This window comes from Stenotrophomonas sp. YJH_SMC_58 (genome assembly GCF_059369635.1).
The window spans coordinates 55,309-170,340 of record NZ_JCAFSW010000003.1; the positions used below are offsets into that span (position 1 = coordinate 55,309).

The 115,032-nt window shown below is 66.8% G+C and carries 100 protein-coding genes (2 of these 100 cut by a window edge); 48 read left to right on the forward strand and 52 right to left on the reverse strand.

The features are described 5' to 3' along the window. The 3 genes from pheA to AC5P68_RS04930 form a co-directional block, all read right to left on the reverse strand. On the reverse strand, window positions 1–616 hold the 5' portion of the coding sequence (gene pheA, locus AC5P68_RS04920; RefSeq protein WP_231522416.1) for a prephenate dehydratase. The gene continues 590 nt to the left of window position 1, outside the view; the window shows 616 of its 1,206 coding nt (coding positions 1–616); it begins with the start codon at window positions 614–616; its stop codon lies off the left edge, out of view. Between the two features lie 51 nt (window positions 617–667). Then, complete coding sequence (gene serC, locus AC5P68_RS04925; protein ID WP_231522417.1) at window positions 668–1,753, reverse strand: 3-phosphoserine/phosphohydroxythreonine transaminase; 1,086 nt, start codon at window positions 1,751–1,753, stop codon at window positions 668–670. Window positions 1,754–1,947: 194 nt separating this feature from the next. Continuing rightward, window positions 1,948–2,754 (reverse strand): FHA domain-containing protein, encoded by an 807-nt coding sequence (locus AC5P68_RS04930; protein WP_049403088.1) that lies wholly within the window; start codon window positions 2,752–2,754, stop codon window positions 1,948–1,950. A gap of 125 nt (window positions 2,755–2,879) precedes the next feature. Between AC5P68_RS04930 and AC5P68_RS04935 the strand changes: the two genes are divergently transcribed. From AC5P68_RS04935 to AC5P68_RS04945, 3 genes are all read left to right on the forward strand, one after another. Beyond that, window positions 2,880–3,155, forward strand: coding sequence for a polyhydroxyalkanoic acid system family protein (locus AC5P68_RS04935; RefSeq protein WP_005410185.1), 276 nt, complete (start codon window positions 2,880–2,882; stop codon window positions 3,153–3,155). An 80-nt stretch (window positions 3,156–3,235) separates the two neighbouring features. Continuing rightward, window positions 3,236–3,727, forward strand: a complete 492-nt coding sequence (locus AC5P68_RS04940; protein WP_024956383.1) for a phasin family protein — start codon at window positions 3,236–3,238, stop codon at window positions 3,725–3,727. Between the two features lie 237 nt (window positions 3,728–3,964). Then, a complete protein-coding gene (locus tag AC5P68_RS04945; protein WP_049431530.1) occupies window positions 3,965–4,975 on the forward strand; it encodes a restriction endonuclease in 1,011 nt (336 codons plus the stop codon). Window positions 4,976–5,140: 165 nt separating this feature from the next. Here AC5P68_RS04945 and hutC read toward each other — a convergent pair whose 3' ends face one another. Next, on the reverse strand, window positions 5,141–5,869 hold the full coding sequence (hutC, locus tag AC5P68_RS04950) for a histidine utilization transcriptional repressor HutC (protein WP_005410189.1): 729 nt from the start codon (window positions 5,867–5,869) through the stop codon (window positions 5,141–5,143). A 28-nt stretch (window positions 5,870–5,897) separates the two neighbouring features. Continuing rightward, window positions 5,898–7,268, reverse strand: coding sequence for a formimidoylglutamate deiminase (locus AC5P68_RS04955; RefSeq protein ID WP_288419743.1), 1,371 nt, complete (start codon window positions 7,266–7,268; stop codon window positions 5,898–5,900). A 67-nt stretch (window positions 7,269–7,335) separates the two neighbouring features. On the opposite strand from AC5P68_RS04955, the gene hutI reads away from it, so the two are divergent. The 6 genes from hutI (at window position 7,336) to AC5P68_RS04985 (ending at window position 16,503) form a co-directional block, all read left to right on the forward strand. Next, window positions 7,336–8,559, forward strand: a complete 1,224-nt coding sequence (gene hutI / locus AC5P68_RS04960; RefSeq protein WP_288419744.1) for an imidazolonepropionase — start codon at window positions 7,336–7,338, stop codon at window positions 8,557–8,559. Next, window positions 8,556–10,097 carry a histidine ammonia-lyase gene (gene hutH / locus AC5P68_RS04965; RefSeq protein WP_049431539.1) on the forward strand — a complete coding sequence of 514 codons (1,542 nt, stop codon included), beginning with the start codon at window positions 8,556–8,558 and terminating at the stop codon, window positions 10,095–10,097. Before hutI ends, hutH begins: the two co-directional genes overlap by 4 nt. Next, window positions 10,094–10,948, forward strand: a complete 855-nt coding sequence (gene hutG, locus AC5P68_RS04970; RefSeq protein ID WP_049403091.1) for an N-formylglutamate deformylase — start codon at window positions 10,094–10,096, stop codon at window positions 10,946–10,948. The genes hutH and hutG overlap by 4 nt, the downstream gene beginning before the upstream one ends. Next, window positions 10,945–12,612 (forward strand): urocanate hydratase, encoded by a 1,668-nt coding sequence (gene hutU, locus AC5P68_RS04975; protein ID WP_231522420.1) that lies wholly within the window; start codon window positions 10,945–10,947, stop codon window positions 12,610–12,612. Before hutG ends, hutU begins: the two co-directional genes overlap by 4 nt. A gap of 149 nt (window positions 12,613–12,761) precedes the next feature. After that, window positions 12,762–14,198, forward strand: coding sequence for a serine hydrolase domain-containing protein (locus AC5P68_RS04980; protein WP_231522421.1), 1,437 nt, complete (start codon window positions 12,762–12,764; stop codon window positions 14,196–14,198). Window positions 14,199–14,391: 193 nt separating this feature from the next. After that, window positions 14,392–16,503: a TonB-dependent receptor family protein gene (locus AC5P68_RS04985; RefSeq protein WP_231522422.1), complete on the forward strand. Its 2,112-nt coding sequence runs from the start codon at window positions 14,392–14,394 to the stop codon at window positions 16,501–16,503. Between the two features lie 46 nt (window positions 16,504–16,549). Here AC5P68_RS04985 and AC5P68_RS04990 read toward each other — a convergent pair whose 3' ends face one another. The 3 genes from AC5P68_RS04990 to AC5P68_RS05000 all read right to left on the reverse strand — a co-directional run bounded on the left by AC5P68_RS04990 (window position 16,550) and on the right by AC5P68_RS05000 (window position 18,447). Continuing rightward, window positions 16,550–17,068: a hypothetical protein gene (locus AC5P68_RS04990; RefSeq protein ID WP_331283607.1), complete on the reverse strand. Its 519-nt coding sequence runs from the start codon at window positions 17,066–17,068 to the stop codon at window positions 16,550–16,552. Between the two features lie 366 nt (window positions 17,069–17,434). Then, the gene (locus AC5P68_RS04995; protein ID WP_049403097.1) at window positions 17,435–17,818 is read right to left on the reverse strand and encodes a nuclear transport factor 2 family protein; all 384 of its coding nucleotides are present in this window, start codon (window positions 17,816–17,818) and stop codon (window positions 17,435–17,437) included. Between the two features lie 53 nt (window positions 17,819–17,871). Next, entirely contained in the window at window positions 17,872–18,447 is a 576-nt protein-coding gene (locus AC5P68_RS05000; protein ID WP_231522424.1) for a TetR/AcrR family transcriptional regulator, read from the reverse strand. A 69-nt stretch (window positions 18,448–18,516) separates the two neighbouring features. Between AC5P68_RS05000 and AC5P68_RS05005 the strand changes: the two genes are divergently transcribed. Continuing rightward, window positions 18,517–19,062, forward strand: coding sequence for a thioesterase family protein (locus AC5P68_RS05005; protein WP_184013597.1), 546 nt, complete (start codon window positions 18,517–18,519; stop codon window positions 19,060–19,062). 105 nt (window positions 19,063–19,167) lie between these two features. Here the strand turns inward: AC5P68_RS05005 and AC5P68_RS05010 are convergent, their stop codons facing one another. Continuing rightward, window positions 19,168–19,959 (reverse strand): SGNH/GDSL hydrolase family protein, encoded by a 792-nt coding sequence (locus AC5P68_RS05010; protein WP_231522425.1) that lies wholly within the window; start codon window positions 19,957–19,959, stop codon window positions 19,168–19,170. A gap of 49 nt (window positions 19,960–20,008) precedes the next feature. Next, window positions 20,009–20,974: a DUF2268 domain-containing putative Zn-dependent protease gene (locus AC5P68_RS05015; RefSeq protein ID WP_049452058.1), complete on the reverse strand. Its 966-nt coding sequence runs from the start codon at window positions 20,972–20,974 to the stop codon at window positions 20,009–20,011. A 138-nt stretch (window positions 20,975–21,112) separates the two neighbouring features. Between AC5P68_RS05015 and AC5P68_RS05020 the strand changes: the two genes are divergently transcribed. Next, entirely contained in the window at window positions 21,113–22,096 is a 984-nt protein-coding gene (locus AC5P68_RS05020; RefSeq protein ID WP_164208663.1) for a hypothetical protein, read from the forward strand. Between the two features lie 10 nt (window positions 22,097–22,106). Here the strand turns inward: AC5P68_RS05020 and AC5P68_RS05025 are convergent, their stop codons facing one another. The 3 genes from AC5P68_RS05025 to AC5P68_RS05035 form a co-directional block, all read right to left on the reverse strand. After that, window positions 22,107–22,427, reverse strand: coding sequence for a hypothetical protein (locus AC5P68_RS05025; RefSeq protein WP_164208665.1), 321 nt, complete (start codon window positions 22,425–22,427; stop codon window positions 22,107–22,109). A gap of 190 nt (window positions 22,428–22,617) precedes the next feature. Then, window positions 22,618–25,080: a S9 family peptidase gene (locus AC5P68_RS05030; RefSeq protein WP_231522426.1), complete on the reverse strand. Its 2,463-nt coding sequence runs from the start codon at window positions 25,078–25,080 to the stop codon at window positions 22,618–22,620. Window positions 25,081–25,247: 167 nt separating this feature from the next. After that, a complete protein-coding gene (locus tag AC5P68_RS05035) occupies window positions 25,248–25,577 on the reverse strand; it encodes a hypothetical protein (RefSeq protein WP_005413891.1) in 330 nt (109 codons plus the stop codon). A 239-nt stretch (window positions 25,578–25,816) separates the two neighbouring features. Here AC5P68_RS05035 and AC5P68_RS05040 point away from each other — a divergent pair, with 239 nt between their 5' ends. Beyond that, on the forward strand, window positions 25,817–26,593 hold the full coding sequence (locus tag AC5P68_RS05040) for a HipA family kinase (protein ID WP_049452060.1): 777 nt from the start codon (window positions 25,817–25,819) through the stop codon (window positions 26,591–26,593). Beyond that, window positions 26,571–26,972 carry a DUF3037 domain-containing protein gene (locus AC5P68_RS05045; RefSeq protein WP_049403103.1) on the forward strand — a complete coding sequence of 134 codons (402 nt, stop codon included), beginning with the start codon at window positions 26,571–26,573 and terminating at the stop codon, window positions 26,970–26,972. Before AC5P68_RS05040 ends, AC5P68_RS05045 begins: the two co-directional genes overlap by 23 nt. Before the next feature lie 123 nt (window positions 26,973–27,095). On the opposite strand, the gene AC5P68_RS05050 is transcribed toward AC5P68_RS05045, so the two are convergent. The 8 genes from AC5P68_RS05050 to ligA all read right to left on the reverse strand — a co-directional run bounded on the left by AC5P68_RS05050 (window position 27,096) and on the right by ligA (window position 39,240). After that, the gene (locus AC5P68_RS05050) at window positions 27,096–27,578 is read right to left on the reverse strand and encodes an REP-associated tyrosine transposase (RefSeq protein ID WP_049453822.1); all 483 of its coding nucleotides are present in this window, start codon (window positions 27,576–27,578) and stop codon (window positions 27,096–27,098) included. A 130-nt stretch (window positions 27,579–27,708) separates the two neighbouring features. Next, window positions 27,709–30,237 (reverse strand): membrane-bound PQQ-dependent dehydrogenase, glucose/quinate/shikimate family, encoded by a 2,529-nt coding sequence (locus AC5P68_RS05055; RefSeq protein ID WP_495216837.1) that lies wholly within the window; start codon window positions 30,235–30,237, stop codon window positions 27,709–27,711. A gap of 131 nt (window positions 30,238–30,368) precedes the next feature. Then, entirely contained in the window at window positions 30,369–33,083 is a 2,715-nt protein-coding gene (gene gyrA / locus AC5P68_RS05060) for a DNA gyrase subunit A (RefSeq protein ID WP_231522427.1), read from the reverse strand. A gap of 218 nt (window positions 33,084–33,301) precedes the next feature. Further along, window positions 33,302–34,366, reverse strand: coding sequence for an S-methyl-5-thioribose-1-phosphate isomerase (gene mtnA / locus AC5P68_RS05065; RefSeq protein WP_005413901.1), 1,065 nt, complete (start codon window positions 34,364–34,366; stop codon window positions 33,302–33,304). Between the two features lie 47 nt (window positions 34,367–34,413). Further along, entirely contained in the window at window positions 34,414–35,142 is a 729-nt protein-coding gene (locus AC5P68_RS05070; RefSeq protein WP_005413902.1) for a DUF3011 domain-containing protein, read from the reverse strand. A gap of 138 nt (window positions 35,143–35,280) precedes the next feature. After that, window positions 35,281–36,237 (reverse strand): EF-P lysine aminoacylase EpmA, encoded by a 957-nt coding sequence (epmA, locus tag AC5P68_RS05075; RefSeq protein WP_005410221.1) that lies wholly within the window; start codon window positions 36,235–36,237, stop codon window positions 35,281–35,283. Beyond that, entirely contained in the window at window positions 36,234–36,719 is a 486-nt protein-coding gene (locus AC5P68_RS05080) for a GNAT family N-acetyltransferase (protein ID WP_231522428.1), read from the reverse strand. Before AC5P68_RS05080 ends, epmA begins: the two co-directional genes overlap by 4 nt. Before the next feature lie 49 nt (window positions 36,720–36,768). Continuing rightward, window positions 36,769–39,240, reverse strand: a complete 2,472-nt coding sequence (gene ligA / locus AC5P68_RS05085) for an NAD-dependent DNA ligase LigA (RefSeq protein ID WP_231522434.1) — start codon at window positions 39,238–39,240, stop codon at window positions 36,769–36,771. A 276-nt stretch (window positions 39,241–39,516) separates the two neighbouring features. On the opposite strand from ligA, the gene AC5P68_RS05090 reads away from it, so the two are divergent. Continuing rightward, the gene (locus AC5P68_RS05090; RefSeq protein ID WP_288419785.1) at window positions 39,517–40,641 is read left to right on the forward strand and encodes a pyridoxal phosphate-dependent aminotransferase; all 1,125 of its coding nucleotides are present in this window, start codon (window positions 39,517–39,519) and stop codon (window positions 40,639–40,641) included. 95 nt (window positions 40,642–40,736) lie between these two features. Here AC5P68_RS05090 and zipA read toward each other — a convergent pair whose 3' ends face one another. From zipA to AC5P68_RS05125, 7 genes are all read right to left on the reverse strand, one after another. Continuing rightward, window positions 40,737–41,477, reverse strand: a complete 741-nt coding sequence (zipA, locus tag AC5P68_RS05095) for a cell division protein ZipA (protein WP_005410225.1) — start codon at window positions 41,475–41,477, stop codon at window positions 40,737–40,739. A gap of 46 nt (window positions 41,478–41,523) precedes the next feature. After that, entirely contained in the window at window positions 41,524–45,027 is a 3,504-nt protein-coding gene (gene smc, locus AC5P68_RS05100; protein WP_005413908.1) for a chromosome segregation protein SMC, read from the reverse strand. Between the two features lie 258 nt (window positions 45,028–45,285). Next, window positions 45,286–45,735 (reverse strand): 50S ribosomal protein L9, encoded by a 450-nt coding sequence (gene rplI, locus AC5P68_RS05105; RefSeq protein ID WP_005410227.1) that lies wholly within the window; start codon window positions 45,733–45,735, stop codon window positions 45,286–45,288. Window positions 45,736–45,839: 104 nt separating this feature from the next. Next, window positions 45,840–46,070 (reverse strand): 30S ribosomal protein S18, encoded by a 231-nt coding sequence (rpsR, locus tag AC5P68_RS05110; RefSeq protein WP_002804494.1) that lies wholly within the window; start codon window positions 46,068–46,070, stop codon window positions 45,840–45,842. A gap of 11 nt (window positions 46,071–46,081) precedes the next feature. Continuing rightward, window positions 46,082–46,519: a 30S ribosomal protein S6 gene (gene rpsF, locus AC5P68_RS05115; protein ID WP_005410228.1), complete on the reverse strand. Its 438-nt coding sequence runs from the start codon at window positions 46,517–46,519 to the stop codon at window positions 46,082–46,084. A gap of 237 nt (window positions 46,520–46,756) precedes the next feature. Then, window positions 46,757–47,299: a CbrC family protein gene (locus tag AC5P68_RS05120; protein WP_049403114.1), complete on the reverse strand. Its 543-nt coding sequence runs from the start codon at window positions 47,297–47,299 to the stop codon at window positions 46,757–46,759. 66 nt (window positions 47,300–47,365) lie between these two features. After that, window positions 47,366–47,704 (reverse strand): HesB/IscA family protein, encoded by a 339-nt coding sequence (locus AC5P68_RS05125; RefSeq protein ID WP_005410230.1) that lies wholly within the window; start codon window positions 47,702–47,704, stop codon window positions 47,366–47,368. Window positions 47,705–47,832: 128 nt separating this feature from the next. Between AC5P68_RS05125 and asnS the strand changes: the two genes are divergently transcribed. From asnS to AC5P68_RS05180, 11 genes are all read left to right on the forward strand, one after another. After that, a complete protein-coding gene (asnS, locus tag AC5P68_RS05130; RefSeq protein WP_033835125.1) occupies window positions 47,833–49,227 on the forward strand; it encodes an asparagine--tRNA ligase in 1,395 nt (464 codons plus the stop codon). Window positions 49,228–49,257: 30 nt separating this feature from the next. Further along, complete coding sequence (locus AC5P68_RS05135; protein ID WP_005410232.1) at window positions 49,258–49,557, forward strand: hypothetical protein; 300 nt, start codon at window positions 49,258–49,260, stop codon at window positions 49,555–49,557. Between the two features lie 7 nt (window positions 49,558–49,564). Beyond that, window positions 49,565–49,879: a hypothetical protein gene (locus tag AC5P68_RS05140; RefSeq protein WP_231522431.1), complete on the forward strand. Its 315-nt coding sequence runs from the start codon at window positions 49,565–49,567 to the stop codon at window positions 49,877–49,879. 7 nt (window positions 49,880–49,886) lie between these two features. Beyond that, window positions 49,887–50,525 carry an FMN-binding negative transcriptional regulator gene (locus AC5P68_RS05145; protein WP_033835126.1) on the forward strand — a complete coding sequence of 213 codons (639 nt, stop codon included), beginning with the start codon at window positions 49,887–49,889 and terminating at the stop codon, window positions 50,523–50,525. A 74-nt stretch (window positions 50,526–50,599) separates the two neighbouring features. Beyond that, the gene (can, locus tag AC5P68_RS05150; protein ID WP_033835127.1) at window positions 50,600–51,262 is read left to right on the forward strand and encodes a carbonate dehydratase; all 663 of its coding nucleotides are present in this window, start codon (window positions 50,600–50,602) and stop codon (window positions 51,260–51,262) included. A 20-nt stretch (window positions 51,263–51,282) separates the two neighbouring features. Next, window positions 51,283–51,804, forward strand: a complete 522-nt coding sequence (locus AC5P68_RS05155; RefSeq protein ID WP_005413911.1) for a 3-hydroxyanthranilate 3,4-dioxygenase — start codon at window positions 51,283–51,285, stop codon at window positions 51,802–51,804. Window positions 51,805–51,966: 162 nt separating this feature from the next. Beyond that, window positions 51,967–53,241: a kynureninase gene (kynU, locus tag AC5P68_RS05160; RefSeq protein ID WP_005410237.1), complete on the forward strand. Its 1,275-nt coding sequence runs from the start codon at window positions 51,967–51,969 to the stop codon at window positions 53,239–53,241. A 31-nt stretch (window positions 53,242–53,272) separates the two neighbouring features. Further along, window positions 53,273–54,640 (forward strand): FAD-dependent oxidoreductase, encoded by a 1,368-nt coding sequence (locus AC5P68_RS05165; RefSeq protein WP_033835128.1) that lies wholly within the window; start codon window positions 53,273–53,275, stop codon window positions 54,638–54,640. Beyond that, a complete protein-coding gene (gene sbcB / locus AC5P68_RS05170; RefSeq protein ID WP_033835129.1) occupies window positions 54,640–56,079 on the forward strand; it encodes an exodeoxyribonuclease I in 1,440 nt (479 codons plus the stop codon). The genes AC5P68_RS05165 and sbcB overlap by 1 nt, the downstream gene beginning before the upstream one ends. Further along, on the forward strand, window positions 56,076–56,762 hold the full coding sequence (locus AC5P68_RS05175; protein WP_005410240.1) for a DUF2461 domain-containing protein: 687 nt from the start codon (window positions 56,076–56,078) through the stop codon (window positions 56,760–56,762). Before sbcB ends, AC5P68_RS05175 begins: the two co-directional genes overlap by 4 nt. A 55-nt stretch (window positions 56,763–56,817) precedes the next feature. Then, window positions 56,818–57,369, forward strand: coding sequence for a DUF2939 domain-containing protein (locus AC5P68_RS05180; protein ID WP_005413915.1), 552 nt, complete (start codon window positions 56,818–56,820; stop codon window positions 57,367–57,369). A gap of 180 nt (window positions 57,370–57,549) precedes the next feature. Here the strand turns inward: AC5P68_RS05180 and AC5P68_RS05185 are convergent, their stop codons facing one another. The 3 genes from AC5P68_RS05185 to AC5P68_RS05195 form a co-directional block, all read right to left on the reverse strand. Beyond that, complete coding sequence (locus AC5P68_RS05185; protein WP_005410242.1) at window positions 57,550–58,494, reverse strand: 5'-nucleotidase; 945 nt, start codon at window positions 58,492–58,494, stop codon at window positions 57,550–57,552. A 47-nt stretch (window positions 58,495–58,541) separates the two neighbouring features. Continuing rightward, on the reverse strand, window positions 58,542–59,315 hold the full coding sequence (locus AC5P68_RS05190) for an NAD kinase (protein WP_005410243.1): 774 nt from the start codon (window positions 59,313–59,315) through the stop codon (window positions 58,542–58,544). Window positions 59,316–59,505: 190 nt separating this feature from the next. Continuing rightward, window positions 59,506–64,482 (reverse strand): NAD-glutamate dehydrogenase, encoded by a 4,977-nt coding sequence (locus AC5P68_RS05195; protein WP_288419768.1) that lies wholly within the window; start codon window positions 64,480–64,482, stop codon window positions 59,506–59,508. Between the two features lie 250 nt (window positions 64,483–64,732). Here AC5P68_RS05195 and AC5P68_RS05200 point away from each other — a divergent pair, with 250 nt between their 5' ends. From AC5P68_RS05200 to AC5P68_RS05210, 3 genes are read left to right on the forward strand one after another with little or no spacing between them, the layout of a single operon-like run. Beyond that, window positions 64,733–65,389, forward strand: coding sequence for a TetR/AcrR family transcriptional regulator (locus AC5P68_RS05200; RefSeq protein WP_005410245.1), 657 nt, complete (start codon window positions 64,733–64,735; stop codon window positions 65,387–65,389). Next, complete coding sequence (locus tag AC5P68_RS05205; protein ID WP_005413920.1) at window positions 65,389–66,657, forward strand: efflux RND transporter periplasmic adaptor subunit; 1,269 nt, start codon at window positions 65,389–65,391, stop codon at window positions 66,655–66,657. Before AC5P68_RS05200 ends, AC5P68_RS05205 begins: the two co-directional genes overlap by 1 nt. 15 nt (window positions 66,658–66,672) lie before the next feature. Further along, the gene (locus AC5P68_RS05210; protein ID WP_164133575.1) at window positions 66,673–69,846 is read left to right on the forward strand and encodes a multidrug efflux RND transporter permease subunit; all 3,174 of its coding nucleotides are present in this window, start codon (window positions 66,673–66,675) and stop codon (window positions 69,844–69,846) included. Between the two features lie 154 nt (window positions 69,847–70,000). On the opposite strand, the gene AC5P68_RS05215 is transcribed toward AC5P68_RS05210, so the two are convergent. Further along, complete coding sequence (locus AC5P68_RS05215; RefSeq protein WP_288415819.1) at window positions 70,001–70,294, reverse strand: hypothetical protein; 294 nt, start codon at window positions 70,292–70,294, stop codon at window positions 70,001–70,003. 277 nt (window positions 70,295–70,571) lie between these two features. On the opposite strand from AC5P68_RS05215, the gene AC5P68_RS05220 reads away from it, so the two are divergent. Then, window positions 70,572–71,489, forward strand: a complete 918-nt coding sequence (locus AC5P68_RS05220) for a hypothetical protein (protein WP_111108338.1) — start codon at window positions 70,572–70,574, stop codon at window positions 71,487–71,489. 45 nt (window positions 71,490–71,534) lie between these two features. Here AC5P68_RS05220 and AC5P68_RS05225 read toward each other — a convergent pair whose 3' ends face one another. Next, a complete protein-coding gene (locus AC5P68_RS05225) occupies window positions 71,535–72,683 on the reverse strand; it encodes an acyl-CoA dehydrogenase family protein (protein WP_005410250.1) in 1,149 nt (382 codons plus the stop codon). 153 nt (window positions 72,684–72,836) lie between these two features. Here AC5P68_RS05225 and AC5P68_RS05230 point away from each other — a divergent pair, with 153 nt between their 5' ends. The 4 genes from AC5P68_RS05230 to AC5P68_RS05245 all read left to right on the forward strand — a co-directional run bounded on the left by AC5P68_RS05230 (window position 72,837) and on the right by AC5P68_RS05245 (window position 78,886). Next, window positions 72,837–73,766 (forward strand): ArsR/SmtB family transcription factor, encoded by a 930-nt coding sequence (locus AC5P68_RS05230; protein ID WP_005410251.1) that lies wholly within the window; start codon window positions 72,837–72,839, stop codon window positions 73,764–73,766. A 13-nt stretch (window positions 73,767–73,779) separates the two neighbouring features. Next, the gene (locus AC5P68_RS05235; protein WP_111108339.1) at window positions 73,780–74,871 is read left to right on the forward strand and encodes a homocysteine S-methyltransferase family protein; all 1,092 of its coding nucleotides are present in this window, start codon (window positions 73,780–73,782) and stop codon (window positions 74,869–74,871) included. A 57-nt stretch (window positions 74,872–74,928) separates the two neighbouring features. Beyond that, window positions 74,929–77,613, forward strand: coding sequence for a methionine synthase (gene metH / locus AC5P68_RS05240; RefSeq protein WP_111108340.1), 2,685 nt, complete (start codon window positions 74,929–74,931; stop codon window positions 77,611–77,613). Between the two features lie 85 nt (window positions 77,614–77,698). Further along, window positions 77,699–78,886, forward strand: coding sequence for an MFS transporter (locus AC5P68_RS05245; protein WP_111108341.1), 1,188 nt, complete (start codon window positions 77,699–77,701; stop codon window positions 78,884–78,886). A gap of 48 nt (window positions 78,887–78,934) precedes the next feature. Here AC5P68_RS05245 and AC5P68_RS05250 read toward each other — a convergent pair whose 3' ends face one another. From AC5P68_RS05250 to AC5P68_RS05270, 5 genes are all read right to left on the reverse strand, one after another. Then, window positions 78,935–79,615, reverse strand: a complete 681-nt coding sequence (locus AC5P68_RS05250) for a DUF2058 domain-containing protein (RefSeq protein WP_049403128.1) — start codon at window positions 79,613–79,615, stop codon at window positions 78,935–78,937. A 10-nt stretch (window positions 79,616–79,625) separates the two neighbouring features. Next, window positions 79,626–79,868 carry a SlyX family protein gene (locus AC5P68_RS05255; RefSeq protein ID WP_005410256.1) on the reverse strand — a complete coding sequence of 81 codons (243 nt, stop codon included), beginning with the start codon at window positions 79,866–79,868 and terminating at the stop codon, window positions 79,626–79,628. Further along, on the reverse strand, window positions 79,861–81,210 hold the full coding sequence (locus AC5P68_RS05260; protein WP_005410257.1) for a UDP-glucose dehydrogenase family protein: 1,350 nt from the start codon (window positions 81,208–81,210) through the stop codon (window positions 79,861–79,863). The genes AC5P68_RS05255 and AC5P68_RS05260 overlap by 8 nt, the downstream gene beginning before the upstream one ends. Window positions 81,211–81,233: 23 nt before the next feature. Beyond that, window positions 81,234–82,211 (reverse strand): FKBP-type peptidyl-prolyl cis-trans isomerase, encoded by a 978-nt coding sequence (locus AC5P68_RS05265; RefSeq protein WP_005410258.1) that lies wholly within the window; start codon window positions 82,209–82,211, stop codon window positions 81,234–81,236. Between the two features lie 96 nt (window positions 82,212–82,307). Continuing rightward, window positions 82,308–82,895 carry a glutathione peroxidase gene (locus tag AC5P68_RS05270; protein ID WP_005410259.1) on the reverse strand — a complete coding sequence of 196 codons (588 nt, stop codon included), beginning with the start codon at window positions 82,893–82,895 and terminating at the stop codon, window positions 82,308–82,310. Between the two features lie 365 nt (window positions 82,896–83,260). Between AC5P68_RS05270 and AC5P68_RS05275 the strand changes: the two genes are divergently transcribed. From AC5P68_RS05275 to AC5P68_RS05305, 7 genes are all read left to right on the forward strand, one after another. Continuing rightward, the gene (locus AC5P68_RS05275) at window positions 83,261–83,497 is read left to right on the forward strand and encodes a hypothetical protein (protein WP_005410260.1); all 237 of its coding nucleotides are present in this window, start codon (window positions 83,261–83,263) and stop codon (window positions 83,495–83,497) included. Window positions 83,498–83,499: 2 nt separating this feature from the next. Then, the gene (locus AC5P68_RS05280; RefSeq protein ID WP_005410261.1) at window positions 83,500–83,859 is read left to right on the forward strand and encodes a GntR family transcriptional regulator; all 360 of its coding nucleotides are present in this window, start codon (window positions 83,500–83,502) and stop codon (window positions 83,857–83,859) included. Beyond that, the gene (locus AC5P68_RS05285; RefSeq protein ID WP_005410262.1) at window positions 83,859–84,734 is read left to right on the forward strand and encodes an ABC transporter ATP-binding protein; all 876 of its coding nucleotides are present in this window, start codon (window positions 83,859–83,861) and stop codon (window positions 84,732–84,734) included. Before AC5P68_RS05280 ends, AC5P68_RS05285 begins: the two co-directional genes overlap by 1 nt. After that, a complete protein-coding gene (locus AC5P68_RS05290; protein WP_049403129.1) occupies window positions 84,731–85,759 on the forward strand; it encodes an ABC-2 transporter permease in 1,029 nt (342 codons plus the stop codon). The genes AC5P68_RS05285 and AC5P68_RS05290 overlap by 4 nt, the downstream gene beginning before the upstream one ends. Before the next feature lie 25 nt (window positions 85,760–85,784). Further along, on the forward strand, window positions 85,785–86,672 hold the full coding sequence (locus AC5P68_RS05295) for a GIN domain-containing protein (RefSeq protein ID WP_005410264.1): 888 nt from the start codon (window positions 85,785–85,787) through the stop codon (window positions 86,670–86,672). 30 nt (window positions 86,673–86,702) lie between these two features. Further along, window positions 86,703–87,314, forward strand: coding sequence for a YggN family protein (locus AC5P68_RS05300; RefSeq protein WP_049431360.1), 612 nt, complete (start codon window positions 86,703–86,705; stop codon window positions 87,312–87,314). A gap of 100 nt (window positions 87,315–87,414) precedes the next feature. Continuing rightward, the gene (locus AC5P68_RS05305) at window positions 87,415–87,840 is read left to right on the forward strand and encodes a hypothetical protein (RefSeq protein WP_288419469.1); all 426 of its coding nucleotides are present in this window, start codon (window positions 87,415–87,417) and stop codon (window positions 87,838–87,840) included. Between the two features lie 103 nt (window positions 87,841–87,943). Here AC5P68_RS05305 and AC5P68_RS05310 read toward each other — a convergent pair whose 3' ends face one another. Continuing rightward, entirely contained in the window at window positions 87,944–89,371 is a 1,428-nt protein-coding gene (locus AC5P68_RS05310; RefSeq protein ID WP_049403131.1) for a class II fumarate hydratase, read from the reverse strand. A gap of 293 nt (window positions 89,372–89,664) precedes the next feature. Between AC5P68_RS05310 and purB the strand changes: the two genes are divergently transcribed. From purB to lpdA, 6 genes are all read left to right on the forward strand, one after another. Beyond that, entirely contained in the window at window positions 89,665–91,032 is a 1,368-nt protein-coding gene (gene purB, locus AC5P68_RS05315; protein WP_164133632.1) for an adenylosuccinate lyase, read from the forward strand. A gap of 649 nt (window positions 91,033–91,681) precedes the next feature. Continuing rightward, on the forward strand, window positions 91,682–93,094 hold the full coding sequence (locus AC5P68_RS05320; RefSeq protein ID WP_049402254.1) for a ribosomal protein uL16 3-hydroxylase: 1,413 nt from the start codon (window positions 91,682–91,684) through the stop codon (window positions 93,092–93,094). A 9-nt stretch (window positions 93,095–93,103) separates the two neighbouring features. Further along, window positions 93,104–94,000: a GNAT family N-acetyltransferase gene (locus AC5P68_RS05325; RefSeq protein WP_288418781.1), complete on the forward strand. Its 897-nt coding sequence runs from the start codon at window positions 93,104–93,106 to the stop codon at window positions 93,998–94,000. 187 nt (window positions 94,001–94,187) lie between these two features. Beyond that, entirely contained in the window at window positions 94,188–97,019 is a 2,832-nt protein-coding gene (locus tag AC5P68_RS05330; RefSeq protein ID WP_005410271.1) for a 2-oxoglutarate dehydrogenase E1 component, read from the forward strand. Between the two features lie 40 nt (window positions 97,020–97,059). Continuing rightward, window positions 97,060–98,262, forward strand: a complete 1,203-nt coding sequence (gene sucB / locus AC5P68_RS05335; protein ID WP_005410272.1) for a dihydrolipoyllysine-residue succinyltransferase — start codon at window positions 97,060–97,062, stop codon at window positions 98,260–98,262. A 63-nt stretch (window positions 98,263–98,325) separates the two neighbouring features. Next, on the forward strand, window positions 98,326–99,762 hold the full coding sequence (gene lpdA, locus AC5P68_RS05340; RefSeq protein ID WP_005410273.1) for a dihydrolipoyl dehydrogenase: 1,437 nt from the start codon (window positions 98,326–98,328) through the stop codon (window positions 99,760–99,762). A 161-nt stretch (window positions 99,763–99,923) separates the two neighbouring features. Here the strand turns inward: lpdA and AC5P68_RS05345 are convergent, their stop codons facing one another. The 12 genes from AC5P68_RS05345 to AC5P68_RS05400 form a co-directional block, all read right to left on the reverse strand. Beyond that, window positions 99,924–100,169, reverse strand: a complete 246-nt coding sequence (locus AC5P68_RS05345; RefSeq protein WP_049402259.1) for a hypothetical protein — start codon at window positions 100,167–100,169, stop codon at window positions 99,924–99,926. Then, window positions 100,166–100,378 (reverse strand): hypothetical protein, encoded by a 213-nt coding sequence (locus tag AC5P68_RS05350; protein ID WP_005410275.1) that lies wholly within the window; start codon window positions 100,376–100,378, stop codon window positions 100,166–100,168. Before AC5P68_RS05350 ends, AC5P68_RS05345 begins: the two co-directional genes overlap by 4 nt. A gap of 168 nt (window positions 100,379–100,546) precedes the next feature. After that, window positions 100,547–100,888 (reverse strand): alkaline phosphatase D family protein, encoded by a 342-nt coding sequence (locus AC5P68_RS05355; protein WP_495216842.1) that lies wholly within the window; start codon window positions 100,886–100,888, stop codon window positions 100,547–100,549. Next, window positions 100,846–102,144 (reverse strand): alkaline phosphatase D family protein, encoded by a 1,299-nt coding sequence (locus AC5P68_RS05360; RefSeq protein WP_495216843.1) that lies wholly within the window; start codon window positions 102,142–102,144, stop codon window positions 100,846–100,848. The genes AC5P68_RS05355 and AC5P68_RS05360 overlap by 43 nt, the downstream gene beginning before the upstream one ends. Then, window positions 102,144–104,387 (reverse strand): TonB-dependent receptor family protein, encoded by a 2,244-nt coding sequence (locus AC5P68_RS05365; RefSeq protein WP_005413943.1) that lies wholly within the window; start codon window positions 104,385–104,387, stop codon window positions 102,144–102,146. The genes AC5P68_RS05360 and AC5P68_RS05365 overlap by 1 nt, the downstream gene beginning before the upstream one ends. 173 nt (window positions 104,388–104,560) lie before the next feature. Beyond that, window positions 104,561–105,991, reverse strand: a complete 1,431-nt coding sequence (locus AC5P68_RS05370) for a replicative DNA helicase (protein WP_005410278.1) — start codon at window positions 105,989–105,991, stop codon at window positions 104,561–104,563. A 317-nt stretch (window positions 105,992–106,308) separates the two neighbouring features. After that, complete coding sequence (locus tag AC5P68_RS05375) at window positions 106,309–106,869, reverse strand: NADPH-dependent FMN reductase (protein ID WP_049402261.1); 561 nt, start codon at window positions 106,867–106,869, stop codon at window positions 106,309–106,311. Window positions 106,870–106,935: 66 nt separating this feature from the next. Continuing rightward, entirely contained in the window at window positions 106,936–108,879 is a 1,944-nt protein-coding gene (gene asnB, locus AC5P68_RS05380; RefSeq protein ID WP_049402262.1) for an asparagine synthase (glutamine-hydrolyzing), read from the reverse strand. Window positions 108,880–108,882: 3 nt separating this feature from the next. After that, window positions 108,883–111,162: a transketolase C-terminal domain-containing protein gene (locus AC5P68_RS05385; RefSeq protein ID WP_495216846.1), complete on the reverse strand. Its 2,280-nt coding sequence runs from the start codon at window positions 111,160–111,162 to the stop codon at window positions 108,883–108,885. Between the two features lie 62 nt (window positions 111,163–111,224). Beyond that, complete coding sequence (locus AC5P68_RS05390; protein ID WP_005410282.1) at window positions 111,225–111,881, reverse strand: glutathione S-transferase family protein; 657 nt, start codon at window positions 111,879–111,881, stop codon at window positions 111,225–111,227. A 176-nt stretch (window positions 111,882–112,057) separates the two neighbouring features. Beyond that, entirely contained in the window at window positions 112,058–112,600 is a 543-nt protein-coding gene (locus AC5P68_RS05395; RefSeq protein WP_005410283.1) for a GNAT family N-acetyltransferase, read from the reverse strand. 123 nt (window positions 112,601–112,723) lie between these two features. Beyond that, window positions 112,724–113,566, reverse strand: a complete 843-nt coding sequence (locus tag AC5P68_RS05400; RefSeq protein ID WP_005410284.1) for a glycine zipper 2TM domain-containing protein — start codon at window positions 113,564–113,566, stop codon at window positions 112,724–112,726. 163 nt (window positions 113,567–113,729) lie between these two features. Between AC5P68_RS05400 and AC5P68_RS05405 the strand changes: the two genes are divergently transcribed. Both AC5P68_RS05405 and AC5P68_RS05410 read left to right on the forward strand, forming a co-directional pair. Next, window positions 113,730–113,948 carry a DUF6116 family protein gene (locus AC5P68_RS05405; protein ID WP_005410285.1) on the forward strand — a complete coding sequence of 73 codons (219 nt, stop codon included), beginning with the start codon at window positions 113,730–113,732 and terminating at the stop codon, window positions 113,946–113,948. Next, window positions 113,945–114,718, forward strand: a complete 774-nt coding sequence (locus tag AC5P68_RS05410) for a TatD family hydrolase (RefSeq protein ID WP_080356405.1) — start codon at window positions 113,945–113,947, stop codon at window positions 114,716–114,718. Before AC5P68_RS05405 ends, AC5P68_RS05410 begins: the two co-directional genes overlap by 4 nt. A 79-nt stretch (window positions 114,719–114,797) precedes the next feature. Here AC5P68_RS05410 and AC5P68_RS05415 read toward each other — a convergent pair whose 3' ends face one another. Beyond that, on the reverse strand, window positions 114,798–115,032 hold the end of the coding sequence (locus AC5P68_RS05415) for a tRNA threonylcarbamoyladenosine dehydratase (protein ID WP_033835434.1). Its footprint extends 593 nt past the window's final position; only the last 235 of its 828 coding nucleotides appear in the window; the start codon falls outside the window, past its right edge; it ends in the stop codon at window positions 114,798–114,800.

Below are 115,032 nucleotides of genomic sequence, written 5' to 3' on the forward strand. Positions count from 1 at the left end.
CACAGATCTTCAGGTTGGAGGTCAGGAACATGTCCAGGGTGATCTGGATGGTGCCCTGCCCCGAATTCTCCACCGGCACCACACCGAAATCGGCGTTGCCCGCTTCCACTTCCTGGAACACTTCCTCGATGCTGGCCATCGGCAGGCCCAGCGCGGAGCGGCCGAAGTGCTTGAGCACCGCCTGCTGGCTGAAGGTGCCTTCCGGGCCGAGGTAGCCGATCTTCAGCGGCTCCTGCTGCGCCAGGCAGGCCGACATGATCTCGCGGTAGACGTGCACCAGCAGCTCATCGCTGAGCGGGCCTTCGTTGCGATCGACCACCATGCGCAGCACCTGCGCTTCGCGCTCGGGGCGGTAGTAGTCGACGGCAGCGGCCAGCTTGCCCTTGGCCTTGCCGACCTGGTGGGCGAAACGTGCGCGCTCGGCGATCAGGCTCTGGATGTCGCGGTCGATCTGGTCGATCTTCGAACGCACATCGGCCAGCGCCAGCGGCGCCAGGGTGGGCGCCGGGTTCGACGCAGCCTTGGACGTGCTCTTGCCCTTGGCCTTGGTGGAGGCGCTGTCCTTGGCCGGTTCGGCCTTCTTCGGCACCTTCTTGCTGGATTTGCTGCTTGCCATCGGAATTCCCTGTTGCGGGGCACGCACCCGACGGTGCGCGCCATTCATTGCTCAACCGTGACGCTGCTGGAAATCGGCCATGAAGGCGACCAGCGCCTCGGCCCCGGCCAGCGGCATGGCGTTGTACAGCGAAGCCCGGATGCCGCCGACCACCTTGTGGCCCTTCAGCGCCAGCAGGCCAGCGGCCTTGGCTTCGGCGACGAAGCGGGCGTCAAGCTCGGCATCGGGCAGGAAGAACGGAATGTTCATCCGCGAACGAGCCGCATGTGCGACCTCATTGCGGTAGAAGCCGCCGGAGCCGTCGATGGCGCCGTACACCAGCGCGGCCTTGGCGGCGTTGCGCTTGGCGAACTCGGTCACGCCGCCTTCGGCCAGCATCCACTTGAACACCAGACCGGCCAGGTACCAGTTCCAGGTCGGCGGCGTGTTGAGCATCGAATCGCGCGCGACGTGCGAGCGGTAATCGAAGATGTCCGCGCGCGGCTGGCCACCACGCTCGAGCAGGTCGCGGCGGATGATCATCACCGCGATGCCGACCGGGCCCAGGTTCTTCTGCGCGCCGGCGTAGATCACGCCATAGCGGTGCACATCCAGCGGCTCACTGGCGATGGACGAGCTGAAATCGGCGATCAGCGGAACGTTGCCGGTATCGGGCACATCACGGAATTCGACGCCGTGGATGGTCTCGTTGGCGGTGATGTGCACGTAGGCGGCATCGCGCGACAGCTGCCAGTCGGCACGCGCCGGCAGCTCGCGGTAGCCGTGGGCCTCGCTGCTGGCGGCGATGTTGACGTCGACGTAGACCCCGGCCTGCTTGACCGCGGTCTTGCCCCAGTGACCACTGACCACGTAGTCGGCACGCTGGCCGGGGCTGGCGAAGTTGAGCGGGATCAGCGCCTGCTGGGTGGTGGCGCCACCGGACAGGAACAGCACCGCATAGTCGTCGGGGATGTCGAGCAGGCGACGCAGGTCGGCCTCGGCTTCGGCGGCCACGGACATGAATTCCGCGCCGCGATGGCTCATTTCCACGATCGAAGCGCCGGACCCGTGCCAGTCCAGCATTTCCGCCTGCGCCTGGCGCAGGACCGATTCCGGCAAGGTCGCAGGGCCGGCACTGAAGTTGAACGCGCGCGTCATGTCACACCTGTGGGGCAAGACCGCTAGTATGCCGCAGTGCACCAGCCTTGCGGCCTTGTGGCGCAAGGGAAATTTGGTTTCATTGGAATCCATTGGCGACGCGACCGGGTAGTGCCGGCCGCTGGCCGGCAACCTCATGGATTCGGGGCGGCGGTTGCCGGCCAGCGGCCGGCACTACCGTCACCGCGCGACCGTCAGCGCGCGCCGAACCAGAGCAGCAGGCTGAGCACTGCCGCCAGCAACAAGGCGCTGGCCAGCAGCCACGGCCAGCGCCGGACCCTGCGCGGCGTCACCGGCAGCACCGGCGCCTGTTCCGCGTCGTCGCCGGACTCGTCCTCGGCCGGCAACGGCCGCCGACGTGGATCATGCGGCACTTCCAGCACGAAACGATGCTGGCCATCGAACACCACCTGGTCGCCGGCCTGCAGCCAGCAGTGGCGCACGGCTACGCCGTTGACCCGGGTGCCGTCGGCACTGCCGAGGTCGCGCAGCAGCACACGATCACCGTGCACTTCCACGCGGGCGTGCTGTTCGGCGAAGGCCGGATCGTCGATGGCGATGTCGGCGTCGCTGCCGCGGCCGATCAACCGTGCCCGCGACAGCGTATAGCTGCGGCCATGATGCAGGCCGCCGACACCGCGCAGCAGGCGCTGCTGCTCATCGGTGCCATCGTCGTTCTTCGGCGCGGGTGCCTGCAGCAGGCTCTCGACCTCGCCCTGCAGCACCATCTCCACGCCGTCCACATAGACCGCATCGCCTGCACGCAGCAGCGCCATGCGGCGCACCGGCCGACCATTCACGTGGATGCCACGGATACCGTTGCCGACCTGCAGCCACAGGCCGCGATCGTCCATGCAGAACTGCGCCAGCAGCAGAGCGCCGTGGCCGGCGTCGCCGAGCCGCACGCTGCCGTTGGCCTGGCGCACGATGCGTTGCACCCCGGGCCGCAGCGGCTGGTCGGGCTGTTGTTGTTGACTGAAGTGAACAAGCAGGTTCTGCACGCGGCGCAGCCTAGCAGGTTGGCCGCCAACGAAGAAGAACCTGCGATGAGTGCTTGGCGCGACGGCCCTCGATGCGCACAATGCTCGCCCTCATTGATCATCCCCGCCCTGCGCCAGGAGCCTGCATGTCCACCATCGATGTCCGCCACGCCCACGCCCTGCCCGACGCACAGGCACGCGCCGCGATCGAACAGGTCGCCGCCAAGCTGTCTGAGCGCTTCGGCCTGAAGTCGTCCTGGGCCGCCGACGTGCTGAACTTCTCTGGCAGCGGCGTGGACGGTGCGATCGAACTGCAGCCGGGCGCCGTGCGCGTGACCGCCAAGCTGGGCTTCCTGCTGTCGGCGATGAAGGGCATGGTCGAGGGCGAGATCCAGCGCGTGCTGAAGGAAAAGCTGGGCTGAACCCCGGCGGCGGCCGTCACGGCCGTGCAACGCCAGTGCGCGCTACTCTCGGGGCAGGCCCAACTCCCACGGGAAGTGCGATGAACCAGTACGAAAACGATGACCGCCGCAACGACGACGCCTCGTTCGGTGACCAGGCCGAGCGCTTCTCGCGCAAGCTGAGTGACTCGGCGCAGCAGGTCTGGCTGGCCGGCCTGGGCGCTCTTGGCCGTGCACAGGCCGAAGGCAGCCGCTTCTTCGACGGCCTGGTGAAGGAAGGCGAAGCCTGGGAGGCCCGCCGCCGTGAACGCCACGGCGAACAGGGTCCGGGCTGGCGCGACAACGTGGAATCCTCGCTGGATGAGGCCCGCGAGAAGGCCTCTGGCACCTGGAACAAGGTCGAAAAGGCCTTCGATGACCAGGTGCAGGGCGTCCTCAAGCGCCTGCATGTCCCCACTGCGGACGAGGTGACCGCGCTGGAAGCCCGCATCGACGCCCTGCACGCGCGGCTGGCCAAGCTGGAAAACCGTGCGGCCTCGGGCGCCGATGCTCCCGCCCCGGGCAGCCATCAGTCGCCAGGCAGCGTGCCCTGACCGGCCATTGTTGCAATGCAATAAAATTTGATTGACAATCGCGAGCAACCCGCCAATCGCTTCGGCTGCCGTTTGTTCCCTCCCCTCACGGCTTCAGGATTGGCGGGTTTTTCGTGCCCGCCGTATGCCGATCTGAGCGTTCCATCACGCTTCCTGTCAGGAACGTCCTGACCCAGCCGGATAGTGCGACCTTTACACTGTCGTCTTCCGCATTCGCCCCTTCCGCGCACCTCCTGCATGCTCCCTTGGATCCTGGCCCTGCTGTCGGCCCTGCTTACCTGTTCCCTGGCTGTTGTCTATCTGTGGTGGATCAAGCGGCGGCAGAAGGAGATGCAACTCGGCCTGCAAGCGCTGGCCGGCATGCACTGGCGCGAGTTCTCGGTACTGGTCAAGCGCATGCTGCGCGAACAGCGCGGCCTGCGTGAACTGAATGATCCGGCGGAGGAATCCCGCGAGCCGAGCAGCGACTTCCTGCTATGCGACGGCCCCAACCAGTGGCTGGTGTCCTGCAAGCATGGCCTTGCCTACCGTATCGGCACCGCCGCAGTGAACGAGCTGGGGGCTGCTGCGCGCCTGGCCGGCGCCAAGGGCGGCGTGCTGCTGACCGAAGGCCGGATGGAACGCGACGGGCGCAGCGCTGCCGAGAAGCAGGCGGTCGAGGTGCTGGACGGTCCACGCCTGTGGCCGCTGCTGCAGCCGTACCTGCCGGCGGAAATCGAAAGCCGTGTGCGTGCCAGCGCCCGCCATGAAGCCCTGCGCCGGATCGCCATTGCCGCGCTCGGCGCGGTCACGCTGGGCCTGCTGGTGGGATTGAGCCTGCAAGGCTTGCATGTGCAGGACACCCCGCCTGTTGCCGAGGTGGCGGACACCCCCGCGCCGGTTGCACCTGCGGTTGAAGCGGCGCCCGAACCGGCGCCGGTCCCCGCCACCACGCCGCCGGCCGCAGCGCCTGCACCGGCCGCGCCCTCAGCCGACGCGCGCAGCAACCCCAACCCGGATGCCGCCACGCTGGAGCGCTTCCAGGCCGATCTTTCCCGCGCCTTGGCCGGCAAGCCCGGTATCGCCAGCGGGGTCTGGCTGACCCGCCAGACGCTGGCGATCAACCGCACGGGCGAGCTGGACGCGGTGTGGCCGCAGGTCTGCGAGGAAGTGCTGCACTACCCCGCCCTGCGCAACGTGCGCATCCAGCTCAATGCCCGCCCGGGCGTGAATGAGCCGGTACGCTGGCGGCAATGCGCCACGTATTGATTGGGACCAACATCCACGCATGGCGTGGATCTACTGAATCCCGATGCACGAATCTTTGGTAGGTCCACGCCATGCGTGGGCGCCTTTGCAGAGTCGAGCCACGCTCGACTCATCGCGCATCGAGCGAACCCCTTGGTAGATCCACGCCATGCGTGGATGGAATCCCTATCGCGCGCCCGGCGCGAAGCGCGCCACCAGGTCCCAGGCATCCCCAAGGAACACCTGGCGCACGCGGGTGATCGGCTGTTCGCCACGCCAGGTCAGGCGTTCGATCACCAGGCAGGCGGTACCGGGCTTCACGTCCAGCAGCTTGGCGGTGGCGGTATCTGCCCCCCAGGCACTGATGCGGTGCTGGGCACGGGTCCACGACACGTTCTGCAGCAGCCAGCTGCCCGGCGCGGTAGTGCTGAAGTCGACCTCCAGTACCTCAGGCACGCCCACCGGGCTGATCAGGCGATGCTCCAGCGCCAGCGGGCGACCATCGGCCAGATGCAGGCAGCGCATCGCCAGCAGGTTTTCCTGTCCGGCCAGCTCGACTTCACCGGCATTGCCGGCATCGGCAAGGCGCAGGTCGCGCTGCAGCAGGCGATAGGTGTACTGGTGGCCGCGCGAGCCAACCTCCATCGCGATATCGGGGATCTCCAGCGCCACCTGCTCCAGGTGCGGGGGTTGCCGCGCCACGAACGAACCGGCACGGCGGCGACGCTCGATCATGCCGCTCTCGGCCAACGCGGTCAGCACTTTGTTCACCGTCATCCGCGAGCAGCCGTACTGCTCCATCAGCTCGTGCTCGTACGGAATCCGGAAGCCCGGCGCCCATTCTCCGCTGAGGATGCGGCTTTCCAGATCGCTGCGGATACGCTGGTTGAGCGTGGCGGACTTGCTGGCCTTCACGTAATGGGGTCTCGGTAGCGGGAGGCGATCAGCCCAGCACGCCACGCAGGGCGGCGGTAAAGGCGGTGGTGATCGCCTCGCGCTGCAGGTGGCGGCCCTCGGCCACGCATTGGCGGCCATGGCGCCAGACCGATCGCAGCGCGCCATTACGTGCGGCGAACACCCAGCTGTCAAGCCATGCGTCATCCTGTCGCGCCTGCAGCGCCGGGTGCCCGGCATCCAGTTCGACCAGGTCGGCACTGCCGCCGATCTGCAGGCCAGCGGCCACGCCCAGCGCCTGTGCACCACCGTGCAGTGCGCCTTCGAACAGGAAGCGGCCGGTACTGCGGGTGGCATCCGGGGCCAGCACGTTGCGACCGCGCAGGGTCAGGCGCTGGCCGTATTCGAGCAGGCGCAGTTCTTCGGCCGCATCGATCAGCACATTGGAATCGGAGCCGACACCGAAGCGCCCGCCCTCGCGCGCGAACGCCTGCATCGGGAACAGGCCGTCGCCCAGATTGGCTTCGGTGATCGGGCACAGGCCGGCCACGGCCTGGCTGGCCACGATGGCGGCGCGCTCATCGTCGGTGATGTGGGTGGCGTGCACCAGGCACCAGCGCGCATCCACCGGTGCATGGTCGTACAGCCACTGCACCGGACGCTGGCCGCTCCAGGCCAGGCAGGCCTCGACTTCACGCACCTGCTCGGCGATATGGATGTGCACCGGGCCGTCGGTCAGCGGCAGCAACGCACTCAATTCCTCGCCGGTGACTGCACGCAGGCTGTGCGGCGCGATGCCGAGCACCGCATCCGGCAGCGCGGCCAGTGCCGGCTTGGCGGCGTCCAGCAGCTGCGCGAAACCGTCCACGTCGTGGATCAGGCGACGCTGTGCCGGATTCGGCGGCGCCCCGCCGAAATCGGCATGTGCATAGAACACCGGCAGCAGGGTCAGGCCGATGCCGGTCTGGTCGGCGGCGGCAGCAATCCGTGCACTCATCTCGGCGCGGTTGGCATAGGCGCGACCCTCGGCGTCGTGGTGCAGGTAATGGAATTCGCCGACGCGGGTGAAGCCGCTTTCCAGCATTTCCATGTAGGCCTGGGCGGCGATGGCCTGCACTGCGTCCGGGCGCAGATGGGCCAGAAAACGGTACATCAGCTCACGCCAGCTCCAGAAGCTGTCACCGTCACCGCCGCCGATCTCGGTCAGCCCGGCCATGCCGCGCTGGAAGGCATGGCTGTGCAGGTTGGGCAGGCCCGGCACCAGGATGCCGACGCGGGAGTCGCCGTGCTGGGCGCCCTGCCCCATGTGGATCGCCGTGATGCGGCCGTCCTGCACCTGCAGGCGGACATCGCGGGCCCAGCCATCGGCCAGAAGGGCGTGGGTGGCATGGAAACAGAGCGGGGAACGCGAATCGGACATGGCTGGACAACCCGAAATGGACGCCTATATTGTATAGACATATAAGCACAGCCGCGTTGTGGATGCCATGCACGTCGATACCCTCTGGTCCAACGTCCACCTGATCACCCTCGATGGCGAGGGGCTGGGTGTCATCCGCGATGGCGTGCTGGCCTGCGCCGACGGCCGCATCGTCCATGTCGGCCCGGCCGGCAGCGACGCCCACCTGCAGCCGACCACCCGCATCGATGGCGAAGGCCGCTGGATCTCGCCCGGCCTGATCGACTGCCACACCCACCTGGTCTACGCCGGCAACCGCGCCAACGAATTCGAGCAGCGCCTGCAGGGCGTCAGTTATGCCGAGATCGCCCGTGCCGGCGGCGGCATCGTCTCCACCGTGCGCGCCACCCGTGCTGCCACCCCGGAACAGCTGGCCAGCGAAAGCCGGCCGCGCCTGCTGGCGATGCGTGCCGAAGGCGTGACCACGATCGAAATCAAGTCCGGCTACGGCCTGACCCTGCCCGACGAACGCAAGCAGCTGCAGGTAGCGCGTGCGCTGGGCGAGGAGTGCCGGATCAACGTGGTGACCACATTCCTCGGCGCACACGCGATTCCGCCAGGCCGCGAGGCGCAGGAATACACCGACGAGGTGTGCAACGTGATGATTCCGGCCATCGCCGCCGAAGGCCTGGCCGAAGCGGTGGACGTATTCTGCGAGAACATCGCCTTCTCGCCGGCGCAGGCGCGGCAGGTCTTCGAAGCGGCGCGCGCCAACGGGCTGGCGGTGAAGATCCATGCCGAGCAGCTGAGCAACCAGCATGGCGCCGAACTGGCCGCCAGCTTCGGTGCCCTCTCGGCCGACCATATCGAACATCTGGACGATGCCGGCATCGCCGCGATGGCCGCCGCCGGCACCGTCGCCGTGCTGTTGCCTGGCGCCTTCTATTTCACCCGCGATACCACCCTGCCGCCGATCGCTGCGCTGCGTGCGGCCGCCGTGCCGCTGGCGCTGGCCACCGACAGCAATCCGGGCACTTCGCCGCTGACCAGCCCGCTGCTGGCGATGAACATGGGCGCCACCCTGTTCCGCCTGACCGTGGATGAGTGCATCGCCGGCTTCACCCGTGAAGCGGCGCGCGCGCTCGGACGCAGCGACCGCATCGGCCGCCTCGCCGTGGGCCTGGACTGCGACCTGGCGATCTGGGACATCGATGCCCCCGCCGACCTGGTCTATCGCATTGGATTCAACCCGCTGCACGCGCGCGTGGTGCGCGGACAGCCCGACCTGCCTGCCTCCTGGAGCAACACATGAGCAACACCCTGGTTCTTCGCCCCGGCCATGTCACTCTTGCCCAGTGGCGGCAGGTCTATCGCGGTGCGCCGCTTGCACTGGACCCGGCCGCGCTGCCGGTGGTGCGCGCCAGTGCTGCGGCGGTGGCCGCCATCGTCGCCAAGGGCGCGCCGGTGTATGGCATCAACACCGGTTTCGGCAAGCTGGCCAGCGTGCGCATCGAGCGCGAAGATCTGGCCACCCTGCAGCGGAACATCGTGCTCTCGCATGCCGCCGGCGTGGGCGAGCCGATGCCGGCCAGCGTGGTGCGCCTGATGATGGCGCTTAAGCTGGTCAGCCTGGCGCAGGGTGCGTCAGGCATTCGCGAGGAGACCCTGCTGCTGCTGGAAGCGATGCTGGTCAAGGGCGTGCTGCCGGTGGTGCCCGCACAGGGTTCGGTGGGTGCCTCGGGTGACCTGGCGCCGCTCTCGCACCTGGCCAGCGTGATGCTGGGCGTAGGCGAAGCCTTCATCGGTGACGAGCGCCTACCGGCAGCCGACGCACTGGCACGTGCCGGCCTGCAGCCGATCGAACTGGGCGCGAAGGAAGGCCTGGCGCTGCTCAACGGCACCCAGTTCTCCACCGCCTATGCGCTGGCGGGCCTGTTCGAGATCGAGACGGTGTTCCAGGCCGCACTGGTGACCGGCGCACTGTCGGTGGAAGCAGCCAAGGGTTCCGACACGCCCTTCGACCCGCGCATCCACGCGATCCGCGGCCAGCGCGGGCAGATCGCCGCCGCCGCCACCCTGCGCGCGCTGATGCAGGGCTCGGACATCCGCGAGTCGCATCGCGACAACGACGTGCGCGTGCAGGACCCGTACTGCCTGCGCTGCCAGCCGCAGGTGATGGGCGCGGCGCTGGACATCCTGCGCCAGGCCGCGACCACGCTGGAAATTGAAGCCAACGGCGTGTCCGACAATCCGCTGGTGTTCACCGACACCGGCGAAGCGCTGTCCGGTGGCAACTTCCACGCCGAGCCAGTGGCCTTCGCCGCCGACATGCTGGCGATGGCGGTGTGCGAGATCGGTTCGATCAGCGAGCGCCGCCTGGCGATGCTGGTGGACCCGGCCCTGTCCGGCCTGCCGGCGTTCCTGACCCCGCGCCCGGGCCTGAATTCCGGCTTCATGATTCCGCAGGTGACCGCCGCTGCACTGGTCTCGGAAAACAAGCAGCGCGCCTACCCGGCCAGCGTTGATTCGATTCCGACCTCGGCCAACCAGGAAGACCATGTGTCGATGGCCGCGCATGGCGCACGCCGGCTGATGCAGATGGCCGAGAACGCGGCCAACGTGATCGGCATCGAGCTGCTGGCCGCTGCGCAGGGATGCGACTTCCACGCGCCGCTGCGCTCCAGCGCCGCGCTGGAAACGGTGCGCGCCACCCTGCGTGCGCAGGTGCCGACGCTGGAAGAAGACCGCTATTTCCACCCCGACATGGTGACCGCCACGAATCTTGTGCGCAGTGGCGCGCTGGCGCAGGGCCTGGGCGATCTGTTGCCGACTGTGGAACCGCAGGCATGACGACCCTTCCTGAATGGTTGACGGTGCACGAGGGCGATGCCCCCCTCATCGTCAGCTTCCCGCATACCGGCAGCGAGCTGCCGCACGACCTGATCGGCGACTACCACTCGCCGTGGCTGGCCCGCCGCGATGCCGACTGGTGGGTGCACGAGCTGTACGACTTCGTGCGCGGCATGGGCGCGACCACGGTGCGCTCGGCGATCTCGCGTTCGGTGATCGACCTCAACCGCGATCCCAGCGGCGTGTCGCTGTACCCGGGCCAGAACACGACCGGCCTGTGTCCGCTGACCACCTTCGACAACCAGCCGCTGTACCACGCCGGGCGCGAACCGGACGAAGCAGAAATCGCCCGTCGCCGCGACACGTATTTCCTGCCCTACCACGATGCGCTGGCCGCACAGATCACCCGCCTGCGTGCACGACACGGCACCGTGGTGGTGTACGACGCGCATTCGATCCGCTCGCACATCCCGCACCTGTTCGACGGCGAGCTGCCGCAGTTCAACCTCGGTACCGCCGGCCCGTCCGGCGCACCAGACACCTCCTGCGACAACGCCTTGAGCGACGTGGTGGAGAACCTGCTGAAGATCAGCGGCATGAGCCAGGTGCGCAACGGCCGCTTCAAGGGCGGCTGGATCACCCGCCACTACAGCAACGTCGCCGGCGGCGTGCACAGCCTGCAGATGGAGCTGGCCTGCCGCGGCTACATGCACGAACCGTTGCCCGACCAGGTGGACGAGCACAGCTGGCCCACCCCGCTCGACCCCGACCACGCCGCACCGCTGCGCCACACCCTGGCGCAGGTGCTCAATGCCTGCCTTGAATTCGCTACGAACCGGAGCGCCGCATGACCCGCAACGACCCATCCCGCACCGTCGCCGCGCCGACCGGCACCACGCTCAATGCCAAGAGCTGGCTGACCGAAGCACCGCTGCGCATGCTGATGAACAACCTGCACCCGGATGTGGCCGAGCGGCCGCAGGAACTGGTGGTGTACGGCGGCATCGGCCGCGCCGCGCGTGACTGGGAGAGCTTCGATGCGATCGTCGAAACGCTCAAGCGACTGGACGATGACCAGACCCTGCTGGTGCAGTCCGGCAAGCCCGTGGGCGTGTTCCGCACCCACGCCGATGCACCGCGCGTGCTGATCGCCAATTCCAACCTGGTGCCGCGCTGGGCCAACTGGGACCACTTCAACGAGCTGGATAAGAAGGGCCTGGCCATGTACGGCCAGATGACCGCCGGCAGCTGGATCTACATCGGTGCGCAGGGCATCGTGCAGGGCACCTACGAGACCTTCGTGGAAATGGGGCGCCAGCATTTCGGCGGCGACCTGACCGGGAAGTGGCTGTTCACCGGTGGCCTCGGCGGCATGGGTGGTGCACAGCCGCTGGCTGCCGTGATGGCCGGCGCCTCCTGCCTGGCCGTCGAGTGCCGCAAGAGCAGCATCGACATGCGCCTGCGCACCGGCTACCTGGATACCTGGACCGACAACCTGGACGAAGCGCTGCGCCTGATCGATGAATCGTGCAAGGCCGGTACGCCGAAGTCGGTGGGCCTGCTCGGCAACGTCGCCGACGTGCTGGCCGAACTGCTCAAGCGCGGCGTGAAGCCGGACCTGCTGACCGACCAGACCTCCGCGCACGACCCGGTGAACGGCTACCTGCCGCAGGGCTGGACGGTCGAGCAGTGGGACGAGAAGCGCGTTTCCGCCCCCAAGGAAGTGGAGAAGGCCGCGCGCGCATCGATGGCCAACCACATCCGCGCCATGCTCGGCTTCCACGCGCTGGGCGTGCCGACCGTGGACTACGGCAACAACCTGCGGCAGATGGCGCTGGAAGAAGGTGTGGCCAATGCCTTCGATTTCCCGGGTTTCGTGCCGGCCTACATCCGCCCGCTGTTCTGCCGTGGCATCGGCCCGTTCCGTTGGGCGGCACTGAGTGGCGACCCGGAAGACATCGCCAAGACCGATGCCAAGGTGAAGGAACTGATTCCGGACAACCCGCACCTGCACCGCTGGCTGGACATGGCCGCCGAGAAGATCAAGTTCCAGGGCCTGCCGGCGCGCATCTGCTGGGTCGGCCTGGGTGATCGTGATCGACTTGGCCTGGCGTTCAACGAGATGGTCGCCAACGGCGAACTGAAGGCGCCGGTGGTGATCGGTCGCGACCATCTGGACAGTGGCAGCGTCGCCTCGCCGAACCGCGAAACCGAAGCGATGGCCGACGGCTCCGACGCGGTGTCCGACTGGCCGCTGCTGAACGCCCTGCTCAACACCGCCAGCGGCGCGACCTGGGTCTCGCTGCACCATGGCGGCGGCGTGGGCATGGGCTTCTCCCAGCATGCCGGCATGGTGATCGTCTGCGACGGTACCGAGGCAGCGGCGAAGCGGATTGGCCGCGTGCTGTGGAACGACCCGGCCACCGGCGTGATGCGCCATGCCGACGCGGGCTATGAGATCGCGATTGAATGCGCGAAGGAAAAGGGGCTGGATCTGCCGGGCATCCTCGGCTGATCGCAGGGGTGCCGGCCAGCGGCCGGCACTACCGGAAACGTGTGGTAGTGCCGGCCGCTGGCCGGCTCTCCCTGATGCGGGAATCGGTGCCCTTGACCCGCTCTTCCGACGTGACCAACATGCGCCATCACCGCTGATGGATCACCGCGATGTACCGCACCCTGGCCGTTGCATTGCTCTGCACGCTGTTTGCGATCCCACCCGTTTCGGCGCTTGAAACTGCCGGCGATCTTTCCAAGCAGCTCAGCACCCAACTGCAGACCAACCGCGAACGCTACGGCATCGCCGGCCAGGCGGTACTGGTCGCCCACAACGGTCAGGTGCTGTACCAGGGCGCCAGCGGTGAACGTGATCCCGCTACCCATGCGCCCGCCACCGTCGAGACCATCTTCGCCGCGCAGTCGATGGCCAAGCTGCTGACCAGCACGCTGGTGATGCAACTGGTCGACCAGGGCAAGGTGGATCTGGATGCGTCGGCGAGCCGCTATGTGCCGGACCTGCCGACTGCATGGCAGGCAATCCACGTGCGCGACTTCCTCAACCACAGCTCGGGTATCGGCGAGTACTACAACCGGGTGGATAACCGCTGGGTGAGCAAGGGCTACCCCGGTGTAGCGCCTGACCTTGGCACTGCGCTGAAGGTGGCCGGCGCTGTACCGATGCAGTTCGCCACCGGCAGCCGCGTGCAGTACACCCAGGCCAACTACCTGGTGCTGACGGCGTTGCTGCAAGCGCACTACCGCAAGCCCTACCCGGCCATCGCTCGCGAACGCATCCTGCAACCGCTGAAGATGACCAGCACCTCGTGGGGCGTTGCCAGCGTGCCAGCCAAGCGCGCGGCGGTGCCTTACACCGGCAAGGACGGCCAGCTGCAGCCGGCCAATGAAGATGCCTGGCCGGACTACGGCTGGGGCCATGCCGATCTGCAGACCACCGTGGGCGACATGAACCGTTTCCTGCAGGCGCTGGCGAGCGGAAAGCTGGTGCGCACGGCGACCCTGGAAAAGCTCTGGCAGCCGCAGAAACTGAGCGGTGGCGGCAGCAATTTCTTCTCCACCGGTTGGGACACCACCCGAAGCGACGGCTACACCCAGGTCGGCCATGACGGCGGCACCCGCGTACGTGCCCGGCTGGCCTACAAGGGCACGCTGGCCAGTGGCTACTGGATGTTCGTGTACCTGACCAACGGCAGCGCCCGCAATGTCTGGTCCAGCACGCTGGTGGAGAGCACGATGGCGGTGGTTGCGCCCGGGGAGTTTCCGCACGCTGTGCTGTCCGAGCGGCTGATCGGCTATGCGCTGGATGACAGCACCGATGCGAAACCGCGAATGCGTAGCTGGCTGCGCGACAGCAATGGCGTTCCCACCGATGAACTGGAACGTGCGATCAATGCCGATGGCTATGCCATCCGCGAGAGTCTGGGTGCCAGCAAGGCACTGAAAGTGTTCGCGCTCAACGCCGAGTTGTATCCGGATTCGGCCAACGCGTGGGACAGCCTGGCCGAGTGCCATGCGGCATTGGGCGATAGGGAAGCGGCTGATCGGCTGTACGCGAAGGCCAAGGCGCTGGCGAAGCCCTCGCCCTGAACCCTGCTGCAGAGCCGAGCCCATGCTCGGCTGCTCTTCGTTGCGATCTCAGGAGACCCGCGCTGCGCGCGATAGCCGAGCATGGACTCGGCTCTACATGGATGTTGCGGGCGGCCATACGCGAGCGACGGGTGACGTGACGCCGCCGACCTGTTAACTTGCGCGCCACTTTGGTAGTTTACAGCATTCCCGCATGTCGCTCTCGTCGTACCGCCCCACCCCCTCGCTGCTGTTCCTGGCCGTTTCCCTCGGCCTCTCTTCCACCGCCGCTGCGGCCCCACAGGCCACCACGCTGGATGCCGTGCAGGTCACCGCTGCCGCCGATGCCAGCGCGCAGGCGCGCGAGGCGCTGAAGCGCGTGCCCGGCGCCAGCAACCTGATCGACATGGCCAAGGCCGACAGCCGACTGTCCACCAGCGCCGATGTGCTGGCCTACCAGCCGGGTATCAGCGCGCAGTCGCCGGGTAATGAGGGCACCAAGATCTCGATCCGTGGCTCGGGCATCAACCGGGGCCCGGGCGCGCACGCCTCGGGTATTGCGGTGTCGATCGACGGCCTGCCACTGACCGGCCCGGGGGGCACGCCCTACGAGCTGCTGGAACCGCTGTGGCTGTCGCGCGTGGAAGTCCTGCGCGGCGCCAACGGCTTCGAGCGCGGTGCGTTGGCGCTGGGTGGTGCCATCGACTACGTCAGCCGCAGCGGTCGTGATTCGGCGGGCGTGCAGCTGCACTACGAAGCCGGCAGCCGTGGCTACCAGAAGCGCGGCATCAGCTGGGGCGGCGTCAGTGGTGATGTCGACTACTTCCTGGCCTACACCGATACCGAATTCGACGGTTACCAGCGTCATACGCGCGGCGACGGCAAGGGTGCGATGGCGAATGTGGGATGGCAGATCACGCCCGACCTGCAGACGCGCTTCTTCGTGCGCTATCGCGAAACCAATCATGAAACGCCCGGCCGCCTGACCCGCGATCAGATCCGCAACGATCCGCGTGCCGCGAATGCGGCCAACCTGGCCATCGATGCACGTCGCCCGCAGCCGGGCAGCACCTGGGTGGGCAACGTCACCACGCTGCAGATCGATGAGGACTCCTCGTTGCAGGCCGGGCTGGTCTATCACAAGTACCCGATGGACTTGAACGAGAGCCTGTACCGGCAGCAGCTGGACTACGCCAACCTCAACGCCACGCTGGACTACCGCCGCCGCCACCGGCTGTTCGGCCTGGACAGCGAGACCACGGTCGGCCTGCGCGTCACCCACGATCTGGACGCCGATGTGCGCGAGTCGCTGCGCTTTGCCAGCAACGGCTATGCCGCCGGTACGCGCACGCGTGACTTCCGGCACCACGGCACCGACAGCACGCTGCACGTCAGCAACACCCTGGCGTTGAACGACCGTCTGCGCATGCAGACCGGGCTGGCGCTGATCAACACCCGCCGCGATGTGCAGGTGACCTGGCCAAGCAGTGGTGGCCGCCTGCGCGACCACGACTGGGACTATGCGCCGCGACTGGGCTTCACTTGGCAGCACAGCGCCCAGACCCAGTGGTTCGGCAACCTCAGCCGCTCGGTGGAGGCGCCACATCCGTGGTCGATGATCTGGGGCTCGAACCAGTACTTCGGGCCGGGCAATGGCCCGTCCAGCGGCCGCCAGCGCGCGCCGGTGCCGATGCGGAACCAGACCGCCACCACGCTGGAACTGGGCGCGCGCGGTGACGCCGCGCTGGGCCGCTGGGAACTGACCGGCTACTACGCTCACGTGAACCACGAACTGCTGAGCGTCGAACTGCAACCGGTGCCGAACCTGTTCATCGCCGAGAACAACGCCAGCCCCACCGTTCACCGCGGCATCGAGGCCGGATTGGACAGCACGCTGTGGCAGGCTGCACCGGGCCGCCTGTCGCTGCGCCAGGCGTATACCTTCAGCGATTTCCGCTATCGCCACGACGCGCGTTTCGGCAGCAACCGCCTGCCCGGCCTGCCGCGCCACGCCTACCAGGCCGAGCTGCGCTTCGATCATGCATCCGGCCTGTACGCCGCGCTCAATACCGAATACGCCTCGCGCATCGCCGTCGACTACGCCAACAGCTACTGGGCTGACAGCCACGTGATCTTCGGCAGCCGCATCGGCTACGACGCACCCGGTGGCCGCTGGCAGGCCTGGGCGGAGATGCGCAACCTCGGCAACCGCCACTACGCCGCCACGGTCACGCCGGGCTACGACGACGCAGGCAGGGATATTGCCCGCTCGACGCCAGGCGAAGGCCGTGGCATCTACGCTGGTGTGCGTTTGCGGTTTGACTGATGACCGCAGGCGGCGCCGGGTGTGATCCGGCGCCGTCGTTCCAGGATCAGCCGATACGCCAGGCCGGCAGGCGCTCGCTGCGCTTCCAGATGGAAGGTGCGAAACCAATCAACGCCAGCGCCGCCAGCCACTTCGGTGAGGTGTTGAGCAGTGTCGAGGTAAGCGAACCATCGACAGGGGCGGCCATTTCCTGCCACGGGTTGTAGCCCAGGTAGACGACGCTGCCAGCCCACCACAGCAATGCCACACCGACACCCATCAGCAACAGAGCCAGCGTGCGGCAGGTCCAGCGCTGCGAGGTGGTGCCCCACTCGCGGGACGCCGCTACCAGCAGGCCCACCACCAGCAGCGACACCAGTGCAACCAGCCCGATATCGACCTTGTGCCCGATACGCTCATAGCTGCAGGCGCGGCATCGCGCCTCTTCCGCGGCAGTGGCGGCTTCGGCGCCATCGGCCTGCCGGGCTGCGGGCTGCGCCAGCGCTGCAAACGGCATCAGTACCGCCAGCAGCGTCACCATGATCCAACGAAACAACGTCCTGTTCCTGCGTGCAGCGACATCCATGCGCATGTCCTTGTCAGGGTTGGTTGAAGCCGGGCCACGTTCCGGGTCCCCTGAGCCGATCATAGCGCAGGGCCGGGGAGGAACGAAAACCGCGAAGAGGGCCAGGCGTGGCCAACCGCGCTGCTGCAAGTGCCGGCGCGCACGCACGACTTCGCTGCCGCGGTTCATCGGCAATGCAAGCGGACTGCGTGAAAATTGGCGCGAGCGCTTCATGCCGCCGCCAGGAAGCGGGAGGCATCGCGGCCAGGGACCTCGGGAACCTGATGCTGCATGCGGACATCCTTGCCGGGCACGCGTAGGCGGTGTTGGGCGGATTCTACCGCGAGCGGGTCCGCTGTCCAGACGGCGGTTCCAAGCGGCCGATCCTCAGCTGCGATCAATGATCCGTTCGATGCGGCCACCCGCGAACACGAACTCGCTCTGGCCCTGCAGTTCCAGCTCGGTGCCCGCGCGCGGCCCATCGGGAACATCCTGCGCGAACACGCCGCGCCAGCCAATCGTCGCCATCGCCTGGTCGCCATCGAACTCCAGCGCCAGCAAGCGCTGTTCGCGCTCGCGGAACAGCGACGCAGAGTGGCGTGCCAGTTCGCCAAAGGCATCGATGCCTTCAGTGACCATCGTCAACTGGCCGCCACTGTGATTCTCGAAACGTACGTTGTGCGCCAGCACTGCCAGCATGGCGTCGATATCGAAGCGGTTGTAGGCCTGCAGGTAGTGCTCGATCACCTGGCGGCGATGCGGTTCGTCCATGGCGGCATCCAGTCGTGGGCTGCTGGCGAGTCTGGCCTGCCTGCACCGGCCGATCAAGGCCGCGTGGCGGCCTTCAGCAACTGCGCGGCCACCTGGTCGAACGGGGCGATGTCCTGCAGTGCGCGGCACATCGCCACGGCGCCTTCCACGCTGGCGATCACCAGGCTGGCCAGTCCATCCGCCGCCGCAGGTTCGTGGCCGTCGGCAATGAAGGCTGCGGCGAGATGCCGCTGCCAGCGCGCGAACACCTCTGCGGCGGCCACGCGCGGTTGGCTGGTAACCGCCTCGACCGGCTCTTCGACGGCAGCGGCCAGCACCGGACAACCCGCGCGGAACCCGGAACGCAGCAAGCGCTCGCGCCACATCGCCAGGAACTGCTGCAGACCCTGCACGGCCCCAACCTTCAACAACTCAACGAGGAGCGCCTCCACCTTGTCACCAGCCATGTGGGTGGCGCGCGCCAGCAGCTCCTGCTTGCCGCCGGGAAAGTGGTGATAGGTGGAACCCAGCGGCGCCTCGGCCAGCTTGGTCACCTCACGAATGCTGGTGGCATTGAGACCCACGCGCGCCAGCATCTGTGCCGCAGCATCAATCACGCGTTGTGGCGCATCAGAGGGGCGCGGGCTCACGGCAGGCTCCTTGCCAGGACGGTCGTCATAAATTAGCGTATCGGCGATTCTATAACAGTCGTCATAACCATGAATCTCTGGTTCCGCCTGCTCCACCTGCTGCTGTGCAGCCTGTTCCGGCCGAAGCTGGAGGCGCCGTTCGGGGTCTCGCGGCTGCAGTTCCGGGTACTGCCCAACGACCTGGACAGCAACCTGCACATGACCAACGGCCGCTACTGGAACATCTTCGATCTGGGCCGGCTGGACCTGATCCTGCGCATGGGCCTGGGCCGGGTGGCGCTGCGCGAGAAGTGGGCACCGATCGTCGGCGCCGGCACCATCCAGTTCCGCCGCGAACTGAAGCCGTTCCAGCGCTTCACCCTGGAAACACGCCTGGTCGGCTGGATCGGCTCGCGCGGCATCATGGAGCAGCGCGTGCTGATCGGGCCCGAGCAGAAGATCGCCACCCGTGCGCTGCTGGTCACCGGCATCTACGACCGTCGCGCGCGCCAGTTCCTGAGGATGCCGAGGATGATGGAAGCGATCGGCGTGGTTGCCCCGCCGTCGCCGCCGCTCAGTGCAGCCGCCGAGGCGCTGCTGGCGGCCGATGCGGCGTTGAAGCAGGACGACGCCTGAGCTTCAGATGGCGGCTATCTGCATGGGGTGATTTCCCCCGCGACGCTGGCGGCCCGCGCTGCAGTTGGATGTCGCACCCGATCGGCATAGCCGATCCGCTGGTGATCAGTTTCCATGCTCCAACGCGCGTTTGACCGCTGCCTCGGCCAACGGCGCCATCACCGCATAGCCCTTCGCCGTCGGATGCACGCCATCCTCGGCCAGCTGCGGATCGAGTCCTCCGGCGGCATTGACCATCGACGTGTAGTAGTCCAGATAGACCAGCTGCTGCGCATCGGCATAGCGCTTCAATGCCGTGTTCAATGCGCGCACCTTGGGCGCAGGTGCCGTGCCCGGCAGCCACGGGTAATCGCTGACCGGCAGCACCGATGCCAGCACCACGGCGATGCCATGTGCACGCGCCAGGTCCACCATCGCGTGCAGGTTGTCTTCGATCATCGCCTGCGTGGACGGGCCGGTGTTGCCGGCAATGTCGTTGGTGCCGGCCAGGATCACCACCACCTGTGGCTTCAGTGCCAGCACGTCCTGCGGGAAGCGCACCAGCATCTGCGCCGTGGTCTGGCCGCTGATGCCGCGGTTGAGCCAGCCCTTGCCGGGGAAGAATCCAGCGCTGCCTTCCGCACCCCAGCCTTCGGTGATCGAGTCGCCGAAGAACACCACGCGCGGCTGGCCCGGCACGGCCGCAGGCAGTCGCGCGTTGGCATCACGATAGCGCTGCAACTCCGGAAAATCGGCCAGGCGCTGCTGCATGAAACGAACCTCGTCGGGGCGCAACTGGTCGATGGGCGTCTGCAGCAGCGGATTGACTGCGACGACTTCGGCGGCACCCAGCGGAGAAGCCAACGCGAGGCCCAACGTCACGACGGTTGCAGCGGCAAGCTCAACAGGTCCACGCATGCGGGTACTCCTGAAATCATCTTGCGCAGTCTAACGCCCTGCCCTGTGCTCAGCGTGCAGCCGTACGCGCCGCTACACCCGTGACTTTCGCCGGCATCCACATGCCCGGCGTCCAGCCACTGGCGGCCAGGATCGTTTTCGGGTTGTCCTGCTGGATCAGCGCACGCACCGCATCACGCTTCTCCTTGGCCTGCAGGTAATAGGCCTTGGCGATGCGGTAACCCACCCAGTACCCCAGGTCGTAGGGTTCCTGCGAGCCAGGCTTGTAGTTGTACAGCCACGGCGACAGATCGGTGCTGTCCAGATCCAGCGCGAACGCGCTTTCGATATGCACTTCCCGGCCACGGGTCCAGGCCGCGTGACGCCCATTGCCGACGTTGCCGGAAATCAGCTCGGTGATGAATTCGGCGATGCCTTCGCCCAACGACACGCGCAGCACCGTGGCACGCGGGTCACCCGGCTCGAAGTCGATCAGGCCGGTCTGCTGGATGTGCACGTATTCGTGTGCGATCACGTGCACGAAGCGATCCTGCACATTGGCATGCATGAAGTCGGCCGCGCACAGCGCTTCCAGACCAATGATCACGCCGCTTTTAGAGGTCAGCCCGACCGGCCGGCCGCGGCCCACCGCGATGGTCACCGGCGGGAACCGGGTCTGCGGGTAGATCGCCTGCAGGTTGGAAAACACCTGTACCAACCGTTGCTTCACCGCGGGCAGTTCGGCCAGGCAGTTTCGTCCCTGTGCATACAGCTCGGGCTGGCTGGCGATGGACTCGGCAATGCGTTCGGGAGTGACCCGGCGCGCCTTGGCCAGTTCGGCCAGGCCGGCCGAACCCTCGGCCAGGTATCCACGCAGCTGCGCAACGCTGGGCTTGCCGCCAGCGCTGTCATAAAGTGCATAGAAACGGCTGACATCCTCGGTGAGGATCTGCGGCCCTGCCGGTACCGCTGCGGTGGCCACGCCTACCGCCCCGGCACAGGCCAGGGCCAACAGGCCGCGCAGGATCATGAACATCGCTCCGTCCTTGGTGGAGTGCATGCGAAGCGCGCAATCTATCACTCCGCCCGGCCCACTGCAGCAGGCGGATGCGGGCGCACCGGCGCTGTGCCAGACTCGCTTCGGCACCTGCCATGGAAGATGGAGCACCGCACGATGATGATCGTTCCCGCGTACTGGGCCGAAGCCCGCCTGCAGGCCCGTTTCCGTGGCCGGCCGGTGGTCGTTCGCCGCTTCGGCTGGTCCGACGAAGGCCCTGCCGAGGCGCAGATGCACGCCGATCGCCGCGCCAACGAAGCCCTCAATGCCATCCTCGCCGGGCAGGCGCTGCCGCGACGCGAAGTGCGCAGCAACTACGGCGTGGAGGGCGTGCCGATCCGCGAGCAGATCGTGCAGCGCGACGGCGACGTCATCATCACCCGCAACAGCTACGGTGCGCTGTGCCTGAACACCCCGGACGTGCTGTTCGCCGACATCGATCATGCGCAGCCACCTGCCGGTTGCGTGATGCCTGCAATCATCGCTGCAGTGCTGCTGTTCGCTGGCGCCATCATCGGCACTCTGCTCTGGCACTGGCTGGTGGGACTGGTGCTGGGGGTGGCAGCGGTGCTGCTGGTCAACACGGCGATGCTGATGCAGCGCAAGCGGCGCCTGGCCGCGGCCGGTGGCGCCGAAGGCATGGCCCTGCAGCGGGTCGCGGCCTTCAGCGAACAGCATCCGGACTGGCATCTGCGTGCGTACCGCACGCCGGCTGGATTGCGCGTGCTGGCCATGCATGCCACGTTCCTGCCCGAAGACGAGCAGCTGCAGGCGTTCTTCAGAACGCTGGGCGCCGACACCCTGTACGCGCGCATGTGCCGGCTGCAGCACTGCTTCCGTGCGCGCCTGACACCAAAGCCGTGGCGCGTTGGCCTGAGGTACCGCATCCGTCCGCCGGTGGCCGCGTGGTCAGCCGAGCAGGCCAACAACCCGGATCGCCTGGCCTGGATTGCCGAGTACGAAAAGAAGAGTGCCGGCTTCGCCGCGTGCGCCTACCTGCGCAGTTTCGGTGATACCACGCGCATCCATGCCAAGGCCGAGCACGTGCGCGAACTGCACGACCGGTTGGCGCATGCGCAGGACCGCCTGCCGTTGGCGTGAGCTCGGGTGCTCAATCAGCGCTCTGCACGAACGGCTGCCCTGCCAGGGTAGTGCCCAGCCGCAGCGCAATCTGCTGTTCACCCTTCTCGAAGGTCGTCGCGCACTGCTTCCCGCCCTTCTGGCACCCCACTTCCGGAAAGCCCTCCAGCGATTCCGGCGCGCCCTGCGCCGGCTTCACCTGCCATCCCGCAGCATCCAGCAGGCGCTTGGCCTTGGCGTAGGGCATGCCGGCGATGATCCCCAGCTGCGCCAGCTCGGTGGGCAGCGACTGGGCATGGGCGTTTGAAACCAGGACCAACGACAACGTTGCAGCAAGAACGATGGCTTTCATTGCACCGACCCGGGACGAACTCACAGGGTCAGCCTAGCCCAACTGCGTGGCATGCGAATGTGCCGGTAACACGTCGTTACCGAGTCTCCACAGTTGATTGCAGAGCACGTGCGGCTGGTTACAGCCGAGCGTGGGCTCGGCGCTACAGCAGGATGCAGGAAGGCCACCCGGAGGTGGCCTTCCTGTTCCACTACTTGGCGTTCTTCACGTAGGTGTCGAACCAGTTCAGCATTTCCGATACCAGCTGCTCGTTCGACTCCAGCGCGGTGTACCAGTGCGGCTCGTTCGGCAGCATCACCAGGCGGGTGGTACCGCCGTTGCCGCGGATCGCCTGGTACAGCTTGCGCGACTGGAACGGCTCGGTGCCCGGGTTGGCGTCGTCCTCGCCGTGGACCAGCAGCAGCGGCAGCTTGATCTTGTCGGCATAGAAGAAAGGCGAGGCCTTCAGGTACACGTCCTGCGCCTGCCAGACCGAGCGGCGTTCGTTCTGGAAGCCGAACGGGGTGAAGGTCTTGTTGTACGAACCACTGGTCGCCACGCCGGCCTTGAACAGCTTGGTGTGCGCGATCAGGTTGGCGGTCATCAGGCCACCGTGGCTGTGGCCGGTCACGCCGATGCGGTTGCGGTCGACCACGCCCATGTCCACGGCCTTGTCCACCGCCGCCTTGGCATCGGCTTCCAGCTGCTCCAGATAAGTGTCGTACGCGTTCTTCGGGTCGCCGACGATCGGGAACGAGGCGTTGTCGATGATCGCGTAGCCGGCCAGCAGCATCAGGCGGTACGGCTGCAGACGGGTGAAGGTCTGCTGCGAACCGGACACCTGGCCGGCCTGCGCGGCATTGGCGAAGTCGGCCGGGTACGCATACAGGATCGCCGGCACGCGCTGGCCTTCCTTGTAGCCCGGCGGCGTGTACAGGGTGAACGACAGGTCCACGCCATCGGCACGCTTGTAGGTCACCAGCTGCTTCTTGATCTGGCGCACCTCCGGGGTCGGGTCGACCAGCTTGGTCAGCGCTGTCGCGGTGGACGCGAACTGCGCCTCGCCGGTCTTCGCGTCGGCCACTGCCTCACCCTGCTGGCGGATGAAGGCGTTCGGGGGATCGATCACCGACTGGTGCCAGGTCAGGTAGCGCCCCGGCGTGCTGCTGAAACCGAGGAACTGTTCGTAGGCGTCGGCACTGCTGCGGAACAGGCGCTCGCTCTTCAGGGTGCCCAGGTCCAGGCGGTCCAGGAACGGACGGTCGCCCTGCGGCGACGCGCCACGGCCGCTGAGGAACACATGGTTGCCCTCACGGCGCACCACCTGCGCGCCATTCGGCAAGCGGGTAAAGACCAGGTTGCCGGGGTTGGCGTACAGCTCATCGCTGGACATGTCCCACAGCAGGCGGCCTTCCTTCTTCGGCTGGTCCACATCGACGATGCGGGTCTGCATCCAGTGGCGGTTCTCGTCGTTCTCGTACTGGAACGCCACGGCCGGATCGGCGGTCCACGCGAAGCCCTCAAATCGCTGCGCGGTACGGGTGATTTCGGTCGGCTTGCCGTTGAACGGGGCCTTCAGCATCAGCACGCGGTCGCGGTGCGGCACGTTGACCTTCCAGTCGCCCTTGTCCAGTGCCTCGGCATAGACCAGGGTGGCCGGATCGGTGGCACGCCAGTCGAAGCCACGCGGGCCTTCCGGCACGCCATGCACCGGCACGCGGTCGGCCAACGGCAGGCTGGCAATCGGCGTGGATTTGCCGCTGGCGATGTCCAGCACGGCCACGTCGTTGGCGAAGCGCTGATAGGTCACCGCATGCGAGTACGGCGCCTTGATCGATTCGGTCAGCACGTGCACGCCATCGGGTGCGGCGCTGACGTCGTTGAACAGCGCCGGCTGCCCGACCAGACGCACGCTGTTGGCGGCGGTATCGACCACGGCCAGCTGCGAGGCACCGTAATAAGCGAACAGCTTCTCGTCATGCACGCTGGTCAGCGTGTCGCGGGCTTCGTAGGTGCTGCTCTCGCCACTGCTGCCCAGCGACTCCTGTGCATCCGGGCCAGTCGGTACGCCGCCGTTGGACGGTGCCGGGCCCTGGTTGGCCGGCACCAGCTTCACCAGCAGGTTCTGGCTGCCGCCCAGCCACTGCACGGTGTTGCCGAAGATCGGGTTCAGCTGCACATTCGGCACCTGCTTCACCTGCCCGGTAGCCGCATCGCCCACCCACAGCTGCACGCTGGTATCGACCGCATTCTGGAAGGCGAAATGGCTGCCATCGGCCGACCACAGCGCGCCGGTGGCGCAGCCCTGCGGCAGGTTGACCTTGGTCTCCTTGCCGCTGCCGATGTCGACCAGGGTGAAATCGGCCACGCAGGCCGGAATGCCGTAGCCACCTGGCGTGTCATGGCGGCTGCGGTTCTTCGGCTCCAAGCGCACGCCGGCCAGCTTCAGATAGGGCTGGGCGACGCGGCTGATTGACGGGTAGGTCTGCGCGGTGGTCAGCAGCAGGCGCTGCCCGCCCGGGGCCACGTTCGGCGTCGGCGGCGGCGGCGCCTTCAGCACCTTGAGCAGGTGTTCCGGCGGCTTCGCGTAATCAGCGAAAGCCGGTCCAGCGGCCAGCAGGCCGACGGTGGCAACGGCAACAGCCGCCGCCAGAGAGGTTCGACGGATGAGCATCCTTATCCCCTGGAGTGTGAATGGGCGCCCGGAATCGGGCATGGACCCGAATCTAGCACCGCAGGGGTTGTCGTGAATGGGCCGGAAGGGCTAGTGGCCGGATGGGGCAAAGTGCGGCTCCGGGAGGTGCCGGGGCACTGCCGGCACCTGCCAGGTATGGCCTGGCACTACTGCTGCGCGTGCAGGTCCCAGGTGGCCAGATAGTCGGGGTCGACCACGATCATGCCACTGGTGCGCATGCGGTACTCCCCGGGCTCGGCTGGCTGGTACTGGTCCAGCATCGGCGGCAAATAGCGCTCGTGGCCATCATTCTCGTCGGCCAGCACAACGCCCTCGTCGGCGCTGATGCGCAACACCGTGCCGGCGTACTGCTCCAGCCCCTTCACCTGGCCGTCGCCGCCATAGCGGGTGACCCCGACCAGGACGACCTTGCCGATCATTTCTTCCGCCTTGGCATCGTCCAAGGTCGGCAGAATGGGAGTGAATTCGTCGCTCATCGGTGCACCTCCGTAGCCTGCAGGACATCGTGGATGAGGTTTCCGCTTCGCAGTGCGCGTCGCTGGCAGCCGAGCAGGTGCCCGGCCTGGAGCCTCTGCATCGAGAGTGCCAGTACGCTCATGAACCCAAGGGTTCCTGTAGCAGGATGCTGCCATCGCAGGCGGAAGGGACAGGTGAAGGCCGAAATCGGTCCTCGCCGATCAGAGGGTTGCGCCTGCACCCACGCTAGAATGCGCGCATGCGCACCGTACATGCCCTTCGCTACATCACCCCCTTGCGGGAAGGTGGCTCCCTGCCGGCCGTGGTCGAGACCGACGACGACGGCATGGCCGTGCTGAAGTTCCGTGGCGCCGGCCAGGGCCCGAAGGCGCTGATCGCCGAGCTGATCGCCGGCGAGATGGCGCGCTCGCTGGGCCTGCCGATTCCAGAGATCCTGTTCGTCGAGCTGGACCGCGAGTTCGCCCGCACCGAACCGGACCCGGAGATCCAGGAGCTGATCCGCGCCAGCGAGGGCCTGAACCTGGGCCTGGACTACCTGCCCGGCGCAATCAACTACGACCCGGCAGCAATGCCGGTGGATGCCGACCTGGCCTCGCGCATCGTCTGGTTCGATGCGTTCACCAGCAATGTCGATCGCACCACGCGCAATCCCAACCTGATGGTGTGGCATCGAAAGCCGTACCTGATCGATCACGGTGCGGCCATGTACTTCCATCACGACTGGGCCAACGCCGGCGATGCGTGCGAAAAGCCGTTCGTGCTGATCCGCGACCATGTGCTGCTGTCGTTCGCCAGTCGCATCGCCGAGGTGGATGCCGAGCTGGCCGCGCGCCTGACCGATGCCGAGATCGAGCGCATCGTCGGCCTGGTGCCGGACAGCTGGCTGGTCAACGAGCCGGCGTTCGACAGCCCCCAAGCCTACCGCCAGGGTTACATCGATTATCTCAAGCACCGCCTGAAAGTGCGTGCTGTGTTCGTGCAGGAGGCCATCCGTGCCCACGCTGCACACGTATGACTACGCGATCATCCGCGTGGTACCGCGGGTGGAACGCGAGGAGTTCATCAACGTCGGGGTGATCGTCTCCTGCCCTGGCGCGCGCCATCTGGAAGCGGCCATCGAGATCGATCCTGCGCGCCTGCAGGCCTTCGCGCCGGCGCTGGACCAGGAGGCGCTGCAACCATGGCTGGATGCGATCGTGGCCATCTGCCGCGGCGACGCCAGCGCCGGGCCGATCGCGCAACTGCCCGCGCGTGCCCGCTTCCACTTCCTTACCGCCAAGCGCAGCTCGATCGTGCAGATGTCGAGCACGCATGTGGGCCGCACGGCGGACCCTGCGGGTGTGGTGGAACACTTGATGACGAAGATGGTGCGGGTACCGGCACCTAGCGCGTAGCGGCGACTGGTAGAGTCGACTGTTAGTCGATTAACGCACGCAGTGCGGGCTCTTCGGCGGCATTGAGAAAGGCAGTCGACTAACAGTCGACTCTACCGGGTCGACTCTACCCGGTCGGTTCCATCACCATGCGCGTTCGCCTGCCAACTCAAGCTCGCTCAACGGCCAGCGGCACCATCCATACGGATGGTCACCGATCTGCGCGGCAAGACCGGCTCGAACGGGATTTGCCAGAATGTAGCAAGCGTGCCTGTGCAGCGACGCGTCACTGCGGATCGCATGATCGTGATAACCCGCCTGCCAGATTGCACCCTGGCTCCCTCGCCGCCGGTTGATTGGAAAGCTGCTGCGCGCCTTGAAGCGCTGCACGCAGTAGCCCAGCGAATGGCCACGTAGTTGAGCCAGCCAGTGGATGTGATCCGGCATGATCACCCAGGCAAACGATGCAGTCAGGCCTTCCCGATCCATCGATCCGAGGAGCTGCATGGCAAGGTCGGCATTGGCAGGGCTATCGAAAACGCGATGGCGGTTCCGGCACACCATGGTGATGGTGTAGACGTTGCCGACTATGGATCGGCGGCCGGCAAGCAGTTGAGGGCTGGGCATGAGTTCGAGAATGCCCGCCAGGATGGATGCTCGACATCGGTTCACTGCCAACGCCAGGATCAGGGACCATCTCGATGCAGCGTCCGGGGATGTGGAGTCGGCTCTACCCGGCCGGTTTTACCCCGTCGGCCTACCTGGGCAACGCAAACGCCATCACGTAATCGCCGTTCGGGGTTTCCATGAAATGGTGGCCGCCAGCCATGATCACCACGTACTGGCGCCCGCCCTGCTCGTACACCATCGGGTTGGCCTGGCCGCCGGCAGGCAGCTTGGCGTGCCACAGTTCCTTGCCGGTCTTCAGATCGATGGCACGCAGCAGGTCATCGGTGGCGGCGGCGATGAAGATCAGGCCGCTGGCGGTCACTACCGAACCGCCGTTGTTCGGCGTGCCGATCTCGATCGGCAGGCCGGAACGGATGCCGAACGGTCCGTTGCCGCGCGCACTGCCAAACGGACGCTCCCACAGCAGTTTGCCGGTGCGCAAGTCGATGGCACGGATACCGCCATAGGGCGGCTGCTTGCACAGCAGGCCGGTGAACGGCAGCCGCCAGCCGGCGTTGACCTGGATGGCGTAGGGCGTACCCACCTGCGGGTCGCCCGCGCCTTCGGCACCGCCCTTGTCGAACCGGACCTTCTCGCGCGGCAGCCAGCCCAGCCGGTCGGCCTCCGCGCGAGGCACCAGCCGGTTGTAGTTGGGCATGTCGTTGTAGTTGGCCACGATCACGCCGCGGCGCGTATCGATGGATACGCTGCCCCAGTCCGAGCCGCCGTTGTAGCCGGGGTACTCGATGGAATGGCGCTCGCTGCTCGGCGGCGTGTAGAACCCTTCGTAGTACGCCTTGCGGAACTGGATGCGGCAGACCAGCTGGTCAATCGGGGTGATGCCCCACATGTCACGCTCGGTCAGGTCATGTTCGCGGCGCAGCGTGTGGTACAGCGAAAACAGCTGGGTGGGAGAACGCTGCTCGGGTTCGACGCCGCCGACCGGCACCTTGCGCTCTTCGGCGGCGGTCAGGAGCTGGCCGTTGCGGCGATCGAGGATGTACATGTCGCCCTGCTTGGTCGGCAGCAGGATCGCCGGCACCTTGCCCGCCGCCGTCGGGTAGTCGATCAGGCTGGCCTGCGACCCCAGGTCGTAGTCCCACACATCCTTGCGCACTGCCTGGAAATGCCAGACCGGCTTGCCGGTGGCCACGTCGATCGCCACCAGCGAGGTCGCGTAGCGGTTCTGGTTCTCCGTGCGCGAGCCACTCCAGTAATCGCCCGCGGCATTGCCCAGCGGCAGGTAGACCAGGCCCAGCGCCTCATCACCGGTGGCCGTGGTCCACATGTTGGGCGTGCCCCGCGTGTAGGTCTGCTCGCGCGGAGGCAGACCGCTGCGCTCGGGCTGGTCCATGTCCCACGCCCAGCGCAGCTTGCCGGTGATGGCGTCGTACGCCTGGATCACGCCCGACGGCGCATCGCGGCGCTGCCCATCCAGCACCTGGTGGCCGGTCACGATCACGCCGCGCACGATGGCCGGCGGCGAGTTGATCGACACGTAACCGGGTGGCACCTCGCCCATGCCCAGGGTGATGTCGACCTGTCCGTTGTTGCCGAAGTTGGCGCAGGGATGGCCGCTGTCCGCGTCCACCGCGATGATGCGACCGTCCAGCGTGCCTTCAATGATGCGCGCCCAGCACGCCGGACGACTGCCCGGTGCAGCGCTGCGGGTGACGCTGGGCGGCGGCTCCGGCAGGGCCAGATCGGCAGCGACATCGGCCAATGCCGCGTCGGCAAGGGTCGGCGTGCTGGGCTGCTCGTAATAGCTCACACCACGACAGGCAGCGGTATAGGGAATCGAAGCATCCTTCACCTTTGGATCGAACCGCCACAGTTCCTTGCCGCTGGCAGCATCAAGCGCGATCAGGCGGTTGCGTGCGGTGCACAGGTACAGGCGGTCGCCGATCTTCAGCGGCGTGGTTTCGGCACCCCAGCGCTTCTTCGGCATATCCCCGGTACGGAACTGCCAGGCCGGTTGCAACGTGGCCACATTGGCCGGGGTGATCTGCTGCAGCGGCGAATAGCGGGTGCCCGCATTGCTGCGGCCCCACGCCGGCCAGTCGCCCTCGGCGGGCTGGTCAGCCGGCTGCAGGCCCGTGGTATCCCGCGTAGGTTCCAGTCCGGCGCTGACTGCGCCATCCGGGAACGGCAGGTGCCCGTCCACTTCCCCATGCGGGGCAAAGGCCAGGCCGAAGGCGGCCACGAACACAAGCATCAGCACGCCCGCCACGCTGCGCGACAGGCGTTTTGAAACCGGCTCGCGCAGCGTCGGCGCCAGCAGCGCCAGCACGATGCCGAGCGCGGTCACCAGCCCGAGCCGCGGTACCCAGCGCCAGTAGTCGCTGCCCGATTCCCACCAGGTCCACAGCAGCGTGCCGATGAACACCAGCGCATACAGCAGCGCGCCGCTGCGGCGGTTGCCGAACAACAGGATTCCGCTGGCCAGCAGGCCGAGCCCGGCGATGGCGTAGTACGCCGAGCCGCCAAGGCTGAGCAGCCACGCACCGAGGCCACCGATGACCAGGCCGAGCACGACCAGCAGCAGCGACAGCACGGTGACGAGGGGATGCCGGGAGGCGCGGACGGGAGCAGGAGCGGACTGCGGCGTGGCGGACATCGTCGATCTCCGGGGGCAGCATGCGCCGTTATCCCACCGCCTGCGTGAAGCGCGCGCGTATGCGTGGCATCCGGATACGACGACGCCGGCACAGGGCCGGCGTCGTCGGGTACCTCAGGCTCGCGGCAGGATCACTCCTGCGCGGCGTCCTCGCTGCTGGCAGCAGCCGGTGCGCCGTCGGCCGTGGCCGGGGCGGCGGCAGCCACCTCGTCCTCGTCCTCGTCGATCGAGGCATCCATGCGCTCCACCGCCTGCAGCTTCTCGTCCTTGGAGAGGCGGATCAGGGTCACGCCCTGGGTGTTGCGGCCGACGCGGCTGATTTCCGAGCCACGCGTACGCACCAGGGTGCCACCATCGGAGATCAGCAGGACTTCGTCGCTGGAGCCCATCAGCACCGCGGCGACCAGCTTGCCATTGCGCTCGGTGGTCTGGATGCCGATCACGCCTTGGGTGCCACGGCCCTTGCGCGGATAGTCCGGCAGCGGGGTGCGCTTGCCATAGCCGTTCTCGGTCGCGGTCAGGATGTACTGAACGCTGGCGTCGTCGGCGCCTTCGATCACCGCATCGCCATTGGCGGCGGCTTCCTCGACACCGCTGTCGTCCTCGTTCTCGTCCTCGATGCCACCGGCACTTTCGGCCACGATCAGGCTGACCACCTCCTCGCCGGCCGGCATCTTGATGCCCCGCACGCCGGTGGCGGTACGGCCCATTGAGCGGACCTTGTCCTCGCCGAAGCGCACGGTCTTGCCGTTGGAGGCGAACAGCAGGATGTCGCGCTGGCCGTCGGTCAGGCCGACGCCGACCAGCGCGTCGCCCTCATCGAGGTTGATCGCGATCTTGCCGCGCGCCAGACGGAAGGCGAACTCACCCAGCGGGGTCTTCTTGACCGTACCGTTCTTGGTGGCGAAGAACACGAACTGGCCATCGGCGTAATCGCGCACCGGCAGTACGGCCTGCACGCGTTCACCCGGTTCCAGCGGGATCCAGTTGATGATCGGACGGCCGCGGGCGTTGGAGCCCGCTTCCGGCAGCTGGTAGACCGGCAGCCAGAACACCTTGCCCGAACTGGTGAAGGTCAGCAGCGTGTCATGCGTGTTGACCAGCCACAGCTGTTCGATGAAATCCTCTTCCTTGGTCGCGGCCGCACTACGGCCACGACCACCACGGCGCTGCGCGCGGTACACGCTCACCGGCTGGCGCTTCACGTAACCGGCATGCGACACGGTGACCACCACGTCTTCCGGCGCGATCAGGTCGAGGATGTCCAGGTCTTCTTCGCTGTGGCGGATCTCGGTACGACGCTCGTCGCCGAATTCGGCCTTCACACTGACCAGCTCTTCGCGGATCACCTGCAGCAGGCGGTCGGGATCTTCCAGGATGTGGATCAGCCCGGCGATCACTTCCAGCAGCTGCTTGTACTCATCGGTCAGGCGGTCCTGCTCCAGCCCGGTCAGGCGGTGCAGGCGCATTTCCAGGATCTGGGTGGCCTGGATCTCGGTCAGCTGGTAGCCGCCCTCGATCAGGCCCACGCCCTTGGGCAGGTCTTCCGGGCGCGAGGCTTCGGCGCCGGCGGCACCCAGCATCGCACCGACCAGGCCCGGCTCCCACACGCGGGCCAGCATGCGTTCGCGTGCTTCGTTCGGGTTCGGCGAGGTCTTGATCAGTTCGATCATCTCGTCGATGTTGGCCAGCGCGACGGTCAGGCCTTCCAGCACGTGGGCACGGGCGCGCGCCTTGCGCAGCTCGAACACGGTACGGCGGGTGACCACTTCGCGACGGTGGCGGACGAACGCCTCCAGCATCTGCTTGAGGTTCATCAACTGCGGGCGGCCATCGACCAGCGCCACCATGTTGATGCCGAACACCGATTCCATCTGCGTCTGCTGGTACAGGTTGTTCAGCACAACCTCGGCAGATTCACCGCGCTTGATCTCGATGTAGATGCGCATGCCGTCCTTGTCGGACTCATCGCGCAGCTCGCTGATGCCTTCGATCTTCTTTTCCTTGACCAGCTCGGCGATCTTCTCGATCAGACGCGCCTTGTTCACCTGGTAAGGAATTTCAGTGACGATGATCGATTCGCGGCCGTTGTCGGCCACTTCGATATCGGCCTTGGCACGGATGCGCACGCGGCCACGGCCGGTGCGGTAGCCGGCGACGATGCCGGCGGTGCCGTTGATGATGCCGGCGGTCGGGAAATCCGGGCCCGGGATGTACTCCATCAGGCCGTCGACGTCGATTTCCGGGTTGTCGATCAGCGCGATGCAGGCGTTGATCGATTCGCTCAGGTTGTGCGGCGGGATGTTGGTCGCCATGCCCACCGCGATACCGGCCGAACCGTTGACCAGCAGGTTCGGGAACCGGGTCGGCATGACCGTCGGCTCCAGTTCCTTTTCGTCGTAGTTGGGCTGGAAATCGACAGTTTCCTTGTCGATGTCCGCCATCAGCTCATGCGCCAGGCGCGACATGCGCGCTTCGGTGTATCGCATTGCCGCGGCGGAGTCGCCATCGATGGAGCCGAAGTTACCCTGGCCATCGACCAGCATGTAACGCAGCGAGAACGGCTGTGCCAGGCGCACCAGCGTGTCGTATACCGACTGATCGCCATGCGGGTGGTACTTACCGATGACGTCACCGACGATACGCGCCGACTTGAAGTAGGGCTTGTTGCTGTGCGCGTTGAGTTCATTCATCGCGAACAGCACGCGGCGATGCACCGGCTTGAGGCCGTCGCGCGCATCCGGGAGCGCGCGGCCCACGATCACGCTCATGGCGTAATCGAGGTAGCTCTTGCGCATCTCGTCTTCCAGGTTGACCTGGATGATTTCCTTGGCGGTTTCTGCCATTCGGGTTCCGTTGTCTGGTAGCGGTCCAGTCCGGCGCAGCCCCCTGCGGGAGGGGGTCGTGCCGGAACCTCGATTCAACCTGCGGATATTACCACAACAGGCCGTTTTCCGCCTCCCTTTACGGGTATTTTACCTGCACAAATCAGGAACTTAGGGGGTTGCCGGCCCGCGGCCGGCACCACCGGGGGCGGAGGTCACGCGGCCCCTCCCCCCGCGCGTCAGCCGCCGAAGGCGGCGCGCATGTTCTCCGGGGTCGGGTTCAGGATCACGCCGCGCTCGGTCACGATGGCGTCGATCAGCTCACCCGGGGTGACGTCGAACACCGGGTTCCAGGCAGCGATGCCCTCTGCCACCGTGCGGGTCCCGCCCACGCCGTACAGCTCGCCCGGATCGCGCTGCTCGATCTCGATCTGGCTGCCGTCCACGGTCTCCATGTCCACCGTCGAGGACGGCGCCACGACCATGAACTTCACGCCGTGATGGCGGGCGGCGATGGCCAGCTGATAGGTCCCGATCTTGTTGGCGGTATCGCCGTTGGCGCAGATGCGGTCGGCACCGACGATCACCCACTGCACAGCGCCGGTCTTCATCAGGTGCGAGGCGGCTGAATCGGCGATCAGCGTGGCGTCAATGCCATCCTGCTGCAGCTCCCACACGGTCAGGCGCGCGCCCTGCAGCCACGGACGGGTCTCGCCAGCGAACACGCGGGCAATGCGGTGCTGGGCCATGCCGGCGCGGATCACGCCCAGCGCGGTGCCGAAGCCGGCGGTGGCCAGCGAGCCGGTGTTGCAGTGGGTCAGCACGCCGCTGCCGGCTTCGATCAGGCCTGCGCCCAGCGCGCCCATGTGGCGATTGGCGGCCAGGTCTTCCTCGGCGATGGCCTGCGCTTCGGCCTCCAGCTTCGCCTTCCAGTCAGCACCGGCGGCATTCAGGCAACGGCGCATGCGCGCCAGCGCCCAGGCCAGATTGACGGCGGTCGGACGCGAAGCGTTCAGACGCTGCAGCGCCGGTTCCAGCTGCTGCAGCGCGTGCGCACCGTCTGCGGCCTGCACGTCACGTGCGGCCAGCACCACGCCCCAGGCGGCGGCGATGCCGATGGCCGGCGCACCGCGCACGGTCAACGCGTGGATGGCCGCAGCCACTTCGTCACTGTCATGGCAGACCACATGCTCGACCACGAACGGCAGCTTGCGCTGGTCCAGCAGTTGCAGGGCATCGCCGGTCCACAGGATCGGACGGATATGGTCGTAACGGGCGTAGTCGATGTCGGAGGCAGTGTTCATGGGCCCATTGTAGGGCCACGCCCCCCGGGGTTGGAGCCCGCCCGGGCTCAATTCACCGAGAACTCGGCGCGGCAGCCACCGTCCACCCAGATGCCGTTGCGGCTCCAGCCCCAGGTACTGCCTTCCTCGCACGGCGTGCTGGACAGCTGCTCGGAGACGGCGGCACCGACCGAGATGCTGGCGCCGCAGAAACGGCGCTTCTTCGACTTCGATTCACAGGTCAGCCGGCGTGGTACGTCAACGAATCGGCCGTCCTCGTCAGCCACTTCGAAATCCCCCTGGCAACCGCGGCTGGTCCAGACTTCATTGCGCTTGTAGCCCCAGCCCTGCCCTTCGCGGCATGGCAGCGCCGACAGCTGGCGCAGCAGGCGCACTGGCGCGCCATCCAGGCGCACCGGGCAGCTCTGCGGGCGACCATTGGATTCACAACGCACCACGCGACGGACCAGGCGCTTGCCCTCGCTGGCTACCGGCGCGGCACCCGCAGCGCGGCGTGCGCGGAACTCGGCGCGGCAGCCCAGCGTGACCCACACGCCACTGCGGTCGGTGCCCCATTCGCTGCCACGGATGCAGCTGCTGTTGGAAAGCTGGCGCACCAGGTCGACGCCGTTGCTGACATCGATATCGCAATGCACCCAGCCCATATCGCGTGATTCGCAGGTCACCACTTCACCGTCGTAGCCGGCCTGCTGGGCAGATGCCGATGACGGCAGCCAGGCACCCCAGAGCGCGATGGAGTAAACCGGTGCAGCGACAACCGCAAACCACTTGACCAAAGCCTTCCCCAGCAGGAATGGATGAACTGCGTGCCAGTGTCCGGCATCTGCCGTGATAAGAGCATCATCCTGCTTACCGAAGCAAGCGCGGAATCGCGGAATTCCGTTCAGTCTTTGACGTTCAGGAACGCACGTCCCTCATGCGTGGGCAAAGTCGTAGGCCAGCACGTCAGCGATCCGCGGCGTGCGGTTCATCGCCATCAGGAGGCGATCGACCCCCACCGCCACGCCCGCGCACGCCGGCATCGATGGCAGCGCGGCCAGCAGCGCCTCGTCCAGCGCCGGCTGCACCTGGCCACGTTCATGTCGTCGCTGCAGGTCACGCTGGAAGCGCGCGCGCTGCTCGTGGGCGTCGTTCAGTTCGTGATAGCCGTTGGCCAGCTCCACCGCGCCCAGGTACAACTCGAAACGCTCGGCCAGGGGTGGTGTACCGGCACGGATGCGCGCAAGCGCCGCCTGGCTGGCCGGCCAGTCATGGACCACGGTCATCACTGTGTCATCAAACTGCGGCTGGATGCGATGGGTCATCAACAGGTCCAGCCAGTCGTCGCGGGTCAAACCGACCGGATCGATGTGCACATCACCCATCGCGGCCCGCAACGCAGCCTCATCGGCCTTGAACGGGTCAACGCCCACATGCTGCTGGAACAGCTCGCGGTAGCTCAGCACGCGCAGGGTCGCACTGCGCCCGACCAGCGCCAGCGCCTGGCCGACCAGTTCGGCGGTCTCCTGCACCAGGCGATGATGATCCCAGCCAACCCGGTACCACTCCAGCATGGTGAATTCCGGGTTGTGGCGGCCGCCCGCCTCGCCATTGCGGAACACCCGGCCCAGTTCGTAACAGTCACCCACGCCCGCCGCCAACAGGCGCTTGAGCGGATACTCCGGCGAGGTGCGCAGCCAGCGGCGGCGTCCGCCGGCATCGACATGGCCGGTGAAATCGGTATGGAAGCTGTCGATGTTCGGCTCGGTGTTGCCGGCTACCGACAGGATCGGCGTTTCCACTTCCAGCACATCGCGTTCGGCGAAGAAGCGGCGGACCAGCGCATTGAGCGCGGCGCGCTGCTGCAGCGCGCGCAGCAGGGCCTCGCTCACAGGATGCCCTCCGGGCGCGGGTGGTCCAGCGGCAGGGTCAGCAGATCGCGGGTGTCATCGATGTAACCGCTCGCCAGATAGAGGCGACGGGCCAGCTCGTTGTGGTGGTTCACTTCCAGGCGCAGGCGGCTTACGCCGCGGCCCCGTGCCCGCTGTTCGCAGATGGCCAGCGCCTGCTTGCCGCGGCCGCGACCACGCGCACGATGGCTCAGGTACAGCTCGTCCAGCAGCATGAAGTGGCCGCCCTGCTCCAGGCTGAAGCCCATCGCGATCACTGCGTAGCCGACCACCTCGGCCGCCTCGTCCAGCCACAGCAGCACTTCGCCGTTGCGTGGGTCGGCCAGCAGCGCATCCACGCCGCGACGCACGTGCGCGTCGTCGAAGTCGATCCTGTCTTCGGCATAGAACTCGCGCATCAACGCGATCAACAGTTCTTCGTCGGCACGGGTGGCCAGGCGGAAATCCAGTGGGGCAGTCTGCATCGGTGTTCCTTTGTGCTTCATGCCGGGTGCCGGGCACCCGGCGGCGTCATCATTCGTGTTCGGCAAGATAGGCCAGCAGGCGGTCCTCATCCCACACCGGCACGCCCAGCGACTGTGCCTTGTCCAGCTTGGAGCCGGCCTCGGTACCGGCAACCACGAAGCTGGTCTTCTTCGACACACTGCCGGAGACCTTGGCACCCAGCGCTTCCAGGCGTTCCTTGGCGGCATCGCGGGTGAGCTGGGCCAGGGTGCCGGTCAGCACCACGGTCTGCCCATCCAGCGGACCCGCCACGATCTCGGCCAGCGCCGGCGCCTTGGCCAGGATCTCCCGCATCGCGTTCTCGGCGGCCAACAGCATCGCACCGTGGCCATCAGCGTCCAGCCATTCGGCCAGACCGCGCGCGGTGTCATCGGGCAGACCGGCGTTGACGAACTGGCCATGCTCGGCATCGAGCACCGCCTGTGCGCCGGGAAGCGCAGCCACCAGCTTTTCGGCGCGCAGGCGGGTGATCCCGGGGATCTCCGACTCGACCAGCAACTGCGCCAGATCCAGCCCGTCGCGCAGCTTGGCACTGGGCGCATGCACGTCGCTGATGCGCACCTGGCCGACCTGCAGCAGGTCATCGATGGCCTGCTGGTTGCCCTGCTGCTCGAAGAAGTGGCCAAGCGAACGCGCCACCTCGCCACCGATGTCCGGCACACGCTTGAACAACGGCCACGGCAGGTGGCGGATCAGCTCCAGGTCACCGAACCACTGCGCCAGCGCCTTGGCCGTGCTCTCGCCCACGTGCTCGATGCCAAGCGCGAACAGCACGCGCTCCAGCGTGGCCGCACGGCTGGCGTCGATCGCTGCGATCAGGTTGTCGGCCCACTTGGTGGCGATCTTCTTCGTGTTCCATTCGAAGCTGGCCGGCTGCGCCAGCGCCTGCGCGCGCCAGCCCGGATCGTTGCCGTCCAGCTTGAGCACCGCATTGAGCACCGCACCACTGCCCTCGGCGGGAAGGTGCAGCTTCAGCGCCGCTGCCAGCGCCGACGGCTCCTCGGCGTCCAGCACCAGCTTCAGGTGCAGCAGCGTATCGCGGCTGAGCCGGTACAGGTCGGCCACGCTCTTGACGATGCCCGCGTCGACCAGGGTTTCGATGTACTTGTCGCCGAGACCGTCGATGTCCATGGCGCGGCGCGAGGCGAAATGGGCAATGGCTTCCTTGCGCTGCGCCGGGCAGGACAGTTCGCCCGAACAACGCCACGCCGCCGCCCCCTCCTCACGCACGATCTCCGAGCCGCACACCGGGCAGCGCGTCGGCATCTGCCACGGCGTGGTGCCCTGCGGGCGGCGGTCGAGAATGACGCTGACCACCTCGGGAATCACGTCGCCAGCGCGGCGCACGATCACGCTGTCGCCGACGCGCACATCGAGGCGCGCGATCTGGTCGGCATTGTGCAACGTGGCGTTGGACACGATCACGCCGGCCACAGCCACCGGCGCCAGTCGCGCGACCGGCGTGGCAGCACCGGTGCGGCCGATCTGGATCTCGATCGCCTCCACCGTGGTGCTCTGTTCCTGCGCGGGGAACTTGTGCGCGATGGCCCATCGCGGCGCACGGGAGACGAAGCCCATCGCCTGCTGACCCGCACGGTCATCGAGCTTGTAGACCACCCCGTCGATGTCGAACGGCAGGCCGTCACGCTGTTCGCCGATCATGCGGTAATAACCGAGCAGGCCGTCGGTGCCCTCCACCACTTTGCACAGCTCACTGACCGGGAAGCCCCAGGCGCCGAGCTGGGCCAGGGTGCCCGAATGGGTGTCCGGCAGCTCGCCGCCCTGCACTTCGCCGGTGCCGTAGGCGAAGAAACTCAGCCTGCGCTGCGCACTGATCTTCGGGTCGAGCTGGCGCAGCGAACCGGCCGCCGCGTTGCGCGGATTGGCCAGCACCTTGCCGCCCTGCAGGCGCGCACGTTCGTTGTAGGCCTCGAAGTCGGCGCGGGCCATGTAGACCTCGCCGCGCACCTCCAGCACATCCGGCCAGTCCTTGCCGTGCAGGCGCTTGGGAATGTCACCGATTTCGCGCAGGTTGGCGGTCACGTCCTCGCCGGTACTGCCATCGCCACGGGTCGCGCCGAGCACGAAATGACCGTCCTCGTAGCGCAGGCTGATCGCCAGGCCGTCCATCTTCGGCTCGGCCGAGAACCGCAGGCTGCGACGCCCCAGGCGCTCATCGATGCGGCGCACGAAATCGGCCACTTCCTCGTCGCTGAAGGCATTGGACAGCGACAACATCGGTACCGCATGGCGCACTTCCGGGAAGCGGCCAGAGGGGCGCGCACCGACCTGCTGGGTCGGGCTGTCGGCACGGGCCAGTTCCGGGTGCTCGCGCTCCAGCGCTTCCAGCTCGCGCACCATCCGGTCGTAGTCGACGTCGGGGATCTCCGGCGCGTCCAGCTCGTGATAGGCGCGGTTGGCCTGGGCGATCTGCCGGCGAAGGTCTTCGGCGCGTTCGGCGGGGCTGGGGCTCATCGGGATCCGGTGGTTCTGGGATGGCCGGGGATTCTACCGCGCCCAGCCGTCAGGCCCTGTAACGCCTCCGCCTTTGCAGCGTCGAGCGTGCTCGACGGGCACTCCCCGCTCCGGCAGGTGCCAACCTTCTTCCTCGCTCCGGCAGGTGCCAACCTTCTCCCTCGTTCCGGCAGGTGCCAACCTTGGTTGGCACATCTGCATGGCGCGACGCCACAAAAAGCAGCTTGCCGCCCACCCTCGCCGGCGCTAGCGTGCGACGGTCTGCCCTTCGGAATCCTGCCCGTGACCCTGCCCGCTTCCCGTCGACGCTTCCTGCAACTGGCCGGAGCCGGCCTCGCCGTCGCCGGCAGCGGGCTGCCGCGGCCCGGCCATGCCCAACCCGCGACAGCCGTCGCCCCGGGCCCCGCCGAAGGTGCGGTGCTGCTGAATTTCAACGAATGCCCCTACGGCCCCTCGCCCGCAGCCCAGCAGGCGGCACGCGACAGCATCGCCGGTTGCGGCCGCTACCGTTTCGCACTGGCCGGTCAGGTGCGCGACGCCTTCATCGAACAGGCGCGCATTCCGGCCGATCACGTGCGGCTCTATCCGGGTTCCAGCGAACCGCTGAACCGTGCCGCCGTGCTGTGGACCGGCCCGCAGGCGGGACTGGTAGTCGCCGATCCGACCTTCGAGACGCTGGGCGAGGTCGCCGCCGCACACGGTGCGCACGTGCAGAAAGTGCCATTGCACGACGACGGCGCACATGACCTGCGCGCGATGGTGGCCGCCGCACACGCGCGCCCGACTGGCCTGCTGTATGTGTGCAACCCGAACAACCCGACCGGCTCGATCAGCCCGCCGGATGAACTCGCCTGGCTGCTGGCCCACAAGCCTGCGTCCACCCGCGTACTGGTCGACGAGGCCTACCTGCAGTACAGCGAGCAGCCGAGCCTGATCGCGCAGGTGGCGCAGCGCGATGACCTGATCGTGTTGCGCACGTTCTCCAAGCTTTATGGCATGGCCGGCCTGCGCCTGGGCGTGGCGGCCGCGCATCCCGACCGCCTGCGCGAACTGGCCAGCCTGGGCGACAACCCGCTACCCGTGCCAGCACTGGCCGCGGCACTGGCCAGCCTGCAGGATCCTCAGTTGATCGCGCAGCGGCGCCTGCAGAATGCCAAGGTGCGGCAGGCCACCATCGCGTGGCTGGGCAAGCGTGGTTTCAGCTGCGTGCCGTCGGAAGCGAACTGCTTCGTGGTGGATGTGCAGCGCGACGGTGCCGCCTTTGCCAAGGCGATGGCAGACAACGGCGTGATCATCGGCCGCAGCTGGCCGATCTGGCCGCAGCGCGTGCGCGTGACCGTCGGCACCGAGGACGAGATGGCCGCGTTCCGCGGGGCATTTGCCAAGGTCGCCGGCGTACCGGCCTAACCCTGTTGGTGGGGGCGAACCTTGGTTCGCCCCATCCACGCATAGCGTGGATCTACTGTTGTGGGTGCCGACCGCTGGTCGGCACACCAGGGCGCTCACCAGCGCGGGGTCTTGGTCAGCGGCGGCGCCTGGTGCTGGCGATCATAGGCACGCAGTTCGTCACGGATGTGCGCGATGCGCTGCCGGCCGAGAGCGTTGCGGCTGTCGTCCAGCACCACGCCGTCGAGCAGCTCGGCCATGCGCTGCACGGTGGGCAGCATCTTCTCCCAGGCATCCAGCGCGGTCAGCGGCGCCGGCAGGGTCAGGAAGAAGGCGATGGCCGGGGTCTCCATGGCGCGGATGTTGGCCATGTCGAAGCTGCCCGGCTTCATGATGCTGGCCATCGAGAAGATCGGGCCGCGCTCGGGGTGGCCTTCCACCAGGCGGTGGAACACGTTCATGTGGCCGAACACCAGGCCGGTCTTCTCCGCCGCCACCACGATGTCTTCACCACGCAGCTGTTCGCCGGCGCGAGCGGCCACGAACAGCGACACGATCTTGTCGAAGTCCTGGGTGGCGCGCTTGCCAAGGTCGCTGGCCGCGCCGGCGTCGGTGTCGGCCAGGCCAAGCTCGGCCTGCTCGCCTTCCGAGCCCATGCCCGGCTCTACGCGGCCATCGGCCACAGTGACGCCATCATCGCCCAGCACCGGCTCGCGACGCTCGCCGCCGGTCGGTTCCGCGCTTTCCACGCGACGCCCCTGGGGCTTCTTCTTCGGACGGCCAAACAGGAAGATCGCAGCGATCAACAGCAGGCCGGCGGCCAGGATGCCGATGCGCAACAGTGCCGTGTCGGACATTCGATAGGTTCTCCGGCTAGTTCATTCAGGTAATTAGGATGGCACGTCAGGCCGCGCCCGCCAATCGTGCGGCTTCTTCCAGGTCCACGCTGACCAGGCGGCTGACACCCGGTTCGCGCATGGTCACGCCCGACAGCTGGTGCGCAGCTTCCATCGTCGCCTTGTTGTGGCTGACGAACAGGAACTGCACCTTCTCGCTCATTTCCTTGACCATGTTGGCCAGGCGACCGACGTTGGCTTCATCCAGCGGTGCGTCCACCTCGTCCAGCAGGCAGAACGGTGCCGGATTCAACTGGAAGATGGCGAACACCAGCGCAACTGCGGTCATCGCCTTTTCGCCGCCGGACAGCAGCGAGATGCTGGACACGCGCTTGCCCGGCGGGCGCGCCATGATGGTCACGCCGGTGTCGAGCAGGTCTTCACCGGTCAATTCCAGGTAGGCGTGGCCGCCACCGAACAGGCGCGGGTACAGCGCCTGCACGCCGGCGTTGACACGGTCGAAAGTGTCCTTGAAGCGGCCGCGGGTCTCGCGGTCGATCTTGCGGATGGCATCTTCCAGGGTTTCCAGCGCTGTGGTCAGGTCGGCGTGCTGCGAATCCAGGTAGTCCGAGCGCTGCGAGGCCTCGCCATACTCGTGGATGGCGGCCAGGTTGACCGGCTCCAGCCGGCGCATGCGGCCATCGATCTGGTGCACGGCCTGCTCCCAGTCGCCCAGGCGGGCGTCCTCGGGCAGTGCATTGAGCACGTCCTGCAGCACGAAACCGGCCTTTTCCACCGCCGCCTGCAGGGTATCCGCGCTGAGCACCAGCGCCTGCTGGTCAAGCTTGCGCTGCGAAATACGCTCACGCTGGGCCAATGCCTGTTCGTCGCGCTGGTGGCGAGTCTGTTCGTAGTTGCGCAGCTCGGCGTCGATGCCGTCCAGCAGCGTGCGCGCCTCGGTCAGCACGCGATCGGCCCGAACGCGCTCTTCCAGCGCATTCTGGTGCTCGGCCTGCAGCGCTTCGACCGGCGAATCACCTTCGTCCAGCTGCGAATGCAGTTCGCCCAGGCGCGAATCCAGCTGCCCGCGCTGGGTGCCCATGCGCTCCAGCGCCTGGCTCAACGAGGCCAGCTGCGCGCGCTGCGATTCCAGGGTCAGGGCCAGCGAGTGCGCTCGCTCGCGTACCGCACGGGCGGCGTCGCGAGCCAGGTCGCGCGCCTCGGTCAACTGGCGGCGCTCGCCCTCCAGCCGTTGCCGGGTCGATTCCAGGTCGCCCATGCTGCTGACCGCGTTCTCCAACCGCGAGCGCGCTTCACGCGCTTGTTCGTTGTTGGCTTCAATGGTTTCCTGCAGCTGCTTCAGCTCGCCTTCGATGCGATCGATGCGCGTGCGCGCTGCCTCCACCTTGCCCTGCTGGCCCTGCAGCTGGCCGGCCAGTTCGGACACCGCACGATGGGCCTGGTACAGCGCACGCTGCGCGTCTTCGCGCTGCTGTTCGGCAGCCTGCAGCTGCTCTCGGAAGCCGGCCAGCTGTTCTTCCAGCTCGGCCTCGCGGTCCTGCAGCTGCTCGATCTGCTCACGCAGTTCCTGGATCTCACGTTCGCGCAGCAGCGCGCCCTGCGCGGCGGCACCGGAACGCGATACGCGCAGCCAGCCCTGGCCCAGGCGCTCGCCACTCTGGGTGATGATCGAATCGCCTTCCGGAAGGCTGGCCTGCAGCGCCTTGGCCTCGGACAGATCCCTGGCACCGTGCAGGTGTGCCAGCAGGCGCCGGATCGCTGCCGGGCCACGCACGCGTGCAGCCAGCGAGGTCGGCGCGACCTTCAGGTCCGCGCCATCGTTGGCGACCAGCGCAATGTGGCCCTCGCCCAGTTCGCCCAGCGCGTCGACCAGGCTGGCCGGGTCATCGACCAGCACGCCTTCGATCAACTGGCCGAGCGCGCTTTCCACCGCGTTTTCCCAACCGGCATCGACATCCAGGCGTTCGCCGACACGCGCCGCCGAATCCAGCCCACGCGCCTTCAGCCAGGCCACGGCAGCACCCTGCTCCTGGCCCAGCGCGGCCTGCTGCAGGGTTTCCAGCGAAGCCAGGCGACCGCGCAGGCCATTGGCCTGCTTGCGTAGTTCGGCCAGCTCGTTCTGGCCATTGCGCTGCTGTTCCTGCACCGCCGCCACGCCCTGCTTGCGCAGCTCGACGTCTTCGCTCAGTTCATCCAGCGCGGTCTTCTGCGTGTCGTGCTGCAGGTGCAGCTGCTCGAAGGCTTCTTCCAGCGCGTCCACGTCCAGCCCGGCGCGCTCGGCGGCCAGGGCTTCACGACGCCGGTCGGCATCGAGGATCTGCTTGTCCAGGTAGTCCACGCGCGTGCGCTCGACGTCGCCGGCGCGCGAGGCTTCCGAACTCTGCGAGGTGTGCTGTTCCCAGCGCTGCTGCCAGCTGGCCAGCCGGTCTTCAGCCTCGCGCAGGCTTTCCTGCTTGATCTCGTTTTCTTCCTGCAGTTCTTCCAGCTGCGGGGTGGCAGCCTCTACCGCCTCCCGCAGCACCCTCAGCTTGGCCTCGTCGCCACTGATGTGCTGCCCCAGTTCGGCCAGGGCCTGCTGGGTTTCGTCGCGCGCCTTGTGCAGGCGCTGCGACAGCTCGCGCTGGTGCTGGATCTGCTGCTCCAGCCGGGCCAGCGTGCTGCCGACCTGATAGACCGCCGCCTGCGCGGTGTTGAGCGCATCGGCGGCCTCTTCGCGACGCACTCGCGAGGTTTCGATGCGGGCCTCTGCGTCGCGCTGATCGGCGATCAGCTGCTGCAGCTTGGTCTCTTCCTGCGACAGGCCTTCGCGCAGCTTCGACAGGCGCCCATCGAGGCCACGGAATTCCAGCGCCTTCCACTCGGCATCCTTGATCCGGCGCTCTTCCTGCAGGGCCTGGTACTGCTCGGCCTGCTTGGCCTGACGCTTGAGGTGTTCGAGCTGCTTGCTGATCTCGTCGCGCAGGTCACCCAGCCGGTCCAGGTTCTCACGGGTGTGGCGGATGCGGGTCTCGGTCTCCTTGCGGCGCTCCTTGTACTTGGAGATGCCGGCCGCCTCTTCCAGGTACACGCGCAGGTCTTCCGGGCGCGCCTCAATGATCTGGCTGATCATGCCCTGCTCGATGATCGAGTAGCTGCGCGGGCCCAGGCCGGTGCCGAGGAACAGATCGGTGATGTCGCGGCGACGGCACTTGGTGCCGTTGAGGTAATAGTTGCTGGTGCCGTCGCGGCTGACCGTGCGCTTGACCGAGATCTCGTTGAACGAGGCGTACTCGCCGGAAATCGTGTGGTCGGAGTTGTCGAAGATCAGCTCGACCGTGGCCTGCGACACCGGCTTGCGGGCATTGGACCCGGAGAAGATCACGTCGGTCAGCGAGTCGCCACGCAGGCGGCTGGCCGAACTCTCGCCCATGACCCAGCGCACGGCGTCGATGATGTTCGACTTGCCGCAGCCATTGGGCCCCACCACGCCGGTCATGTTGGTCGGCAGGTGCAGGGTGGTCGGATCGACGAACGACTTGAAGCCGGACAGCTTGATCGTGGAAAGACGCATAGGGGTTCCGGACTGGGGCCGGCAAGCGGCCTGCGTTTACCCTCCAAGCCATTGATCCTGCTGGGATCGATGCCCGTGGAACGGGTGTGACGCCCTGAGTATACCGATGTGGACGTGTTCTACGAATGGGCGTGGAACATTACCCACCACCACCCCGTCGGACGGACCTGGCCCGACACCGCGGAACGGCGCCAAAAACAAAACGGGCACCCTTGCGGGCGCCCGTTCTGCGGTGATGCCAGGCCTTGCGGCGTGGGATCAGGCTTCGGCGACGACGACGACCTTGACGGTGGTCTCGACGTCGGCGTGCAGGTGGACCAGCACGTCGTATTCACCGATGTTGCGGAAGGCGCCTTCGCCCAGGATGACTTCGCTCTTTTCCAGCGGCAGGCCGGCGGCGGTGAAGGCCTCGGCGATGTCGCGCGGGCCAACCGAGCCGTACAGCTTGCCTTCGGTCGAAGCGTTGGCGGCGATGGTCACGCTCGCGCCTTCCAGCTTGGCCTTGCGGCCTTCGGCGTCAGCGTGGATGGCCTGGGCCTTGGCTTCGTATTCGGCGCGCTTGGCTTCGAACTCGGCCTTGTTGCTCTCGGTGGCCGGCACGGCCTTGCCCTGCGGCACGAGGAAGTTACGGCCGTAGCCCGGCTTCACGTCGACCAGGTCGCCCAGGTTGCCGAGGTTGGTGACTTTCTGCAGGAGGATCAGCTGCATGGTATTGCTCCAGATAAGTTATTCGTTAGCGAGGCGATGCCCCGCAACAAAGGCTGTCCGAATAGCTGGCACAGCGGGGGCGGCGCCGGGCCGCCCCGCCGGCATCAGACGTCGTGGTTGTCGGTGTACGGGATCAGGGCCAGGAAGCGAGCGCGCTTGACGGCGGTCGCCAGCTGGCGCTGGTACTTCGACTTGGTGCCGGTGACGCGGCTCGGCACGATCTTGCCGTTCTCGGTCAGGTACTGGCGCAGGGTGTTGAGATCCTTGTAGTCGATCTCCTTCACACCTTCAGCAGTGAACTTGCAGAACTTGCGGCGACGGAAGAACTTGGACATGGGAAGGCTCCTTAGGCGGCGGAAGCGGCGTCGTCGCCGGCTTCGTTGTCAGCGGTGTTGTTGGACTCGCCTTCTTCGTCGTCACGACGACGGCGCTCACCGCGCTCCGGCTTGTCACCCTTCTCGTCCTTGCTCTTCATGATCAGCGACTGCTCGGTGTCAGCCTCGTCACGCTTGATGACCAGGTTGCGCAGCACGGCGTCGTTGAAGCGGAAGCTCTCGGTCAGTTCGTTCAGAACGGCCTGGTCGGCTTCGATGTTCATCAGCACGTAGTGGGCCTTCACCAGGTTCTGGATCGGGTACGCCAGCTGGCGGCGGCCCCAGTCTTCCAGACGGTGGATGGTGCCGTTGCCGTTCTCGACCAGCGACTTGTAGCGCTCGATCATGGCCGGGACCTGCTCGCTCTGGTCCGGGTGGACCATGAACACGATTTCGTAATGACGACTCATGTTTTTTTCTACCTTTCGGATGTGGCCTTGCGGCCGGACAGCCCCCCGCCGTTGATACCGCGGTGGGGCAAGGATTCCCGCCGGGGATGCAGGAAGCCGCGCATTATGGCGCAGATGGGGGTACCGGGCAACCGGCGGGTCACAGGGCAACCTGAACCGGGGGCGCAGCCCCCCCCCCCATGCCGACCCAGGCTGGCCGCTACCGGAGCCCCGTACAGTCCACGAATCCGCCTGGATTCACCCCAGGTCGACGTGAAGGCGGTGCTGGCCGCATTCCAGGCACTGGAACAGGCAGCCGACCATCATCCCGTCCCGGCTCAGGTGCGCCAGCACCCAGTCGGCGTCGCGCGGATTGACCTCCGCCACATCGGGCCGGACCTGGTCGAGGATGGGCAGCAGATCGTCGCTGCCGGCGAAACCGAGGAAGGCACAGGGCCGTTCACAATGGCTCAGCCAGACCGATTGCTGCCAGGACGGGTAGCCCGGGGTGCGCTCGCAGATCTCAAGCAGCAGCTCACGGGCGATGCTCGGCGGCGGGTCGACGGGGTCTGGCGAGACCCCTTCGATATCACTCCAGCCGGTGAATTCACCCTCGTAGCTGGCCGCCGCCCTGCCGTCGGCGATACACCAGGGGCAAAGGTAATCCGGACGCAGACGGGTGTAGAACGGCCCGCGGTAGCGCAGTGTGCGCGGCTGGCCGCAGCAGTCACAGATTCCGTCGACCTCTTCGAAGGAGAGGGCGTAGGCGTTGGGATGATAGGTAAAAGCCGGTCGTTCCATCCGCGGGGTCCCTGCCGAGCCCCGCGTGCCGACCAAGGTCGGCAGCTACCGGGACGCGCCGGGCCGTCAGGCCTTGTCGGCGTCGGTGGTGAAGCTCTCGCCGCAGCCACACTCGGCGGTGGCATTGGGGTTGCTGAACGTGAAGGTCTCGCTCAGGCCGTGCTTGCCGAAGTCGATCACGGTGCCGTCCACCAGCGCCAGGCTCTTGGCGTCGACATAGATCTTCACGCCGTCCTGCTCGAACACGGTATCGCCCTCGCGCTCGTCGCGTGCCAGGTCGGTGATGTGGCCCCAGCCGGAGCAACCGGTCTTGGTCACGCCGAAACGCAGGCCCAGCGCACCGGGGGTCTGGGCGACAAAGCGCTGCACGCGCTCGAAGGCAATGGGGGTCAGGCTGACGGCCATGGGGCTACTCCAGAGGTACGGGGACATTATAAGGAGCCGTTGCCGCGAAAAATGCCTCGCAAGCAGAACGCTGCAACCGGTAAACTCCCGTGTTCACAGATCGAGTCGATCAGCAGAGGATTCAAGTCATGACGGTGGTCAGCGTTGAACATGCGCTTGCCGGGAAGATCCCGGAAGGCGGCGAAGTCACGGTACGCGGATGGGTGCGCACGGTGCGCGGTTCAGCGAATCTGGCCTTCGTGAATGTGAGCGACGGCTCCTGCTTCGCCCCGATCCAGGTCGTGGCCGGCGACAGCCTGGCCAACTTCGACGAGATCAAGCGCCTGACCAGCGGCTGCTCGGTCATCGCCACCGGCACCCTGGTGAAGTCGCAGGGCAAGGGCCAGTCGTTCGAGATCCAGGCCAGTGCAGTGGAAGTGGTCGGCTGGGTCGAAGACCCGCTCACCTACCCGATCCAGCCCAAGCCGATGTCGCCGGAGTTCCTGCGCGAAGTGGCGCACCTGCGCCCGCGCACCAACCTGTTCGGCGCGGTCACCCGCATCCGCAACTGCCTGGCCCAGGCCGTGCACCGTTTCTTCCACGAGAACGGCTTCAACTGGATCAGCACCCCGATCATCACCACCTCCGACGCCGAAGGCGCCGGCCAGATGTTCCGCGTGTCCACCCTGGACATGGTGAACCTGCCGCGCGATGAGAAGGGCGCGATCGATTTCAGCCGCGACTTCTTCGGCAAGGAAACCTTCCTGACCGTGTCCGGCCAGCTGAACGTCGAGGCCTACTGCCTGGCGCTGAGCAAGGTCTACACCTTCGGCCCGACCTTCCGCGCCGAGAACAGCCACACCACTCGCCACCTGGCGGAGTTCTGGATGATCGAGCCGGAAATCGCCTTCGCCGACCTGGCCGAAGACGCACGCCTGGCCGAAGAGTTCCTGAAGTACCTGTTCCGTGCGGTGCTGAACGAGCGCAGCGACGACCTGGCCTTCATCGCCGAGCGCGTGGACAAGAACGCGATCACCAAGCTGGAAGACTTCATCAACGCACCGTTCGAGAGCATCGACTACACCGACGCGGTCAGCCTGCTGCAGAAGTCCGGCAGGAAGTTCGACTTCCCGGTCGAATGGGGCCTGGACCTGCAGACCGAGCACGAGCGCTGGCTGACCGAGGAACACGTCGGCCGCCCGGTGGTGGTGACCAACTATCCGGAGCACATCAAGGCCTTCTATATGCGCCTGAACGACGACGGCAAGACCGTTGCCGCGATGGACGTGCTGGCCCCGGGCATCGGCGAGATCATCGGCGGCAGCCAGCGCGAAGAGCGCCTGGACGTGCTGGACGCGCGCATGGCCCAGTTCGGCCTGGATCGCGAACACTACAGCTGGTACCGCGATTTCCGCCGCTATGGCTCGGTGCCGCACGCCGGCTTCGGCCTGGGCTTCGAGCGCCTGGTGGTGTACGTCTGCGGGCTGTCCAACATCCGCGATGCGATCCCCTACCCGCGCGCCCCGGGCAGCGCGGACTTCTAAGCCCCATACGACCACGGAGGTACTGCCCCCATGACCCTGTTCTTCGCCCTCTGTTTCGTCGGCGTTGCAGTGGCCGGGTTCAGTGCCTTCGTGATCTTCTGGCCGCTGACCCTGGTGCACGTGCGCGACCGCCATCCGGCGCTCGCCGCGCGCTTCGGCAGCGGCGCCTTCCTCAAGCCCGATGCCCTGGCCTGGCTGCTGCGCCGCGACTATCGGCAGCAACCGGACCGCTCGCTGTCCGGGCTGGCGACACCGGCCTGGGTATCGCTGCTGACCCTGCTGGCCGGACTGGGCATGGCCGCCCTGCTCTGGCTGGCCTCGCTCTGGTAACACACCCATGAATGACATCACCGCCTCGCGCGACAGCTGGTGGCTGGCCAGCCTCGGCAACACCCTGATCTGGGCGCGCCTGCGCGTTCGCCCGGCCGGCACCGCCGAAGTGCTCGACAGCGATGGCAACACGCTGAGCTACGACAGCGAAGACACCGCCCGTTCGCAGTTGTTCGACGCCGAGTTCGTCGAGTACGACGGCCTGGACGAGGAGGACGCACTGGTGCGCGGCTTCAGCCTGCACGAAGTGCAGCCGCCGCAGGCCGACAGCGACGAGGGTCTGGGTGGCCGCATGATCCAGTCGCTGGGCGGGCGCGCCTGACCCCTGCATGTTCACCCCGCGCGCCTTCGCCGAGACCGACCTGCTCTGGCTGGACCGCCTGCTGGCGCGCGACCCGTTCGTCACCGTGCTTACCCCCGGCAGCGATGGCCTGCCGGAGCTGACCCGGATGCCGGTGCTGTACCGGCGTGACGGCGACCAGATCGAACTGCGCGGCCACTGGGCCCGCGCCAATCCGCAGTCGCGCCACAGCGGCGCAGCCAAGGTACTGGTCGATGGCCCACACGGCTACGTCTCGGCCAGCTGGTATCCGGACAAGGAACCCGCTGCGCGGGTACCCACCTGGAACTACGCCGCTGCCGAGCTGCGTGGCCAGCTGCAGACCTTCGACGACGCTGATGCGCTGGCCGAACTGGTCGGCGCGATCAGCGACCGCTTCGAAGCCAGCGTCGGCCAGGCCTGGCAGTTCGATGCCGCGCGCGCCGAACACGGCCCGGAGCTGCGCGCCATCGTCGGCTTCCGCTTCCAGGTGGAACACGTGCAGCTGAAGCTGAAACTCAGCCAGAACCATCCCGACGCCAACCAGCAGGCCGTGATCGCCGCACTGGACGCGCTCGCCTCCCCGTCCTCCCATGAGCTGGCGCAGTGGATGCGCTGGCACCGTGAACAGTCCGCCTCCAGCGGCTGATCACCCCAGCTTCCCGCGACGGCGCGACCAGAACGGCCGCGCCTTGCCCCCACCCGACGCCAGGGATACCGCACATGAAAGACATCCACCGCCTGCTGCAGAACAATCGCGACTGGGCCGACCGCATCGCCAAGGAAGACCCTGGGTTCTTCCAGCAGCTGTCCAAGCAGCAGCATCCGGAATACCTGTGGATCGGCTGCTCCGACTCGCGGGTGCCGGCCAACCAGATCATCGGCATGGCCCCGGGTGAAGTGTTCGTGCACCGCAACGTCGCCAACGTGGTCGCGCACACCGACCTGAACTGCCTGAGCGTGGTGCAGTACGCGGTGGACCAGTTGAAGGTGAAGCACATCCTGATCGTCGGCCACTACGGCTGCGGCGGCGTGCACGCCTGCCTGCACAATACCCGCGTCGGCCTGGCCGACAACTGGCTGCGCCATGTCGGCGACGTGGTGCAGAAGCACCAGGGCATCCTCGATGCGATCGAGGATGACGAGCTGAAGCATGCCCGCCTGTGCGAACTGAACGTGATCGAGCAGGTCGCCAACCTGTGCCGTTCGACCATCGTCGAGGACGCCTGGGCGCGCGGGCAGAAGCTGATGGTGCACGGCTGGGTCTACAGCCTGAAGAACGGCCGGGTCAGCGAAATGGGCATCGATGTCGGTGGACCAGAGGAGCTGAAGCCGGCCTATGAAAAGGCACTGTCCTACGTGCCCCGCCAGGGCCGGCGCGACTGACCTCACTACGGACCACGACCATGCTCGCCTCGCCGATCAACCTGCACGCCTGGATCGAAGAAAACCGCCACCTGCTGAAGCCGCCGGTGGGCAACAAGATGATCGACAACGGCGACTTCATCGTGATGGTCGTGGGCGGGCCGAATTCGCGCACCGACTATCACTACGACGAAGGCCCGGAGTGGTTCTACCAGCTCGAGGGCGAGATGGTGCTGAAGGTGCAGGAGGACGGCGCGGTGCGCGACATTCCGATCCGCGCCGGCGAGATCTTCCTGTTGCCGGCCAGGGTGCCGCACTCGCCGCGGCGCCCGCCCGGCGGCATCGGCCTGGTGGTCGAGCGCAAGCGCCTGCCGCACGAGAAGGACGGCGTGATCTGGCATTGCGAACGCTGCAACCACAAGCTGCACGAAGAGTTCTTCCCGCTGCAGAACATCGAGACCGACCTGCCCAAGGTGTTCGCGCGCTATCACGCCAGCCTGGAGCTGCGTACCTGCAGCCAGTGCGGGCACGTGGATCCGCTGCCGGTGCCGGCGGCGGGCTGACGCCCACACCGGTAGGCGCCCACTTTGGTGGGCGCATGGATCCACGCGCGCCAACCAAGGTGGGCCACTACCAGAAAACGCGGCGCTCGAAGCGTGGCCGCGTCTACCGGTCCATGCCCCAGGCGCTACACTGGCGGTCCCGTTGCAGCCTGTTGCCCGACCATGTCCGACCTGCTCAGCCGCACCCACGCCATTGCCCTGGACGCCGCCGATCCGCTGCGCCCGCTGCGTAACGAATTCCTGATTCCGCGCCATGGCGGTGGCGAGCAGACCTACTTCGTCGGCAACTCGCTGGGCCTGCAGCCGCGTGGCGCCCAGGCCGCGGTGCAGGAAGTGATGAAGCAATGGGGCGAGCTGGCGGTGGAAGGCCATTTCACCGGCCCGACGCAGTGGCTGTCCTACCACCGTCTGGTGAGCGCGCAGCTGGCCCGCGTGGTCGGTGCACTGCCCAGCGAAGTGGTGGCGATGAACACGCTGAGCGTGAACCTGCACCTGATGATGGTCAGCTTCTACCGACCGACCGCGCAGCGCCCGGTGATCCTGATGGAAGCCGGTGCGTTCCCGACCGACCGACACGCGGTCGAAGCGCAGATCCGTTTCCACGGGTTCGACCCGGCCGAGTGCCTGGTGGAAGTGCAACCGGACGAAGCCAACGGAACGATCTCGCTCACCGCGATCGAGCGCGCCATCGCCGAACACGGTCCGCGCCTTGCACTGGTGCTGTGGCCCGGCGTGCAGTACCGAACCGGCCAGGCCTTCGACCTCGATGCAATCACCCGTGCTGCCCGCCTGCAGGGCGCGCGCATCGGCTTCGACCTGGCGCACTCGGTCGGCAACCTGCCGCTGCGCCTGCATGACGTCGCACCCGATTTCGCCGTGTGGTGCCACTACAAATACCTCAACAGCGGCCCGGGTGCGGTGGCCGGCGCGTTCGTGCACGAGCGCCATCACCGCGACACCACGCTGCCGCGCTTTGCCGGCTGGTGGGGCCATGAGGAAGCCACCCGCTTCCAGATGGCACCGCAGTTCACCCCCGCCATCGGTGCCGAAGGCTGGCAGCTCAGCAATCCGCCGATCCTCGGCCTGGCGCCGCTGCGCGCGTCGCTGGACCTGTTCGAGCGCGCCGGCATGGAGGCACTGCGCAACAAGTCGCTGGCGTTGACCGGCATGCTCGAAGCGCTTGTACGTGCACGCCTGTCCGGCGTGCTCGACATCATCACCCCGGCCGAGCCACAGCGCCGTGGCTGCCAGCTGTCATTGCGCGTGATCGGTGGGCGCGAGCGCGGCCGTGCGCTGTTCGAGCACCTGCGCGGCATCGGCGTGCTCGGCGACTGGCGCGAGCCGGACGTGATCCGCATCTCGCCCACCCCGCTCTACAACCGCTATCTGGACGTGCACCACTTCGTCGAGGAAGTGGAAGCCTGGGCTGGCCTCTGAGCCGGTCCCTCCCCTACTGCTGGACAGTTCGTTGATCGCACATGCTTCCCGCTCGTTGAGCATTATCGGTGCCGGCCTCGCCGGGTCGCTGCTGGCCATCCTGCTGTCACGCCAGGGCTGGCGCATCACCCTGTACGAACGCCGTGGCGATCCACGCGTGGCCGACTACGAGAGCGGCCGCTCGATCAACCTGGCGCTGGCCGAGCGTGGGCGCAATGCGCTGCGCCAGGCCGGTGTGGAAGACGAGGTCATGGCGCGCGCGGTGATGATGCGCGGACGCATGGTGCATCCGCGCGAAGGCGAACCGCAGCTGCAGCGCTATGGCCGCGACGACAGCGAAGTGATCTGGTCGATCCATCGCAGCGACCTCAACACCACGCTGCTGGAACTGGCCGAACAGGCTGGCGCGACCGTACACTTCCACCGCCGCCTGCACACCGTCGATTTCGATGCCGGCTACGCACGCTTCATCGACGACCGCGACGACAGCCCGCATGACATCCGATTCGACACCCTGATCGGTGCCGATGGTGCAGGCTCGGCCCTGCGCGCGGCGATGAACCGGCGGGCGCCGCTGGGCGAGGAAATCGCGTTCCTCGATCACTCCTACAAGGAGCTGGAAATTCCGCCGGCCGACGATGGCAGCTTCCGCATCGAGCGCAACGCGCTGCATATCTGGCCGCGCGGCCATTACATGTGCATCGCCCTGCCCAATCACGAAGGCACCTTCACCGTCACTTTGTTCCTGCCCAACCAGGGCGATCCCAGCTTCGCCACGATCAATACCGGCGCGCAGGCCGAGGCGCTGTTCGCGCGCGAGTTCGCCGACACCCTGCCGCTGATCCCGAACCTGCGCGCAGACTGGGAACAGCACCCGCCGGGCCTGCTTGGCACGCTGACGCTCGATCGCTGGCACCAGCAGGGCCGTGCCGTGCTGATCGGCGACGCCGCGCATGCGATGGTGCCGTTCCACGGCCAGGGCATGAACTGCGCGTTCGAGGACTGCGTTGCGCTGGCCCGCCACCTGATGGAGGCCGATGATCTGGAAGGTGCGTTCGCCGCGTTCGAAGCCGAGCGCAAGCCGAATGCACGTGCCATCCAGCAGATGGCGCTGGAGAACTACCTGGAAATGCGCGACCGCGTCGCCGACCCTGCATTCCTGCTGCAGCGCGAACTGGAACAGGAACTGCAGCGGCGCTGGCCGACCCGCTTCGTGCCGCACTACACCATGGTCACCTTCCTGCACACGCCGTACGCCGAGGCGCTGCGCCGCACCGAACTGCAACGCGACATGCTGGTGGCCGCCACCACCGGCCATGATTCACTGGACAACATCGACTGGGCCGCGCTGGAAGCGCAGATTCATGCGCAGCTGCCGGTCCTGGAGGGCGCGCACTGATGGCTGACAGCTTCCTGTTCTACGATCTGGAAACCTTCGGCCAGGACCCGCGGCGCACGCGCATCTCGCAGTTCGCCGCCATCCGCACCGACGCCGATCTCAACGAAATCGACACCCCGGTCAGCTTCTTCGTGCGCCCGGCCGATGACCTGCTGCCCTCGCCGATGGCCACCCTGGTTACCGGCATCACCCCGCAGCAGGCACTGGCCGAGGGCATCAGCGAGGCCGAGGCCTTCGACCGCATCAACGAGCAGCTGTCGCGCCCGGGCACCTGCGCGCTGGGCTACAACACGCTGCGCTTCGACGATGAGTTCGTCCGCTACGGGCTGTTCCGCAACTTCCACGACCCGTACGAACGCGAGTGGCGCAACGGCAATTCGCGCTGGGACCTGCTGGACATGCTGCGGCTGATGCGCGCGATGCGCCCGGACGGCATCCGGTGGCCGCTGCGCGAGGATGGCGCCACCTCGTTCAAGCTTGAGCACCTGGCCGAGGCCAACCACGTGCGCGAAGGCGATGCACACGAAGCACTGTCCGACGTCCGCGCCACCATCGGCATGGCGCGGCTGTTCAAGCAGTCGCAACCACGCCTGTGGGAATACGCCCTGAAGCTGCGCGACAAGCGCTTCGTCGGCGGCCTGCTGGACGTGGCCGCGATGAAGCCGGTGCTGCACATTTCCATGCGCTACCCGGCCAGCCGCCTTTGCGCGGCACCGGTGCTGCCGTTGGCCGTGCACCCGACCATCAACAACCGGGTGATCGTGTTCGACCTGGAAGGCGAGATCGACGACCTGCTGGAACTGCCGGCCGAGGTGATCGCACAGCGCCTGTACATGCGCGCCAGCGAGCTGCCCGAAGGCGCAGCACGGGTACCGCTGAAGGAAGTGCATCTGAACAAGGTGCCGGCGCTGATCGCCTGGAACCACCTGCGCGCCGATGACCACGCGCGCCTCGGCCTGGATGTGGCTGCGATCGAAGCCAAGGTGGAGCGCCTGCGCGCGTTCGCCCCGCAGCTGGCCGAGAAGGCCCGGCAGGTCTACAACCAGCCCCGCACCGCCACCGTGGCTGACGTCGATGCCTCGCTGTACGACGGCTTCCTCGGCAACGGTGACAAGCCGCTGCTTGCGCTTGCACGCACCACTGCGCCCGAGCAGCTGGCCGCGCTGGAAGGTCGCTTCCGCGACCCGCGCCTGCCGGAGCTGCTGTTCCGCTACCGTGCGCGCAATCATCCCGACAGCCTCGCGCCGCCTGAACGCCAGCGCTGGCAGGATTACCGCCGCCAGCGCCTGCTCGGAGACGGCGGCCTGGGCGAACTCAACCTGCCCCAGTACCAGCAGCAGCTGGATGCACTGGCCGCCGAAGCGCCCGATGACACCCGGCGCCAGGCCCTGCTGCAATCGCTGCGCGACTGGGGCCAGCACCTGCAGGAGACGCTGTGAGCACTTATTTCTCGGACGCCAGCTTCAAGTTCCTGCGCAGCCTTGCGCGGCACAACGACAAGGCCTGGTTCAACGATCACCGCCAGCAGTACGAAGACCACGTGCGGCAGCCGTTCCTGCGCCTGCTGGGCGACCTGCAGCCGGCGCTGGCCGAGGTCAGCGAGCACTTCCGCGCCGATACCCGTGGCGTCGGTGGCTCGCTGTTCCGCATCCATCGTGACGCGCGTTTTTCCAACGACAAGTCGCCGTACAAGACCTGGCAGGGTGCACGCCTGTTCCATGAGCGCCGCCGCGAAGTGGCCGCGCCCTCGTTCTACGTGCACCTGCAGCCGGGCGAGAGCTTCGTCGGCGCTGGCCTGTGGCATCCGGAACCGGAAACCCAGCGCCGCGTACGCCACTTCATCCTCGACAATCCGGGCAGCTGGAAGGCCGCCGCGCATGCACCGGCCCTGCGCAAACGCTTCGATTTCGAGGAGAGCGAAAAGCTGGTGCGGCCCCCGCGTGGCTTCCCGGCCGACTTCGAGTTCATCGACGACCTCAAGCACCGCAACTGGGTGATGTGGCGCTCGCTGGACGATGCCACCATGACCGGCCCGCGCCTGCTGTCCACGCTGGGCAAGGACCTGGCTGGGCTCGGCCCGTTCGTTGACTACCTGTGCGCGGCGCTGGACCTGGAGTTCTGAGCCGCATCACCTGCCGTTCACCACTGGCTGCCTCACTTGCGGCAGTCTGGACAGCATGAAGAAGCTCACTGCACTGGCTGTGCTGCTGGTCCTGGCCTTGGCTGCGTGGTGGTTCGGCGGCCCGTACATGGCCGTGCACGGCCTGTCCAGGGCCATCGAAGAACGCGACACGGCGCGACTGGAACGCTATGTCGATTTCCCTCGCGTGCGCAGCAGCCTGCGCGCCCAGCTCAACGACTATCTGGTACGCCAGGCCGGCCCGGATGTAGCGGCCAGCCCGTTCGGCGCCCTGCTCTACGGCCTCGGCGACCAGCTCGGCGGTGCAGCGGTGGAAACCATGGTGACCCCGACCGGGATCGGCGCAATGCTGCAGGGCCACGTGCTGTGGAAGCGCGGCCGCAATGAACTGCAGGGCGGTGATGCCTTCGGCGCGACCGAGCCGGCACGGCCATTGAAGAACGCCGAGCATCACTTCGAAGCGCTGGACCGCTTCGTGATCGACGTCGATCGCGGCCCCGACCAGCCGCCGATGAAAGTGGTGCTGGAACCGCAGGGCCTGCGCTGGAAGGTGGTGGATCTGCAGTTGGGGATGTCCGGCAGCCCGTGACGGGTCATGCCCTTCGACGGCGCTGCTTTCGGTAGGTGCCCGCCTTGGTGGGCATGGGTCCAGGACGGCGCCAACCAAGGTTGGCGACTACCGCGGTACAGCGCTCTGGTAGATGCCCACCTTGGTGGGCGCCGATGCATGGCAGTGCCAACCAACGGTTGGCACCTACCCGGCATGGTTTCACCCCTCGTTGGCGACACCGTGCGGTACGTGGCCGGCGGCCACGTGTTCGCGCGCACTGTCGATGTTGTGCTGCGAGTCATCGAAGAAGATGTCGGCACCGAACGCCTGCAGGAACGGCCCCTTGTGGCGGCCGCCGAGGAACAGCGCTTCGTCCAGGCGCACTCCCCACTCGCGCAGGGTGCGGATTACGCGCTCATGCGCCGGTGCCGAGCGTGCGGTCACCAGCGCAGTGCGGATCGGCGCGCTCTCGCCGGCCGGGAACACTTCCTGCAGCGTATGCAGGGCCGACAGGAAACCGCGGAATGGGCCGCCGCTGAGGGGTTCGCGGGCCCGTTCACGCTCGTGCCGGCCAAACGCCTCCACGCCCTGCTCGCGTGAGATGCGCTCGCTCTCGTCACCGAAGATCACTGCGTCACCGTCGAAGGCGATGCGCAACTGGCCGGCCGGGCGCCCGGTATCGATCTGGTCGGCCGCCGCGGCGGCGGTTTCGCCGGGCGGCTTGGGCAGGATGGTCGCTGCGGCGATGCCGTGGCGCAGCGCGCTGCGCACCGATTCCGGGTTGGCCGACAGGAACAGGTCGGTGCCGAACGGCTTCACGTACGGCCAGGTCGGCTCGCCGGCGGTGAACGTTGCGCGGATGATGCCCAGGCCGTAGTGCTGGATCGAATTGAAGATGCGCAGGCCGGTATCGGCCGAGTTGCGCGACAGCAGGATCACCTCGACGCGAGGATTCTCCGGGCTGGCGCCCTGGTTCAAAGCCAGCAGCTTGCGTACCACCGGAAACGCCACGCCGGGGCCGAGGATATCGTCCTCGTGCTGGCGCTGGAATTCGGCATAGGCCGCCACGCCATCGCTCTCGAACAGCGCGTGGCTTTCCTCGAGGTCGAACAGCGCGCGCGAGGTCACCGCGACGGTCAGCAAACGGGGGGAGTTGTCGCCCATCGGTGGGGGTCCTTCAAGCGGTCGGCACGGCCGGCTGCCCATTGTCCTCAAAAAACGAACTGTTCGCTCAGGATCCGGTCTTCCAGGTTGTGCTCCGGGTCGAACAGCAGGGTCACGCGGCGGTCCTTCGACTCACGGATGGTCACCTCGACCACGTCGCGGGTCTCGTGCGAATCGGCAGTCACGCTGACCGGGCGCTTGTACGGATCGAGCACGCGGAAGCGCACTTCGGTATCGGCCTTCAGGATCGCGCCGCGCCAGCGCCGCGGCCGGTACGGGGCCAACGGCGTCAGCGCGATGGTGTGCGAGCCCAGCGGCAGCACCGGACCATGCGCGGAATAGTTGTAGGCGGTGCTGCCGGCCGGGGTGGCCACCAGCACGCCGTCGCCGATCAGTTCGGCCACACGCTCCTGGCCGTTCAGATCGATACCGATATGCGCGGCCTGCCGGGTCTGGCGCAGCAGCGAAACATCGTTGTAGGCCAGCGAACCGGTACTGGTGCCGGACTCGGTCAGCGCCACCATTTCCAGCGGGCGCAGGTTGGCCGGTTCTGCGCGTGCGATGCGGGCCTGCACGTCGTCGTCTCCACGGTACTGGTTCATCAGGAAGCCGACCGTGCCCAGCTTCATGCCGAACACCGGCTTGCCCAGGTGCCCATGCCGATGCAGGGTCTGCAGCATGAAGCCGTCGCCCCCCAGCGGGCACAGCACGTCGGCCTGCTCCGGCGCGTGATCGCCATAACGCGAGATCATCGCCGCGCGGGCCATCTGCGCGGGCTCGGCGGTGCTGGCCAGGAAAGCGATGCGGGGGGTGTCGCTCATCGGTGGATCCGGGTGGGTGTGCCTGCAAGAGCATACCCGGTAGTGCCGGCCGCTGGCCGGCAGCTGCACCCGGTTGCGGTTCATGCGGCTGCCGGCCAGCGGCCGGCACTACCGTGCAATGCAGAACGGCCCCGCTTTCGCGGGGCCGTTCCGGTTCACGCATGCCAGGCATGGCCTGGCACTACTTCACTTACGCGCCGTGTGCCGCCAGCTGGCCCAGGCGCTGCACCGCGACCGAAACGGTCGGGTAGTCCAGGGTCTTCTGCTCGGCCAGTTCGGCCAGCATCGCCAGGGTGAAGCGCAGGCTGTTGTCGTCACGGCCCATCCAGGCTGCGACCTTGGCTTCCGCGCTGCTGCCCTTGGTGCCCAGCACCTGGCCGGCCAGGTTGCGGTGGTTGGCCGCCAGTTCGTCACGCAGCACGCCACGTGCCACGGCGTGCCAACGACCGTTGACCTCCAGCGCGTCGACCTGCTCGAACAGCCACGGCAGCTGCAGGGCATCGCCCAGGCGGAAGTGGACCTTGGACACGTCCACCGGCTTCAGCTTGCGGGTGCGGGCCAGTTCGATGATGTCGAACGCCGGCTCCAGGAAGTGCAGTTCGGCCAGCTGCTGCGCCAGCGCGGACGGCAGGCCCTTTTCCTTCCACTCGGCCACCAGGGCTTCGTAGGTCGGACGCTGCGAATCCGGCAGCACACCCGAGGCAACGCGGATGTCGTTGAACGGACCCTGGTAGCGGTTGACCGCTTCAGTGATGCCCGGCATCGCGCCCGGGCGCGACAACAGCCAACGCACGAACGAACGCTGCAGCTTCCAGATCACTTCCAGTGCGTCGATCTGCACCGACTCCGGCACCTTGCCGTCGAGTGCATCGATCTGCGCCCACAGCGCGCGCGCATCCAGCGTTTCGCGGCTGATGGTGTAGGCCTTGGCGACCTCGGCGATGGAACGGCCGGTGTCTTCCTGCATGCGCATCAGGAAGGTGGCGCCCATGCGGTTGATGGTCTGGTTGGTCACGGCCGTGGCGATGATTTCGCGCTTCAGGCGGTGACGCTCCATCGCGTCGGCGTACTTCTTCTGCAGCGGGGTCGGGAAGTAACGCTGCAGTTCCTTGGACAGGTACGGATCTTCCGGGATGTCCGATTCCAGCAGCTGGGCGAACGCCACCAGCTTCGAGTAGGACAGCAGCACCGACAGTTCCGGGCGGGTCAGGCCCTGGCCGCGCGCCTTGCGCTGGGACAGCTCGGCGTCAGACGGCAGGAACTCGATCTGGCGATCCAGCAGGCCCTGCTGTTCCAGGGTACGGATGAAGTGCTGCTTGGAACCCAGGCGCTTGACCGCCATCCGCTCCATCAGGCTCAGCGCCTGGTTCTGGCGGTAGTTGTCATTGAGCACCAGCTCGGCGACTTCATCGGTCATCGAGGCCAGCAGCTTGTTGCGCTGCTCGACGGTCAGCTTCTTGGCCCGCACCACATCGTTGAGCAGGATCTTGATGTTGACCTCGTGGTCGGAGGTGTCCACACCGGCCGAGTTGTCGATGAAGTCGGTATTGAGCAGCACGCCGGCCTGGGCGGCTTCGATGCGGCCCAGCTGGGTCATGCCCAGGTTGCCGCCCTCGCCCACCACCCTGCAGCGCAGCTCGCCCCCGTTCACGCGCAGGGCGTTGTTGGCGCGGTCGCCGACATCGCTGTGCTGCTCGCTGGCAGCCTTCACGTAGGTACCGATGCCGCCGTTCCACAGCAGGTCGACCGGTGCCTTCAGGATCGCGCTCATCAGATCGTTCGGCGACAGCGCCTTGACGTTGTCATCCAGGCCCAGCGCTTCACGCACCTGCGGGGTGATCTCGATCGACTTCAGGCTGCGCGGGTACACGCCGCCGCCCTTGCTGATCAGCTTGGCGTCGTAGTCCGCCCAGCTCGAACGCGGCACGGTGAACAGGCGCTCACGTTCGACGAACGTGGTGGCCGCATCCGGGTTCGGGTCCAGGAAGATGTGGCGGTGGTCGAAGGCAGCGACCAGGCGGATGTGGCGCGACAGCAGCATGCCGTTGCCGAACACGTCGCCGGACATGTCGCCGACGCCGACCGCAGTGAAGTCCTGGGTCTGGCTGTCACGGCCCAGCGCACGGAAGTGGCGCTTGACCGATTCCCACGCACCGCGTGCGGTGATGCCCATGCCCTTGTGGTCATAGCCAACCGAACCACCGGAGGCGAACGCATCGCCCATCCAGAAGCCGTGCGCGATGGCCAGGCCGTTGGCGATGTCGGAGAAGGTCGCGGTGCCCTTGTCGGCGGCCACTACCAGGTACGGATCGTCCATGTCGTGGCGCACGACATCCACCGGCGGCACGATCTTGTTGTTGACGATGTTGTCGGTGATGTCCAGCAGGCCCTGGATGAACAGCTTGTAGCAGGCCACGCCGTTGGCGAAGATCGCGTCGCGGTCGCCGTTCACCGGCGGGGTCTTGGCGAAGAAGCCGCCCTTCGCGCCGACCGGCACGATCACGGTGTTCTTGACCATCTGTGCCTTGACCAGGCCCAGCACTTCGGTACGGAAGTCTTCGCGACGGTCCGACCAGCGCAGGCCACCACGGGCGACCGCGCCGAAGCGCAGGTGGGTACCTTCCACGCGCGGGCCGTAGACGAAGATCTCGCGGTACGGGCGCGGCTTCGGCAGGTCCGGCACCAGCGCCGAATCAAACTTGAAGCTGATGACATGGCCGTGCTGGCCGTTGGCATCGGTCTGGTAGTAGCTGGTGCGCAGGGTCGCGTCGATCACGCCCATGAACGAGCGCAGGATGCGGTCCTCGTCCAGGCTGGACACACGGTCCATCAGCTTCAGCAGCGCATCGCGCGCGGCCTGCATCTGCGCGTCGCGGTCACCCTTGCGGGCGTCGACCACGGTCTTGAGCACCTTCAGGGTGGCGTCGTCGCCAGCAGCCAGCACATCGAAGTGAGCCTTCAGCTGGGCCTGGCCGGCGGCGATGTCGTCCTTGCTCTCGTGGCCGGTAGCCGGATCGAAGCGCGCTTCGAACAGCTCGACCAGCAGTCGGGCCAGCAGCGGGTAGCGCGCGAAGGTGCCTTCCACGTAGGCCTGCGAGAACGGCACGCCGGTCTGCAGCAGGTACTTGCAGTAGCCACGCAGCATGGCGACCTGGCGCCAGTGCAGGCCGGCAGCCAGCACCAGGCGGTTGAAGCCGTCGTTCTCGGCATCGCCGTGCCAGACGCGGGCAAAGGTCTCGCCGAAGGCTTCATCGACGCTGGCGGCATCGATCGCGCCGGCGGTCGATTCGACCTCGAAGTCCTGCACGTACACCGGGGCGTTGTCGACCGACAGGCGGTACGGACGCTCGGCGATCACGCGCAGGCCCATGTTTTCCATCATCGGCAGCGCGTCCGACAGCGGGATGTCGTCGAGCTGGCGATACAGCTTCAGGCGCAGGCCATCGCCGCTTTCGCGCGGCACGGCCTGCAGGCTCAGGCGCAGGTCGTCCGGGCCGGTCAGGGCATCAAGCTGGCTGACATCGTTGGCCGCAACAGCCGTGCTGTTGTCTTCGATGTAGCCGGCCGGCAGGGCCTTGCCGATACGGGCGGCGATGCGCAGGCCTTCGGTCTCGCCGTGGCGGGCCACCAGCGCTTCGCGCAGGTCGTCCTGCCAGTTGCGCAGCACCTGGGCCAGCTTCTGCTCCAGTTCGGCGGTATCAACGTCGAGCATTTCACCCGGCTTCGGGCGCACGATCAGGTGCACCTGGGCCAGCGGCGATTCGCCCAGCACCACCGAGCTGTCCACGTACTCGCCGTGCAGCGCGTCCTTCAGCATCGCTTCGATGCGCAGGCGCACGTCGGTGTTGAAGCGCTCGCGCGGCAGGTAGACCAGCGCGGAGATGAAACGGCTGTACTTGTCGCGGCGCAGGAACAGGCGGCTGCGCACGCGCTCCTGCAGGCCCAGCACGCCCATCGCGGTGCGGAACAGTTCGTCCTCGCTGGACTGGAACAGCTCTTCGCGCGGCAGGGTTTCCAGGATGTGGCGCAGGGCCTTGCCGCTGTGGCTGGCCGGGGCCAGGCCGGACTGCTTCATCACGTGCTCGTGGCGCTGGCGCACCAGCGGGATCTCCCACGGGCGACGGTTGTAGGCGCTGGAGGTGAACAGGCCAAGGAAGCGCTGCTCGCCGATGATCTTGCCCTTGGCGTCGAATTCCAGCACGCCGATGTAGTCCATGTAGCCGGCGCGGTGCACGCGCGAACGGGCATTGGTCTTGGTCAGGATCAGCGCATCCTTCAGGCCGGCCGTGGCGTTCAGGCCCTGCGCGGCCAGAGTCTTGACCGGACGGGCGGCGGACTTGTCCTTGCCGCGCATCAGGCCCAGGCCGGTGTCGTTCAGCGGCGCCAGTACGTCTTCCTTGCCCTGCTTCTCGACGCGGTACTCGCGGTAGCCGAAGAAGGTGAAGTGGTTGTCGGCGGCCCAGCGCAGGAACTCCTGTGCTTCCTTGCGCGATGCATCGTCGACCGGCAGCTGGCGCTTGCCCAGGTCGTCGGCCAGCGCCAACGCCTTGTCCTTCATCGGCTGCCAGTCGCGCACGATCGCGCGCACTTCGTCCAGCGCCTTGTTGATGGCCTGTTCGATGGCGGCCATGGCTTCGGCCGGCTGGCGGTCGATCTCCAGCAGCATCACCGATTCGGCATCACCCTCGCCGACCTTGACCAGCTTGCCGGCCTTGTCGCGGGTGAAGCGCAGCACCGGGTGGCCCAGCACGTGGACGCCCACGCCCTGCTCGGCCAGCGACATGGTGACCGTATCGACGAGGAAGGGCATGTCATCGTTGACGATCTGCAGCACGGTGTGCGGCGATTCCCAACCGTTGGCCTTCGCGGTCGGATTGAACACGCGGACGTTGGCCTTGCCGGCCTTGCGGGCACGCGCGAATTCCAGCGTCTCAGCCGCGAGAGCGGCCCACTCTTCAGCGCTGTGGTGCGGGAACTCGTCCGACTCCATGCGCTTGTAGAAGTCAGTGGCAAAGGCCACTGCTTCGGCCTGTGCGGCCGCGGGGTAGCGCTTGCGCAAGGCCGTGTACACCGGCTCCAGGGAGAAACCAGCGGTCACTGCGACCTCCGACTCTGCTGGTTTCGTCTTGTTCTTCACGGTCTTGGCTGCGGTTTTTTGCGGTTTCATGGCAGAGCGATGCGCTTGCTCAGTTGGGAAAATGAAATTGTAGCCCTACCGCGCGAAAAGGCCTTGCTGCAGGACGGAATAAGCAGATTCGGGTTTGCTGCGGTTCAAACGCCTATTCAGTTCGCACCGGTATGGTGCTGGCGCCTGTTTCAGCACTGCCGACAGGATCGGCAAAACGTGTTACCGGAAGACACACGCGGCGACGCCGATGCGATTCCACAATCCTGAACTGGACGGTATAGTCCACCGCGTGAACCCGGCCTACCTCCCCGTTGCCCTCGATGCACGCGATGAGCGTGTGTTCGACGCCGTACGCGAACTGCTGGCCCAGCAGGGCATGCAGATGAGCATGGAGGCGGTTGCCCAGCACGCCGGCTGCTCCAAGCAGACCCTGTACTCGCGCTATGGCAGCAAGCAGGAACTGCTGCGCCGGGTGATGCAGCGCCACGTCGGCCACGCTACCGGCGCCATGGTTCGTGCACTCCGCACTGACGACCTGCGTGCCAGCCTGCTCCAGTTCGCCACCGACTTCCTGGAGCACTTCAACCAACCGCACGTGGGCCAAGCCTGCCGGCTGATCGCCGCCGACGCGGCCCAGTTTCCCGAAGAGGCGCGTACGCTGTACCGGCACGGAGCCGGCGCACTGACACTTCATCTTGCTGAATGGATTGAAACCGTTTGCATGCGTGGCCAGCTCCGGCATGACGACCCGCACTTCATGGCCGAACTGCTGCTGAGCATGATTGCCGGTCAGGATTTCGACAAACAGCGTTTCCATACCCCCCATCGTGATGACGCGCGGCTGCGTCGGCGCTGGGCAGAGTTCTCCGTCGACAGCTTCCTGCGCGCCTTCGCGCCTCAGCCGTCGCCGGCCCCGTCTTCAAACCAACCCCGGAGTTCCTCCTGATGACCGCCCCACTCCGCACCCTTGCCTTGACGTGCGCCGTTGCTGTCGCGCTGGCTGCCTGCAAGAAGCCGGAACAGCAGACGCCCCCGCCGCCGGAGGTGGGCGTGATCGACGCCAAGCCGCAGACCCTGCCGCTGCAGCGCGAGCTGGTCGGTCGCCTGTCGCCGTTCCGCAGCGCCGACGTGCGTGCGCGCGTGCCGGGCGTGCTGCTCAAGCGCGTCTACCAGGAAGGCTCGCAGGTCAAGCAGGGCCAGACCCTGTTCCTGATCGACCCAGCGCCGCTGCGTGCCTCGCTCAACGCCTCCGAAGCACAGCTGGCCTCGGCCCGCGCGACCTACGCCAACGCCAAGGTGGCCGCCGACCGTGCACGTTCGCTGGCGCCGCAGCAGTTCGTCTCCAAGTCCGACCTGGACAACGCTGAATCGGCCGAGCGTACCGCGCTGGCGGCGGTCAAGCAGGCCGAAGCAGCGGTGACTTCCTCGCGCATCAGCCTGGGCTACACCGAAGTAACCGCACCGATCAGCGGCGTGGCCAACAAGCAGCAGGTCACCGAAGGCGCGCTGGTCGGCCAGGGCGATGTGACCCTGTTGACCACCGTCGACCAGCTCGACCCGCTGTACGTGAACTTCTCGCTGAGCGTGGACGAGCTGACCCAGCTGCGCGCGCAACAGGCCAAGGGCGCGCTGGCGCTGTCGGGCGACGGCAAGGCCACGGTGAACGTCAAGCTGGCCGACGGCAGCACCTACAGTGAGCCGGGCACCCTGGACTTCTCCTCGACCACGGTCGACCCGGCCACCGGTGCGGTCTCGTTGCGCGCGTTGCTGCCGAACCCGCAGCAGATCCTGCTGCCGGGCGCCTTCGTCAGCTTCCAGGCCAACCTGGGCGAACGCAACAATGCCTTCCTGGTACCGCAGCAGGCCCTGCTGCGCGACACCACCGGCGGCTACGTGATGGTGGTCGGCGCCGACGGCAAGGTCGCGCGCAAGAACGTGAAGACCGATGGCGCGCAGAACGGCAACTGGCTGGTCAGCGACGGCCTGGCCGCCGGCGACAAGGTGATCGTGGCCGGCGTGCAGAAGGTCAAGGAAGGTGCACCGGCGGTCGCCAAGCCGTGGACCCCGGGGCAGGACGCCAACGGCAAGCCGGCCGCAGGCGGCGCCGCTGCGGCGGGCACCGCACCGGCTGCTGGCAAGGCACCGGCCGACGCGGCCAAGCCCGAGCAGGCCGATGCGGCCAAGCCGGCCGCCACCGATTCGAACAAGCAGTAACGGGAACCTTCCGTCATGCCTAAATTTTTCATCGAACATCCAGTCTTCGCCTGGGTGGTGGCGATCCTGATCTCGCTCAGCGGCGTGATCGCGATCCTCAACCTGGGCGTGGAGTCCTATCCCAACATCGCCCCGCCGCAGGTCACCGTCTCGGCCACCTATCCGGGCGCCAGTGCCGACACCACGGAAAAATCGGTCACCCAGGTGATCGAGCAGCAGCTGACCGGTATCGATCACCTGCTGTACTTCAGCTCTTCCTCGTCGTCCAACGGCCGTGCGCAGATCACCCTGACCTTCGAGACGGGCACCGATCCGGACATCGCCCAGGTGCAGGTGCAGAACAAGGTCTCGCTGGCCACGCCCCGACTGCCTTCGGAGGTGACCCAGCAGGGCGTGGTGGTGGCCAAGGCCAACGCCGGCTTCCTGATGGTGGTGGCGCTGCAGTCCGATACCCCGACCATCAACCGTGATGCGCTGAACGACATCGTTGGTTCGCGCGTGCTCGACCAGGTCTCGCGTATCCCCGGCGTCGGCAGCACCCAGCAGTTCGGTTCCGAGTACGCCATGAACATCTGGCTGAACCCGGAAAAGATGCAGGGCTACGGCCTGTCGGCCAGCCAGGTACTGGCCGCGGTGCGTGCGCAGAACGTGCAGTTCGCCGCCGGCGCGCTGGGTTCGGATCCGTCGCCGGAAGGCCAGCACTTCACCGCCACGGTCTCGGCCGAAGGCCGCTTCAGCTCGCCGCAGGAATTCGAGAACATCATCCTGCGCGCCAACGCTGATGGCTCGCGCGTGCTGCTGAAGGACATCGCCCGCGTCGCCTTCGGTGCCAACAACTACGGCTTCGATACCCAGTACAACGGCAAGCCGACCGGCGCCTTCGCCATCCAGCTGCTGCCGGGCGCCAACGCCCTGAACGTGGCCGAAGCGGTGCGCGCCAAGATGGACGAGCTGCAGCCCAGCTTCCCGGCCGGCGTCACCTGGTTCTCGCCGTACGACAGCACCACCTTCGTCAAGATCTCGATCCAGGAAGTGGTCAAGACACTGTTTGAAGCAGTGTTCCTGGTGTTCCTGGTGATGCTGATCTTCCTGCAGAACTTCCGCGCCACCCTGATCCCGACCCTGGTCATCCCGGTGGCGCTGCTCGGTACCTTCCTGGGCATGTGGATGATCGGCTTCACGATCAACCAGCTGACGCTGTTCGCGATGGTGCTGGCGATCGGCATCGTGGTCGACGACGCGATCGTGGTGATCGAGAACGTCGAACGCATCATGACCGAGGAGGGCCTGGCGCCGAAGCCGGCCACGCAGAAGGCGATGACCCAGATCACCGGTGCGGTGGTGGCGATCACCGTCGTGCTGGCCGCGGTGTTCATCCCCTCCGCCCTGCAGGGCGGTGCCGCCGGTGAGATCTACAAGCAGTTCGCGCTGACCATCGCCATCTCGATGGCATTCTCGGCGTTCCTGGCCCTGGGCTTCACCCCGGCGCTGTGCGCGACCTTCCTCAAGCCGACGCACAACGACAACCCGAACATCGTCTACCGCACCTTCAACAAGTACTACGACAAGATCAGCCACACCTATGTGGGCCACATCACCTCTGCGGTGCGCCATGCGCCGCGCTGGATGATCCTGTTCGTGGTGCTGACCGCGCTGTGCGGCTTCCTGTTCACCCGCATGCCGGGCAGCTTCCTGCCGGAAGAAGACCAGGGCTATGCGCTGGCGATCGTGCAGCTGCCGCCGGGCTCGACCAAGGGCCAGACCAACGAAGTGTTCGCGCAGATGCGTGGCATCCTGGAAAAGCAGGATGGCTATGAAGGCATGCTGCAGGTGGCCGGCTTCAGCTTCGTCGGTTCCGGCGAGAACGTCGGCATGGGCTTCATCCGCCTGAAGCCGTGGGAAGAACGCAAGTTCACCGCACCCGAGTTCATCCAGAACATGAACGGCGCGTTCTACGGCATCAAGGAAGCGCAGATCTTCGTGGTCAACCTGCCCACCGTGCAGGGCCTTGGCCAGTTCGGCGGCTTCGACATGTGGCTGCAGGACCGCAGTGGTGCCGGTTACGAGCAGCTGACGCAGGCCCGCAACATCCTGCTCGGCCAGGCCGCGCAGAAGCCGGACCACCTGGTCGGCGTGCGCCCGAACGGCCTGGAAAACGCGCCGCAGCTGCAGCTGCATGTGGACCGCGTGCAGGCGCAGTCGATGGGCATGTCGGTGTCGGACGTGTACAGCACCATCCAGCTGATGCTGGCCCCGGTGTACGTCAACGACTTCTTCTACGAAGGCCGCATCAAGCGCGTGACCATGCAGGCCGATGGTCCGTACCGCACTGGCCAGGAATCGCTGAAGAGCTTCTACAGCCCGTCCAGCCTGACCCAGAACGCCGATGGCACCAACGCGATGATCCCGTTGAACACGGTGGTCAAGTCCGAATGGGTGTCGGCGCCGCCGTCGCTGAGCCGCTACAACGGCTACTCGGCGATCAACATCGTCGGTTCGCAGGCACCGGGCACCAGCTCGGGTGAGGCGATGCAGACCATGGAAGGCATCGTCAACGACGACCTGCCGGCCGGCTTCGGCTACGACTGGTCGGGCATGTCCTACCAGGAAATCCTGGCCGGCAACGCTGCGACCCTGCTGCTGGTGCTGTCCATCGTGGTGGTGTTCCTGTGCCTTGCCGCGCTGTATGAAAGCTGGTCGATCCCGGTGGCGGTGCTGCTGGTGGTGCCGCTGGGCGTGCTGGGTGCCCTCGGCCTGTCGATGCTGCGCGGCCTGCCCAACGATCTGTTCTTCAAGATCGGCCTGATCACCGTGATCGGCCTGGCGGCGAAGAACGCGATCCTGATCGTGGAGTTCGCGGTGGAGCAGCGCGCAGCAGGCAAGAACCTGCGTGATGCCACCATCGAAGCGGCGCGCCTGCGTTTCCGCCCGATCCTGATGACCTCGTTCGCGTTCATCATGGGCGTGATCCCGATGGCGATCTCCACCGGTGCCGGCGCCAACTCCCGCCACGCCATCGGTACCGGCGTGATCGGCGGCATGCTGTTCGCCACCCTGCTCGGCCTGCTGATGATCCCGGTGTTCTTCGTGGTCGTGCGCCGCATGCTGGGCGACAAGCTGGACGAACCGTCCAAGGAGTTCATGGAACGCCAGCGCGATGCGGATGCCGCACATCGTCCGGATCGTTGATCCAGCGGTGAACTGAAACGAGAAAGGCCCCGGAGCGATCCGGGGCCTTTTTTTGTTGCCGCTTCTGGATCCATGCCGCCCCAGGTTGGCATCTACCGGGGCAACGGCATACCCGGTAGTCGCCAACCATGGTGGGCGCTGTCCGGGCAGCGTCTCAGCGCAACACTGCGATCACCACGCATGCCGCCACAATCACCAGCGCAGGCCATTGCATCGGCAGGAAGAAGAAGTGATGCGGAGCATGCTGCCGAGGTGCACGCGGCTTTCGATTGAGCACGAAACCCAGCACCGTGTTGATTGCCGAGCCAAGGCCGAACGCCAGCAGGACCTGGCTGAGTGAAGTATTGCCGCGACCCACCGCTGGATCCGGGAACAGGATGAGGATGAGCAGCACGGCAGCGATCGGTGTGAGCAGGGTCAGCAGCCCTGCGCCTCGATAGATGAGCATGTGGTGGCGTCCATGAACGGTGGAGCATTCTGCGACCAAGGAGCGGGAATGCCAATGGATCGTTGGCATGTCGCCTGCCCGGAGACCGGTCGCATACGGCCTGTACTGAAAAGCCCCTTCCACTGCTGCGCCGACAACGAGGCGCTCAAGGCGTCTACCGGTTTCGCATAAGGCCCCCGCTTTGGATTCCTGGGCGCGCAGAAGTGCGGCACGCCCGGATCGTTGCTATCCAGATGCCTCCACGGCAATCGATCCGATGCCGCCCAGGAGACAGTTCATGGAAAGAGCACCACTACGACGCTTCAGCCGCCCCGCCCTTCTGCTTGGCGCGCTCTTCGCGGCCAGCAGCGTCCAGGACGCACATGCGGCAGGCGTTCTCGTCTGCGACAACTGTCGCGATCCACGCGCACTGGCGCTTTACTCGGGCACGGGGCCCACCATCGTCGTCGACTTCCAGCAGCGCCGGCTCCATGGCTTCGATGTGGAATACGATCGCGAGCTACGTCGGTATCGCGCAACAAGGGCGCAGATTCCCGGGCCAATCAACGCATCCTTCAATCGGATCATGGGGATGCTCGACAACAACGTGCCAACCGTACAGTTCGCGCCGCGGCAGTGGGCCGGAAGAGGAGTCCAGTACGAGGTTCATCCTGATGACCCGCAATACGCCAACGGCATAGGCTTCCCGGAAGAGCACAAGGACCTCAACGCCTACGATGTCGTGCAGATGGCAACCGAGCGATTCAGGCTGGAGAGCGCCATGGGCAAGGCATTCACTGGCGCCACGACATCGTCGAGGGCCTGGAACAGCATGGCGACATTCCTGTCCTCGATCGGCCTGAGCTTCGTCAGCAAGGCCCTCGGAATCGACGGTGCAATCTACAGGATCACCTGGCGCGATGGCTCGAAGACTACGCTGGCCATCGTCTCTTCGTCAGTGGACACCGCCAGATACGTGCAAGGCCAGAGCAAGGACGCCAATGGCAACATGGTTCCCGACGGCGCGGCAACCAGCCCCGGCGTGGCCCAACACTTCGCCGGCACCTACAACTTCAACAGCCGGGACGATCTGGATCGATGGATCGACTCCGGTCGCCTCTATGGGGTGAACATGTTCCCCGGTGCTCCACCTGAGTCGCTGCAGATCGTCTGTGAATGGAATGGAACGGATATCGTTTGCCGATTGCCACGTTGATCGCACAAAGGAAACGGGGCGGCAATCGCCGCCCCGTCGCGTCCATCAGCGCAACCCGGTCTCGTTGCGCGCGATCACCAGGCGCTGGATCTCCGAGGTGCCCTCGTAGATCTCGGTGATCTTGGCATCACGGAAGTAACGCTCCAGCGGCATCTCCTTCGAGTACCCCATGCCGCCGTGGATCTGCACCGCCTGGTGCGTGATCCACATCGCTGCTTCCGAAGCGGTCAGTTTGGCCACTGCTGCTTCGGTGCTGAAACGCTTGCCCTGGCCCTTCACCCACGCGGCACGCAGGGTCAGCAGCAGCGCTGCGTCCAGCTTGCACTTCATGTCGGCGATCTTGGCCTGGGTCATCTGGAAGGTGCCGATGGCCGCGCCGAACGCCTTGCGCTCCTTCACGTACTCCAGGGTCGCCTCATAGGCGGCGCGGGCGATGCCGATGGCCTGCGAGGCGATGCCGATGCGGCCGGCATCGAGCACGCTCATGGCGATCTTGAAGCCCTCGCCTTCCTGGCCCAGCACGTCTTCGGCCTGCGCCACGTAATCGTTGAACTCGATCTCGCAGGTGGCCGAAGCGCGGATGCCCAGCTTCGGCTCGGTCTTGCCGCGACCGAAGCCCGCCTTGTCGGTATCGATGAGGAAGGCGGTGATGCCGCGTGCGCCCTTGTCCGGCTCGCTCATCGCGAACAGCACGATGTACCTGGCCACCGGGCCGGAGGTGATCCAGCTCTTCTTGCCATTGATGACAAAGGTGCCGTCTGCCTGCTTCACCGCGCGGCAGCGCATGGCCGTGGCGTCGGAGCCGGACTGCGGCTCGGTCAGCGCAAACGCGCCGATGGCCTCGCCCTCGGCGATGGCACGCACGTAGGTCTGCTTCTGCTGCTCGGTACCGTGGGTGAGGATGCCGTTGCAGAACAGCGAGTTGTTGACCGACATGATGGTCGAATGGGCCGCGTCGGCGGCGGCGACCTCCACCATCGCCAGCACGTACGCAACCGGGTCCATGCCCGCGCCACCGTATTCGGTCGGCACTTCGATGCCCATCAGGCCGTTCTCGCCCAGCAGGCGGATGTTGTCGAGCGGGAACTCGCCGGTACGGTCATGGTGCTCCGCGCTCGGGGCGATCTTCTCCTGCGCGATGCGCCGCGCAACGTCCTGCAGCATCAACTGCTCTTCGGTAAAGCTGAAATCCACAACACCCTCCCGGGTACATGAAGTTATGGGCTACATACGGCGCGCCCAGGTGCCCCGATTGTACCGGGGCCCGGCTGTTTCCGTACGCTGGCGACTTGACCGCGACGGGCCCTTTCAGCGAATATATCTCTATATCGCGATAGGTAGATATTTATGGATCTTGAAGACTGGTCGACCCGCCTGAAGGTGTTCGCCGATGCGACCCGCGTGCGCCTGCTGGCGCTGCTGGAGCAGGAGGAACTGACCGTGGCCGAACTGTCGGCGATCACCCGGCTGGCACAGCCACGCGTGTCCACCCACCTGGCGCGCCTGAAGGAAGCCGGCCTGGTCCGCGACCGCCGTGCCGGCGTATCGGCCTATTACCGCTTCGACGAGGCCCAGCTGGACCCGGCGCAGCGTGCATTGTGGCATGCCTTGAGCAACGGAAGCGATGACCCGCTGCTGCGCCAGGACGCTGAACGCGTCGCTGCCGTGCTGGCCCACCGCGCCTCCGACCAGAACTGGGCCGACAGCGTGGCCGGCGACATGGAACGCCACTACTCCCCGGGGCGCACCTGGGAAGCCCTCGCCCGCACCGCGCTGCCGCTGCTGGAGACCGGCGACGTGCTGGACATCGCCTCTGGTGACGGCGTGCTGGCCGAACTGGTGGCCCCGCATGCCAAGCGCTACATCTGCATCGACACCAGCGCGCGCGTGGTCGCCGCCGCCAGCGAGCGCCTGCGCCGTCTGCCCAACGTGGAAGTGCGCGAGGGCGACATGCATGCGCTGCCCTTCAAGGACAACAGTTTCGATCTGGTAGTGCTGATGCACGCGCTGACCTACGCCAGCAAGCCGGCGCAGGCGGTGACCGAAGGCGCGCGCGTGCTGCGCCCGGGCGGGCGCCTGCTGCTGTGCAGCCTGGCCCGCCACGAACACAAGGCCGCGGTGGAGGCCTACGGCCACGTCAACCTCGGCTTCAGCGACAAGGAGCTGCGCAGATTCGTCGACAAGGCCGGCCTGCAGGTATCCAGCCTGGAGACGGTCACCCGCGAGAAGCGTCCGCCGCACTTCGAAGTGATTTCGCTGATCGCCCACAAACCCTGAGCCCGAGAACGCCATGCCTGCCCTGCCCTGGTTGCATCCTGAGCGTGCCAACGCCCTGCTCGACGCCCTGCGCGAGCGGATCCTGATCATCGACGGTGCGATGGGCACGATGATCCAGCGCCACGGCCTGCAGGAAGACGACTACCGTGGCGAACGCTTCGCCGGCGGTTACGATCACAGCCATGGCCCCGGCTGCGACCACGGCACGCCGGAAGGCCATGACCTGAAGGGCAACAACGATCTGCTGCTGCTGACCCGGCCGCAGATCGTCGCAGACATCCACACCGCCTACCTGGAAGCGGGCGCGGACCTGGTCGAGACCAACACCTTCAACGCCACTTCGGTCAGCCAGGCCGACTACCACCTCGAACACCTGGTGTACGAGTTGAACAAGGCCGGCGCTGCGGTCGCGCGCACCTGTTGTGACGCCGTGGCCGCAACCACCCCGGGGAAGCCGCGCTTCGTGATCGGGGTGATCGGCCCGACCAGCCGCACCGCCTCGATCAGCCCGGACGTGAACGATCCGGGCTTCCGCAACACCAGCTTCGACGAACTGCGCGACACCTACCGCGAAGCCATCGAGGGCCTGATCGACGGCGGCGCCGACACCATCATGGTCGAGACCATCTTCGACACGCTCAACGCCAAGGCCGCGCTGTATGCGCTGGAGGAAGCGTTCGATGCGCGCGGCGCGCGGTTGCCGGTGATGATCTCCGGCACCATCACCGACGCTTCCGGTCGCACCCTGTCCGGGCAGACTGCGGAAGCCTTCCATGCCTCGCTGGCGCATGCACGGCCGCTGTCGATCGGGCTGAACTGCGCGCTGGGCGCCGATGCGATGCGACCGCACGTGGAAACCCTTGCGCAGGTCGCCGACTGCTACGTCAGCGCACACCCCAATGCCGGCCTGCCCAATGCCTTCGGCGAGTATGACGAGACGCCGGAGGACATGGCCAGCACCCTGCGAGGCTTCGCCGAAGATGGCCTGCTGAACCTGGTCGGCGGCTGCTGCGGCTCCACGCCCGACCATATCCGCGCCATTGCCGCGGCTGTGGCCGGGCTGCCGCCGCGCGCACTGCCCGGCACCCGGGAGCAGGCCGCATGAATGTCGCCGCCACCGTTCCGCACTTCCCGCCCTATTGCTGCTGAGCCGACGCCTGCCATGACGCCTGTCCGCCCTACCCGCCTGTCCGGCCTGGAACCCCTGGTCATCACCCCGGACCTGCTGTTCATCAACGTCGGCGAACGCACCAACGTGACCGGCAGCGCGCAGTTCCGCAAGCTGATCAAGGAAGGCCGCTACGAAGAAGCGGTGGACGTGGCCCGCCAGCAGGTGGCAAGCGGCGCGCAGATCCTCGACGTCAACATGGACGAGGGCCTGATCGATTCGGAAGCGGCGATGACCCGCTACCTCAACCTGATCATGTCCGAGCCGGACATCGCCCGCATCCCGGTGATGGTCGACTCCTCCAAGTGGAGCGTGATCGAGGCCGGCCTGAAGTGCCTGCAGGGCAAGAGCGTGGTCAACTCGATCTCGCTGAAGGAAGGCGAGGCGCTTTTCCGCGAACACGCGCGCAAGGTCCTGCGCTATGGCGCCGCCGCGGTGGTCATGGCCTTCGATGAAAGCGGGCAGGCCGATACGTGTGCGCGCAAGGTCGAGATCTGTACCCGCGCCTACCGCATCCTGGTCGACGAGATCGGCTTCCCGCCGCAGGACATCATCTTCGACCCGAACATCTTCGCCGTCGCCACTGGCATCGAAGAACATGACAACTATGCGGTGGACTTCATCGAAGCCACCCGCATCATCAAGCAGACGCTGCCGCACTGCCATGTGTCCGGCGGCGTCTCCAATGTCTCGTTCTCGTTCCGCGGCAACGAAACGGTGCGCCAGGCCATCCATTCGGTGTTCCTGTACCACGCCATCGCCGCCGGCATGGACATGGGCATCGTCAATGCCGGTGCCATGCCGATCTACGATGAGCTGGAGCCGGAGCTGCGTGAGCGCGTGGAGGATGTGATCCTCAACCGCCGCAGCGATGCCACCGAGCGCCTGCTGGAGATCGCCGAGCGCTACAAGGGCAGGAAGGGTGCGGCGAAGACCGAAGACCTGGCCTGGCGCGACAAGCCGGTGGCGCAGCGCCTGGCGCATGCACTGGTGCACGGCCTGGATGCCTTCGTGGAAGAAGACACCGAACTGGCCCGACAGGCCTCCAGCCGCCCGCTGGACGTGATCGAAGGCCCGCTGATGGACGGCATGAACATCGTCGGTGACCTGTTCGGCGCCGGCAAGATGTTCCTGCCGCAGGTGGTGAAATCCGCACGCGTGATGAAGAAGGCCGTGGCCTACCTGCTGCCGTACATCGAGGCGGAGAAGGCGCGCAGCGGCGACACTGCCAAGAGCAACGGCAAGATCATCATGGCCACGGTGAAGGGTGATGTGCATGACATCGGCAAGAACATCGTCGGCGTGGTCCTGGCCTGCAACAACTTCGAGGTGGTCGACCTTGGCGTGATGGTGCCGGCGCAGAAGATCCTCGATGCTGCGCGCGAGCACAACGCCGACCTGATCGGCCTGTCCGGTCTGATCACCCCCTCGCTGGAGGAGATGAGCCACGTCGCCCGCGAGATGGAGCGCCAGGGTTTCAATCTGCCGCTGCTGATCGGCGGCGCCACCACCTCGCGCGCGCACACCGCGTTGAAGATCGACCCGCACTACAAAGCGCCTACGGTGTGGGTGAAGGACGCCTCGCGCGCGGTCGGCGTGGCCCAGTCGCTGATCTCGCGCGACCTGCGCGAAGCCTTCGTTGCCGCCAACGAGGCCGACTATGCCGAGATCCGGGCACGGCACCGCAATCGTGGCGATGCCAAGCGCCTGGTGTCGCTGGAACATGCACGCGGGCAGAAGTTCCAGGGCGACTGGGGGAACTACACGCCGCCCGCACCGAAGCAGCCGGGCCTGCACGTCTTCGATGACTATCCGCTGGCCGAGCTGGTCGAGTACATCGACTGGACGCCGTTCTTCCAGGCCTGGGAGCTTGCCGGCAAGTTCCCGGCGATCCTCACCGACGAGATCGTCGGCAGCCAGGCCAGCGAGCTGTACCGCGATGCCCGCGCGATGCTCGACCGCATCGTCGGCGGGAAGTGGCTGACCGCCAAGGCCGTGTTCGGCCTGTGGCCGGCCAACAGCGTCGGCGACGACGTGCGCGTGCAGCACCCACAGGGCGAGACCACCCTGCACTTCCTGCGCCAGCAGGTGGACAAGCCGGCCGAGCGCCCGGATTTCTGCCTGGCCGATTTCATCGCCCCGACCGACAGCGGCAGGCAGGACTGGATCGGCGCGTTCGCGGTCACCGCCGGCATCGGCATCGATGCCCACGTGGCGCGCTTCGAAGCCGAGCATGACGACTACAACGCGATCCTGCTGAAGGCCCTGGCCGACCGCTTCGCCGAAGCCCTGGCCGAGCGCCTGCATCAGCGCGTACGCACGGAATTCTGGGGTTATGACCAGGCCGAGACGCTGGACAACGACGCCCTGATCGATGAGCAGTACCGTGGCATCCGCCCCGCCCCCGGCTATCCGGCGTGCCCCGAGCACAGCGAGAAGCGGCGCCTGTTCGATCTGCTGCGGGCCGAGGCCAACGCCGGCATGGAACTGACCGAGAGCTTTGCGATGCTTCCGACCGCCGCAGTGTCGGGCTACTACTTCAGTCATCCGCAAAGCCAGTATTTCGTGGTCGGGCGCCTCAGCCGCGAGCAGGTCACCGACTACGCCCGGCGCAAGGGCGTGGAGCGCGCCCAGGCCGAGCGCTGGCTGGCCTCCAACCTCGACTACGACCCCGAATGACACAAAAAGGGGACGGAGGGGATCAAGTCGCTTATGCACAAACGACTTAATCCCCTCCGTCCCCTTTTTGCTTCATCATTCCGCGATGACCGTTCCCGTTGCCCGTCTTTCCAGCTTTTACCTGTTCTATTACGCGGCGCTGGGCGCGTTCACTCCGTACTGGAGCCTGTTTTTGACCGCGCGCGGCATGAGCGTGACCGCCATCAGCGTGATGATGGGGCTGTGGTATGCCACACGCGTGGTTGCACCCAGTGCCTGGACCTCGCTGGCAGCCACCTCACCGCGGCCGATCCGACTGTTGCGCATCGGCTGCGTGCTGACCCTGATCAGCTTCGCCGCATTCCTGCTGCCTCTGCCGCAGCCGTGGATGTATCCGGCGATGATCGTGTTCTGCTTCTTCTACAACGCGGTGATGCCGCAGTTCGAGTCGATCACCCTCACCCATCTCGGCAGCGACAGCCATCGCTACGGCCTGATCCGGGTCTGGGGTTCGCTTGGCTTCATCGCCATCGTCACCCTGTTCGGCTGGCTGATCGAAGGTGACGGCACCGCCGGCCGCGCCGGGCTGCTGCCCTGGATGATGCTGCCGCTGTTCGCCCTGCTGGTCGCCTCGGCCTTCAGCAACCACTACGCACGCGACATCGGCAGGACCGGCGGCGATGCCAGCGGCTTCTGGCAGATCGTGCGCCGCCCGCCGGTGCTGGCGTTCTTCCTGGCCGCTTTCATGGAGCAGCTCTCGTTCGGCCCGTACTACACCTTCTTCTCGGTCTACATGGACCACCAGGGCTATCGCACATCGACGCTCGGCCTGCTCTGGACCATCGGCGTGGTGTTCGAAGTGGGCGTGTTCTTCACCATCGGCCGCTTCTTCCGCCGCTATGACGCCAGCTGGATGCTGCTGATCGCCCTGGTCAGCTCCTGCCTGCGCTGGGCCGTGACCGCGCTGTTCCCGGAAAACCTGCCGGTGATGCTGCTGGCGCAGACCGCGCACGCGCTGGGCTTTGCCGCGTTCTTCGCCGCGGCGATGCAGATGCTGGCGACCTATTTCCCCGGTCGCCTCAATGGCCATGGCCAGGGCCTGCTGTACGGTTTCTCGTCCGGTGTCGGCGGCGTGCTGGGCGCGCTCATCGCCGGCCAACTGTGGAAGATCGACGAGGGACGCACGGCCTTCCTCGCAGGTAGCGGATTCGCTCTGGTCGGCGCACTGCTGTGCTTCTTCGCGCTGAGCCTGCCGTTGATCCGTGCACGCCACAGCACTGCGCGCGTCCGGTAACGAAAACGCCGGGCAATGCCCGGCGTTTTCATCGTGCAGCAGGTGCAGTTACCAGACCAGGTCGTCCGGTACCTGGTACTGCGGGTCTGAGTAGGGATCTTCCTCGGCCGGCGCGTTCGGGTCGACCTTCAGTGCCACCGATGCGGCAAACACCGCTTCGGACTGTGCCAGCACTTCGGCGGTCACCAGCAGGTAACGGCCATTGAGCTGGACCACGCCCAGCTCACCGGCATTGAGCGCGGTCAGCTGTTCGGCGGTCACGTAGATGCGCTTGATCTTGCCGCCATACGGGAAGTGGCGAGCGATATCAGCCGCCTCGGAGTTCAGGCCCTTGTCCTTCAGCAGTTCTTCCAGCTTGGCCTTCGCCTCGCGACGCACGCGTGCCTCTTCCTGCTTCAGGCGCTCGGTCTCGATGCGCTCTTCCTTCTCGCGCTGCGCACGGATGGCATAGGCCTTGGCCAGATCCATCTCTTCGGCGCTGCGCGGCTTGCGCGGACCCTGCTGGCCCGGGCCACGCGACTGGGCGGGCCTGCCCGGGCCACCGTGGCCATGCCCGCGACGCTCACCGGGCTTGTGCTCGCCCTTGCCAGCGCCCTGCGGCTTTCCATTGCCGTTGCCACCCTTGCCCTGCGGGCGGCCATCACGGCGGGGGCCATCATTCTTGCGCTCGGGCTTGGGCGCGGGCTTGAAGCCCAGGCCCATCAGCTGGTCGCGGAGGGTATCGCTCATAGGATTCGGATCAGTAGTGCGGCGGCGGCGGTTCGCTCGCCGGATCGGAAGAATTCAGTGCGTTGCGGACCTTGCCCAGGTCCTCCAGCAGCACACGCAGCACGTCGGCGTTGCGCATGCCCTGCATGCGGGCATCGGCCAGCGCATCGCTCAATTCGGCAAGCGCCTGTTCCTGGAAGGACACGCGCATTTCCAGTTCGACCAGGCGCGCTTCCAGCGCCTGCTCGCGTTCGGTCGGCAGCAGGTCAGACATGCAGCGAACGCCCCCGGCCAATGCCGTAGTACGCCAGGCCGGCAGCTTCCACTTCGGCCGGATCGTACAGATTGCGCCCATCGAACACCGCCGCGTCCTTCAGCTGCTCGCGCAGCTTCTGGAAGTCGGGGCTGCGGAACTGCTTCCACTCGGTGACCACCACCAGCGCGTCGGCCCCTTCGAGGGCCTCATCAGCACTGCTGCAGAACACCAGGTCATCGCGCTCGCCGAAGATGCGCTGCGATTCATGCATCGCTTCCGGATCATAGGCACGCACCGTGGCACCGCCTTCCCACAGCTGCGCCAGCAGGCGACGGCTGGAGGCTTCACGCATGTCGTCGGTATTCGGCTTGAAGGCCAGGCCCCACACGGCAAAGGTCCTGCCACGCACGCCTTCGTCCTCGCCCTTGTCGTAATGACGCTGGATGAGGGCGAACAGGTGGCCCTTCTGCGCATCGTTGACCGCTTCCACCGCGTTCAGCAGCTTCGGCTCAAGACCATGCTGCTGGGCGGTGCGGGCCAGCGCCTGCACGTCCTTGGGGAAGCAGGAGCCACCGTAGCCGGCGCCCGGGTAGATGAAGTGCCAGCCGATGCGCGGGTCCGAGCCGATGCCCTGGCGGACCTGCTCGACGTCGGCACCGACGCGCTCGGCGATGTTTGCGATTTCGTTCATGAACGAAATCTTGGTCGCCAGCATCGCGTTCGCCGCGTACTTGGTCAGCTCGGCCGAGCGCACGTCCATTTCCACCACGCGGTCGTGGTTGCGGTTGAACGGCGCATACAGACGACGCATCACCGCCACCGACTCCTCGCTGGTCGCACCGATGATGATGCGGTCCGGGCGCATGCAGTCGGCAACCGCGTCGCCTTCCTTCAGGAATTCCGGGTTGGACACCACGTCAAAGGTGATGTCCGCGCCACGCGCGGCAAGTTCTTCAGCAATGGCCGCACGCACCTTGTCGGCGGTGCCCACCGGCACCGTCGACTTGTTGACCACCACGGTCGGCACGCTCATGTGCCGGCCAATGGTACGGGCCACGGCCAGTACGTACTGCAGGTCAGCGCTGCCGTCCTCGTCCGGCGGGGTACCGACGGCAATGAACACCACCTGGCCATGCGCGATCGCGGACGCGGCATCGGTGGTGAATGCCAGCCGCGACGCGGCGTGGTTGGCCTTCACCATCGGCTCCAGGCCGGGCTCATAGATCGGGATGATGCCCTGGTTGAGGCCATCCACCTTGGCCTGGTCGATATCGACGCAGACCACCTGATGACCGACATCGGCCAGGCAGGTACCGGTCACCAGACCTACATAACCGGTACCGAAAATCGCAACGCGCATGTCCGTGCAGGCTCCGTGGTGGCTTACGGCAGGACGCCCAGCAGCTCGACGTCGAACGTCAGAGTCGCGTTCGGGCCGATCGGGCCACCCGGCGTGCCGTTCTCGCCATAAGCCAGATTGCCCGGGATCCAGAAGCGGTACTTCGAACCGACCGGCATCAGCGCAACGCCCTCGGTCCAGCCCTTGATCACCTGGTCCAGGCCGAACTCGGCCGGCTGACGACCATAGGAGCTGTCGAACACGGTGCCGTTGAGCAGCTTGCCTTCATAGTTCACGCGCACCTTGCTGCTCGGCAGCGGGCGCTCGCCGCTACCCGGGCGGATGACCTGGTACTGCAGGCCCGAGGCCGTCGTCACGACGCCCGGCTGGGTCTTGTTCCTGGCCAGGAAGGCATTGCCTTCTTCGCGGTTGGTCTGCGCAGCAGCGGCAGCCTTGGCCTGCATTTCAGCCTGCTTGCTGCCCATGAAGGCCTGGATGGTGGCGGTCGCGTCAGCTTCCGTCATCTTCGGCTGGCCCTTGGTCAGGCCGGTGCTGATCGCGTCAAACAGCGAGGCAACATCGATGTCGTCCTTCAGCTGCGCCAGCGACGGGCCCACAGAGTAGGAACCGATCATCTGCGACACCTTGACGCGGTCGACCTTCGGCGGCTGCGAACCCGGCGCCATGCCCGGCACCTGCTGGCCGCTGCGGGCCATCACGACCTGGCGCAGGGCCGCGTCGGTGGCCTTGGCCTGTTCCTGGGTGATCTGCGGCTGCAGGCCTTCGAACGAACGCTCCACGGCGGTGCGCAGCGCGGCCACGTCGATCTCATCGGCGATCGGGGTGAACGACTTGGCCACGTCCAGGCCGATGGCGTAGCCGAGCTTCTGCTTGGGGGAATTCAAGGTTGCGGTCTCCTTGGCGGCTGCGGGGGCAGCCGATTGTTGCGACAGAGCGACACCTGAAGTGCCCATCGCCAGAATCAGAACCGACGCCGCGGCGCCGCGCATTCCCATCTTCATTCGCTGCATTCCTGGAAGTGTCTGGGCGCCGACGTCGGCGCGAAAAGAAGCATTGTCGCACGCATGCCGTCGATGTCGAGGCATCCGTGCCGGATATCAATGTGCGGCCGCTGCGGCCAGCGCCTTGTCGATGGCCGCAGTCAGCTGCGGATCATCCGGCGTCACCTTGCTGGCGAACTGGGCGATGACCTTGCCATCGCGGCCGACCAGGTACTTGTGGAAATTCCAGCCCGGTGCCACGCCGGTGGCCGCGGTCAACCGTTGATAGAGCGGCGTCGCCTCCGCACCGACCACGTGCACCTTCTCGAACATCGGGAACTTGACCCCGTAGGTGAGCGTGCAGAAATCCTGGATCTGCTTCTCGTCACCGGGCTCCTGGCCCTTGAAATCGTTGGACGGGAAGCCGAGCACGGCAAAACCTCGGCCGGCATAGCGCTTCTGCAGCGCCTCCAGGCCTTCGTACTGAGGGGTATAGCCGCACTTGCTTGCGGTATTGACCACCAGCAGCACCTGCCCGTGGTAGCGCTGCTGCAGGTTGACCTGCTGCTTGCTGGCCAGCGGGCGGTAGTCGAGGTCGAGAAGATCGGCCGCCAGCACCTGGGTGGAACCGGCCAGGCCGGCTACCAGCAGGGTCAGCAGGGACAGGCCGCGCAGGCGGCGCGGCATAACGGTCGGCAAGGGCATCGAGAGCAGTCCGCGGTGGCCATTCACAGGGCCGGCCGGTAGCGGCCGGAGTCGGCCGAACTATAGCACCGGGCCCCCTTCCCCCTTGTTGCAAGGGGCGCCTGTGGCTTTGCGCGGCGTGGCGCTTTCCTGCACGACCCGCCAGCAACGGCGCAGTAATGACATAGCATGGACAACACTGAATGGAAGGCGGGCCTGGGTCGGTCCGCGCCAGAACCTGATTCCCCTTCCGAATCAATCGGATAAACGAATATTTCAGCGATTTGACCACCCCTGCCATCAGTTGGGGACGGCAAGGGGTTGCACGTAGGCGTGCCGGTGTTATAGTTGCATACAACACCAGTCACCTGAGACAGGGGGAAGCCATGAACGCCCGGATCCGTCGCAACCTCACCGCACCCGCGGCCGCTGCTGTTTCGACCCTGATCGTGCTGGCCTGGCTGGCCACGCCCACCGCCCCCGCCTCGCCCGACAGTGCGCAGGATGCAATCGCTACACCGGCCGGGAACGCCGATTCCTCCCCCCCTCCCCCGCGTCGGCTGCACAGCTCCCTGTCCATGCCGTATTTCTCGTTCGCCCAGCCGCTGACCCCACGGAGCTGAATATGAGCGACATCCAGTGGAGCGACGGCGCTCCCATCTACCGTCAGTTGAAGGAGCGCGTGATCGCCATGATGCTCGACGGAATCCTCAAGCCGGGCGATGCCCTGCCTTCGGTGCGCCAGGTGGCCGCCGATTACCAACTGAACCCCATCACCGTTTCGCGCGCTTATCAGGAACTGGCCGACGAAGGCCTGGTCGAAAAGCGCCGCGGGCTGGGCATGTTCATGACCGAGCAGGCCGCCACGCAGCTGCGCAGCAGCGAGCGCGAGCGCTTCCTCAATGAAGAATGGCCGGCCGTGCTGGAGCGCATCCAGCGCCTGGGCCTGAGCCTCGACGAATTGCTGCCCCAGGGGAAAGTCTGATGAATAGCACCGCAAGCGAACCGGTCATCACCGCCCGCGGCCTGCGCAAGGCCTACAAGTCCACCGTTGCCCTCGACAGTGCCAGCTTCAGCATTCCGAGCGGGCGCATCGTCGGCCTGATCGGTCCCAATGGCGCCGGCAAGACCACCGCGCTGAAGGCCATTCTTGGCCTCACCTCGGTGGAAGGTGAGTTGAGCGTGCTCGGGCGCGACCCGCGGCTGCACCGCGACGAACTGATGAACGACATCTGCTTCATCGCCGACGTCGCCGTGCTGCCGCGCTGGCTGAAGGTGCGCGAAGCCATCGATTTCGTCGCCGGCGTGCATCCGCGCTTCGACCGCGCACGCTGCGAGCGCTTCCTGGCCAACACCAAGCTGCAGCCGAAGCAGCGCGTGCGCGAGCTGTCCAAGGGCATGATCGTGCAGCTGCACCTGGCACTGGTGATGGCCATCGATGCCCGCATCCTGGTGCTGGACGAGCCCACCCTGGGCCTGGACATCCTGTACCGCAAGGAGTTCTACCAGCGCCTGCTGGAAGACTACTTCGACGAGCAGAAGACCATCATCGTCACCACCCACCAGGTGGAAGAGATCGAGCACATCCTCAGCGACGTCATGTTCATCCGTGATGGCCGCATCGTGCTCGATGCGGAAATGGACGAGGTCGGCCAGCGTTACACCGAACTGCTGGTCAACGCCGACCAGCTGGAGACCGCACGCGCCCTGAAGCCGATCGACGAACGCAGCCTGGCGTTCGGCAAGACCGTAATGCTGTTCGACGGCGTACCGCGCGCCCAGCTTTCCACCCTTGGCGAGACCCGCAGCCCGGGCCTGGCCGACCTGTTCGTCGCCGTCATGAAGGGGACCTACGCATGAATGCCGTCAACCATCCCGTCAGCCCCCTCGGCACGCTGCGCTGGCTGCTCAAGCGCGAGTACTGGGAAAACCGCGGCGGTTTCCTGTATGCCCCGCTGATCGCCGGCCTGATCTCGCTGGTGATGAGCACCGTCGGCATCGCCTTCGGCCTGTTCGCGCTGAACCGCGCGGCGCGCAACGGTGCGCTGCATGTCGATGGCGAGAGCGTGAACGTCAATGGCCTGGACCTGGCGCTGCTCACCCGCAACATCGACGGCAAGGACCTTGCCGACCTCGGTAACGGCCTTGACCTGACCCTGGTGCTCAGCTCGGCATGGCCGTTCCTGGTGCTGGCCTTCGTGGTGTTCTTCTATTGCCTCGGCGCCCTGTACGACGACCGCCGCGACCGCAGCATCCTGTTCTGGAAGTCGTTGCCGCTGTCGGATACCCAGACCGTGCTGTCCAAGGTCATCAGCGCACTGGTCGTGGCACCGCTGATCGCGGTGATTGCCGGCATCATCACCATGTTCGGCTTCATGCTGATCATCAGCATCGTCGCGCTGATGCACGGTGGCAGCCCGATGGCGCTGATCTGGGGGCCCGCCAGCCCGTTGACCCTGGCCGCTGGCCACCTGAGCTGGATTCCGGTCTACGCGCTTTGGGCCCTGCCCACTGCAGGGTGGCTGCTGCTGTGCTCGGCCTGGGCCAAGAGCAAGCCGTTCCTGTGGGCGGTGATGCTGCCACTGTTTGCCGGCGTCATCGTCAGCACCACCAAGATCATGCCGCTGATCGGCCTGACCACCGGCTGGTTCTGGCAGAACATCGTCGGCCGCCTGCTGCTGGGCGGCGTGCCCGGCATGGACCTGCTGTACCGCCTCGGCGCAGGTGAAGGTTCGCGCCGCGACCTGGATTCGGTGGTCAGCCTGATGTCCCCCGCCTCGCAGCTGAAGTCGCTGGCGATGCCGGAGCTGTGGATCGGTGCGGCCGTCGGGGCACTGTTCATCTTCCTCGCCATCCGCCTGCGCAAGCGCGCCGGCGAGATCTGATTCCATCCTCCCGGAGGCACCACCCATGCGTTCTTTGCTCGCCTGTTCTGCGTTGTTGCTGTTGCCGCTGTCGGCGCTGGCCGCCGATGCTCCGAACTGCAAGTTCACTGCCGCCCGCGCGCTGAAGCTGGACGTGGCCGGTGCCAAGACGGTGGTGTTCGAGGTCAACCAGCACGACCTGAAGGTGGTCGCCAGCGCTGGCGGCGGCCAGCTGGACGGCCGCGCCTGCGCGTCCAGCCAGGAATGGCTGGACCAGCTGGTACTGGACCAGCGCAAGGTGGGCGACAAGCTGGTGGTGAGCCTGCGCCGCGACGGCCGCCAAAGCGGCATCAGCCTGGGCAACAGCTACGCCTGGCTGGATATCCGTGGCAGCGTGCCGGACAACCTGCCGCTGCAGTTCAAGGTCGGCTCGGGTGACGCCAGCGTGGAAAACGCACAGTCGCTCAGCGTGGACGTCGGCTCCGGTGACGCGGTGGCCCGCGGTACCCGTGGCAGCATCCACGCTGCAGTGGGTTCCGGCGACCTCAACATCGATGGCGGCAGTTCGCTGAATCTGCTGTCGCTGGGTTCCGGCGACGTCAATGCCCGCAACATCGGCGGCGATGCCATCACCGGCACTGTTGGTTCGGGTGACCTGAAGATCACCGATGTGCGTGGCAACGCACGCCTGGATACGGTCGGCTCCGGCGACATCGAGTTCAAGCGCGTGCAGGGCAGCGTCGAAGTCGGCGTGGTCGGCTCCGGTGGCATCGATCTGGCCGATATCGGCGGCAACGTGCATGTGCGCAGCCACGGCTCGGGCGACATCCAGGTGGACGGCGTACGCGGCAGCCTGACCGTCGATCACAGCGGCAGCGGCGATATCGAACACCGCAACGTCAGCGGCCGGGTCACCCTGCCGCGCAGCAAGTAATCCTCTTCCACACACGTCCAGGGGAACATCATGAACCTGTTGCGCCTGCTGCCCGCCACCCTGCTGTGCCTGCCGCTGATCGCCTGTGGTGGCACGTCCTCCGCCCCCGACAGGAGCGTCGGCAAGAGCGTCGCCGAAGCCACCAGCGGCGTCGGCCAGACCGTCAAGGAAGCCATGGACGATGCCCGCAAGGACATCGCCCAGGGCAACATCAAGATCTCGGCCGACAAGCAGCCGCGTGCGGAGATCACGCCGGATGGCCGCCTGCTGATAGCCGGCAAGGAGGTCGCCGCCAACGACGTCCAGCGCCGCCACCTGCAGGAGTACCGCGGTCACGTGGTCGCCGTTGCGATGGCGGGCATGGATGTCGGGCTGGCCGGCGCCAAACTCGGCGCCAACGCCGCCGGTGAAGCGCTGAAGGGCATCTTCAGCGGCGACAGCGAAGGGGTGGAGAAGCGCATCAACGCCGAAGCCGCCAAGATCGAGGCCCAGGCCAAGCGCATCTGCGATCGCCTGCCGGCGATGCTGGCCAGCCAGCAGGCACTGGCGCGCGAGCTGCCGGCATTCAAGCCGTACGCGACGATGGACCAGAGCGACGTGGACGACTGCGGCAAGGACAACTCGGTCACGTTCTCCAACTGAGACAAATCGACGCACCCGACCGGCTGCGGCCTTCCGTTGCCGGTCGGGCACTGTCGGCGGGCTTACAATGGGGCCCCCGGATGCCCCCGAACCGAACGCCATGAAGAAGTTGTTCCTGCTGCTGGCCGCCCTGCTCTGCCTGGGCCTGGTCGGCTGCGACAAGGATTACCGCAATCACCGCGCCGAGCGCGGCAAGCCCAAGATTTCCGTCAGCGGAGGCATGGTGACCGTGCGCCGCCCGCCGGCACCGAACATCATCATCCTCGGCGACGGCACGATGAAGGTGGACGAGATCCAGATTCCACTGGACGACGGGCAGAAGCAGATGCTGCAGACGATGTTCGGCAAGCTGCAGGTGCTGCGCCAGAACACGCTGGTGGCCGCACCGGCCGATCCGAACATGCAGCCGGTGAAGATCCAGCCGCCGGAGGGCATGGAGGTGATCCCGGCCGACCTGATCCAGCGCATCCCCGAGTTCAAGGATTACACCGACACCTTCGGCAACATCGTCGCCGACCGTCGCTGACGAAAAACGCCGCCCGAGGGCGGCGTTCTTCGTTTCCGTAGAGTCGAACCATGCCCGACTCCGGAACAACCGTCGAGCGTGGCTCGACTCTGCAACCGGCAGATCACCCCCCGGCGCCACCACCGCCAGCCTGGATGCCACCAGCAGTCAGCGCAGTCGGGTCCAGCAGGCGACGCAGCTCGGCCTCGTCAAGCCCGCTGTCTTCCAGCGCCACGTCCAGCACCGGGCGCTGTTCCTTGTAGGCACGCTTGGCAATCGCCGCTGCCTTCTCGTAGCCGATGATCGGGTTCAGCGCGGTGACCAGGATCGGGTTGCGCGCCAGCGCCTCGGCCACGCGGTCCTCGCGCACCTTCAGACCTGCGATCGCGCTGTCGGCCAGCAGCCTGGACACATTGGCCAGCAGGCCGATGCCATCGAGCAGGTTCACCGCGATCAACGGCAGGGTGACGTTGAGCTGGAAGTTGCCGGTCTGCCCGGCCACGGTGATCGCGGTGTGGTGGCCGATCACCTGCGCGCAGGCCATCACCGTGGCTTCCGGAATGACCGGGTTGACCTTGCCCGGCATGATCGAGCTGCCCGGCTGCAGTGCCGGCAGTTCGATCTCGCCCAGCCCGGCCAGCGGACCGGCATTCATCCAGCGCAGGTCATTGGCGATCTTGATCAGTGCCACGGCCAGCGCATTGAGCTGGCCGGACAGTTCCACCGCATCGTCCTGCGCGGCCAGGCCTTCGAACTTATTCTCGGCGCTGTCGAACTTGAAACCGGTCTGCTGCTTCAGCGCCTTGGCCACCTGCGCGCCGAAGCGCGGGTCGGCGTTGATGCCGGTACCGATGGCGGTGCCGCCCAGCGGCAACCGGCGCACGCGCTTGAGGCTGTCTTCGATGCGCTCCTGCGCCGAGGCCAGCTGCGCCGACCACGCACCGAATTCCTGCTCGAAGGTGAGCGGCATCGCGTCCATCAGGTGGGTACGGCCGGTCTTGACCACCTTGCGCAGGCTGCGGCCCTTCTTGTCCAGGGTCTTGCGCAGGTGCACCAGCGCCGGCAGCAGCTGCTCGTGCGTCGCCAGCACCGCCGACACCCGCAGCGCAGTCGGAATCACGTCGTTGGAGCTCTGCCCCTGGTTGACGTGGTCATTGGGATGCACGGTGGTCTTGCCCGCCTTGCCGGCACGGTTGGCCAGGGTGGCGATGACCTCGTTGGCATTCATGTTCGACGACGTGCCCGAACCCGTCTGGTAGACATCGATCGGGAACTGCGCGTCCCAGTTGCCGGCGGCCACTTCGGCGGCAGCGGTCTGGATGGCCTTGGCCACGGTCTTCGGCAGGTGGCCCAGCTCCGCGTTGACGCCGGCGGCCGCGCCCTTGACCAGGCCCAGCGCGCGGATGAAACCGCGCGGCATGCGCTGGCCCGACACCGGGAAGTTCTGCACGGCACGCTGGGTCTGCGCGCCCCACAGGGCATCGGCAGGCACCTGCAGCTCGCCCATGCTGTCGTGTTCGATTCTGAAACCCTTGCTTGCAGCTTTGCTCATTGCATCAACTCCGCACTACTTCAGTTGGGGAAAGGGAAGCGGCGGCTGGCAGGGTGTCGCTTCCCGGGCTGGCGGCTGCGGCCACAATACTCCCTTGACCGCAGCATGGGATGACGAGGGCGGGCCAGATCGTTCCACCTGCACGGCCGTTCTGCGCGCGCAAGGGTAGTGCCGGCCGCTGGCCGGCAATCCATGGAATCGAGGGCCGGGCGTGGTTGCCGGCCCGCGGCCGGCACTCGCTGACCGGCACGTCGTAGAATATGGCCCCCGCCGCTCGTCCCAGCCCTGCCGACATGTCCGATTCCGCCCTGCTCGCCCTGTCCCCGCTCGATGGCCGCTACGCCGGCAAGGTCGACGCCCTGCGCCCGATCTTCTCCGAATACGGTCTGATCAAGGCCCGCATCGTGGTCGAGGTGGAATGGCTGCTGGCGCTGGCCGCCGAACCGGGCATCGTCGAACTGGCGCCGTTCTCCGACGCCGCCGTCGCCCGCCTGCGCGGGTTGGCCGCCCGCTTCAGCCCGGCCCAGGCCGCGCGCGTGAAGGAGATCGAGCGCACCACCAACCATGACGTCAAGGCGGTGGAGTACTTCATCAAGGAACAGCTGAAGGACGACGCCGAGCTGGCTCCGGCGCTGGAATTCGTGCATTTCGCCTGCACCAGCGAAGACATCAACAACCTCAGCTACGGCCTGATGCTGGAACAGGCCCGCCGCGAGGTGCTGCTGCCGACCCTGGACGGCATCGCCACCACGCTGCGCAACCTCGCCCACGCCCAGGCCGGCCAGCCGATGCTGTCGCGCACCCATGGCCAGACCGCCTCGCCGACCACGCTGGGCAAGGAGCTGGCCAACGTGGTCGCGCGCCTGGAGCGCCAGCGCAGGCAGATCGCCGCGGTCGAGCTGACCGGCAAGATCAACGGCGCGGTCGGCAACTACAACGCCCACATCGCCAGCTACCCGGACGTGGACTGGCCGGCCTTCGCCGAGCGCTTCGTGACCGGCCTGGGCCTGGTGTTCAACCCGTACACCACGCAGATCGAGCCGCACGACAATGTTGCCGAGATCGGCGATGCCGCGCGCCGCGCCAACATCATCCTGATCGACCTGGCCCGCGACATCTGGGGCTACATCTCGCTGGGCTACTTCAAGCAGCGCCTGAAGGAAGGCGAAGTCGGCTCGTCGACGATGCCGCACAAGGTCAATCCGATCGATTTCGAGAATGCGGAAGGCAACTTCGGTATCGCCAACGCGCTGTTCGAGCACTTCAGCGCGAAGCTGCCGATCAGCCGCTGGCAGCGTGACCTGACCGATTCCACCGTGCTGCGCGCACTGGGCACCGCGTTCGGCCACAGCCAGGTGGCGCTGGATTCGCTGGCCAAGGGCCTGGGCAAGCTGGAAGTGAACCCGCAGCGCCTGGATGCCGATCTGGACGCGGCCTGGGAAGTGCTGGCCGAGGCCGTGCAGACGGTGATGCGCCGCCACGGCCTGCCGAACCCGTATGAGCAGCTGAAGGCGCTGACCCGCGGCCAGGGCATCACGGCCGAGTCGATGCGTGCGTTCGTGCAGGGGCTGGAGCTGCCGGCGGATGCGAAGCAGCGCCTGCTGGAGATGACCCCGGGCAGCTACACCGGCCTGGCCGAGTCGCTGGCGAAGAAGATTTAAGGGGATCCTTGCGGCGGCGGCCGCGGGCGCTGCCTGCGGCAGGCAACGGCAACATCAACGTCAAGAGCGGCTCTGGGTTATCGCCTCGCTTGGCGGGGCGGGTTGGGTTCGCGGGGGACGCCGTGAACCCGTCCCTGGGGGCTTGGCCGCGGCATCCATGCCGCGGACACCCCCGCGAACCCAACCCGCCCCACCTCTGACAGATTCCCGGTGACGGATCGAAGAGCATTGGGTTGTCGGGACGGAATTTGAAAGAGGGACGCGGCTTCGCCGCGCCCCTCTTTTGTTTTGGCACGAGCAAGCGCAGCGCGCGACCCGCTGTTGCTTTTGCTTTTCTTCTTCCATTCCGTGGCGGGCCGCGCAGGAAACTGTCAGGGGCCGGGCGGGTGGGCTGCGCGGGGGTGTCCGCCGCATGGATGCGGCGGCCAAGCTTACAGGGACGTACTTGCAGCGTCCCCCGCGCAGCCCACCCGCCCGGCCAAGCGCGGCTTTTGCTTGTGAACCCACCCCGCCACGAGGGGCTCCGCCGTTGGCCGGACACCCCGCGACAAACCCGCGCACGTGCGCAATCCCCACGAACGGCGGACAATGGAGATCTCAGGCGGCCCGCTGCGCCGCCCCTCCCGCTTTCCGCTGCAAGGATTCCCCCATGGCCGCCCGCAAGTCCTCCGCCCCCCTCATCGAAGTCACCGCCCGCCCCGGCCAGCCGCTGGGCATGGCGCCGGCCACCTTCCTGCGCGACTTCTGGCAGAAGCGCCCGCTGCTGATCCGCAACGCCTTCCCCAACTTCCAGACCCCGGTGCAGCCGGAAGACCTGGCCGGGCTGGCCTGCGAGGAAGGCGTGCTGGCGCGCCTGATCGAGCACGACAAGACCCGGGACGGCTGGCGCGTGCGCACCGGCCCGTTCCAGGAAGACGTGTTCCCCGCCCTGCCCGACCACGACTGGACCCTGCTGGTGCAGGACGTGGACAAGTGGGATCCGGACGTGCGCGCCCTGATCGAGCACTTCAGCTTCCTGCCGCGTTGGCGCATGGATGACGTGATGATCAGCTTCGCCGCCACCGGCGGCTCGGTCGGCGCCCATGTCGACCAGTACGACGTGTTCCTGCTGCAGGCCCACGGCCACCGCCGCTGGCAGATCGACGCCAGCGAATCGATCAAGGGCAAGCAGCCACCGCTGGGCTTCCGCCCGGACGTGGAACTGAAGCTGCTGAAGGTATTCAAGCCGACCCACGACTGGGTGCTGGCGCCGGGCGACATGCTGTACCTGCCGCCGAACGTGCCGCACCACGGCGTCGCCGAGGATCCCTGCCTGACGTTCTCCTTCGGCATGCGCGCACCGTCCTCGGCCGAACTGATCAGCGACTACCTCGACACCCTGATCGCCGATGCCGACGAGAACATCCGTTACCAGGATGCCGACCTCAAGGTGCCAGCCGACCCGAACGAAATCGACACGGTGGCGATGGCGCGGGTGATCACCGCGCTCAACGCCATCCGCATGAACGACCCGGACAAGCTGGGTGACTGGTTCGGTCGCTTCATCACCACCTACCGCGCCGCCGGCGAAGTGATGGCCCACCAGGCCGCGCCGGCTCCGGAGGAAGTGGTCCAGGCACTGGCCTCCGGCCTGCTGCTGCAGCGCCACCCGTGGGCACGCCTGGCCTGGCGCCGGGCCAAGCGCGGCGCCAGCCTGTACGTCAGCGGCCAGGACTTCGCGCTGCCGGTGAAGGACGCCCAGCGCCTGGCCGGCGCCGAGCAGCTCGACGCCGCCGCCTATCGCGGCCTGTCCGACAAGGGCCGGGCCGTGCTCCAGCTGCTGCTGGTCGGCGGCGTGTTCCAGCTGATCGATCCCAGCGAAATGTATGACGCTGAAGACGAGGACGACGGCGAAGACGCCGTGGTCCTCGGCGAAGTGGTCGAAGGCCGTGACCGCGTCGACGCGATCGACGCCGACGCGGTGTCCGACGATGTCCACTCCGTGACCGTGCACGACGACGGTATCGAGGTCATCGTCAACTTCGAGGACGACGACGAAGACGACAGCACGGGCCGGGCCTGAGCCCTCACCATGATCCGGGTCCAGCAGGTCAGCCACGCCGACGCCCACGTTGCCATTCACGACGTGCGCCAACGCGTGTTCGTGCAGGAACAGGGCATCGCCGCGGAACTGGAACGCGATGCGCTGGACCCGGTCAGCGTCCATGTGCTGGCGCTGGACAGTGACAACCAGCCGGTCGGCACCGGCCGGCTGGCCCCGGACGGCCGCATCGGCCGCATGGCGGTGCTGGCCAGCCATCGCAGCCACGGGGTCGGTGAGGCCCTGCTGGAGGCACTGGTCGAGGCCGGGCGCAGGCTCGGCCTGGCCGAGCTGCACCTGCACGCCCAGCTGCCCGCCCGCGATTTCTATGCCCGCCAGGGCTTCCTGCCGGAAGGCGAGGTATTCGAGGAGGCCGGCATCGGCCACCAGCAGATGCGCCGCCGGTTGGGCGCGGCCAGTGCCATCGACAGTCGCGAGCAGGCGGTGGCCATCACCACGGCCATCGTCCACCGCGCCCGCCGCCAAGTGTGGCTGCACAGCCGTCAGCTGGACCCGGGACTGCTCGACGCGCCGTCGGTACAGGCCGCCCTGCGCCGCTTCGTCACCGCCCGCCACGACAAGCAGCTGCGGGTGATCGTGCACGACGCCGCCGCCATCGCGTCTGCCGGGGCGCCGCTGCTGGCCTTGGCCCAGCGCCTGCCCAGTGTGATCCAGTTCCGCGAGGTCACCGACCCGGTCGACCGTGCGCTGGCCTCGGCCTGCCTGCTCAACGACGCCGGCGACTTCTACTTTCGTCTGATCGGTCATCGCCTCGACGGCGAGGCAGGCGTCGCGCTGCCTGCACGTTCGCAGCCGTTCGAGCAGCAATTGCAGCGGGTCTGGGACCGTTCGCGCGATTGCAGCGAACTGCGTGCGCTCGGCATCTGAGCGGGGTACCGCCCACTCAACCTGTCTGGAAGCGGCACCGGGGGACCCGGGATGCCCGTTCTGGTGCCCCTTCCTGTCCGGATGGGGGTACAATTTGGCTGTTTGAACGCGCCCGCGCAGGGCTATTCATCTTCCTGCCGGGTCCTTCTGAAGCCATACCCCACAAAGCGAATCAACACCCTCCATCGTGGACAATCAACTGAAGCAGTTTGCGCAATCTTCGCAGCTCGCCGGCGGCAACGCCTCCTATGTCGAGGACCTGTACGAGCAGTACCTGGTCTCCCCGGACAGTGTCGATCCCAAATGGAAGACCTACTTCGACGGCTTCAAGGGCCGCGAAGCAGGCGACATTCCGCACTCGGCCGTCATCTCCCACATTGCGGACGCGGCCAAGGAAGCGCTGAAGGCCGGCACCGGCAACGGTGCGGGCGACGAGCGTGAACGCAATGTCGGTCGTCTGATCACCGCCTACCGCTCTCGCGGCCACCTGGACGCCCGCCTCGATCCGCTGGGCCTGGCCGCGCCGGTCAACACCCCGGACCTGGGCCTGCCGTTCCACAGCCTGTCCGATGCCGACCTCAACAGCGAGTTCAGCACCGGCGGCGTCGGTGGCCAGCCGCGCATGAAGCTGCGCGACCTGCTGGCACGCCTGAAGGCGACCTACACCGGCTCGATCGGTGCGGAGTTCATGCACATCTCCGAGGTCGAGCAGCGCCAGTGGATCTACAAGAAGCTGGAAGCAGCCGGTGGCAACTACCAGCTGGACGCTGACACCCAGCGCCGCACCCTGGAGCGCCTGACCGCGGCCGAAGGCCTGGAGCGCTACCTGCACACCAAGTACGTCGGCCAGAAGCGCTTCTCGCTGGAAGGCGGCGACTCGCTGATCCCGATGATGGACACCATCATCCGCAGCGCCGGCAAGGATGGCGTCAAGGACGTGGTGATCGGCATGGCCCACCGCGGCCGCCTGAACGTGCTGGTCAACACCCTCGGCAAGAACCCGCGCAAGCTGTTCGACGAGTTCGAAGGCAAGTTCGAGCACGACGAGCACGCTTCTGCCGGCGACGTGAAGTACCACATGGGCTTCTCGGCCGACGTGGCTACCGACGGCGGCCCGGTGCACCTGGCGCTGGCGTTCAACCCGTCGCACCTGGAAATCGCCGACCCGGTCGTGGCCGGTTCCGTGCGTTCGCGCCAGGAGCGCCGCAAGGACACCGCACGCAAGCAGGTCATGCCGATCCTGATCCACGGCGATGCGGCCTTCTCGGGCCAGGGCGTGGTCATGGAGCTGTTCCAGATGTCGCAGGCCCGCGGCTTCGCCGTCGGCGGCACCGTGCACATCGTGGTCAACAACCAGGTCGGCTTCACCACCTCCAACCCGCTGGACACGCGCTCCACGCGCTACGCCACCGACGTGGCGAAGATGATCGCCGCCCCGGTGCTGCACGTGAACGGCGATGATCCGGAAGCGGTGGTGTTCGCCGCGCAGCTGGCCTTCGAGTTCCGCCAGAAGTTCGCCAAGGACGTGGTCATCGACCTGATGTGCTACCGCCGTTGGGGCCACAACGAGGCCGACGAGCCGGCGATCACCCAGCCGCTGATGTACCAGGTGATCCGCAAGCACCCGACCACCCGCGAGATGTACGCCGAGCAGCTGGAAAAGGCAGGCGTGATCGCTGCCGGTGCCGGCAAGGCGATGGTCGATGCCTACCGCGAGAAGCTCGATGCCGGTGAAGTGACCACCGAGCTGGCCAAGGTCGAGAAGACCCCGCCGACCAGCCCGCTGTTCGTCGATTGGCCGAAGCTGCTGGAAGGCAAGCTGTCCGACCCGGTCTCGACCAAGGTCGAGAAGAACAAGCTGGTCGAACTGGCCAAGCTGATCAACACCATTCCCGAAGACGTGCAGCTGCACTCGCGCGTGGCCAAGGTCTATGACGACCGCCGCAAGATGGCCGCCGGCGAGATCCCGGGCGACTGGGGCTTTGCCGAGAACCTGGCCTACGCCACCCTGCTCGACGAAGGCCACGCACTGCGCCTGGTCGGCCAGGACGTCGGTCGCGGTACGTTCACCCACCGCCACGCGATCCTGCACGACCAGAAGACCGACAACTACTACATGCCGCTGCGGCAGCTGGTGGATTCGCCGGAGAAGGCCACCGTCATCGATTCGCTGCTGAGCGAAGAAGCGGTGATGGCCTACGAGTACGGCTTCTCCACCACCGATCCGAACACGCTGTGCATCTGGGAGGGCCAGTTCGGCGACTTCGCCAACGGCGCCCAGGTGGTGATCGACCAGTTCATCGCCGCCGGTGAAGCCAAGTGGGGCCGCATTTCCGGCCTGACCCTGCTGCTGCCGCATGGCTATGAAGGGCAAGGCCCGGAGCACAGCTCGGCGCGCCTGGAGCGCTTCCTGCAGCTGTGTGCACTGGAGAACATGCTGGTGGTGGTTCCGTCCACCCCGGCACAGGCCTTCCACATGCTGCGCCGCCAGCTGCACCTGACCACCCGCAAGCCGCTGGTGGTGATGTCGCCGAAGTCGCTGCTGCGCCACAAGCTGGCCGTGTCGACCCTGGACGAACTGGCCAACGGCGAGTTCCAGCACCTGATCGGCGACGCCAGTGCGGACGCCAAGAAGGTCAAGCGCGTGGTGCTGTGCTCGGGCAAGGTCTACTACGACCTGCTGGAAGACCAGACCAAGCGTGGCCAGGACGACGTGGCGATCATCCGCGTGGAGCAGCTGTATCCGTTCCCGCGTGCGCTGCTGGCTGCCGAGCTGAAGAAGTACGGCAAGGCCACCGACGTGGTGTGGACGCAGGAAGAACCGCAGAACCAGGGTGCGTGGTACCAGATCCGCCACCACCTGCAGTTCTGCCTGGCCGATGGCCAGAACCTGCACTACGCCGGTCGCGCACGTTCGGCGTCGCCGGCTGCCGGTCACATGGCTGACCACGTCCGCGAACAGCAGCAGCTGATCGCCGACGCGCTGGTCAACCCGTTCAACGACACGTTCGCTGAATAATCCTCCCCCTATTTAGAAGACAAACCAGGAAGCTCCCGCAATGGCCACCGAAGTCAAAGCCCCGGTACTGCCCGAATCCGTCGCCGACGGCACCATCGCCACCTGGCACAAGAAGGTGGGCGACGCCGTCAAGCGCGACGAAAACCTGCTTGACCTGGAAACCGACAAGGTCGTCCTGGAAGTGCCGTCGCCGGTCGACGGCGTGCTGAAGGAAATCAAGTTCGCCGAAGGCTCGACCGTGACCTCCAGCCAGGTCGTGGCGATCATCGAAGAAGGCGCCGTGGCTGCTGCCCCGGCTCCGGCTGCCGAAGCCGCTCCGGCTGCAGCCGCTGCCCCGGCCGCTGCTGCTCCGGCCGCTGCCGCCGCTCCGGCCCCGGCCGCCAAGTCGGCCGCCGATGCGCTGCCGCCGGGCGCCCGCTTCACCGCCATCACCGAAGGCGTGAACCCGGCCGACGTCGACGGCACCGGCCGTCGCGGCGCGGTGACCAAGGAAGACATCGTCAACTTCGCCCGCAACGGCGGCGCCGGCAAGGCCGGTGGCGCACGTCCGGAAGAGCGCGTGCCGATGACCCGCATCCGCAAGCGCATTGCCGAGCGCCTGATGGAGTCGAAGAACTCCACCGCCATGCTGACCACCTTCAACGAAGTCGACCTGTCCAAGGTGTCGGCGGCGCGCAAGGAACTGCAGGACGAGTTCGTCAAGGCCCACGGCATCAAGCTGGGCTTCATGAGCTTCTTCGTGAAGGCCGCCGCCAACGCGCTGCAGCGCTTCCCGCTGGTCAACGCCTCGATCGACGGCGACGACATCATCTACCACGGCTACTCGGACATCTCGATCGCCGTCTCGACCGAGAAGGGCCTGGTCACCCCGGTCCTGCGCAATGTCGAGCGCATGTCGTTCGCCGACATCGAGAAGACCATCGCCGACTACGCCAAGAAGGCGCGTGACGGCAAGCTGGGCCTGGATGAACTGCAGGGCGGTACCTTCACCGTGACCAACGGCGGCACCTTCGGTTCGCTGCTGTCGACCCCGATCATCAACCCGCCGCAGAGCGCCATCCTGGGCATGCACGCCATCAAGGAGCGTCCGATCGCCCAGAACGGCCAGGTCGTGATCGCGCCGATGATGTACCTGGCGCTGTCGTACGACCACCGCATCATCGACGGCAAGGATTCGGTGCAGTTCCTGGTGGACATCAAGAACCAGCTGGAAAACCCGGGCCGCATGCTGTTCGGCCTGTAAGACACCTCCCGCCCCTCCGCGCCTGCGCGGAGGGGTTCTGGTAATGCATCAAGGAATAATTCAATGGCTGAACAATTCGACGTCGTCGTCATCGGTGCCGGCCCGGCCGGTTACCACGCTGCCATCCGCGCGGCCCAGCTGGGCCTGAAGACCGCCTGCATCGACGCGGCGCTGGGCAAGGACGGCAAGCCGGCCCTCGGCGGCACCTGCCTGCGCGTGGGCTGCATCCCGTCCAAGGCGCTGCTGGATTCCTCGCGCCAGTTCTGGAACATGGGCCACATCTTTGGCGACCATGGCATCAGCTTCAAGGATGCCAAGATCGACGTCGAGGCGATGGTTGGCCGCAAGGACAAGATCGTCAAGCAGTTCACCGGCGGCATCGGCATGCTGTTCAAGGCCAACAAGGTCGCAGCCTATTATGGTTTTGGCGAACTGCAGCCGGGCAACGTGGTCAAGGTCACCCAGCATGACGGTTCCATCGTCGAGCTGAAGGGCACCAACGTCATCATCGCGGCCGGTTCGGATTCGATCGAACTGCCGTTCGCCAAGTTCGACGGCGAGACCATCGTCGACAACGTCGGCGGCCTGGACTTCACCGAAGTGCCGAACCGCCTGGCGGTGATCGGCGCCGGCGTCATCGGCCTGGAACTGGGCAGCGTGTGGAAGCGCCTGGGCGCGGAAGTCACCATCCTCGAAGCCATGCCGGAGTTCCTGGCGGCTGCCGACGCCGAAGTGGCCAAGACCGCTGCCAAGGAATTCAAGAAGCAGGGCCTGGACATCAAGCTCAATGCCAAGGTTTCCAAGACCGAGATCACCGGCAAGGGCAAGAAGAAGGAAGTCATCGTCACCTACACCGACGCTGAAGGCGAAAAGACCCTGACCGTGGACAAGCTGCTGGTGGCCGTTGGCCGTCGCGCGGCCACCAAGGGCCTGCTGGCCGAAGGCACCGGCGTCAAGATCAACGAGCGCGGCCAGATCGAAGTCGACGCGCACTGCCACACCGGCGTCAACGGCGTGTGGGCGGTGGGCGACTGCGTGCGCGGCCCGATGCTGGCGCACAAGGGCTTCGAGGAAGGCATCGCGGTGGCTGAGCTGATCGCCGGCCTGCCGGGCCACGTCAACTTCGACACCATCCCGTGGGTCATCTACACCGAGCCGGAACTGGCGTGGGTCGGCAAGACCGAAGCCCAGCTGAAGGCCGAAGGCATCCCGTACAAGGCCGGCAGCTTCCCGTTCGCCGCCAACGGCCGTGCCGTGGCGATGATCGAGCCGGCGGGCTTCGTGAAGATCCTGGCCCATGCCGAAACCGATCGCATCCTCGGCATGCACCTGGTCGGTGCCAACGTCTCCGAGCTGGTGCACGAAGGTGTGCTGACCATGGAGTTCAGCGGGTCGGCCGATGATCTGGCCCGCATCTGCCACGCCCACCCGTCGCTGTCGGAAGTGATCCACGACGCGGCGATGGCGGTCAGCAAGCGCGCCATCCACAAGGCGAACTGATCGGCATCATGGCAGGTGCCGACCGTTGGTCGGCACTCACCTGCAGACGAAAAACCCCGCTTCGGCGGGGTTTTTTGTTGCCCGTTTTCCTGCAGAGCCAAGCCCATGCTCGGCTCTCCGGTCGGCAGCCGCGGAGGGTGAAGCCGAGCGTGGGCTCGGTTCTACACCTTTCCAGCCGGCTTCTTCGGCGGATCGTCACAGATGCGGTGCTGGGCCACGGTTTCACCGGCCTTCCACTCCTTCACCACCCGGCAGCGCTCCTTGGGTTTGACCGCCTTGGCCGCTGCAGCATCCGCCTCATCGGCAGCGGCGGTCTGCTGGCGTTCCAGCCATGCGGACGGCGGCACCGGTGTGGCCAGTGCCGGCCCCGCGAGCAATGCCAGCGCGACCAGCAACACAGCCCTCATGCCGCCACCGGGCCGCCGCCGAGCAACCGCGCGGGCAGCATGAACAGCGCGCGCAGGAACGCAAACAGCGCCGAGAAGGTGATGCCGACCAGGCGGAACGGCAGGCTCAGCAGCCACACGAACGGCCAGGCGATCAGGGCGAGGATCGCCAGCGGCCAGCACAGCACGAACAGCAGGCACCACACGCCGAGTGCGAACAGGGTCTTCATCACGGTCTCCTTGTGGCGGCACCTTGCCGCCTGCGGACACCTTGGCGCCCCGCTCTGGCCGCCCGCAAACGGTTTGCGACGAAACCCGGCTCGGGGCGATGAATCCGGTGGTGGGGAAACCGAAGATTGATCAGGTTGCCGGCCAGCGGCCGGCACGACCGAACGGATTCACACCGGCACTGCGCCCGGGCGGCCGTGGATGACCTGGAAGCGCGCCGCAGTGCGCACCGGCGCATCCGCGCGCAGCACGCTGTCGGCGAAGCGCAGCTCCGCATCCACGGTCTGCCGGTTCAGCTGCAGCTTCCACCAGCCGCGGCGGTCACCGTCGAAATAGCGGATGTGCGGGTTCTGCGCTATCGACGGCCCATAGTACGGCCCGTACGGTGTGTCGTCGCCGCCGCTGCTGATCGCCGGAGCGATGAATTCGGTGGCGACGACCGGCGCGCTGGCCGCGTCGAAATCCAGCTTCAGGTCGTTGACGAAAGTGGAATGCCAGTCACCACCGAGCACGATGGCATTGCCCTGCCCGCCTGCCCGCCTGCCCGCATCGCCTGCAGCAATCGCTTGCGTGCGGCGGGATAGCCGTCCCAGGCATCGTTCCAGAAGCGCTCGCGCGCCGTGCCGCCGTCCAGCCGCAGCTGCGCCATCAGCAGCTGCTGCACCACCACGTTCCAGCGCGTGCCGCGTGCGGCCGCCATCGACTGCGCGAACCAGGCTTCCTGGCCCACGCCCAGCATGCTAATGCGTGGATCCAGCGCAGCGTCGCAGCGCGGCGACTCGCCCACCCCGCAGGGATTGGCCGGACGGAACTGGCGGCAGTCGAGCAGCGCAAGCTGTGCCAGATCCCCGTAACGCAGGCGCCGATGCACGCGCAGGCCACCGTTGCCCGCAGGCGTGCTACGCATCGGCAGGTGTTCGTAGAACGCGCGGTAGGCCGCCGCGCGGCGAACGATGAAGTCCTCCGTCGAGACGCCGGGCTTCTCCGGATGGATGCCGGAGTAATCGTTCTGCACTTCGTGGTCGTCCCAGATCACCGCGAACGCGTGGGCGGCGTGCGCGGCCTGCAGATCGGGATCGAGCTTGTACAGCGCGTACTGGTCGCGGTAGCGCTCCAGGCCGACGGTCTCGCCACTGAAGCGTTCCGCATCCAGCGTGAGACCACGCGCGTTCTGCAGTGGGCTGTACTCGTACAGGTAGTCACCGGCATGCAGCACCAGGTCGACATCACTCTTCGCGATATCGCGCAGCACCGGGTAGTAGCCACTGTTCCAGGCCTGGCAGGTGCACAGGGCCAGCCGCAGCTGCTGCAGCTGCGTGTCGGGCAGCGGCGCGGTGCGGAAGTGGCCGACCGCGCTTTCCTCGTCACCGTCGCAGGCAAAACGGTAGTAGTAGTCGCGGCCTGGGCGCAGGCCATTGACCTCCACGTGCACCGAATGCGCCAGCTCGGGCACCGCCGCGGCGACGCCACGCTGCACCAGCCGGCACATGCCCGGGTCTTCGGCCACGAACCAGCGCACCGGCACCGCCCGCGATGGCATGCCGCCGCCGTTGAGCGGGTCCGGAGCCAGACGCGTCCACAGTACGGCTCCCTGCGGATCCGGATCGCCGGCGGCGACGCCCAGGGTGAACGGATCACGCCCCAACCGCGGGCGCGGGCCGGCCGTGGCCAGCCCCGGCATCGCCGCCAGTGCGATCGCCGCCCCCGTGCCCTGCCACGCCATGCGCAACAGGCGACGACGGCTTTCCGGATCGACGGGGCCGCGCATCAGAAGTGCACGGTGGCGGTGGCCATCACCTGCCGCGGCGCGCCAACCTGCATGGTCGCCAGGCTGCGGGTCGGGTCGGCGGCGTAGGTGCCGTTGGTATTGATCGAGGACAGGTAGCGCTTGTCGGTCAGGTTGGTCAGGTTCAGCGCCACGGTCAGGTTCTGCGCCGGGCCGAGCGTGCCGAAGTCATAGGCCACCGAAGCGTTGACCAGCCAGTAGCTGGGCACCGACACGTCGTTGGTATAGGTCACGTAACGCTTGCCGACATGGTTGGCGGCCAGGCGCAGGTCCCACGGGCCCGGGGTCCAGGCCAGGGTGCTGGCGAACATCCATTCCGGGGTGTCGACGGTCTTCTTGCCGCGGGTCGGCACCACGCCGTTGTTGACGTAGTCGTTGTCGTAGGTGCTGTCATTCCACGACAGCGCGTTGGACCAGGTCAGGTCCTGCATCGGCTTCAGCTGCAGGGTCGCCTCGGCACCGCGGCTGGTTACCGAACCGACGTTGGAGAACAGCGCCGGGCAACCGAGGATGCCCACGCACTGCGCGATGGCCAGCAGACGGTTGTCGAACTTGACGTCGTACACGGCTACCGAGGCTTCATAGCCCTGGCCGTAGCCGCGCCAGCCCAGCTCGATGGTGCGCGACTGTTCCGGCTTCAGGTTCTTCGCGCTGGCATCGAAGGCGGCCTGCGGCACGTTGAACGGGCTGCCCACGCCCAGCGCGTAGGCGGCCACGTTCTTGGCGAACGAGCCGAAGATCTCGTTGCCCTCGTTGAGCTTGAAGTTGAAGCCCGCCTGCGGGAGCAGGCCCTTCTTCGAGGTCAGGCTGCTGTTGTTGGCATAGCTGCCCAGCGGCGTGCGCACGCGGGTGCGGGTGTGCGGCGACTTCGCGCCGATGTCGATGGTCAGGCGGTCATCGAACAGGCGGAAGCGGTCCTGCACGTAGAACTGGCGGGTGATGGTGGTGTAGCGCTGGTGCCACACGCGCTGGTCCGGATTGCGCAGGAAGAAGTCGTCGGTGATCGGGCCGTCGATGTAGTAGAAGTTGCGCTGCACGCTGTGGCCGTTGTCTTCGTACCACAGGCCCGCCTCCAGTTCGTGGCCCGCCACGTTCCAGGTGAACGCCGAGGTCACGCCGGTGCGGTCGATCGCATACTCGGTGGTGCGGATCGAGATCGGGATCTCACGGCTGGTGCCCGGGTTGGACGGATTGGACGGGCTGAACCAGTGGCCCTGGCCACGGTTGCTGTGGTTGTAGACGTTGACCTTCAGGCGCATCGATTCGTTCAGGCCGAAATCACCGGCAATGCTGGACACATCGTCATTGCGCAGGCCGTGACCGGAGTAATAGGCGTCCCACGGGCTGTTGACGCCACCACTGTACTTTCCGCGTGCAGCAGCCACCGCGCGATCCCAGTCCGGCGCGTAGTTGTCCCAGTCCCAGCCGAGGCGATCGATCATCTCCAGCGACAGGTCCTGGTAGTCGGCCTCGACGCGGCGCGAAGCGTTGAACAGCGCGGTGATCCTGCTGTCCGTGCCGAAGTTGTAGGTGGCCTTGCCGTTGAACTGCTTCAGTTCCTGCGAGCCCTTGCCCTTCCACTTGTCGCCTTCGGAATACACGCCGGACAGGTAAGCGGCAAAGCCCTGGTGGTCGCCGGTATCGAGGCGCGCATAGCTGCGGCGCGCATTGTCGCTGCCGAAGCTCTGTGCCAGCACGACCCCATATTCGGTGGACGGATCGATCGAGTAGAACTGGAACACGCCGCCGAGGTTGCTGGTGGACGGCGTACCCAGCGCACCAATGCCGGTGGAGACCTCCGCACCGCCCAGGTTCTCGCTGATCACCGCGCGGCTGATGTGCAGGCCGTTGCTGTTGCCGTAGGCCATGTTGCCCAGCGGGATGCCATCGAGGGTGTAGCCCAGGCGATTCTGGTTGAAGCCACGCAGGCTGATGCTGGTGGACCATTCGTAGGCGCCGGTGGCATCGGCCGATTCGAAATGCACGCCCGGCTTGGCCGCCAGCAGCTTCAGCGGGTTGGCACCGGGCGGCAGGACCTTCATGTCCTCGGCGGTCACGCGCTGCACCTGGCGGGCTTCGCCGCGGCCGATCACCGAGATCGAATCGAGGGTCGTGGCCGACTGCGCGTCGGTCGCGGGGGCGGTTTCAGCGACAGCCAGCGACGGCAGCGAAGCACAGACCAGCAGGGCCAGCAGATTGCGGCGAAGCGGAGCGTGGGACGGCATGGAGGCGGATTCCTTGGGCACGCTGGACGCCGAAGGGCGGCGTCGAAGAGCAGCAGCGGCGGAATCGTAGAAGCCTCGCGTTACATGTCATTTACACGCCACGTACGGAAGATTGGCGTTCTGAATGGTTTGCAAGCCGTGGGGTGGTTGCCGGCAAGCGGCCGGCACTACGGTTATTCGAATGAGCCGACCGAGTCGTGGGCCAGGTTGTCGAAGCGGGTGTACTCACCGAAGAACTTCAGCTTGCACGATCCGGTCGGGCCACCACGGTGCTTGCCGATGATGATCTCGGCCAGGCCCTTGTCTGGCGAATTTTCCTTGTTGTAGTAATCGTCGCGGTAGATGAACACGATCATGTCCGCGTCCTGCTCGATTGCGCCCGATTCGCGAAGGTCGGCCATCACCGGGCGCTTGTCGGTACGTGTTTCCAGCGAGCGGTTGAGCTGCGACAGCGCGATCACCGGCACGTGCAGTTCCTTGGCCAGGCCCTTCAGCGAACGCGAGATCTCCGAGATTTCGGTGGCGCGGTTTTCACTGTTGCCCGGCACGCTCATCAGCTGCAGGTAGTCGATCACCACCAGGCCCAGGTCGTGCTCGCGCTTGAGACGGCGGCACTTGGAACGCAGCACTTCCGGCGACACGCCCGGCGTATCGTCGATGAAGATCTTGGTTTCCTTCAGCATCTTGATCGCGCTGGTGACGCGGCTCCAGTCTTCATCTTCCAGCTGGCCGGTACGCAGGCGCTGCGCGTTGATGCGGCCGTTGGAGGAGATCAGGCGCATCGCCAGCTGCGAGGCCGACATTTCCATCGAGAACACCGCCACGCCCTTCTTCGACTTGATCGCCGCGTACTCGGCGATGTTCAGTGCAAAAGTCGTCTTGCCCATGGCCGGGCGCGCGGCGAGGATGATCAGGTCGGTCGGCTGCAGGCCGGCAGTCATCGCATCGAAGTCGTTGTAGCCGGTCGGCAGGCCGGTGATGTTGCCGCCGTTCTCGAATCGGTTGCGCAGTTCCTCGAAGGCATCCTTCAGCGCGCCAGGCATCGCCACGAAGTCGGTACGGCCGCGTGCACCCTGTTCAGCGATGGCGAACACGCTCTTCTCCGCAGAGGCCAGCAACTCACTGCTGTCACGGCCCTCAGGCTGGAAGCCATCGTTGACGATGTCGGTGCCGACCTGGATCAGCTGCCGCAGCACGGCCTTGTCACGCACGATCTCGGCATAGGCCACGATGTTGGCCGCCGACGGCGTGGTGCTCGCCAGCTCGATCAGGTAGGCACCATCGCCCACCAGCTCCAGCTTGCCCTGTGATTCGAACCACTCGCCCAGGGTCACCGCGTCGAACGGCCGCTCGCGCTCGGACAGCTCACGGATCGCGCGGTAGATCATCTGGTGATCGCGGCGGTAGAAATCGCCCTCGGTCAGCTGGTCGTTGACCCGGTCGTAGGCCTCCGGCGCCAGCATCAGGCCACCCAGCACCGCCTGCTCGGCTTCCACCGAATGCGGCGGAACGCGCAACTGGTCGATACGCGATTCATCGCGATCACGATCAAAGCCATCACCGCGCTCTCTGCGGTTGGAACGGAAGCCGGAACGAGCGGACATGCTGCGGTGTTTCCTGCAAAAGTGGGCCGGACGAGTGTAGGCATGCGCCGACCCCGGCAGCCATGGACAAGCCTGTGGATAAGCCGTGGAGAAACGGGGGATATCCGCCAGTGCCTGGCCACTCTGGCGCGGGGGCGTCGCAGTGCCTGCGACGGGCGCCGTTGCGGCGCCCGGGTGGGTCATTATCGCAGATCAGGCGGCCAGGGTCGGATTCCGTGCAGCGCAAGGGCTCCGGTGCTCAGCGGAACGTGGGGCCAGGGCCCGCCGCTGCGCGCCGGGATCCGACCCGCGGCCTGGCTGCTGCTACCCCATCGGTCTCAGTCGCCCTTCACGTGCACCGCGATCAGTGCCAGGAACCGGTCCACGTAGCCCTGCAGGAATTTCTGCGTGCCCTCGTTGTGGATCGTGCCGTCGGCGTCGATCAGGCCGTCCTTGAAATGGATGAACGCCTCGGGCTGGCCGAGCACGTGCATGTCCAGGAAGGCCAGGCTGTTGCGCAGGTGCTGCTGGGCCACGGCGGTGCCGATCTGGCCGATGGAGGCGCCGATCACCGCCGCCGGCTTGTCGGCAAACGCACTGTCACCGTAGGGGCGCGAGCCGATGTCGATGGCGTTCTTCAGCACGCCCGGCACCGACCGGTTGTATTCGGGGGTCACGAACAGCACCGCGTCGGCGGCGCGCACCTGATCCTTCAGCCGGGTGCCCTGAGGCGGGTACTGGCCATCGAAATCCTGGTCGTACAGCGGTAGATCACCAATCTGCACGTACTGGAAGCGCGCGCGGTCGCCAGCGATCTTCTCCAGCGCATGGGCCAGCTTGCGGTTGCAGGAATCCTTGCGCAGGCTGCCGACGAACACAGCAATGGTGGGGACGGACATAGGGACATACTCCTCACGGTGCGGGAGGCCCAGCCTAGACGCCGGGCCCGTGCCGTCCGGTGAAGATCAGCCCCCGGTCACGCGGGTCCGCACCTGGCGCCAATGCGCCTGCCAGGCCTGGAACATCAGCACGTTCCACAGGTGGGTATGCCACTTGCGCTGGCCGCCCAGGAACTGCTGCCACAGCGGCTGCACCGCCGCCGCCGACAGCACGCCTTCGCGCTCCAGGCGCGCCGGCTGCAACAGATCTTCGGCCCACGGCCGCAGGTCGCCCTTCAGCCAGTCGCTGACCGGCGCGCCGAACCCGCGCTTGGGCCGGTGCACCATCGACTGCGGCACGTAGCGGCCAAGCACGCGCTTGAGCAGCACCTTGCTGGTGGTTTCGCTGCGCTTGAAGCCCAGCGGCAGCGACCAGGCGAACTCGGCCACGCGCCAGTCCAGCAGCGGCGCGCGTGCCTCCAGGCTGACCGCCATCGAGGTGCGGTCGACCTTGCAGAGCAGGTCATCCGGCAGGTAGGTCACGTAATCGGCCAGCATCATCGCGTCGGCCGGCGTGCCGGCACCGTGCAGCGGATCGGCCAGGTCGTAGAAGCTGCCGGCGGCCTGTGCGCCGGGCACTGCCGCGGCGGGGTCGCGCCAGCGCGAGATGCGGTTGCGGTACACGTCGCCAATGCCACGCGCGCCGGACTCGGCCAACAGCGCGGCCAGTCCGCCGGTCCGCGAGGCCTCGCCCTGCTGCTGCGCGCGCGCGCCCATCCAGCGTCGCAGCGGGCCCGGCACGCGGCCCAGCATCTGCCAGTTGCGCAGCGCGCGCACGTAGCGGGTATAGCCGAAGAACAGCTCATCACCGCCGTCGCCAGACAACGCCACGGTCACGCCCTGCCGCGCCAGCCGGGCGACCAGCGCGGTCGGCACCTGCGAGGCATCGGCAAAGGGTTCGTCGAACATTGCCGGCAGCTGCGGCACGACTGCCAGTGCATCCGCGCCGCTGACGTAGAGCTCGGTGTGGTCGCAGCCCAGATGCGTGGCCAGTTCCCTGGCCAGCGGTGCCTCGTCGTGGCCCGAATCGGTGAAGCCGATGCTGAAGCTGTGCACCGGCTGCCCGCTCTGCGCCTGCATCAGCGCCGCCACCAGCGACGAATCGGTACCGCCGGACAGGAACACGCCCACCGGCACGTCGGCCACCATGCGCAGCGCCACCGCGTCGCGCAGCAGCCCGTCCAGCTGCTCCTCTGCTTCCTCGATGCGGCCCTGGAACGGCGCAGCCAGTGCCGCCTGCATGCGTGCACGCGCATCCCAGTACGGGCGCTGCGCCTGCTCCGGGCGATGCGCCGATGCACCCGCCGCTACGGCTTCGGCGTCCAGGCGCAGCACGCGGCCGGGCATCAGCTTGTAGCAGCGCTGGTGGATGCTGTGCGGGGCCGGAATGTAATCCAACCGCAGCAACAGGGTCAGCGCGTCGCGGTCGATGTCGTTGTCGAACGCCGGGTGCTGCCACAGCGCTTTCAGTTCGGAACCGAACACCAGGGTGTCACCGGCCCAGCCGTAGTACAGCGGCTTCTTGCCAACGCGGTCGCGTGCCAGCCACAGGCACTGCGCCTGGCGGTCCCACAGCGCGATGGCGAACATGCCGTTGCAACGCTGCAGGGTTTCTTCCATGCCCCACTGCAGGATCGCCGCGAGCAGCACTTCGGTGTCGGAATGGCCACGGAAAGCATGCCCCAGCGGCTCCAGTTCGGCACGCAGGGCGGCGAAGTTGTAGACCTCGCCGTTGTAGGCCATCACGTAGCGGCCATCGGACGAGGCCATCGGCTGGTGGCCCAGCGGCGACAGATCGAGAATGCTCAGCCGACGGTGCGCCAGCGCGATGCCTGCCCCGGCATCGACCCAGCTGCCGCCATCATCCGGCCCGCGGTGGTGCAGCGCCTCGCCCATGGCCAGGACCTGCGCCTGCAGCACCTCGGCCGACGCCACCGGCGCCGGCAACAACATTCCCGCCAATCCACACATGCATCAAGGTTCCTGCGCCAGTTCAAGGGCGGCGCCAATCACCGCATTGTCGCTTGGAAGCCCGAACATTGCTGCCCCTGCCAGCGGGGTATAGGTATCGGCGCCGCAGACCCGGCGCAGCGGCAGGTGGCCGAAACCGGCCTCGACCAGTGCGGTGATCACGCCCTCGCCCACCCCTCCACTGTGGCGGCCCTCGTCCAGCACCAGCACGCGCCGTGCGCTGGCGGCCTGGCTGGCGATGAAGCCGGCATCCAGCGGCACCAGCCAGCGCAGGTCGACCACCCGTACCTGCCAGCCCAGCTGCTGTTCGATGGCTCGCGCTGCGCGCAGCGCCATCGGCACGCCATTGCCGTAGGTGTAGACCACCAGCTCGCCAGCCTCCGGCCCGTAAACACGGCCTTCGCCCGGCACCAGTGCCCGGCCCTGGGCCGGGTAGTCGAACAGCCACTGGCCATCGCCCGGCTCATGCAGGTCCTTGCTCATGTACAGCGCGATCGGCTCCAGGAACACGGCCACGCGCCCATCCACCCGGGCCAGCGCCGCCAGCGTGCGCAGCATCATCACCGCATCGTCGCCGCGCGATGGGCAGCCGACCACCAGCCCGGGGATGTCGCGCAGGGCGGTGATCGAGTTGTCGTTGTGGAAATGGCCGCCGAAACCCTTCTGGTAGCCCAGCCCGGCCACCCGCACCAGCATCGGATTGCGGTACTGGTCGTTGGAGAAGAACTGCAGCGAACAGGCTTCGCCACGCAGCTGGTCGATGGCGTTGTGCAGGTAGGCCAGGTACTGGATCTCCGGGATCGGCAGCATGCCCATGTTGGCCAGGCCCTGCGCCATGCCCAGGATCATGGTTTCGTCCAGCAGGGTGTTGAACACCCGGCGCGGCCCGAAGCGGCGCAGCAGATCCTTGGTGACGGTGTAGACACCACCCTTCTGCGCCACGTCCTCGCCGAACAGCAGGCTCTGTGGATACTTGGCCAGCAGCTCCTGCAGACCATGATTGATCTGGATTGCGAGATGCCGCGGCGCCTGTCGTTCCGGCAATGCCTCGGCACCGCCATAGAGTGCCTCGCGTGCTTCGGCAGCGACCTCGCGCTGCGCTTCGGCCTGCACCGCTGCAGGGGTGTACGGTGCCAGCGGCGCCATCACCTCCCGCAGCGACTGCAGCTTCGCACTGCCTTCGGCATCGGCGGCAGCGGCCATGCAGCGCGCGCGCATCGTTTCGTAGGCCACTTCGATGGCGTCCGCATCCATCCAGCCTGATTCCAGCGCGATCTGCGCCGAGCGCAGCAGCGGATCCTGCGCCTCGGCCGCGCACAGTTCCGGCAGCGCGCGCCATTCCACTTCAAAGTCGGTGCCGGCATGGCCCATCAGGCGCGTGGTGCGCAGATGCAGGAAGGTCGGCCGCCGCGTACGCCGGCAGTGTTCCACCGCCGCCTGCACCTGGGCTTGCCCGGTAGCCAGGTCGAGACCATCGGCAAAGAAATAGTCCAGCCCCGGCTGGTTGCTGAAGCGCTCGGCGATCCAGCCATCGGGCGTCTTCACCGAGATGCCCAGGCCGTTGTCCTCGCAGACGAACAGGATCGGCGCCGGTAGTTTCTGGTAGGCCGACCACATCGCGGTATTGAAGGCGGTCTGCGCGGTGGCGTGGTTGGCCGACGCATCGCCGAACGAGCACAGCACGATGCTGTCGGTGGGAATGGGCAGCGCCTGCCCCAGCCGCTTGCCACTCTCGATGGCCAGCGCGGTACCCAGCGCCTTGGGCAGGTGCGACGAAATCGTCGAGGTCTGCGGCAGCACCCACAATGGCTTGCTGCCCCACACCTTGTGGCGGCCACCGCTGGCCGGATCATCCGCGCTGGCGGCGAAGGACAGTGCCGCATCGCGCAGCGGGTCGATGCCCGGCACCTGCCGCGAACGCTCGGCCATGAAGGCGCCGGAACGATAGTGCAGGAAGGCGGGATCGGTGTGCCGGCAGGCCCGCGCCAGCAGCGCGTTGCCTTCATGGCCGGACGAACCGATGGTGTAGAAGACCTTGTTCTGCACGCGCAGCACGCGCGCCATCAGGTCCAGCTGGCGACTGGCCAGCTGCGAGTCGAACAGTTCATCGAAGGCGGCAGCGGTGAGCGTACTGCCCGGCAGGATCGGAGCATCTGCCGCGGGTCGCGGGCGCGGCGTCCCGCGCCACCCGCGCACCGCCTCAAGGAAATTGACGTCGCACACCTCGGCGCGGTTGAGCCCCCGCATGCGTGCGGGAATCGGATCCGGAACCACAGCGAACATCGAACACCCTCCGTGTCGTTGTTGCGTTCCGCCCGGCAATACCGGGCGCTACCCTGCGGGCATCAAGCCGCCTCGAAACGCGAGCGCACCTCGGCGGTCACCGCCGGCATCGGCAGGAAGCGCGGCTGCGCACGCACGCGCTGCAGCCAGGCGCGAACTTCCGGGAACGGCTCCAGGCTGATGCCGCCCTCGCCCGCCACATCGGTATAGGCGAACAGGGCGATATCGGCAATGCCGTATCCGCTGCCGGTGAACCACTGCGCTTCGCGCAGGTGCTGCTCCATCACCGCCAACGCGGTGGCGGCACGCTCGTGCAGGCGTGGCAGTTCGGCACGGCGTGGCGAGTCGGGCGCCGTCCAGCCCCTGATGAAGCGCGCTACCGCCACGCACGGCTCGTGCGTGTACTGCTCGAAGAACATCCAGCTCAACGCCTGCGCACGCTCCCAGCCATCGCTGGGCAGGTAGGGCGTGCCTTCGGCCAGCCAGAACAGGATCGCGTTGGACTCGGTCAGCACGCGGCCGTCGTCGCGGACGATCAGCGGCACCTTGGCATTCGGGTTGAGCGCCAGGAATTCGGGCGTGTGGGTCTGGCCATGGGCACTGTCCACTTCCACCCAGCGGTAACGGCTGCCGAGCTGCTCAAGCAGCAGCCGGACCTTGTGGCAATTGCCCGAGACCGACATGCCATGCACCGTCAGCGGGACGCGCTCTTCCACCATTGCCTGCTCCATCGGATCCGGCCGGCGGCCGGCTGCGTGCAGTCTGGCAAGTGCGCCAGGGAATGCCAAGCGCGGATGCAGCATGGCACCCCGGTAGTGCCGGCCGCTGGCCGGCAATCGCACGAATCCTGCTGCAGCGAGGTTGCCGGCCAGCGGCCGGCACTACCGGGTCACGTTCAGCGCGCACGCTGCCGCCACTGTTCGCGCGACTGGCCCCAGATCTGCATCGGTTTGTCGTTGTACGGCGGCGGCAGTTCGCCCATCCGCAGCAACGTGCTGCCCAGCTTGCGCGCGACCGCCCGCGAGTTGTCATTGTTCTCGGCGATGGTATGGATCACCTCGTGCCAACCCAGCGTGTCGAAGGCCCAGTCGATCGCCGCGACCGCCGCTTCCGGCGCATAGCCCCGGCCCCAGCTGGCGCGGCGGATGCCCCAGCCGACCTCGGTACCCGGCCAGTCCTGCGGTTGCCAGGGGCCCATCCGCCCGATCCAGTCCCCGCTGGATTTTTCGATCACGCTGAACATCGAAAAGCCGAACAGCTGCCAGGCGCCAGCCAGGCTGCAGAAGCCGCGCCAGGCTACCGAAGGCGGCTGCACGCCACCGAGGGTGCGCATCGTTTCCTCGTCGGCGCAGAACGCCAGATAGGGTTCGTAGTCCTCGCGCAGCAGCGGACGCAGGATCAGGCGCTCGGTTTCCAGGCGCAGGTCGAAGATGCTCATGCCGACTCCATGTCGAAGGGGCCACCATGATGGTGGATTCCGCCTCCACACGGATGAATGCCCGCGCTCGCAACGAAACGGGCCGGCATGCGCCGGCCCGTCGGGTACAGCACGTATTCTGGATTACTGGCGCGTGGCCGCAGTGGCGCCGGCAGCAGCGGTCTGCGTGACCAGCTGGCCATCGACCACCGGCAGGCGATCGCTGGCCGGCTTGTTGTCCATGCGCACGGTCTTCTCGGCGCCGTCGTAGCGGTAGGTCACGTTGTAGCCCTTCACCACGTCATTGGTGCCCATGGCAATGCGGTTGCCCGGCTTGCTGGCCATGCGCATGGTACCGGTGGTGCCGTCTTCGTTGCGGTAGGTCACGTTGTAACCGGTAACACGGCTCGACTCGGAGGTGGCGGTCTCGGTGTGGCACTGGCGCTCGGTACGGTTGACCACGCGGCCACCCACGTGGCGCTTGTCGATCTGGTTGCCGATGAAGCCACCGGCCACGGCACCGGCTGCGGTCGCGGCCTTCTTGCCGTTGCCACCGCCGACCTGGTTGCCGAGCAGGCCGCCGACCACCGCGCCGACCACGGTGCCGCCGACGTTGCCGTCACGCTCCGGCAGGCGCTCCTGCACGGTCACGTCCTGGCAGACCTCGTGCGGGGTCTGGGTGGTGGAGGTCTCGCGCACGGGATCGGTGCCGATCACGGTGGCGTAGGCCTTCTGCTTCTCGGTGATCGGGTCGACCTTCAGCACGTCGGCGTATTCCAGCCCGCGCGGTGCAGACGGGTCGAGCTTGTCACCACGCGCGCCATCGTCAACGGCATTGCCGTCAACCAGCCGCGATTCACCGTTGGGGGTTCCGGCGCTGATGGAATCAGGCGACTTGTCGCCGCTCTTCATGAAGGCGGCGGTGGCGATGCCACCGACCAGCAGCGCGCCCGCTGCGACCAGGACAGTTGTAGTTGTGCTTTTCATGACCTGCTCCTTGCGGACCATCCGCAACGTTCTCGGCCCAGATTGCAGCATGCACTGCCTGAACGGAATCTCCACATTTCCTGCTCATTCCTGTAACCCATTCAGCATCGGGAAATGCTGGGCCCGTGGTAGCGTTTGCATATTCCCCACGAGGATCCACGCCATGGCCAACCCGATGCTGCTGCCGGTACTGCAATGGGCCCGCCGGCTGCGCTACCCCACCCTGTTCAAGCTGACCGCCGGCCTGTTCGTGCTGACCCTGTTCATTCCCGACCCGATTCCGTTCGTCGACGAGCTGGTACTGGGCTTCGGCACCCTGCTGCTGGCCAACTGGAAGAGCCGCAATACAGTCCCGGCCCCGCCGCCGCTGGAACAGCGTTGATCCCGCTGGTCGACAGCCACTGCCATCTGGATGCCAGTGAATTCGATGCTGACCGCATGGCGGTGATCGAGCGCGCGGGCGCCGCGGGCGTGCGCGAGCAGGTGGTACCGGCCGTCACGGCCGCCAGCTGGCCGAAGCTGCGCGAGGTCTGCCGGCAGGCACCGGGGCTGTACCCGGCCTACGGCCTGCATCCGATGTTCCTGGCCGAGCACCGGCCCGACCATCTGCCGCTGCTGCGCGAATGGATCGATCGCGAACGCCCGTGCGCGATCGGCGAATGCGGGCTGGACTTCTTCGTGGAGGGATTGGATGCAGAGGCGCAACAGGCGTACTTCATCGGCCAGCTGCAACTGGCCCGCGAGTTCGAGCTGCCGGTGATCGTGCATGCGCGACGCGCGGTGGATGCGGTCATTGCCGCGATCCGTCGCGTCGGCGGCCTGCGCGGCGTGGTGCACAGCTTTTCCGGCAGCCCGGAACAGGCCGCGCAACTGCATCGGCAAGGCTTCCTGCTCGGTCTCGGTGGTCCGCTGACCTACGAACGCGCGCAACGGCTGCAGCGCCTGGTGCGCGGGATGCCGCTGGAACAGCTGCTGCTGGAGACCGACGCGCCCGACCAGCCTGACGCCGGCATCCGCGGCCAGCGCAACGAACCAGCGCGACTGGCAGTCATCGCCCGCCACGTGGCCGCACTGCGCGGGATGGAGCTGGACGCGGTGGCCCAGGCCACGACGGAGAATGCGCGGCGCCTGTTCGCGCTGCCGGCAATGTAACGGGTAGGTGCCGGCCGCTGGCCGGCAACTCCGGAATGATTCGATCAGCGCAGATGCCGGCCAGCGGCCGGCACTACCGTCACGCGTCGGCGTGATCCTCGACCACTTCGGCCTTCACCTTCTTCGGCTCCAGCAGCATTTCAAGCGCCTTGCCGACCGCCGCGAAGGCGAAGGCACCGGTGATGTGGGTTGCCGCACCGAGGCCTGCGCCACAGTCCAGTTTCAATGCAGCATCCGCACCGAGGTTCGGGCGGATGCCGCAGACGCTGCCATCGGCCTGCGGATACTTCACGTTTTCCAGCGAGTACACCGCC

Bases quoted from the DNA above. Each gene is read 5' to 3' on its own strand.
- AC5P68_RS05310 (WP_049403131.1), bottom strand. From the start codon at position 89,371: ATGAGCAAAGCTGCAAGCAAGGGTTTCAGAATCGAACACGACAGCATG.
- AC5P68_RS05245 (WP_111108341.1), top strand. From the start codon at position 77,699: ATGACCGTTCCCGTTGCCCGTCTTTCCAGCTTTTACCTGTTCTATTAC.
- AC5P68_RS05235 (WP_111108339.1), top strand. From the start codon at position 73,780: ATGCCTGCCCTGCCCTGGTTGCATCCTGAGCGTGCCAACGCCCTGCTC.
- serC (WP_231522417.1), bottom strand. From the start codon at position 1,753: ATGACGCGCGCGTTCAACTTCAGTGCCGGCCCTGCGACCTTGCCGGAA.
- metH (WP_111108340.1), top strand. From the start codon at position 74,929: ATGACGCCTGTCCGCCCTACCCGCCTGTCCGGCCTGGAACCCCTGGTC.
- AC5P68_RS04955 (WP_288419743.1), bottom strand. From the start codon at position 7,268: ATGTCCGATTCGCGTTCCCCGCTCTGTTTCCATGCCACCCACGCCCTT.
- AC5P68_RS05040 (WP_049452060.1), top strand. From the start codon at position 25,817: ATGCGCACCGTACATGCCCTTCGCTACATCACCCCCTTGCGGGAAGGT.
- AC5P68_RS05325 (WP_288418781.1), top strand. From the start codon at position 93,104: ATGATCCGGGTCCAGCAGGTCAGCCACGCCGACGCCCACGTTGCCATT.
- AC5P68_RS05210 (WP_164133575.1), top strand. From the start codon at position 66,673: ATGCCTAAATTTTTCATCGAACATCCAGTCTTCGCCTGGGTGGTGGCG.
- purB (WP_164133632.1), top strand. From the start codon at position 89,665: ATGTCCGATTCCGCCCTGCTCGCCCTGTCCCCGCTCGATGGCCGCTAC.
- AC5P68_RS05320 (WP_049402254.1), top strand. From the start codon at position 91,682: ATGGCCGCCCGCAAGTCCTCCGCCCCCCTCATCGAAGTCACCGCCCGC.
- AC5P68_RS05230 (WP_005410251.1), top strand. From the start codon at position 72,837: ATGGATCTTGAAGACTGGTCGACCCGCCTGAAGGTGTTCGCCGATGCG.
- AC5P68_RS05305 (WP_288419469.1), top strand. From the start codon at position 87,415: ATGAAGAAGTTGTTCCTGCTGCTGGCCGCCCTGCTCTGCCTGGGCCTG.
- AC5P68_RS05020 (WP_164208663.1), top strand. From the start codon at position 21,113: ATGATGATCGTTCCCGCGTACTGGGCCGAAGCCCGCCTGCAGGCCCGT.
- AC5P68_RS05125 (WP_005410230.1), bottom strand. From the start codon at position 47,704: ATGGCCGTCAGCCTGACCCCCATTGCCTTCGAGCGCGTGCAGCGCTTT.
- AC5P68_RS05250 (WP_049403128.1), bottom strand. From the start codon at position 79,615: ATGAGCGATACCCTCCGCGACCAGCTGATGGGCCTGGGCTTCAAGCCC.
- sbcB (WP_033835129.1), top strand. From the start codon at position 54,640: ATGGCTGACAGCTTCCTGTTCTACGATCTGGAAACCTTCGGCCAGGAC.
- gyrA (WP_231522427.1), bottom strand. From the start codon at position 33,083: ATGGCAGAAACCGCCAAGGAAATCATCCAGGTCAACCTGGAAGACGAG.
- AC5P68_RS05030 (WP_231522426.1), bottom strand. From the start codon at position 25,080: ATGCTCATCCGTCGAACCTCTCTGGCGGCGGCTGTTGCCGTTGCCACC.
- AC5P68_RS05055 (WP_495216837.1), bottom strand. From the start codon at position 30,237: ATGTCCGCCACGCCGCAGTCCGCTCCTGCTCCCGTCCGCGCCTCCCGG.
- AC5P68_RS05005 (WP_184013597.1), top strand. From the start codon at position 18,517: ATGAATCTCTGGTTCCGCCTGCTCCACCTGCTGCTGTGCAGCCTGTTC.
- sucB (WP_005410272.1), top strand. From the start codon at position 97,060: ATGGCCACCGAAGTCAAAGCCCCGGTACTGCCCGAATCCGTCGCCGAC.
- AC5P68_RS05205 (WP_005413920.1), top strand. From the start codon at position 65,389: ATGACCGCCCCACTCCGCACCCTTGCCTTGACGTGCGCCGTTGCTGTC.
- AC5P68_RS05260 (WP_005410257.1), bottom strand. From the start codon at position 81,210: ATGCGCGTTGCGATTTTCGGTACCGGTTATGTAGGTCTGGTGACCGGT.
- AC5P68_RS05050 (WP_049453822.1), bottom strand. From the start codon at position 27,578: ATGCCCAGCCCTCAACTGCTTGCCGGCCGCCGATCCATAGTCGGCAAC.
- AC5P68_RS05275 (WP_005410260.1), top strand. From the start codon at position 83,261: ATGAACGCCCGGATCCGTCGCAACCTCACCGCACCCGCGGCCGCTGCT.
- AC5P68_RS05400 (WP_005410284.1), bottom strand. From the start codon at position 113,566: ATGAAAAGCACAACTACAACTGTCCTGGTCGCAGCGGGCGCGCTGCTG.
- zipA (WP_005410225.1), bottom strand. From the start codon at position 41,477: ATGTCCGACACGGCACTGTTGCGCATCGGCATCCTGGCCGCCGGCCTG.
- AC5P68_RS04985 (WP_231522422.1), top strand. From the start codon at position 14,392: ATGTCGCTCTCGTCGTACCGCCCCACCCCCTCGCTGCTGTTCCTGGCC.
- AC5P68_RS05360 (WP_495216843.1), bottom strand. From the start codon at position 102,144: ATGCGCGGCCCCGTCGATCCGGAAAGCCGTCGTCGCCTGTTGCGCATG.
- asnS (WP_033835125.1), top strand. From the start codon at position 47,833: ATGACGGTGGTCAGCGTTGAACATGCGCTTGCCGGGAAGATCCCGGAA.
- AC5P68_RS05280 (WP_005410261.1), top strand. From the start codon at position 83,500: ATGAGCGACATCCAGTGGAGCGACGGCGCTCCCATCTACCGTCAGTTG.
- can (WP_033835127.1), top strand. From the start codon at position 50,600: ATGAAAGACATCCACCGCCTGCTGCAGAACAATCGCGACTGGGCCGAC.
- AC5P68_RS04995 (WP_049403097.1), bottom strand. From the start codon at position 17,818: ATGGACGAACCGCATCGCCGCCAGGTGATCGAGCACTACCTGCAGGCC.
- AC5P68_RS05285 (WP_005410262.1), top strand. From the start codon at position 83,859: ATGAATAGCACCGCAAGCGAACCGGTCATCACCGCCCGCGGCCTGCGC.
- AC5P68_RS05215 (WP_288415819.1), bottom strand. From the start codon at position 70,294: ATGCTCATCTATCGAGGCGCAGGGCTGCTGACCCTGCTCACACCGATC.
- hutH (WP_049431539.1), top strand. From the start codon at position 8,556: ATGAGCAACACCCTGGTTCTTCGCCCCGGCCATGTCACTCTTGCCCAG.
- AC5P68_RS05375 (WP_049402261.1), bottom strand. From the start codon at position 106,869: ATGTCCGTCCCCACCATTGCTGTGTTCGTCGGCAGCCTGCGCAAGGAT.
- hutI (WP_288419744.1), top strand. From the start codon at position 7,336: ATGCACGTCGATACCCTCTGGTCCAACGTCCACCTGATCACCCTCGAT.
- rpsR (WP_002804494.1), bottom strand. From the start codon at position 46,070: ATGTCCAAGTTCTTCCGTCGCCGCAAGTTCTGCAAGTTCACTGCTGAA.
- AC5P68_RS05370 (WP_005410278.1), bottom strand. From the start codon at position 105,991: ATGTCCGCTCGTTCCGGCTTCCGTTCCAACCGCAGAGAGCGCGGTGAT.
- AC5P68_RS05180 (WP_005413915.1), top strand. From the start codon at position 56,818: ATGAAGAAGCTCACTGCACTGGCTGTGCTGCTGGTCCTGGCCTTGGCT.
- smc (WP_005413908.1), bottom strand. From the start codon at position 45,027: ATGCGTCTTTCCACGATCAAGCTGTCCGGCTTCAAGTCGTTCGTCGAT.
- mtnA (WP_005413901.1), bottom strand. From the start codon at position 34,366: ATGAACACTGCCTCCGACATCGACTACGCCCGTTACGACCATATCCGT.
- rpsF (WP_005410228.1), bottom strand. From the start codon at position 46,519: ATGAGTCGTCATTACGAAATCGTGTTCATGGTCCACCCGGACCAGAGC.
- AC5P68_RS05365 (WP_005413943.1), bottom strand. From the start codon at position 104,387: ATGCCGTCCCACGCTCCGCTTCGCCGCAATCTGCTGGCCCTGCTGGTC.
- kynU (WP_005410237.1), top strand. From the start codon at position 51,967: ATGTCCGACCTGCTCAGCCGCACCCACGCCATTGCCCTGGACGCCGCC.
- AC5P68_RS04940 (WP_024956383.1), top strand. From the start codon at position 3,236: ATGAACCAGTACGAAAACGATGACCGCCGCAACGACGACGCCTCGTTC.
- rplI (WP_005410227.1), bottom strand. From the start codon at position 45,735: ATGCAGCTGATCCTCCTGCAGAAAGTCACCAACCTCGGCAACCTGGGC.
- AC5P68_RS04935 (WP_005410185.1), top strand. From the start codon at position 2,880: ATGTCCACCATCGATGTCCGCCACGCCCACGCCCTGCCCGACGCACAG.
- AC5P68_RS05120 (WP_049403114.1), bottom strand. From the start codon at position 47,299: ATGGAACGACCGGCTTTTACCTATCATCCCAACGCCTACGCCCTCTCC.
- AC5P68_RS05080 (WP_231522428.1), bottom strand. From the start codon at position 36,719: ATGCAGACTGCCCCACTGGATTTCCGCCTGGCCACCCGTGCCGACGAA.
- AC5P68_RS05135 (WP_005410232.1), top strand. From the start codon at position 49,258: ATGACCCTGTTCTTCGCCCTCTGTTTCGTCGGCGTTGCAGTGGCCGGG.
- AC5P68_RS05195 (WP_288419768.1), bottom strand. From the start codon at position 64,482: ATGAAACCGCAAAAAACCGCAGCCAAGACCGTGAAGAACAAGACGAAA.
- AC5P68_RS05010 (WP_231522425.1), bottom strand. From the start codon at position 19,959: ATGCGTGGACCTGTTGAGCTTGCCGCTGCAACCGTCGTGACGTTGGGC.
- lpdA (WP_005410273.1), top strand. From the start codon at position 98,326: ATGGCTGAACAATTCGACGTCGTCGTCATCGGTGCCGGCCCGGCCGGT.
- AC5P68_RS05155 (WP_005413911.1), top strand. From the start codon at position 51,283: ATGCTCGCCTCGCCGATCAACCTGCACGCCTGGATCGAAGAAAACCGC.
- AC5P68_RS04980 (WP_231522421.1), top strand. From the start codon at position 12,762: ATGTACCGCACCCTGGCCGTTGCATTGCTCTGCACGCTGTTTGCGATC.
- AC5P68_RS05265 (WP_005410258.1), bottom strand. From the start codon at position 82,211: ATGAAGATGGGAATGCGCGGCGCCGCGGCGTCGGTTCTGATTCTGGCG.
- AC5P68_RS05385 (WP_495216846.1), bottom strand. From the start codon at position 111,162: ATGTTCGCTGTGGTTCCGGATCCGATTCCCGCACGCATGCGGGGGCTC.
- AC5P68_RS05255 (WP_005410256.1), bottom strand. From the start codon at position 79,868: ATGTCTGACCTGCTGCCGACCGAACGCGAGCAGGCGCTGGAAGCGCGC.
- AC5P68_RS05300 (WP_049431360.1), top strand. From the start codon at position 86,703: ATGAACCTGTTGCGCCTGCTGCCCGCCACCCTGCTGTGCCTGCCGCTG.
- asnB (WP_049402262.1), bottom strand. From the start codon at position 108,879: ATGTGTGGATTGGCGGGAATGTTGTTGCCGGCGCCGGTGGCGTCGGCC.
- AC5P68_RS05185 (WP_005410242.1), bottom strand. From the start codon at position 58,494: ATGGGCGACAACTCCCCCCGTTTGCTGACCGTCGCGGTGACCTCGCGC.
- AC5P68_RS04990 (WP_331283607.1), bottom strand. From the start codon at position 17,068: ATGGATGTCGCTGCACGCAGGAACAGGACGTTGTTTCGTTGGATCATG.
- AC5P68_RS05190 (WP_005410243.1), bottom strand. From the start codon at position 59,315: ATGAGCGACACCCCCCGCATCGCTTTCCTGGCCAGCACCGCCGAGCCC.
- AC5P68_RS05290 (WP_049403129.1), top strand. From the start codon at position 84,731: ATGAATGCCGTCAACCATCCCGTCAGCCCCCTCGGCACGCTGCGCTGG.
- hutU (WP_231522420.1), top strand. From the start codon at position 10,945: ATGACCCGCAACGACCCATCCCGCACCGTCGCCGCGCCGACCGGCACC.
- AC5P68_RS05295 (WP_005410264.1), top strand. From the start codon at position 85,785: ATGCGTTCTTTGCTCGCCTGTTCTGCGTTGTTGCTGTTGCCGCTGTCG.
- AC5P68_RS04945 (WP_049431530.1), top strand. From the start codon at position 3,965: ATGCTCCCTTGGATCCTGGCCCTGCTGTCGGCCCTGCTTACCTGTTCC.
- AC5P68_RS05035 (WP_005413891.1), bottom strand. From the start codon at position 25,577: ATGAGCGACGAATTCACTCCCATTCTGCCGACCTTGGACGATGCCAAG.
- AC5P68_RS05025 (WP_164208665.1), bottom strand. From the start codon at position 22,427: ATGAAAGCCATCGTTCTTGCTGCAACGTTGTCGTTGGTCCTGGTTTCA.
- AC5P68_RS05140 (WP_231522431.1), top strand. From the start codon at position 49,565: ATGAATGACATCACCGCCTCGCGCGACAGCTGGTGGCTGGCCAGCCTC.
- AC5P68_RS05350 (WP_005410275.1), bottom strand. From the start codon at position 100,378: ATGAAGACCCTGTTCGCACTCGGCGTGTGGTGCCTGCTGTTCGTGCTG.
- AC5P68_RS05345 (WP_049402259.1), bottom strand. From the start codon at position 100,169: ATGAGGGCTGTGTTGCTGGTCGCGCTGGCATTGCTCGCGGGGCCGGCA.
- hutG (WP_049403091.1), top strand. From the start codon at position 10,094: ATGACGACCCTTCCTGAATGGTTGACGGTGCACGAGGGCGATGCCCCC.
- AC5P68_RS05405 (WP_005410285.1), top strand. From the start codon at position 113,730: ATGGCCAACCCGATGCTGCTGCCGGTACTGCAATGGGCCCGCCGGCTG.
- AC5P68_RS05015 (WP_049452058.1), bottom strand. From the start codon at position 20,974: ATGTTCATGATCCTGCGCGGCCTGTTGGCCCTGGCCTGTGCCGGGGCG.
- AC5P68_RS05270 (WP_005410259.1), bottom strand. From the start codon at position 82,895: ATGCCCTTGCCGACCGTTATGCCGCGCCGCCTGCGCGGCCTGTCCCTG.
- AC5P68_RS05145 (WP_033835126.1), top strand. From the start codon at position 49,887: ATGTTCACCCCGCGCGCCTTCGCCGAGACCGACCTGCTCTGGCTGGAC.
- AC5P68_RS05220 (WP_111108338.1), top strand. From the start codon at position 70,572: ATGGAAAGAGCACCACTACGACGCTTCAGCCGCCCCGCCCTTCTGCTT.
- AC5P68_RS05390 (WP_005410282.1), bottom strand. From the start codon at position 111,881: ATGGTGGAAGAGCGCGTCCCGCTGACGGTGCATGGCATGTCGGTCTCG.
- AC5P68_RS05395 (WP_005410283.1), bottom strand. From the start codon at position 112,600: ATGAGCATCTTCGACCTGCGCCTGGAAACCGAGCGCCTGATCCTGCGT.